Annotated in this window: 103 protein-coding genes and 4 pseudogenes (2 of these 107 running past the window's edge); 63 read left to right on the forward strand and 44 right to left on the reverse strand. The window is 59.3% G+C overall.

Features of this window, described 5'->3' with window-relative positions:
• The 5 genes from BJ928_RS17325 to BJ928_RS17345 all read left to right on the forward strand — a co-directional run.
• Positions 1–358: the final stretch of an ABC transporter permease gene (locus tag BJ928_RS17325; protein ID WP_047631200.1), read on the forward strand. It extends 452 nt beyond the left edge of the window; the window shows 358 of its 810 coding nt (coding positions 453–810); its start codon lies off the left edge, out of view; the stop codon is at positions 356–358.
• A 28-nt stretch (positions 359–386) separates the two neighbouring features.
• Positions 387–1,433 carry an extracellular solute-binding protein gene (locus BJ928_RS17330; protein WP_047631197.1) on the forward strand — a complete coding sequence of 349 codons (1,047 nt, stop codon included), beginning with the start codon at positions 387–389 and terminating at the stop codon, positions 1,431–1,433.
• A gap of 107 nt (positions 1,434–1,540) precedes the next feature.
• Positions 1,541–3,517, forward strand: coding sequence for a primary-amine oxidase (locus BJ928_RS17335; RefSeq protein ID WP_047631196.1), 1,977 nt, complete (start codon positions 1,541–1,543; stop codon positions 3,515–3,517).
• Positions 3,518–3,601: 84 nt separating this feature from the next.
• Positions 3,602–4,357 carry a DUF2182 domain-containing protein gene (locus tag BJ928_RS17340; protein ID WP_047631194.1) on the forward strand — a complete coding sequence of 252 codons (756 nt, stop codon included), beginning with the start codon at positions 3,602–3,604 and terminating at the stop codon, positions 4,355–4,357.
• 133 nt (positions 4,358–4,490) lie between these two features.
• Complete coding sequence (locus BJ928_RS17345; protein ID WP_047631193.1) at positions 4,491–5,852, forward strand: NAD-dependent succinate-semialdehyde dehydrogenase; 1,362 nt, start codon at positions 4,491–4,493, stop codon at positions 5,850–5,852.
• 197 nt (positions 5,853–6,049) lie between these two features.
• Here the strand turns inward: BJ928_RS17345 and BJ928_RS17350 are convergent, their stop codons facing one another.
• From BJ928_RS17350 to BJ928_RS17385, 8 genes are all read right to left on the reverse strand, one after another.
• Positions 6,050–7,366: an ROK family transcriptional regulator gene (locus tag BJ928_RS17350; RefSeq protein ID WP_082011840.1), complete on the reverse strand. Its 1,317-nt coding sequence runs from the start codon at positions 7,364–7,366 to the stop codon at positions 6,050–6,052.
• 11 nt (positions 7,367–7,377) lie between these two features.
• Entirely contained in the window at positions 7,378–8,511 is a 1,134-nt protein-coding gene (gene ugpC / locus BJ928_RS17355) for a sn-glycerol-3-phosphate ABC transporter ATP-binding protein UgpC (RefSeq protein WP_052227644.1), read from the reverse strand.
• 30 nt (positions 8,512–8,541) lie between these two features.
• Positions 8,542–9,363: a carbohydrate ABC transporter permease gene (locus BJ928_RS17360; protein WP_120296589.1), complete on the reverse strand. Its 822-nt coding sequence runs from the start codon at positions 9,361–9,363 to the stop codon at positions 8,542–8,544.
• A gap of 8 nt (positions 9,364–9,371) precedes the next feature.
• Positions 9,372–10,271 (reverse strand): sugar ABC transporter permease, encoded by a 900-nt coding sequence (locus BJ928_RS17365; RefSeq protein WP_047631189.1) that lies wholly within the window; start codon positions 10,269–10,271, stop codon positions 9,372–9,374.
• Entirely contained in the window at positions 10,268–11,254 is a 987-nt protein-coding gene (locus BJ928_RS17370; RefSeq protein ID WP_197070126.1) for an ROK family protein, read from the reverse strand. Before BJ928_RS17370 ends, BJ928_RS17365 begins: the two co-directional genes overlap by 4 nt.
• Entirely contained in the window at positions 11,251–12,045 is a 795-nt protein-coding gene (locus BJ928_RS17375; RefSeq protein ID WP_047631187.1) for a 6-phosphogluconolactonase, read from the reverse strand. Before BJ928_RS17375 ends, BJ928_RS17370 begins: the two co-directional genes overlap by 4 nt.
• A gap of 46 nt (positions 12,046–12,091) precedes the next feature.
• Positions 12,092–12,964: a sugar phosphate isomerase/epimerase gene (locus BJ928_RS17380; RefSeq protein ID WP_047631185.1), complete on the reverse strand. Its 873-nt coding sequence runs from the start codon at positions 12,962–12,964 to the stop codon at positions 12,092–12,094.
• A 77-nt stretch (positions 12,965–13,041) separates the two neighbouring features.
• Positions 13,042–14,319, reverse strand: a complete 1,278-nt coding sequence (locus BJ928_RS17385) for an ABC transporter substrate-binding protein (RefSeq protein WP_052227643.1) — start codon at positions 14,317–14,319, stop codon at positions 13,042–13,044.
• A 201-nt stretch (positions 14,320–14,520) separates the two neighbouring features.
• Between BJ928_RS17385 and BJ928_RS17390 the strand changes: the two genes are divergently transcribed.
• Positions 14,521–15,621, forward strand: coding sequence for a Gfo/Idh/MocA family oxidoreductase (locus BJ928_RS17390; RefSeq protein WP_047631183.1), 1,101 nt, complete (start codon positions 14,521–14,523; stop codon positions 15,619–15,621).
• 195 nt (positions 15,622–15,816) lie between these two features.
• Here BJ928_RS17390 and BJ928_RS17395 read toward each other — a convergent pair whose 3' ends face one another.
• On the reverse strand, positions 15,817–16,857 hold the full coding sequence (locus BJ928_RS17395; RefSeq protein WP_047631181.1) for a LacI family DNA-binding transcriptional regulator: 1,041 nt from the start codon (positions 16,855–16,857) through the stop codon (positions 15,817–15,819).
• 153 nt (positions 16,858–17,010) lie between these two features.
• Between BJ928_RS17395 and BJ928_RS17400 the strand changes: the two genes are divergently transcribed.
• The 7 genes from BJ928_RS17400 (at position 17,011) to BJ928_RS17430 (ending at position 24,108) form a co-directional block, all read left to right on the forward strand.
• Complete coding sequence (locus BJ928_RS17400; protein ID WP_047631179.1) at positions 17,011–17,772, forward strand: sugar phosphate isomerase/epimerase; 762 nt, start codon at positions 17,011–17,013, stop codon at positions 17,770–17,772.
• 59 nt (positions 17,773–17,831) lie between these two features.
• Entirely contained in the window at positions 17,832–19,127 is a 1,296-nt protein-coding gene (locus BJ928_RS17405) for an extracellular solute-binding protein (RefSeq protein ID WP_047631177.1), read from the forward strand.
• Positions 19,128–19,164: 37 nt separating this feature from the next.
• The gene (locus tag BJ928_RS17410; protein ID WP_245432388.1) at positions 19,165–20,061 is read left to right on the forward strand and encodes a sugar ABC transporter permease; all 897 of its coding nucleotides are present in this window, start codon (positions 19,165–19,167) and stop codon (positions 20,059–20,061) included.
• Between the two features lie 9 nt (positions 20,062–20,070).
• Entirely contained in the window at positions 20,071–20,916 is an 846-nt protein-coding gene (locus tag BJ928_RS17415; RefSeq protein ID WP_047631176.1) for a carbohydrate ABC transporter permease, read from the forward strand.
• A gap of 21 nt (positions 20,917–20,937) precedes the next feature.
• Complete coding sequence (locus tag BJ928_RS17420) at positions 20,938–21,378, forward strand: gluconate 2-dehydrogenase subunit 3 family protein (RefSeq protein ID WP_047631174.1); 441 nt, start codon at positions 20,938–20,940, stop codon at positions 21,376–21,378.
• Positions 21,375–23,024, forward strand: coding sequence for a GMC family oxidoreductase (locus tag BJ928_RS17425; protein ID WP_047631171.1), 1,650 nt, complete (start codon positions 21,375–21,377; stop codon positions 23,022–23,024). The genes BJ928_RS17420 and BJ928_RS17425 overlap by 4 nt, the downstream gene beginning before the upstream one ends.
• Positions 23,025–23,196: 172 nt before the next feature.
• Entirely contained in the window at positions 23,197–24,108 is a 912-nt protein-coding gene (locus BJ928_RS17430; protein WP_245432390.1) for a biopolymer transporter Tol, read from the forward strand.
• 19 nt (positions 24,109–24,127) lie between these two features.
• Here BJ928_RS17430 and BJ928_RS17435 read toward each other — a convergent pair whose 3' ends face one another.
• The 3 genes from BJ928_RS17435 to BJ928_RS17445 form a co-directional block, all read right to left on the reverse strand.
• The gene (locus BJ928_RS17435) at positions 24,128–25,153 is read right to left on the reverse strand and encodes a LacI family DNA-binding transcriptional regulator (RefSeq protein WP_047631169.1); all 1,026 of its coding nucleotides are present in this window, start codon (positions 25,151–25,153) and stop codon (positions 24,128–24,130) included.
• A 16-nt stretch (positions 25,154–25,169) separates the two neighbouring features.
• Positions 25,170–25,610 (reverse strand): VOC family protein, encoded by a 441-nt coding sequence (locus tag BJ928_RS17440; protein ID WP_047631167.1) that lies wholly within the window; start codon positions 25,608–25,610, stop codon positions 25,170–25,172.
• Positions 25,611–25,707: 97 nt separating this feature from the next.
• Positions 25,708–26,514, reverse strand: coding sequence for an aldo/keto reductase (locus BJ928_RS17445; protein WP_047631166.1), 807 nt, complete (start codon positions 26,512–26,514; stop codon positions 25,708–25,710).
• Positions 26,515–26,647: 133 nt separating this feature from the next.
• Here BJ928_RS17445 and BJ928_RS17450 point away from each other — a divergent pair, with 133 nt between their 5' ends.
• The 8 genes from BJ928_RS17450 to BJ928_RS17485 all read left to right on the forward strand — a co-directional run bounded on the left by BJ928_RS17450 (position 26,648) and on the right by BJ928_RS17485 (position 35,590).
• Positions 26,648–27,547: a sugar ABC transporter permease gene (locus BJ928_RS17450; RefSeq protein ID WP_047631164.1), complete on the forward strand. Its 900-nt coding sequence runs from the start codon at positions 26,648–26,650 to the stop codon at positions 27,545–27,547.
• The gene (locus BJ928_RS17455; protein ID WP_047631162.1) at positions 27,544–28,473 is read left to right on the forward strand and encodes a carbohydrate ABC transporter permease; all 930 of its coding nucleotides are present in this window, start codon (positions 27,544–27,546) and stop codon (positions 28,471–28,473) included. Before BJ928_RS17450 ends, BJ928_RS17455 begins: the two co-directional genes overlap by 4 nt.
• 8 nt (positions 28,474–28,481) lie before the next feature.
• On the forward strand, positions 28,482–29,582 hold the full coding sequence (locus tag BJ928_RS17460; RefSeq protein WP_047631160.1) for an ABC transporter ATP-binding protein: 1,101 nt from the start codon (positions 28,482–28,484) through the stop codon (positions 29,580–29,582).
• Between the two features lie 12 nt (positions 29,583–29,594).
• Positions 29,595–30,839 (forward strand): ABC transporter substrate-binding protein, encoded by a 1,245-nt coding sequence (locus BJ928_RS17465; RefSeq protein ID WP_047631159.1) that lies wholly within the window; start codon positions 29,595–29,597, stop codon positions 30,837–30,839.
• 80 nt (positions 30,840–30,919) lie between these two features.
• A complete protein-coding gene (locus BJ928_RS17470; protein WP_047631544.1) occupies positions 30,920–31,399 on the forward strand; it encodes a VOC family protein in 480 nt (159 codons plus the stop codon).
• A gap of 66 nt (positions 31,400–31,465) precedes the next feature.
• Positions 31,466–32,221, forward strand: coding sequence for a sugar phosphate isomerase/epimerase (locus tag BJ928_RS17475; protein ID WP_047631156.1), 756 nt, complete (start codon positions 31,466–31,468; stop codon positions 32,219–32,221).
• Between the two features lie 9 nt (positions 32,222–32,230).
• Positions 32,231–33,427, forward strand: a complete 1,197-nt coding sequence (locus BJ928_RS17480) for a mandelate racemase/muconate lactonizing enzyme family protein (protein WP_047631155.1) — start codon at positions 32,231–32,233, stop codon at positions 33,425–33,427.
• A gap of 240 nt (positions 33,428–33,667) precedes the next feature.
• A complete protein-coding gene (locus tag BJ928_RS17485) occupies positions 33,668–35,590 on the forward strand; it encodes a S9 family peptidase (RefSeq protein ID WP_047631153.1) in 1,923 nt (640 codons plus the stop codon).
• 59 nt (positions 35,591–35,649) lie between these two features.
• Here BJ928_RS17485 and BJ928_RS17490 read toward each other — a convergent pair whose 3' ends face one another.
• Complete coding sequence (locus BJ928_RS17490) at positions 35,650–36,048, reverse strand: type II toxin-antitoxin system VapC family toxin (RefSeq protein WP_047631151.1); 399 nt, start codon at positions 36,046–36,048, stop codon at positions 35,650–35,652.
• Entirely contained in the window at positions 36,045–36,296 is a 252-nt protein-coding gene (locus BJ928_RS17495; protein WP_047631149.1) for an AbrB/MazE/SpoVT family DNA-binding domain-containing protein, read from the reverse strand. Before BJ928_RS17495 ends, BJ928_RS17490 begins: the two co-directional genes overlap by 4 nt.
• Before the next feature lie 275 nt (positions 36,297–36,571).
• Between BJ928_RS17495 and BJ928_RS17500 the strand changes: the two are divergent.
• Positions 36,572–36,855 (forward strand): annotated as a pseudogene (locus BJ928_RS17500) (methyl-accepting chemotaxis protein); the annotation flags it as partial.
• Between the two features lie 182 nt (positions 36,856–37,037).
• On the opposite strand, the gene BJ928_RS17505 reads toward BJ928_RS17500, so the two are convergent.
• Entirely contained in the window at positions 37,038–37,457 is a 420-nt protein-coding gene (locus BJ928_RS17505) for a hypothetical protein (protein ID WP_245432392.1), read from the reverse strand.
• A gap of 406 nt (positions 37,458–37,863) precedes the next feature.
• Here BJ928_RS17505 and BJ928_RS17510 point away from each other — a divergent pair.
• The 6 genes and pseudogenes from BJ928_RS17510 to BJ928_RS17540 all read left to right on the forward strand — a co-directional run bounded on the left by BJ928_RS17510 (position 37,864) and on the right by BJ928_RS17540 (position 46,098).
• A pseudogene (locus tag BJ928_RS17510) lies at positions 37,864–38,854 on the forward strand (IS5 family transposase).
• 1,045 nt (positions 38,855–39,899) lie between these two features.
• Positions 39,900–40,454, forward strand: a pseudogene (locus BJ928_RS17515) (IS3 family transposase); the annotation flags it as partial.
• 1,003 nt (positions 40,455–41,457) lie between these two features.
• Entirely contained in the window at positions 41,458–42,471 is a 1,014-nt protein-coding gene (locus tag BJ928_RS17525) for a sugar ABC transporter substrate-binding protein (protein WP_047631143.1), read from the forward strand.
• Positions 42,472–42,534: 63 nt separating this feature from the next.
• A complete protein-coding gene (locus BJ928_RS17530; protein ID WP_047631141.1) occupies positions 42,535–44,085 on the forward strand; it encodes a sugar ABC transporter ATP-binding protein in 1,551 nt (516 codons plus the stop codon).
• Complete coding sequence (locus BJ928_RS17535) at positions 44,075–45,094, forward strand: ABC transporter permease (RefSeq protein WP_047631140.1); 1,020 nt, start codon at positions 44,075–44,077, stop codon at positions 45,092–45,094. Before BJ928_RS17530 ends, BJ928_RS17535 begins: the two co-directional genes overlap by 11 nt.
• Positions 45,095–45,096: 2 nt before the next feature.
• On the forward strand, positions 45,097–46,098 hold the full coding sequence (locus BJ928_RS17540) for an ABC transporter permease (protein ID WP_120296591.1): 1,002 nt from the start codon (positions 45,097–45,099) through the stop codon (positions 46,096–46,098).
• A 3-nt stretch (positions 46,099–46,101) separates the two neighbouring features.
• On the opposite strand, the pseudogene BJ928_RS17545 reads toward BJ928_RS17540, so the two are convergent.
• Positions 46,102–46,353: pseudogene (locus tag BJ928_RS17545) on the reverse strand (ATP-binding protein); the annotation flags it as partial.
• Between BJ928_RS17545 and BJ928_RS17550 the strand changes: the two are divergent.
• Positions 46,294–46,686: a GNAT family N-acetyltransferase gene (locus tag BJ928_RS17550; RefSeq protein WP_147413917.1), complete on the forward strand. Its 393-nt coding sequence runs from the start codon at positions 46,294–46,296 to the stop codon at positions 46,684–46,686. The pseudogene BJ928_RS17545 and the gene BJ928_RS17550 sit on opposite strands and share 60 nt — an antisense overlap.
• 222 nt (positions 46,687–46,908) lie before the next feature.
• Here BJ928_RS17550 and BJ928_RS17555 read toward each other — a convergent pair whose 3' ends face one another.
• Together BJ928_RS17555 and BJ928_RS17560 are read right to left on the reverse strand one after the other, a co-directional pair.
• Positions 46,909–47,292: a type II toxin-antitoxin system VapC family toxin gene (locus BJ928_RS17555; RefSeq protein ID WP_047635268.1), complete on the reverse strand. Its 384-nt coding sequence runs from the start codon at positions 47,290–47,292 to the stop codon at positions 46,909–46,911.
• On the reverse strand, positions 47,289–47,546 hold the full coding sequence (locus BJ928_RS17560) for a type II toxin-antitoxin system prevent-host-death family antitoxin (protein WP_047635270.1): 258 nt from the start codon (positions 47,544–47,546) through the stop codon (positions 47,289–47,291). Before BJ928_RS17560 ends, BJ928_RS17555 begins: the two co-directional genes overlap by 4 nt.
• 496 nt (positions 47,547–48,042) lie before the next feature.
• Here BJ928_RS17560 and BJ928_RS39365 point away from each other — a divergent pair, with 496 nt between their 5' ends.
• The 5 genes from BJ928_RS39365 to BJ928_RS17580 all read left to right on the forward strand — a co-directional run bounded on the left by BJ928_RS39365 (position 48,043) and on the right by BJ928_RS17580 (position 51,537).
• The gene (locus BJ928_RS39365) at positions 48,043–48,324 is read left to right on the forward strand and encodes a phage baseplate assembly protein V (protein WP_245432403.1); all 282 of its coding nucleotides are present in this window, start codon (positions 48,043–48,045) and stop codon (positions 48,322–48,324) included.
• Positions 48,325–48,368: 44 nt separating this feature from the next.
• Complete coding sequence (locus tag BJ928_RS39370) at positions 48,369–48,593, forward strand: hypothetical protein (RefSeq protein WP_245432405.1); 225 nt, start codon at positions 48,369–48,371, stop codon at positions 48,591–48,593.
• Positions 48,594–49,093: 500 nt separating this feature from the next.
• Positions 49,094–49,519, forward strand: coding sequence for a helix-turn-helix transcriptional regulator (locus tag BJ928_RS17570; protein WP_147413918.1), 426 nt, complete (start codon positions 49,094–49,096; stop codon positions 49,517–49,519).
• A gap of 209 nt (positions 49,520–49,728) precedes the next feature.
• Positions 49,729–50,664: a hypothetical protein gene (locus BJ928_RS17575; RefSeq protein ID WP_197070147.1), complete on the forward strand. Its 936-nt coding sequence runs from the start codon at positions 49,729–49,731 to the stop codon at positions 50,662–50,664.
• Positions 50,665–50,829: 165 nt separating this feature from the next.
• On the forward strand, positions 50,830–51,537 hold the full coding sequence (locus BJ928_RS17580; protein ID WP_047635272.1) for a hypothetical protein: 708 nt from the start codon (positions 50,830–50,832) through the stop codon (positions 51,535–51,537).
• Between the two features lie 444 nt (positions 51,538–51,981).
• Here the strand turns inward: BJ928_RS17580 and BJ928_RS17585 are convergent, their stop codons facing one another.
• The gene (locus BJ928_RS17585) at positions 51,982–55,131 is read right to left on the reverse strand and encodes an efflux RND transporter permease subunit (RefSeq protein WP_047635273.1); all 3,150 of its coding nucleotides are present in this window, start codon (positions 55,129–55,131) and stop codon (positions 51,982–51,984) included.
• A 7-nt stretch (positions 55,132–55,138) separates the two neighbouring features.
• Positions 55,139–56,269 (reverse strand): efflux RND transporter periplasmic adaptor subunit, encoded by a 1,131-nt coding sequence (locus tag BJ928_RS17590; RefSeq protein WP_052227902.1) that lies wholly within the window; start codon positions 56,267–56,269, stop codon positions 55,139–55,141.
• A 292-nt stretch (positions 56,270–56,561) separates the two neighbouring features.
• Between BJ928_RS17590 and BJ928_RS17595 the strand changes: the two genes are divergently transcribed.
• Together BJ928_RS17595 and BJ928_RS17600 are read left to right on the forward strand one after the other, a co-directional pair.
• Positions 56,562–57,254: a response regulator gene (locus tag BJ928_RS17595; RefSeq protein ID WP_047635275.1), complete on the forward strand. Its 693-nt coding sequence runs from the start codon at positions 56,562–56,564 to the stop codon at positions 57,252–57,254.
• Positions 57,238–58,296, forward strand: coding sequence for a HAMP domain-containing sensor histidine kinase (locus tag BJ928_RS17600; protein ID WP_047635277.1), 1,059 nt, complete (start codon positions 57,238–57,240; stop codon positions 58,294–58,296). The genes BJ928_RS17595 and BJ928_RS17600 overlap by 17 nt, the downstream gene beginning before the upstream one ends.
• Positions 58,297–58,342: 46 nt before the next feature.
• Here BJ928_RS17600 and BJ928_RS17605 read toward each other — a convergent pair whose 3' ends face one another.
• From BJ928_RS17605 to BJ928_RS17625, 5 genes are all read right to left on the reverse strand, one after another.
• Entirely contained in the window at positions 58,343–59,215 is an 873-nt protein-coding gene (locus tag BJ928_RS17605) for an NAD(P)H-binding protein (RefSeq protein WP_047635278.1), read from the reverse strand.
• A 98-nt stretch (positions 59,216–59,313) separates the two neighbouring features.
• The gene (locus BJ928_RS17610; protein ID WP_047635279.1) at positions 59,314–60,171 is read right to left on the reverse strand and encodes an AraC family transcriptional regulator; all 858 of its coding nucleotides are present in this window, start codon (positions 60,169–60,171) and stop codon (positions 59,314–59,316) included.
• Between the two features lie 151 nt (positions 60,172–60,322).
• Entirely contained in the window at positions 60,323–60,598 is a 276-nt protein-coding gene (locus BJ928_RS17615) for a type II toxin-antitoxin system RelE/ParE family toxin (RefSeq protein ID WP_047635281.1), read from the reverse strand.
• On the reverse strand, positions 60,598–60,879 hold the full coding sequence (locus tag BJ928_RS17620; RefSeq protein WP_047635282.1) for a ribbon-helix-helix protein, CopG family: 282 nt from the start codon (positions 60,877–60,879) through the stop codon (positions 60,598–60,600). The genes BJ928_RS17615 and BJ928_RS17620 overlap by 1 nt, the downstream gene beginning before the upstream one ends.
• Positions 60,880–60,986: 107 nt before the next feature.
• Positions 60,987–61,760 carry a helix-turn-helix transcriptional regulator gene (locus tag BJ928_RS17625; protein WP_047635283.1) on the reverse strand — a complete coding sequence of 258 codons (774 nt, stop codon included), beginning with the start codon at positions 61,758–61,760 and terminating at the stop codon, positions 60,987–60,989.
• Between the two features lie 94 nt (positions 61,761–61,854).
• Here BJ928_RS17625 and BJ928_RS17630 point away from each other — a divergent pair, with 94 nt between their 5' ends.
• Positions 61,855–62,775 (forward strand): DMT family transporter, encoded by a 921-nt coding sequence (locus BJ928_RS17630; RefSeq protein ID WP_047635284.1) that lies wholly within the window; start codon positions 61,855–61,857, stop codon positions 62,773–62,775.
• A 69-nt stretch (positions 62,776–62,844) separates the two neighbouring features.
• On the opposite strand, the gene BJ928_RS17635 is transcribed toward BJ928_RS17630, so the two are convergent.
• On the reverse strand, positions 62,845–63,900 hold the full coding sequence (locus tag BJ928_RS17635; protein ID WP_245432407.1) for a hypothetical protein: 1,056 nt from the start codon (positions 63,898–63,900) through the stop codon (positions 62,845–62,847).
• A gap of 331 nt (positions 63,901–64,231) precedes the next feature.
• Here BJ928_RS17635 and BJ928_RS17640 point away from each other — a divergent pair, with 331 nt between their 5' ends.
• The gene (locus tag BJ928_RS17640) at positions 64,232–64,792 is read left to right on the forward strand and encodes a thioredoxin domain-containing protein (protein WP_047635286.1); all 561 of its coding nucleotides are present in this window, start codon (positions 64,232–64,234) and stop codon (positions 64,790–64,792) included.
• A gap of 59 nt (positions 64,793–64,851) precedes the next feature.
• Here BJ928_RS17640 and BJ928_RS17645 read toward each other — a convergent pair whose 3' ends face one another.
• Complete coding sequence (locus BJ928_RS17645) at positions 64,852–66,036, reverse strand: MFS transporter (RefSeq protein ID WP_047635384.1); 1,185 nt, start codon at positions 66,034–66,036, stop codon at positions 64,852–64,854.
• A gap of 37 nt (positions 66,037–66,073) precedes the next feature.
• On the opposite strand from BJ928_RS17645, the gene BJ928_RS17650 reads away from it, so the two are divergent.
• Positions 66,074–66,952, forward strand: a complete 879-nt coding sequence (locus BJ928_RS17650) for a helix-turn-helix transcriptional regulator (RefSeq protein WP_245432409.1) — start codon at positions 66,074–66,076, stop codon at positions 66,950–66,952.
• Between the two features lie 3 nt (positions 66,953–66,955).
• Here BJ928_RS17650 and BJ928_RS17655 read toward each other — a convergent pair whose 3' ends face one another.
• The 7 genes from BJ928_RS17655 to BJ928_RS17685 all read right to left on the reverse strand — a co-directional run bounded on the left by BJ928_RS17655 (position 66,956) and on the right by BJ928_RS17685 (position 75,198).
• A complete protein-coding gene (locus tag BJ928_RS17655) occupies positions 66,956–68,584 on the reverse strand; it encodes an MFS transporter (protein WP_047635287.1) in 1,629 nt (542 codons plus the stop codon).
• 289 nt (positions 68,585–68,873) lie between these two features.
• Positions 68,874–69,656 (reverse strand): L,D-transpeptidase, encoded by a 783-nt coding sequence (locus tag BJ928_RS17660; protein WP_047635289.1) that lies wholly within the window; start codon positions 69,654–69,656, stop codon positions 68,874–68,876.
• Positions 69,657–69,836: 180 nt separating this feature from the next.
• Complete coding sequence (locus BJ928_RS17665) at positions 69,837–71,045, reverse strand: acyltransferase (protein ID WP_047635290.1); 1,209 nt, start codon at positions 71,043–71,045, stop codon at positions 69,837–69,839.
• 86 nt (positions 71,046–71,131) lie between these two features.
• On the reverse strand, positions 71,132–72,709 hold the full coding sequence (locus BJ928_RS17670) for a serine hydrolase (protein ID WP_047635291.1): 1,578 nt from the start codon (positions 72,707–72,709) through the stop codon (positions 71,132–71,134).
• Positions 72,710–72,790: 81 nt separating this feature from the next.
• On the reverse strand, positions 72,791–73,921 hold the full coding sequence (locus BJ928_RS17675) for a helix-turn-helix domain-containing protein (protein ID WP_047635292.1): 1,131 nt from the start codon (positions 73,919–73,921) through the stop codon (positions 72,791–72,793).
• 77 nt (positions 73,922–73,998) lie between these two features.
• The gene (locus BJ928_RS17680; RefSeq protein WP_047635293.1) at positions 73,999–74,286 is read right to left on the reverse strand and encodes a hypothetical protein; all 288 of its coding nucleotides are present in this window, start codon (positions 74,284–74,286) and stop codon (positions 73,999–74,001) included.
• A gap of 198 nt (positions 74,287–74,484) precedes the next feature.
• A complete protein-coding gene (locus tag BJ928_RS17685; protein WP_047635295.1) occupies positions 74,485–75,198 on the reverse strand; it encodes a GntR family transcriptional regulator in 714 nt (237 codons plus the stop codon).
• Between the two features lie 268 nt (positions 75,199–75,466).
• Here BJ928_RS17685 and BJ928_RS17690 point away from each other — a divergent pair, with 268 nt between their 5' ends.
• The 12 genes from BJ928_RS17690 (at position 75,467) to BJ928_RS17745 (ending at position 87,143) form a co-directional block, all read left to right on the forward strand.
• Positions 75,467–76,555, forward strand: a complete 1,089-nt coding sequence (locus tag BJ928_RS17690; protein WP_047635296.1) for an ABC transporter ATP-binding protein — start codon at positions 75,467–75,469, stop codon at positions 76,553–76,555.
• A gap of 32 nt (positions 76,556–76,587) precedes the next feature.
• Complete coding sequence (locus tag BJ928_RS17695) at positions 76,588–77,886, forward strand: PotD/PotF family extracellular solute-binding protein (RefSeq protein WP_047635297.1); 1,299 nt, start codon at positions 76,588–76,590, stop codon at positions 77,884–77,886.
• 67 nt (positions 77,887–77,953) lie between these two features.
• Entirely contained in the window at positions 77,954–78,865 is a 912-nt protein-coding gene (locus BJ928_RS17700) for an ABC transporter permease (protein ID WP_047635298.1), read from the forward strand.
• A 1-nt stretch (position 78,866) separates the two neighbouring features.
• Positions 78,867–79,688: an ABC transporter permease gene (locus tag BJ928_RS17705; RefSeq protein ID WP_047635299.1), complete on the forward strand. Its 822-nt coding sequence runs from the start codon at positions 78,867–78,869 to the stop codon at positions 79,686–79,688.
• 4 nt (positions 79,689–79,692) lie between these two features.
• Positions 79,693–80,442 carry an aspartate/glutamate racemase family protein gene (locus tag BJ928_RS17710; protein WP_047635300.1) on the forward strand — a complete coding sequence of 250 codons (750 nt, stop codon included), beginning with the start codon at positions 79,693–79,695 and terminating at the stop codon, positions 80,440–80,442.
• A gap of 299 nt (positions 80,443–80,741) precedes the next feature.
• Positions 80,742–81,632, forward strand: a complete 891-nt coding sequence (locus tag BJ928_RS17715) for a LysR family transcriptional regulator (RefSeq protein ID WP_047635301.1) — start codon at positions 80,742–80,744, stop codon at positions 81,630–81,632.
• Positions 81,633–81,742: 110 nt separating this feature from the next.
• Positions 81,743–82,546, forward strand: a complete 804-nt coding sequence (locus BJ928_RS17720) for a carbon-nitrogen hydrolase family protein (RefSeq protein ID WP_120296613.1) — start codon at positions 81,743–81,745, stop codon at positions 82,544–82,546.
• Between the two features lie 11 nt (positions 82,547–82,557).
• Complete coding sequence (locus BJ928_RS17725) at positions 82,558–83,229, forward strand: RraA family protein (RefSeq protein ID WP_047635304.1); 672 nt, start codon at positions 82,558–82,560, stop codon at positions 83,227–83,229.
• Positions 83,230–83,273: 44 nt separating this feature from the next.
• On the forward strand, positions 83,274–84,314 hold the full coding sequence (locus tag BJ928_RS17730; RefSeq protein ID WP_052227893.1) for an ABC transporter substrate-binding protein: 1,041 nt from the start codon (positions 83,274–83,276) through the stop codon (positions 84,312–84,314).
• A gap of 32 nt (positions 84,315–84,346) precedes the next feature.
• Positions 84,347–85,462, forward strand: coding sequence for an ABC transporter ATP-binding protein (locus tag BJ928_RS17735; protein ID WP_052227903.1), 1,116 nt, complete (start codon positions 84,347–84,349; stop codon positions 85,460–85,462).
• Positions 85,459–86,343, forward strand: coding sequence for an ABC transporter permease (locus tag BJ928_RS17740; protein ID WP_047635306.1), 885 nt, complete (start codon positions 85,459–85,461; stop codon positions 86,341–86,343). The genes BJ928_RS17735 and BJ928_RS17740 overlap by 4 nt, the downstream gene beginning before the upstream one ends.
• A gap of 5 nt (positions 86,344–86,348) precedes the next feature.
• Entirely contained in the window at positions 86,349–87,143 is a 795-nt protein-coding gene (locus tag BJ928_RS17745; RefSeq protein WP_047635307.1) for an ABC transporter permease, read from the forward strand.
• 83 nt (positions 87,144–87,226) lie between these two features.
• Here BJ928_RS17745 and BJ928_RS17750 read toward each other — a convergent pair whose 3' ends face one another.
• Entirely contained in the window at positions 87,227–87,943 is a 717-nt protein-coding gene (locus BJ928_RS17750) for a hypothetical protein (protein ID WP_047635308.1), read from the reverse strand.
• 350 nt (positions 87,944–88,293) lie between these two features.
• On the opposite strand from BJ928_RS17750, the gene nadE reads away from it, so the two are divergent.
• Positions 88,294–89,115: an ammonia-dependent NAD(+) synthetase gene (gene nadE / locus BJ928_RS17755; RefSeq protein ID WP_047635310.1), complete on the forward strand. Its 822-nt coding sequence runs from the start codon at positions 88,294–88,296 to the stop codon at positions 89,113–89,115.
• Positions 89,116–89,258: 143 nt separating this feature from the next.
• On the opposite strand, the gene BJ928_RS17760 is transcribed toward nadE, so the two are convergent.
• Positions 89,259–89,957, reverse strand: a complete 699-nt coding sequence (locus BJ928_RS17760; RefSeq protein ID WP_047635311.1) for a GntR family transcriptional regulator — start codon at positions 89,955–89,957, stop codon at positions 89,259–89,261.
• Between the two features lie 333 nt (positions 89,958–90,290).
• Here BJ928_RS17760 and BJ928_RS17770 point away from each other — a divergent pair, with 333 nt between their 5' ends.
• The 5 genes from BJ928_RS17770 (at position 90,291) to BJ928_RS17790 (ending at position 95,015) form a co-directional block, all read left to right on the forward strand.
• A complete protein-coding gene (locus tag BJ928_RS17770; RefSeq protein ID WP_047635312.1) occupies positions 90,291–90,764 on the forward strand; it encodes a nucleoside deaminase in 474 nt (157 codons plus the stop codon).
• Positions 90,765–90,766: 2 nt separating this feature from the next.
• Positions 90,767–91,999: a cyanate transporter gene (locus BJ928_RS17775; protein ID WP_052227894.1), complete on the forward strand. Its 1,233-nt coding sequence runs from the start codon at positions 90,767–90,769 to the stop codon at positions 91,997–91,999.
• Positions 92,000–92,303: 304 nt separating this feature from the next.
• Positions 92,304–92,828: a hypothetical protein gene (locus BJ928_RS17780; RefSeq protein ID WP_047635313.1), complete on the forward strand. Its 525-nt coding sequence runs from the start codon at positions 92,304–92,306 to the stop codon at positions 92,826–92,828.
• 304 nt (positions 92,829–93,132) lie between these two features.
• Entirely contained in the window at positions 93,133–94,188 is a 1,056-nt protein-coding gene (locus BJ928_RS17785; protein ID WP_047635314.1) for a Dyp-type peroxidase, read from the forward strand.
• A 2-nt stretch (positions 94,189–94,190) separates the two neighbouring features.
• Complete coding sequence (locus BJ928_RS17790) at positions 94,191–95,015, forward strand: family 1 encapsulin nanocompartment shell protein (protein ID WP_047635315.1); 825 nt, start codon at positions 94,191–94,193, stop codon at positions 95,013–95,015.
• Positions 95,016–95,120: 105 nt separating this feature from the next.
• On the opposite strand, the gene BJ928_RS17795 is transcribed toward BJ928_RS17790, so the two are convergent.
• Genes BJ928_RS17795 through BJ928_RS17805 form a run of 3 tightly spaced genes read right to left on the reverse strand, consistent with a single transcriptional unit; the run spans position 95,121 to position 99,230 of the window.
• Positions 95,121–97,406, reverse strand: coding sequence for a molybdopterin cofactor-binding domain-containing protein (locus tag BJ928_RS17795; protein ID WP_052227895.1), 2,286 nt, complete (start codon positions 97,404–97,406; stop codon positions 95,121–95,123).
• A complete protein-coding gene (locus BJ928_RS17800) occupies positions 97,399–98,769 on the reverse strand; it encodes a cytochrome c (RefSeq protein WP_047635316.1) in 1,371 nt (456 codons plus the stop codon). Before BJ928_RS17800 ends, BJ928_RS17795 begins: the two co-directional genes overlap by 8 nt.
• Before the next feature lie 2 nt (positions 98,770–98,771).
• A complete protein-coding gene (locus BJ928_RS17805) occupies positions 98,772–99,230 on the reverse strand; it encodes a (2Fe-2S)-binding protein (protein ID WP_047635317.1) in 459 nt (152 codons plus the stop codon).
• Between the two features lie 399 nt (positions 99,231–99,629).
• Between BJ928_RS17805 and BJ928_RS17810 the strand changes: the two genes are divergently transcribed.
• The 6 genes from BJ928_RS17810 (at position 99,630) to BJ928_RS17835 (ending at position 103,920) form a co-directional block, all read left to right on the forward strand.
• Entirely contained in the window at positions 99,630–100,151 is a 522-nt protein-coding gene (locus BJ928_RS17810; RefSeq protein ID WP_120296615.1) for a DUF3455 domain-containing protein, read from the forward strand.
• A gap of 150 nt (positions 100,152–100,301) precedes the next feature.
• Complete coding sequence (locus BJ928_RS17815) at positions 100,302–101,045, forward strand: superoxide dismutase (protein WP_047635318.1); 744 nt, start codon at positions 100,302–100,304, stop codon at positions 101,043–101,045.
• 89 nt (positions 101,046–101,134) lie between these two features.
• The gene (locus BJ928_RS17820; protein ID WP_082011970.1) at positions 101,135–101,680 is read left to right on the forward strand and encodes a sigma-70 family RNA polymerase sigma factor; all 546 of its coding nucleotides are present in this window, start codon (positions 101,135–101,137) and stop codon (positions 101,678–101,680) included.
• A 26-nt stretch (positions 101,681–101,706) separates the two neighbouring features.
• Entirely contained in the window at positions 101,707–102,468 is a 762-nt protein-coding gene (locus tag BJ928_RS17825) for a hypothetical protein (protein WP_047635393.1), read from the forward strand.
• Between the two features lie 233 nt (positions 102,469–102,701).
• Positions 102,702–103,193, forward strand: a complete 492-nt coding sequence (locus BJ928_RS17830) for a hypothetical protein (protein WP_047635320.1) — start codon at positions 102,702–102,704, stop codon at positions 103,191–103,193.
• 76 nt (positions 103,194–103,269) lie between these two features.
• On the forward strand, positions 103,270–103,920 hold the full coding sequence (locus tag BJ928_RS17835; protein ID WP_047635321.1) for a hypothetical protein: 651 nt from the start codon (positions 103,270–103,272) through the stop codon (positions 103,918–103,920).
• A 72-nt stretch (positions 103,921–103,992) separates the two neighbouring features.
• Here BJ928_RS17835 and BJ928_RS17840 read toward each other — a convergent pair whose 3' ends face one another.
• From BJ928_RS17840 to BJ928_RS17860, 5 genes are all read right to left on the reverse strand, one after another.
• A complete protein-coding gene (locus BJ928_RS17840; protein ID WP_047635322.1) occupies positions 103,993–104,793 on the reverse strand; it encodes a DUF4239 domain-containing protein in 801 nt (266 codons plus the stop codon).
• A gap of 204 nt (positions 104,794–104,997) precedes the next feature.
• The gene (locus BJ928_RS17845) at positions 104,998–105,324 is read right to left on the reverse strand and encodes a hypothetical protein (protein WP_047635323.1); all 327 of its coding nucleotides are present in this window, start codon (positions 105,322–105,324) and stop codon (positions 104,998–105,000) included.
• Positions 105,325–105,513: 189 nt separating this feature from the next.
• Positions 105,514–107,799 carry a transglycosylase domain-containing protein gene (locus BJ928_RS17850; RefSeq protein WP_052227897.1) on the reverse strand — a complete coding sequence of 762 codons (2,286 nt, stop codon included), beginning with the start codon at positions 107,797–107,799 and terminating at the stop codon, positions 105,514–105,516.
• A gap of 49 nt (positions 107,800–107,848) precedes the next feature.
• A complete protein-coding gene (locus BJ928_RS17855; protein WP_047635325.1) occupies positions 107,849–113,833 on the reverse strand; it encodes an MG2 domain-containing protein in 5,985 nt (1,994 codons plus the stop codon).
• A gap of 5 nt (positions 113,834–113,838) precedes the next feature.
• A protein-coding gene (locus BJ928_RS17860) for a hypothetical protein (protein WP_052227898.1) crosses the window boundary here: on the reverse strand, positions 113,839–115,343 show its 3' portion. Its footprint extends 3,586 nt past the window's final position; only the last 1,505 of its 5,091 coding nucleotides appear in the window; the start codon falls outside the window, past its right edge — the gene reads right to left on this strand; it ends in the stop codon at positions 113,839–113,841.

Genomic DNA, 115,343 nt, shown 5'->3' on the forward strand with positions numbered 1-115,343 from the left:
TGCATTGCTGCCGGTGCAGGCGCGCTTGCGCGACATGGGAGGAACGCTCGATGAGGCGGCAAGAGACCTCTATGCCAATGAATGGCAGCTCTTCCGGCGCGTGACGCTGCCATTGCTGATGCCGGCGATCTCGGCTGGTGCCCTGATGGCCTTCGTCGTGTCGCTCGATGATTTCCTCATCAGCCTGATGGTCTCCGGAGCCGGCTCCACGACGCTGCCCGTCTATGTCTACGGCATGATGCGGCTTGGTGTGACGCCGGAGGTCAATGCAATCTCGACCATTCTGCTGGTCGTCTCGCTGATCTTCGTCACCGCGTCGCTGCTGCTCGGACGACGCAGCCAGATGGCGGAACAATAATCTCCAGAAAAACAAGGAAGAGGGAACCATGACCGAATTGAAGAAGACAATTTTCGCCGCCGGCCTTTTGGCGGTGACTGCCTGCGCCATGCCGAATGCAGCCTTCGCCGATGCCGGCGTCCTGCATATCTACAATTGGACCGACTACACGTCCGATGAACTGGTCAAGAAGTTCGAGGCCGAAACCGGCATCAAGGTGACGATCGATACCTACGATTCCAACGAGACCGCGCTCGCCAAGATCAGTTCTGGGGCGTCCGGCTACGACGTGATGATCATCAGCAACGATTTCGTGCCGATCTTCGTCAACCAGGGGCTGTTGCAGGACGTGGGCGTCGCCTCCATGCCGAATTTCAAGAACCTTGACCCCAAATGGCAGAAGCGCCCCTGGGATGCCGATTCGAAATATACCGTCCCCTGGGTGTGGGGAACGACGTCCTACTCGGTGGACACGGCCTTCTACAAGGGACCGACCGACAGCCTGAAGGCGCTGTTCGAGCCCTCGGCCGATCTCAAGGGCAAGATCGGCATGTTCGGCTCGCCGAGCGAGGTCATGTCGCTGGCACTCCTCTACATGGGCAAGGAACAATGCAACACCAACCCTGCCGATCTGAAGCAGCTGGACGCGTTGCTCGAGGCGCAGAAACCGTTCGTGAAGGTCTATAATTCGGACGGCACGACCGAGCGACAGGTATCCGGCGAAACGGTTATGCATGAGCAATGGTCCGGTAAGGCGCTGGCCGCACGCCAGCAGAAGTCGACTATCAAATATGTCTTCCCCAAGGAGGGCGCGATCGGCTGGATGGACAATGTCGCTGTCCCGAAAGGCGCCCCGGATCTGGAAAATGCCAAGAAGTTTCTAAACTTCCTGATGGACCCCGAAAACATCGCCCTGCAGCAGAAGTCGACTGGCTACCAGAGCGCGGTCACGGGTTCGAACAAGTTCCTGCCGCCCGACGTCGGCAACTCGCGAGAATTCAATCCGCCGGCCGATCTGAAGATCGTCTTTGCGCCGTCGTGCCCGGAAAAGGCAACGCGCGCCTACGACCGGATTTGGACCAACCTGCGTCAATGAGATCGAACACGCGGCTGGCCATCTCTTGTGGCTCGCCCGTCATGAAGAACCAAACCGGGTGGCCGTTGGCCCGGCCATCCGCCGGATACGAATAAGGGAACAGTATTATGAACCAGATCGTTCACTCCGCCACAACGCAAACCAGTGCGGCGGCACCGCCTCCGCCAGCTTACCTGAAGGCCCTTTCGCCGTTGAGCGCGGATGAAATTCGCGCCGTCACGGCTGTGATCAAGGCAGATCCAGAGCTGGGACCAGATATTCTGTTCGAGAATATCGATCTTCGGGAGCCGACGCCTTCGGAACATCGCGCCCATCTGGAGGGGCAGACGTTGCCGCGCCAGGCTCGCGTCAACGTCAACCACCTCGATCGACCTGGAGTCTGGCAGCTGATCGTCTCGCTGGCCGACAAGTCAATCGTCAGCCGCAAGCATTTCCCGACGGCGCGCGCCGGCTTCATGGTCGAGCAGATGCTGAGCGTCGAGGTGAACGTCAAGAACGATCCGCGCTTTGTCGAGGCTTGCCGCAAGCGTGGCATTGAAGACATGACCGGCGTCATCGTCGATTCCTGGTCCGGTGGCAATTTCGGTCACAAGGACGAGGAAGGACGCCTGATCTCGCATACGTTTTCCTGGCTGCGCGTCCACGAATTCGGGAACTACTATGCCCACCCGATCGAGGGGCTGAATGCCGTCATCGACGTCAAGACCGGCGAGGTGCTGCGCGTCGACGACTATCCCGATCATCCGCCGATCCCGATGACGCGCTATGATTACGATCCGGAATTCCTGCCGGCCCCGTCAGCCCCGCTGAAGACGCTCGATGTCGTCCAGCCGGACGGCGTGAGCTTCACGATCGATGGCCACGCGATAGCCTGGGACAAGTGGACCCTTGCCATCGGCTTCACGCCGCGCGAGGGGCTGGTGCTGCACGATATCCGCTTTGACGGCCGCTCCGTCGTTCGCCGCGCGGCCATTGCCGAATTGGTCGTGCCTTACGGATCGCCGCTCTATGGTCACGCGCGCCAGAACATCTTCGATGTCGGTGAATACGGTTTCGGTAAGCTTACCAATTCCCTGAAGCTCGGCTGCGATTGCCTCGGCACCATTCACTATCTCGATGCCGAGGTGAACGGCATCAATGGAGAGCCCGTCACCATCGAAAAGGCCGTGTGCATTCACGAAGAAGATGCGGGAGTTCTCTGGAAACACTGGGATTTCCGTACCGGTCGCACGGTGTTGAAGCGCGGCCGCAAGCTGGTGATCTCGTCGATCTGCACGGTCGGCAACTACGAATATGCGCAGTACTGGTATCTGGATCTCGCCGGCGAGATCGAGTTCGAAATGAAGGCGACTGGTATCGTCAACACCAATGCCTGCCATCCGGGCCAGCCCGACAAATATTCGACGGAGATCCAGCCGGGCCTCGGCGCGCCGATCCACCAGCATATTTTCTGCGCTCGTCTAGACGTGGCCGTCGATGGCTCCGGCAACAGCGTCGTCGAAACCAATTCGTTCATGGAATCGACGAGCGATACCAACCCTTACGGCAATGCCTTCCACGCCGAAGATACTGTGTTGAAGACCGAGCTTGGCGCTGCCCGCAGAGCGGACCTTTCCACTCATCGCAGCTGGAAGGTGATCAATCCTAGCAAGCTCAACCATGTCGGCAAGCCGGTGGGATACAAGCTGCACGCACCCAATTGCGTAACGCCGATGATCCAGGAAGACGGCCCTTCGGGTATCCGTTCGAATTTCATCCGCAATCACATTTGGGTTACGCCCTATGACGAGAACGAACGCTATCCGGCTGGCGAGTTCGTTGCGAATTCGGACGGCTCCGGCGGTCTCGCCGAGATCATCAAGCAGGATCGTCCCGTGGAGAACACCGACATCGTGCTTTGGCATTCCTTCGGCCTGCACCATGTCGTCCGTCCCGAGGATTTCCCGGTACAGCCCTGCATATCATGCGGTTTCTCGCTGGCTCCGGCGGGTTTCTTCGAGATGAACCCCTCGAACAACCTGCCAAACACGATCAACAATGCGAGCGTCCTTGCGACGGACGGCTCGAAAGGATGCTGCTGCTGATCTCCTCAAATAAGGCAGCAGCTCACATGGCCGCTTCGGGCCACGAAGCGGCCATGTGCCTGACATCAAGCTCCGGGCGATATTGTGACCTATACGACCATGATGTTTCGTGACACGCAGATGCAGGCGATCCTTGTCGGGATCTCGCTTGCAAGCGCGTTCTGCTGGTGGCTTCTCGTCGTGGCAATGCCGATGGACGGTGCGGCTATCTGCGGCGTCGATGGCATCGGATCAACCATACCCGCCTGGAACATGGGTCGCATGTTCAGCCTATGCGCGATGTGGGGCGTTATGACACCGGCGATGATGTTGCCGGCAGCGACCATTTCGATCCTGCTGGTATCCTGGGAACGACGCGGCGACCGAATGGTCTATGCAATCGCCACGTCGTTCGCCGGGGGGTATCTCCTGATCGTCTTGTCCTGCAGCACCGTTGCTGCTTTGGCGCAGTGGATGTTGGAGTCAACCGGCGTCATGATCAGCTCAACGACGATCGCTGACCCGTTGCTGAGCGGTCTTCTACTCCTTGCGGCTGGGTTTTATCAATTGTCTCCGCTCAAACGCCCGGCCGCGCCGCTTTGCGGCACGTCATCCCGTGGTAATGCGAGGGATCACGCGGCGATGAACAAGGGCTTCATGCACGGCTGTTCCCGTTTCGGCTGTTGCACCGGCATGATCTGCCTGCAATTTGCCGGCGGCGCGATGAATATCGGCTGGATGGTATTCCTCGCTGCTTGGATGACAGCGGAGGCAGTCTTGCCGTGGAAGCGGCACGTCGCTGTCCTCGCAGGCACAGCATTGCTTGTGGCCGGCGGACTGTGTTTGGAGGGCAGGTTTTGAGCGCTGGCACATTGGCGCATGAGCGCCCGACGCAAGCCTCTTTGCAAGGTTTCGGACCCGGTGCGCACTTGCCGTCGCCTGGCTCGCCCATGATTTCGGTAGCAAGGATCGACGATCTTCACAGGAGGACAAAATGAGCTTTCAATCCTATAATCCCACAACCGGCGCACTCATCGCAACTTACGAGGAGCATAGTGATCCCGAAGTCGAGCGCTTGCTGCAGCAGTCCCATGAGACCTGGAAACGCTGGTCGCTGACGCCAATCGAGGAACGCTGCGCTTTCCTCGTTCGGCTTGCGGACCTGTTGGAAAGCCGCGCCGAAGAATACGGTGCCCTTATCGTATCGGAGATGGGCAAGCCGCTCGCCGAGGCTGTGGGCGAAGTGAAGAAATCGGCCTTCGGAGCGCGCCATTTTGCAAGCGACGGGCCTGCCTATATCGCAGACGAGGCGATTCCCGGCACGCCTGGCAGGATCACCTATCAGCCCATCGGCCCGATATTCGGCGTCATGCCCTGGAACCTGCCGTTCTGGCAGGTACTGCGTTTCTTCATCCCGGCTGCTCTGGTCGGCAATACCGTCGTCGTCAAACATGCCGAAAGCGTGCAGGGATCGGCGGCAGCGATCGAGAAGCTTATTCTCGATGCCGGGGCTCCCGCAGGTCTTTACACCAATCTTGTTATCGACCGCCGACGGGCACCACAGGTTATCGGCGATGCGCGTATTGCCGCAGTGACGGTGACCGGCAGCACGCATGCTGGACGTTCCGTCGCTCAGCAAGCAGGCGCACTTGGCAAGAAGGTCGTGCTCGAACTTGGCGGCTCGGATCCATTCATCGTTTTCGCCGATGCGGATTTCGATAAGGCCGTGCAGATGGCCGTCGTCTCGCGTTACTCCAACAATGCCCAAAGCTGCATCGCTGCAAAGCGGCTTTTCGTGGAGGAGACGATCGCCGATCGATTCACTGCCGCTTTTGTCGAGGCTGTGAAAAAGATCCCTGTCGGCGATCCGATGAGACCGGAAACGAAGCTCGGACCGCTGGCGCGCAGGGATATTCGCGAGGTCGTCGAGCGTCAGTTGAAGGATGCGGTTGATGCTGGCGCGAAGGTATTGGCAGGTGGCAAGCCAATCGAGGGACCGGGCAATTTCTACGAGGCAACGGTGCTCTCGGATCTTCCTCATGACGCTCCGGTCGCCCGAGAGGAGTTCTTCGGGCCGGTTGCAATGCTGTTTACCTTCAAGGACGAGGAGGACGCGATCCGTCTCGCCAACGACACGGAGTATGGTCTGGGAGCAACCGTTTGGAGTGGCAATCCCGAACGAGCCGAGCGCGTTGCTCGGCGCATCGAGGCCGGCGCCGTGTTCATCAACGATTTTGTTCGCTCGGACCCACGGGCGCCTTTCGGCGGCGTCAAGGGATCTGGCTTCGGCCGCGAACTTGGCGGTCTTGGCGCGCGCGAATTGACGAACGCGAAACTTGTCTGGACAGGCGCGTAGCACCTGTAGTTTTGCCTTGGCGGCTTGACGTGGACGTTACGGTTTCGGCAGCGGCGGGCCGCGAAGGGAAGAACAGGCGCATGCGTCAAGCCGTTGGCCGAGCAAATCGTGGACATGCGGGAGGCGAGGCCTCCCGCATGTCTAATCGCGGAGCATGCCATGCCGGGACAGCGGGTGAGTTTTGCCGCAAGGCGGGGTCAGTCCGTGGCGTTTGACTGTTCGAAGGGGCGCTTGTTGTCACCGAGCTGGCGAATATAGAGATGCCGGAAATTCGGGTTGGTATTGATGAAAATGGGAAGACTGGCGGCCCCGATCACGGGGGCGTCATCCGTTATCTGACCGATCACAAGACGCGGCCAGCGCCTGTCCTTGCGCTCGCTCAAAGAGCGATGCAGCGGATATGCCCGCTCCACCAAGGCAGCGATGATCGATGGCGGTAGTGAGCCGCCGACCGTGATGAATTCGGGATCGATCGTGCTCTCGAGTATGGCGGTCAGGAAGCGCAAACACAGGCCGGCTTCCTCCATCCAGGCGGACAGGCGCGGGTCGCGCTGGCTGTGCAAGTCTGCGAGAATTGAAACATCGGCAACCGCTGCATCGGCCTCCTCGCTGCTCCAGTCGAGCGCATTCGCAATGCCGTTCAGCGAGAGAATGGAATCGACGATGATCGGCTCGTCACCATTGCGGGCGCGACTGGGCAGAAAAGGCAGGAGGCCCAACTCGCCGGCGTTGCCCCAGGCGCCCTTCAGGGGCATGCTGTCGACGATGACGCCGGCGCCGACGCCGTAGCCGATATAGAGATGGGCGAAATTGCGCTTGTCCCTGTCACTGCGGGCAAAGTGCTCGCCGATGGCGGCGGCGGTTGCGTCATTTTCGACGAGCACCGTTAGCCCGCAAAGGTCGTTCAGGCGCTGGGCCACCGGGACGCTTGCCCAGGCATCCCATCCGGCCTGCTTGGTGGCAAAGTCATAGATGTCGTCGTCGAGCGTCGGCAGAACCAGGCCGATGCTCCAGATCTTTTCGCGCGGAATCGCGGCCTCCTCGATCAGCTCATCGGCAAGCCGGGCAATGTGCTGCAAGGTTGAATCAGGATCGCGGGTGTCGCCGGTCCAGATCTTTCGGCCGATGACCTCAAGGAGCAGGTTGCAGGCGACCATGACCACACGATTGCGATCGAGATGGATACCGATGGAGAAGCCGGCGGTCGGGTTGGGACCGAGATAGATTTGCGGCTGGCCGCGCTGGCCCTGCGAACGACCGGTCTCGATGATGAAGTGCTGGTCCAGCAATTCACGGGTGATGCCTGATACGGTCTGCGGTGTCAGTCCGACCCGCTTGGCGATATCGACGCGGCTGAGCGGTCCGGACTGATACAGGGCTTCGAAGATGAGCCGGCGGTTGAATATGCGGGAATGTTCGAGATTGGTACCGGTGACGTCGGGCAGCCTTTGCCGGCCACCCGCAAGCTTGGTGAGCTTGGTCGCTTTCGACTCTGTCTTTGGCGTATCGCTCATTCCGTTTCCATTCAGCGCGCCCGGAATTCGTGGCCGAGAATGCCGTAGGCCGGGCTCGAGCGCCGACCGAGCATGGCCTGTCCGGCATCGTTGAAAAGATGAACAGCCGCCACCGGTGCTTCCGCCACGAAACGGTCGCCCGCCTTGCAGAAAATATCGCCCGGGTAGCGAACGGTCAGCATCTGTCCATCGGCCAGTCGCATGTAGATGATGCTCGTCTCGCCCAAATGTTCAACAAGGTCAACCGTTCCCTCGATCTTCATCGACTGACCCTCGCCGGGAATCCAGTGTTCCGGCCGAATGCCGATGGTAATCGGCGCACCGGCTGCAATAGCAGGCCCGGAATAGGGGATATTGACCTGCTGCTCGCCGACCGAAAGGCGCAGAGCACCATTGCCGAGCGAAATCACGCGCGCCTGGATCAGGTTCATGGCCGGAGATCCGATGAAGCCGGCGACGAACAGGTTTGCAGGTGCATGATAGAGGTCGAGCGGGGTTCCCACCTGCTCGACGCGGCCACCGTTGAGCACGACGATCTTGTCGGCCAGTGTCATTGCCTCGACCTGGTCATGCGTCACATAGATCATCGTTGCACCGAGTTCACGATGCAGCTTGGCGATTTCGATGCGAGTGTTGACGCGCAGTGCGGCATCGAGATTCGACAAGGGTTCGTCGAACAGGAAGATCTTGGGTTGGCGAACAATGGCGCGACCGATCGCGACGCGTTGGCGCTGGCCGCCGGAAAGGGCGCCGGGCTTTCGGTCGAGAACGGCGTCGAGCTTCAGGATCGAGGCTGCCTTGCGCACACGGCGGTCGATCTCGTCCTTGGGGATTTTTGCGAATTTCAGGCCGAAGGCCATGTTTCGGTAGACATCCATATGCGGATAGAGCGCGTAGGACTGGAACACCATGGCGATCTGCCGGTCTGCGGGCGCAACGTGGTTCACGATATCGCCGCCGATGCGAATATCGCCGCCGCTGATTTCCTCAAGCCCGGCGATTGCCCGAAGCAGGGTGGACTTGCCGCAGCCGGACGGGCCGACGAAGACGACCAGTTCGCCATCTTCGATCGTAAGGTCGATCCCGTGCAGCACCGTCAGGGCGCCGAAGGCCTTGCGCACATTGGTCAGGGACAGGTCAGCCATCGGTGTTTCTTTCCTTGAAAGCAATAGGCATCATTTTACCGCTCCCGCTGTCAGGCCGGAGACGATGCGGCGCTGGAAGATCAGCACCAGCAGGATGAGGGGAACGGTGACGATGACGGAGGCCGCCATGATCGTTCCGAACGGAAGCTCGAAGCGGCTCGACCCTGAAATCAGCGCCAGGCCGACGGGAACGGTGCGGACCGTATCGCTGAGCGTAAAGGTGAGGGCGAAGAGGAACTCGTTCCACGAGGCGATGAAGGCAAGCAGGCCCGTACTGGCAAGTGCCGGCGCCAAAAGCGGAAAGTAGATCTGCCAGATCATCGCCCAGGTCGAGCAACCGTCCATCCGCGCAGCATCTTCGAGTTCGGCCGGAATCTGCCGGATGAAGCTTGTCATCACCCAGACGGTGAAGGGCAGGCTGAAGATCATATAGGAGAGAACGAGACTGCCGAGGCTGTTATAGAGCCCGAGCCAGCGGATCGTTCCGAAGAGACCCGAAAGAACGACGATCTGCGGAAACATCGAGGCGCCGAGAATAGCAGCCAGAACGACGCCGCGACCGCGAAATTTCAGCTTTCCAAGGGCGTAAGCCGAAGTGATCGCGAAGATCAGCGAGAGCGTGACGACCGAGACGGCCACGATCGCCGAATTCAGGATGTTGCGCAGGAAGTTGCCGTTGGTCAGAAGGTCACGATAGTTCGTAAGATCGATCGGTGGAAAAAAGTCGACCGAGAAGAGAGCTGATCCGGTCTTGAACGACGATACGATCGCCCAATAGAAGGGGAATACCGTATAGAACACGACGATGATCTTCAGCAGGGTCAGTATGATGGCTTTGGTAAGGCGCTTCATGGACATCCTCACTCGCTGATCAATCGGATCTTGGTGAGCTGGATATAGACGGCCGCCACCAGCGAAATCATTACGAAGACCAGCATAGCCACTGCCGAGCCGTAGCCTACATCCTGGAAGTCGACGAGTTGTTGGCGGGCGTAGATCGATATGGTCGCGGTTTCGCGGCTCTTCGAACTGAGAACGTATGCAAGATCGAACATGCGCACGGCGTCGAGCAGGCGAAAGAGAATGGCAACGGCAAGGGTCGGCCATAGCAAGGGCAGGGTGATGTAGAAGAACTGTGCCCAGCCAGGCGCGCCATCGACCTTGGCGGCCTCATAGAGATCGCGGGGGATAATCTGCAAGCCGGCGAGTATCAGGAGCACCATGAAGGGTGTCGTCTGCCAGACGTCGACTGCAATGATTGCCGCCATGGCCGTTCCGGTTCCGGCCGTCCATGCAATTCCGTGGGCGATGAGACCGAGCTTGATCAGCAGAGCGTTGACGACGCCATACTGGTCGTGAAGCATCCACTGCCACATTTGCGCAGAGACCACGGTCGGGATCGCCCAGGGGATCAGCATGACGGCGCGCAATGCGCCGCGGCCCTTGAGCTGACTGTCGATGAGGAGGGCGATGCCGACGCCAGCGAGAGTTTCAAGTGTTACAGACGTCGCCGAGAAAAAGGCGCTGTTGCGCACCGCATGCCACCAGTCGCCGTCTTTCATCAGCGCCAGATAGTTGCGAAAGCCGATGAACCGCGGCAAGTCGCCTGCATCCAGCGTGGCGTGCATGAAGGAGAGGTAGGCGGTGCGGGCAAGCGGCCAGGCGGTGACGGTTGCAAGCACGATCAGCATCGGAGCAAGCAGTAGCCATGGTTCGATACGTTTGATCCAGCCGGATTGAATAGTTGTCTGCGACGTCATGCCGTGGCCTTGATCGTTTGCCGGCCATTGCCGGGTGGTTTTGCCAGTGCGGCTCCGACGACGCCGGCGCTCTCGCCGAGCGCTGCGACGAGAAGCGGGATGGACCTGCAACTCTCTGCAAAGATGTTTTCGCGCATGTGCTGTTCCAGTTTCTCGCGATAGCGGCCGGTCGAGCAGCCCAGTCCGCCGCCGAGAATGACCACTTCGGGGTCGATCACGTTGACCATCTGCGCTATCAGCCGGCCGGTCACTTCCGCAGCCTCGTCGATCACGCGCATGCCGATGAGGTCTCCGCCAGCGCTTAGCGTTTCCAGCGAGCGCACGCCGTCCTTGGGGAGCGCTCCACTGCGCCGTGCAAAGGAAAGCTGCATGCCTTTGCCGGAGGCAAAGTCTTCGGCATTTGCAACCGTCAAGCCGGTGTCATCGTCCTTGGGGAGCGCCAGAGCGGAGCTGGCGAAATGGATCGCAAAGCCGTTGGCGCCCGACCACGGTTTCCCGTCGATGACAAGCGAATAACTCATGCCCGTGCCGAGGGACATATAGATGAAGCTGCGATGCTGAGTGCCGGCGCCGAACCGGGCCTCCGCATGGGCGGCCGCGCGTACATCGCTGTCAACCATCGCCGGAAGACGGGCCATGTCCTCGATCTGCGTTCTGATGCTCTCGATCGAGAAATTCCAGTTGCTGCAGACGCGACCCTCTAGATCGACAAGTTCCGGGACGACGATGCCGACCGATGCGGGCGCTTTGCCTTCGCTGTTGGCGAGGGCTTGGATCTCGGCGGCGATCTCGGCCACATCGTTGATGATAGCGGCGGGGCCTGCAGCGACGGGAGTGGGTTTGCGTCGAAGATGCGTGACGGCACCCGTCTCGATGTCGACTAGGCCGGCCGCGATCTTGGTGCCGCCAAGATCGATGCCGATACGGTAGCCTCCTTTGCTTGAAGAGGCGATCCCGGGATCTTCTTGGGGTGCGCCCATCATGCCCGGCCTGCTGCTGCCGTATCGAGAAGGATGCGAACCTGTTTGCAGCGATGGATGATGGTCGCCGGCCATTGCGGATCGAAGCGATCGCTTTGCGTCAGGCGCTTCGCAGCCTCTCGCTTGTGGGCGCCATGGATGACCATCGCGACGGCCTTCGACAGATTGGCGATGGTGCCAAGGCCGACCGTCAGGCCGTGATGCGGCACGGCGTCAAGGGATGGGAAGTTGGGGAAAGTGCCCAGATTGTCGCGGCGCGTCTCTTCTGCAAGCTTGACGATGCAGCTTGGCCCGTCAGCCGGGCTTCCGGGTGGGTTGAAGGCGACATGGCCGTCGGTCGCGCCGGATGCGAGGATGAAGAGGTCGACGCCGCCGGCCGCTGTGATGCGATCGTCATAGGCACCGGGATTTGCCGCATCCGGAAACCAGACATGGTCCTCGGGTATCTGATGCGCAGTCTCGACGCCTGCGTTCAGCCTTTGACGTATCTCGTATTCCGCAAAGCGGCGGCAACTATTATGGGCGTCGGGCGGGCAGAGCCCGAGGCCGTCATCGCCGCCGCCGAGATACTCGTCCATCATGACCAACACGAGGTTGGACAGGTTGAGATTACCGGCCTTAGCCTTGTCCGCCATGGCGTCGTAGATCGGCTTTGGCGAGCGGCCGCTCGGGCAGCCCAGAAGAAATTGTCTGCCTCCGGCATGCGCCGCGGCAATCGCCTTCAAGATGTCGTTGGCGAGCACATCGCCGATTTCGGCCGGGTTGCTCAGGATTTCAGCGCAATGTGCGGACAATGTTTCCTCCAAACAGATCAAGCGGGTCGTGGCCCGTGGCTCGGCCTTACAGACCGAGCGTCCTCAGATAGTCGCGATTGTGCTTGGCAATGGGATAGGGCTTTTCCGGCGGGCAGGGATACATGTCCTGCTCGACGACGGCAAAGCCGTCATAGCGGCGCGCCTCGAGGAACTTCACCACTTTTGCGAAGTCGATGACGCCCTTGTCGAGTTCGCACATGACGCCCATCTGGAAGGCATCCATGAAGGGAATGTTCTCGTCCGTGATGCGCTTGCGCAGCGTGCCGTCCATATTCTTGAAGTGATAGTAGGGAATGCGATCGGCGTGTCTTTCCATGAAGGCGAGCGGGTCGGCGCCCGTATAGATGTGATGGCCGAGGTCGAAGCACAATCCGACATGGTCGGGCTTCGTATCAGCGAGAAGCCGTTCGATTTCCGCTTCCGTCTCGATGCAGGTGCCGACATGAGGATGAAAGACGAACTTCATGCCATATTGTTCGACGACACGTTTGGCGGTCGCGCTAACAATCGCGATCATCCGCGCCCACGCCTGGTCATCAAGCAGCCGGTCGCCCGGTGCGGCATAGGACTCGGATTCGTCCATCAGGACGAACCATTCCGCGCCCGCCGCCTTCAGAAGCGCGCAGATCGGCCCGACGCGGGCAGCAAGCGTTTCGGCGGAATCGGCAAGTGAAAGCGGATGCACGACGCCCGTGCCGCAGAGCTTGATGTCGCGACGGCCAAGCTCGGAAAGCAGCGTTTCAGGATCGGTCGGTAGATAGCCCCATGGCCCGAGTTCGGTCCAGCCGTAGCCGGCTTTCTGCACTTCGTCGAGATAGCGTTCCCATCCGACCTGCTTCTCGTCCTTCGGATACCAGACGCCCCAGGAGTCGGGTGCAGTCGCCACTTTGATCGTCATTGTCTTGTCACCTAATATTCGGGATAAAGGGGTCCGCACCGCCTCGTCACGGGTGCGGACCTCCTGGTCTGAAAGCGTTACCAACCGCCGCGCGACTTCAGCGCATCGAGCTTGGATGCCAGGTCATCAATGGCCGTATCGCTCGTCGCCGGGGTTGCTAGGGCGGAGTGAATGTTGTTGGAAATCTCCGTCGAAACGCGGGGATAGTCACTGCCGGTGACACTGGTCGGCCGGGTCACGACGTTTTCGAAGGCCGCCTTGGCGGTCGTCAGGAACGGAATGGCCTTCAGGACGTCGGCGTCGGAAAACAGCGACGAGATGCTGGGAATATAGGAGCCGGCGATGGCCCGGCGCTTTTCTTCCTTCTCTCCGGCAAGGTAAGCGACGAGTGCGGCGGCTTCCTTCGGATGGGTCGAATACTTCGACACACCGAGATAGGCAGCCCCGTCGATACCGACATGCTGGCCCTTTGCGCCCTTCGGCAGGGGAGCCACGCCGACCTTGTCCTTGATGGCGCTGTCGGTGCCATTGGCAAGCGACCAAGCGTAGGCCCAGTTGCGCATGAAGACGGCATCGCCGTTCTGGAAGACGCCGCGCGAGCCCTCTTCGTCATAGTTGAGAACGCCGGCGGGGGAGATCGTTCCGGCCCAACCGGCCGCCGTCTTCAGCATTTCCTTGGCTTCGGGCGTATCGATGGTGATCTTGCCATCGGCATCGATGAAGGTGCCGGCGCCGCTGCTGGCGAACCATTCGGTGGCGTTGCAGACGAGGCCCTCATAGGCGCGGCCCTGCCAGACATAACCCCACATTTTGTCGTTGCCGGCCTTGCGTTCACCGTCCTGGACGAGTTGCGCCGTCGTCGTCAGATCGGCCCAGGTTTCGGGAACCTTGGCGCCATACTTGTCGAGCAGGTCCTTGCGGTAAAAGAGGAGGCCCGTATCCATGTACCATGGTGTCGCGACGAATTTGCCGCCAACAGTGCCTGCGGCGACCGCCGAGGGGAAAAACTTGTCAATCGTGCCTGCCGGCAGTGCGTCCTTGAGATCGAGCAGATGGCTTTTCAGCGGCCCGACCCAGACGCCGTCGAGGATCATGACGTCGACATCGGTCGACTGGGCCGAAAGCAGCTGCTGGTAGAGCGACAACACGTCGTCCCAGTTGGCTGGCATGGTCGTGATCTTGACAGTGTTGCCGCTTTCCTTGGCCCAGGCTTCCGAACCTTCCTTGCAAAGTTGCAGTTCGATGCCGGACGACGAGCAGAAGATGTTGATGGTTTCGGCTTGCGAAATAGCCGGGTAGGCGGCCGTAAAGCCGAGAGCGGCGAAACTGAATGCGAATACCTTGCCTATGGTCATAACGTACTCCCCTTTTATTAAATCCATATTGTGGATCATAATATCGAGGTCACGGCATCTGTAAATGGAATATTTCATCGTTTTACAAAAAAAGATCGAACGTTCATTCTATTTTGGCCTTGAGCAAGTGCTTTTCATTAGATAATTAAATGCGCATATCGAATTTAATTGGCGCCGGCAGCGCGAGCAGAGGAGTGGAACATGCGATTGAGAGTTGGCTTGGTTGGACTGGGGGAAGTGGCGCAACTGATGCACATCCCGACGCTGCACAAATTGCGCGAGCAGTTCGAACTGGCCGCCGTGCACGACGTTTCGCCTTCAGTGCTGCAAGAGGTGGCCGATCACTGGCAAGTTGCCAAGCGTTATGACACGGCGACCGCGCTCCTTGCCGATCCTGCGATCGATGCTGTCTTGATCCTCAGCCCCGATCAGCATCACGGCGAACAGGCAAGAGCGGCGATCGCCGCCGGCAAGCATGTCTTCATCGAAAAGCCCGCCTGCCTCACCGCATCAGACCTTGATGAGCTTGTCGCCGCTGAAGCCGCATCCGACCGCGTGGTTATGATCGGTTACATGCGCCGCTTCGCTCCGGCGTTCATGGCGGCAAAACAGGAGCTTCAAAACTTTGAGGCGATTTCCTATGTCCGCGTCCGCGACGTGATTTGTGAGGGGCCGTGGTTCTTCAACCAGACTGACAAGGTCGTCACGCCGAAAGGCGATATACCGGCTGACCTGATCGATCAGAGCCGGGCGCTTCGCAAAGCCATGATGGACGCCATGTGCGGGCCCGATTCGCCTGCGATCATCAGGCGTGGCTATGAGGTGATGACCGGGTTGTGCTCGCACTCGCTGTCGGCCATGCGGGATCTTCTCGGAGGCTCGCCGACGCGAGTGATCGGAGCACAATTGTCGCAGAATGGCGAACAACTGACTGCGATGTTCGACTATGGCAGTTTCACCGCCATCTATGAATGCCTCATTGACGACATTGCCCGTTTCGACGCCGGCATTGAGGTATTCTCGAAAAACAAGCGTCTGCACTTCCGCTACAATACGCCGTATCTGCGCAATCTGCCCATGACGCTGGAGGTGCAGGAAAGCACCGCAGACAGCAATCTTGTCCGCACTCTTGGCCCATTCCACAAGGATGCGTTCCAGATCGAGCTCGAGGCTTTCCATGCCTGCGTTGCCAGCGGTGCTCCGAACCGCACGCCACCGTCGGACTCGAAAAGAGATATTGAGCTCTTCTCCAAGATTCTGGCGAGCGCGCGGTCAAATTTGGCCGAAACCAGCTCCAGATAGTCTCTGGTCTAACATCAATACGGAAAGCGTAGGCGCCGGAGATCGTTCCGGCGTCTGCCGTTAACCGGCACCGAGAAATACGCGGCGTTGTTCCTATCGGCCTGTTTGACGGCACTGCATGGCAATAGGGTTGTTCTGCCATGGGGTAGCGGTCGAATGCCGTCAAACTCGATGCGACCAAGCAGGCCGCAACTGCTAATGCCGCAAACTGCTTGCCCGGATGACAAGCTCGTGGGCTAAAATTGTATTGTCATTGCCGGCATTGTCCTCAATGAGGGCTCTCAGTTTCCGCACGGACTGTTCGGCCATGTCGCGGCGTGGGAGGCGGATCGTCGTCAGTGGTGGGTCCATGACGGCCGAGAAGCTGAGGTCGTCGAAGCCGGCGACGGCTATGTCCTGGGGGATGCGCAAGCCGTGTTCCTTGAGGGCGGCAATCAGACCATAGGCGGATTCGTCGTTTGAGCAGAAAATGGCGTCCGGTAGCACGGACCGGCTGGTGATCTCGTCGGCCGCCTTTCGTCCGTCATTCATCGTGAACCCGGACTGGATGTAGAAATCGGGGAGGTTGGAGAGCCCGTGATCGGCGAGCGCCTTTTCCCAGCCTCGCCGGCGGGCAATCGCCATAATTTCCTTTGGCGGTCCACCGAGATGCGCGATGCGCTTGAAGCCCTGCTTTGCAAGGTGATCCACGACATCATAGGCCGCCTTCACCTCATCGATCTGCACTGCGGTAATGCCGGTAAGATCGGGCGTGGGGCTCAATGTTCGTACGATCGGCAGGCGCTGGCCGGCGGCAATGCGCTCGAGAAGGCGGGGAGGGCAATAGCTGGCCGTCAGAAGAACGCCGTCGATGCTTCCCGCCAGCAACTCGTCGACATAGCGATCGGAGCGACCCGGATCGATGGCGGTATGGGCGATCATGATGTCATAGCCGCAATCATAGGCCGCGCGATCGATATGCATGAGAAGGTCGGGAAAATTCGGGTTTGCAAGGTTCGGAATAAGCACCAGAATGACCTTGCTGCGTTTCAGCCGCAATGATCGCGCGTGGCGATTGACCGCATATCCCGCCTCCTTGGCCGCCTGGGCAACCCTCTGTCTTGTTTCCTCTGGGATCGGCGGGAGGCCGGCCAATGCGCGGCTGACGGTCGAGGTGGAGACGCCGGCGATACGCGCGATGTCCGCCATCGTCGGGATGCGGTTTTCAGGAGCAGGTGTCGGCTTTCGTTTCGCCATTGGGCCTCTTCAAACAGGAGCGGGTCGTTCACATCCAATAAATATGCGATCTCACTCTTGCACGCAATCGATTGCGCTGCTAGCTTCGCGCAATCGATTGCGTAAGTATCGGCAAAGTGGAGGAGACTTTGCCGGACGGGCTGGGAGGGCCGTATGTCGACGTCGACACTTTCAATACAGCTTTATTCGCTTCGGCATCTGGGCGGACTCGATCAGCAGCTTGATGCGGCCGTGCGGGCCGGCTTTACCAACGTTGAGACCATCGGCAGCCATCTCGATGAACCAAGGGCCCTGAAGGCTGCTCTGACAAGTCGCGGCTTGGTCGCGCCGAGCGGTCATATCGGCCTGCCGGCCCTTCGCGGCGAATTGGAGCGCGTCGCGGATGCCGCCGCCGAGGCCGGTATTGCACAACTCTTCATGCCGGCCCTGCCGCCGGAGGAGCGCAACGGCGATACCGATGCCTGGCGCCGTGTCGGCGCCGAACTCGGCGAAATGGCCGTTCGCCTGAAAGCGCGTGACATATCGCTCGGCTATCACAACCATCATTGGGAACTTGCGCGTTTCAGCGACGGCTCCCGTCCGCTCGACTGTCTCTTTACAGGCGCTGCCGGCAGCCCGCTCGTCTGGCAGGCCGATGTCGCATGGCTTGCCCGGGGCGGCGATGATCCGAAGGCGTGGCTCGAAAAATATGCAGGCCTCCTCGTCTCTGCCCATGTGAAGGATCAAGCCCCGGCGGGGCGGAATGAAGACGAGGACGGCTGGTGCGATGTCGGTTCCGGCATCCTCGATTGGCCTGATCTGTGGGCCTTTGCCAGTGCTCGCGGTGCCCGCCTGATGGTCGTCGAGCATGACAATCCCAAGGACCCGGCGGGCTTTGCCGCCAGAAGCTTCTCCTATCTTCAGACGATCCGATAGTCCGATCGTCCGGCATCAGTGCAGATCGATTTCGTTCAACAAGGGGGGAGGAACCACAGATGAACGGCAAGTCGGGTAGCATGACAATGAATCGCCGATCGTTCCTCGGAGCGTCGGCTGCGGCCCTGGCTGCAAGTGCTGCAGGCAAGGTATTTGCGGCAGATGAAACTCTCACGTTCTGGGACATGGTCTGGGGAACGGGTGCCACTTACACCGCTGCTGCCAAGGAGCTTGCGGGCAAGTATACGCCTGAAGGCGGCGCGCTTGGCGTTCGTTACCAGTCGATACCCTGGGCAAACTGGTATCAGACCTTCACCTCGGCGGCTGCGTCGGGAACGACGCCGGCGGTCAGCTCCGGCGCGGCCTTCCTGCCGTTTTATTTTCTCGAGCAGGGAGTGGCCATTGCGGCCGACAACCTGATCGGCAAGCTCGACAAGGACGGCAAGAACGACTTTCTGCCGGGCCTGCTGCCTGCCATGAAGACGGATGGCGGTTATGCCGGCGTTCCCTGGTCGATGGATCTCCGCGTCATCTGGTATCGCAAATCGCTGCTGGAAAAGGCCGGCGTCGAGCCGCCGACCGATTGGGACGGCTACATCAAGGCTGGTGAAGCCCTGAAGAAAATCGGCCATATCGGCCTCGGCCTTGCAGCCGGCAGCACGACGACCGATGCGCAGCATACCGTTGCAGCCCTGATGATCAACAATGGCGGCGGCTTCTTTGCGCCAGATGGTTCTTTGAATTGCGTCAGCGATCGCAACATCGAGACCCTCGATTTCATCAACGAGCTCGTGCGCAAGGGCATCATCGATCCCTATGCTGCAAGCTACACCTCGGACAATCTCGCAAGCGACTGGAAATCCGGGCGCGTCGCCATGGGTTTCGGGCAGACCGGCCTCGACAAGACGTTGCCGCAAGAGATCAAGTCCGATGCTGTAGTCGCGCATCCGGTAAAGGCTCGCCACGGCGATCTCGGCACCGTCTATTACATCAACTCGCTCTGGATGTTCACGACGACGCCTTCGCAGGAATCGTCGGAGGCCTTCCTGGCCTGGTATCTCGACAATATGCATGTCTACTGGACGAGCGGGGTTGCGATCGACGTGCCGGTCAAAAAGAGCATCGCCGATCTGCCCATCATCCAGAGCAACCCCAACCTGGTTCTTTCTATCAACGAATGGCAGCCGGTCGGCAAGACGATCGGCGCTCAGGCGCCGCATGCCTTTGCCGCGCTGAATGCCGTCGATGGCGGTGCCGCCAGTGCCGCCTTCGTGCAGCAGATCATCCAGGGAAAGACGAAGTCTAAGGACATTCTGGAAACCCTGGAGGCTTCCCTGCGAAAGGTCGTGCAATAACATGGCCGAGGCGCATGCGATATCGGAGGGACGACGGTTGACGAGGACATCGGCGGCTTCACGCGCCGGTGCGCAGACGGGGCGCAAGGCGACCATGATCGGCCTTGCCATGCCGTCGATCCTGCTGATGGCGTTGATCAACGCTTATCCGCTGGGGTTTGCCCTCGTGCAATCCGTTCACAATGGTGGTCTGCTGCGCCTCGGTAAGTTCATCGGCTTCAGGAATTATCTCAACGTCCTGACGGACCCAGCCTTCTGGTCGGCTGCGTCCTTCACGTTGCTGTTCACTATTTGCGGCGTGTTCGGCAGCTGGTTGATCGGTTTCGGCCTGGCAATCCTCCTGAAGCCGCAATTTCCTGGGCGAAACCTGTTCAAGGTGCTTCTGCTGTTGCCGTGGATCGTGCCGATCGTCGTCACCTCCATGAGCTGGAACTGGCTGGTCGCAACCCCCGGCAGCCTTTTGCCGCAACTGGCCGAAACACTGGGCTTCGGGCAGATCCTCTTTCTCGCCGATCCGACTATGGCGATGATCACGGTCTGTCTGTTCAAGATATGGATCAGCTATCCCTTCATGATGATGATGGGAGCGGCGGCGCTCGAGAGCATAGACAACAGTGTTTATGAAGCCGCAACGCTCGACGGTGCAAATTCGCGCCAGCAGATCCGCTACATCGTTTTGCCGATGACTGCCCGATCCACCTATATCAGCTGGATACTGATGACGATGTTTTCGGTCAACGACTTTGCGACGATCTATCTTCTGACTGGCGGCGGCCCGGTAAACGCCACGACCTCGCTGATCGTGCTCGCCTATCGCTCGGTCTTCCAGGATTTCCTGCCCGGTTACGGTGTTGCGATTTCCTTCATGATGACGATCGTTCTGGTCGCTCTCTCGCTCCTGCTGTTTCGGCAGGTGCGCAAAGCCAAGTTCTAGGAGGCTCTCATGGCGGTAAAGGCAGTGACCGCGAGCACGACCGTCGGCATCGGCAAATCGGCCGGCTGGACACGCACGATCGTGCTTGCATTGGTAACGCTCATCGCCTTGAGCCCGATCCTGGTGATCTTCGGCCTTGCCTTGCGGCCACGCCTTTACTCCGACGTCACCGGACCGACGCTCGAGACATTTGTCTATGTCATTCGGAATACTGATATTCTGGTATGGTTGAAGAACAGCCTTATCGTATCCGTCATCGCCTCCTGCCTGGCGCTATTTGTTGCAGCACCTGCCGGTTATGTGCTGTCGCGCGCCCGCGGCGGTGCCGTCTCGCTCTATTCGATGCTGATCTTCATCATCCAGAGCTTTCCGATCGTCGTCTTCATCATCCCGCTCTTCATCATGCTGTCGCGGCTAGGGCTTGTCGATACACTGGCAGGCGTTTCGATCATCTATGTCGCCTCGAGCGTGTCGGTCGCCTGCTGGATGATGGCCGCCTATTTCGACGGCATACCGACGGATCTCGAAGAGGCAGCCTGGATCGACGGCTGCAGCATGTTCGGCGCATTTTTACGTATCGTGCTCCCTAATTCGCTGCCCGGCATTCTGTCGACGGCGATCTACGGCTTTCTCGTCGCCTGGAACGACTATCTGGTCGCACTCGTCTTTTTGCGCACGGACAGTCGCTTCACTTTGCCTGTCGGCCTGCAGACATTCTTCCAGCAAAACCAGACCGATTGGGGGCCTGTCATGGCCTGCGCCGTGATCATGCTTGCGCCCCCAGTCATCATCTTTGCCTTGCTCAATCGCTTTTTCAGTATCGGTGGCATCGGCGGCTCGCTCGCCGGCCGATGATATGATCTCAAGAGGCTTCCCATGTCAGATGCCAAGAACCGCGCGTTCAGGCTCGAAACCTTTCGGGCCGTGCTCGATCGCATCATTCCGGCGGATGATTATCCCGGTGCGCTCGATAACGGCGTAGACTCCTTCATTCTTTCGCTGTGGGATGCCGGTCTCGTTGCCGATTGCGAGGCGATCGATCAAGGCCTCTTGGATCTCGACGCGCAGACGTCGGGCCGCTTTTCGATGTTGTCGTCCGAAAGCCAGGACCTCCTCCTTGCGGAGCACAAGGAGGAAACCTGGTTTAGCATACTCTGCGAACTGGCTGCGGAGGGGTTTTATGCCGACCCTGCAAACGGCGCCAATCCGGACGCGATTTCATGGAGAATGATCGGCTATCGCCCGGGCTTGCCCGAGGGGCCAAGCGGTCCTTGCGAGAATCCACAGGATGCCGTGCGCGGGAGGTTACGGGCATGAAGATCGACTATGATGCGATTATCGTGGGCGCAGGCGCCGCCGGCAATATCGCAGCCGGCGTGCTGGCCGAGGCCGGCAAGCGCATCCTGCTCATCGAGCGCGGCAAAAGTCGGACCTATGCCGAAGACGGTCATCGCGATCATCTTCGAAATCATCGGTTGCAGGCTTACGGCTTCAATACCGGGCCGGAGATCGACGGCAATCCGCGCGTGTTCATCGATCAGCAGGGCAGGCGGCACGTCATCAAGCCGCACCAGGATAATTATCACGTCAATGCGGCTGTTGTCGGCGGCGGGACCTTCGTCTACGGCGGGCTTGCCTGGCGCTTCCACCCAAAGGATTTTCTTATGGCGTCGACCTATGGGCGGCCGGAAGGGTCCTCGCTGGTCGATTGGCCCATTTCCTACGACGATCTGGAACTCTGGTATGGGAAGGCCGAGCATGAGATAGGCGTTTCGGGTGATGGCAGCGGCGACCGCAATTCGGGTCCGCGCGGCCGCGACTATCCGATGCCGCCGGTAGCAGATAACCCAACGAGCGCCCATCTCAGAGCTGGCGCCAGTGCGCTCGGCCTCTCGACGTTTACGCCGCCGCTTCTCGTCAATACCGTGCCGCGCGCCGGACGAGGGGCCTGCATCCACTGCGGCTCATGCGTCGGGTTTCCCTGCCCGAGCAACGGCAAGAACGGCACGCAGAACACCATGCTGCCACGCGCGCTGGCGACGGGGCATTGCGATCTCCTGATCGAGACGGTCGTGGAGAAGGTCGCGACCGACGATCGGGGTAACGTCATAGGCGTCGATATTCTTGAGGCGGATGGGGCAGGGCAGTTCAAGTCCCGCCGCATTTGCTCAAGCATGGTTATCCTCTCGGCCGGGGCGATCGAGACGGCGAGACTGATGCTATTGACACGCACCAACCGCGAGCCGAACGGGCTCGGCAACAATCACGATCAGGTCGGCCGCAATCTGCAAGGGCATTATTATCCGACTGTCTTCGGGCTATTCGAAGAGCCTGTTCAAGACAGCAAGGGCCCAGGCGTCACGATTGCGACTACAGACTATAATCACGGCAATGATGGCGTCATTGGCGGCGCCATGCTGGCCGATGATTTCGTCATGCTGCCGATCATTCTTTGGAAGTCCGGCTTGCCGGACGACCTGCCGCGGTACGGGCTGTCGGCAAAGCACTTCATGCGGGATAACTTCACGCGCATCGCTCAGATCAAGGGGCCCGTTCACGAAATACCGAGTGCCGATTGTCGCGTTCGCCTCGATCCGGAAATCCGCGACAAATATGGGCGCTCCGTCGCTCAATTGTCGGGAACGACGCATGGCGAAACCGTTCGAACCGCGGACTATATCCTTGAGAAAGCCGATGCCTGGATGCGGGCATCGGGTGCGGTGCGGACATGGGGCAAGAGGCAGACGCTCCGCCTTTCGGCGGGTCAGCACCAGGCAGGCACCTGCCGTATGGGGGAGGCGCCGCAGACCTCGGTGACCGACAGCTTCGGCAAGGTCTGGGGCCACGACAATCTCTATGTGTGCGATGCCTCACTGCATCCGACCAATGGTGGCTATAACCCTGTTTTGACGGTCATGGCGTTGGCTTTTCGAAACGCGGAGCGGATCGGCAACCTTCTCTGATGGGGAATAGGTGCGGCAGGCTCGGTCATGAACGGCAACTCGCCGATCGTGGCTTAGCGCGATGTGAGGCTTTCGGCCCATGCATCGAAATCCATGCAATTTCGAGGTTGTTGACAGGAACGGGATCGCATAAGCTGTTTGTATTATCGTTAATCCAAGTGGAGGAGAGACCATGCCGTCCATGCGCCCGGGGCCGGAAACCCGACGCTTATTGCCCCGCCAAATCAGCGAACTTGTCGTCTTCGACATGGCTACATCGACGGCGCGCGTGATTTATGAAACCGGCGAGCTTATCGAAGCACCCAACTGGTCGCCCGATGGCAAGTGGCTGATCTACAATGGTGACGGCCGCCTCTTCCGCATCTCTCCGGATGGTCAGGATGGCCCGCATCGGGTCAATACGGCACCGGTCGAAAACCTGAACAACGACCATGTCGTATCGCCGGACGGGCGTTCCTTCTTCGTCAGCGCCAATGACGGTCATCTCTATCAAGTGCCTTTCGAGGGCGGTGCGCCGCGTCGCGTCTCCAACGAGCATGAAGCCTCGCGCAGCTTCAAATATTACCTGCATGGCATTTCTCCCGATGGCGCGACGCTTGCCTATATCGGGCTGGAGCGCCGCGAGGGCGGCGGCATATTCACGCGCGTTTGCACTATTCCTTCAGCAGGCGGTGATGACGTTTTCCTGACCGATGGCGCATGCCCTGTCGATGGGTCCGAATTCTCGCCGGATGGGAAATGGATCTATTTCAATTCCGAAGCCGCCGCGACGCAGGCCGGTCATGCCCAGGCTTTCCGCATGCGCCTGGATGGCTCCGGGCTCGAGCAACTCACGCATGACCAGCGGGTCAACTGGTTCCCGCATCCGGCACCCAATGGGCGGGATCTCGTCTATCTGAGCTATCCGGTGGGAACGCTGGGCCACCCTGCGGACAAGGATGTCATCCTTCGGCTCATGTCCGCGGCAGGCGGCAAGGCGCGTGATCTCGATGCGTTCAACGGCGGCCAGGGCACGATCAACGTGAATTCCTGGGCGCCGGATTCAAGCGCTTTCGCCTATATCCGCTACCCGGCGGCGGGTTGAAGAGGCTTGCCGGCATAGCCTAGGTGCGAAGGGTCGAATTCGAGCTTTGGCGTATCAGGAGATCCGGCTCGATCAGCGTGACGCGCGGCGGCGGCAGATCCGCTTCCGCGCTGATCAGATCGACGACGCGTTCGACGGCCATGGCTGATACACGCTCGACATTATAGTCGACCGTCGAGATTGGCGTGACCGCATATTCACCGAACTCGATATTGTCGAAGCCCATCAGTGCCACGTCATCGGGGACGCGAATGCGGTTGCGGGCGCAATATCGCAAGACGCCCAATGCCAGTGAATCATTCGTCGCGAAGATTGCTGACGCGCCGAGCCGTTGGCTGAAGATCGTATCTGCAGCCCAGTAGCCATGCGCGACCGAGTGTCCGCTCGGCTTGATGAACAACGCTGTATCGATGTCCGCACCCGCATCTCGGTATGCCTGCATGTAGCCTTCGAGCTTTTCCGAGTTGCCGAGCTTCGTGCCGCCATCGATGATTGCGACGCGGCGGTGGCCGCCGCTCAACAGGTGGCTGACTGCCTTATAAGCTCCCATCCGCTCATCCATGCAGACGGCATCGATACCCGCATCGGGATCGCCGACCAGCAGAACGACTGGATAATTGCGCGCCCGCAGCTTACGGATATGATCCAGGCGGCGATGGCTACAGGGAAAGACCAGCATGCCATCGGCCCGCCGCGCCCGAAAGGTCTCGATCATCTTCTCCTCGACGGCGATGTCATTGTTCGACGTCGCAAAGAGGGTCGTGTAGCCGCGTTTGGAGAGCTCGCCTTCAACAGCCTGCGCCACGGCCGTCAGCACGGGATTGGAAAGGTCGGTCAGGATCAACCCGATTGACCGGGTTTCCCGGCGCACCAGCGACGTGGCGACATAGTTGGGCAAATAGTTCAGCTCGCGCGCCACATCCGCGATCAGGGCGCGGGTTTCGGGCGGAATTCGCGAGCTGCCCCGCAAAGCCAGCGACACGGTGTTCACAGAAAATCCCGTCTTGTCGGCGATGTCCTTCAAGCGCGCCGCAGGCTTTGCCATGCAAATTCGACTCCTGTCACACCGTCTGTTGCTTCAGAGCGGCGATGGCTCTGTATTGCAGGCAATCCGGTGCCATTTCCATCAATTCGATCCTGTTGCCGTCAGGATCTTCAATCCACGCGCCACGATTCCCGTCAAGCCCGGACTTGAGCGGTGAGGTGAGCGCAATTCCCGCCTTTTCCAGCTTTGCCGCCGCAATATCGAGATTGTCAATCGTCAGGCAGAGATGATTGGTGCCGTTGGCATTCGGCCCGGGGGCACGATCGCCCTCGGCGCCGGGAAAGAGTTCAAGAAACTGGAGATCGGTGATGCGCAGATAGACGATCCACGGCGTCCCGTCATCGCGCACTAGCCTGTGCATTTCTCTGAGGCCGAGGCGGTCGCGATAAAAATCAAGCGACGCATCGAGATCCTTGACCTTGATGGCGAGATGACCGAGGCCGGTAATATGATCCATGACATAGCTCCAAGGTGTTGTTTTGACGACAATATTTCAAGGTAGAAAGCAACGCCCCGCTGTCCCCTCTTGGACGGCAGGTCTGGTGGAGAATGGGTTAGTCCCAAAGCGGTGCGCCGGGCGGATCGATGGCCCGGGAACTTTGCGGCAGGGCATCGATCGCCTTGAGGTCGGCGACGGCCAGCTTGAGTGTCCGGGCCTGCCAGTTCGAGTGAATGCGCTCCGGCTTCGATGAGGTCGGAATGGCGGCATAACCCTTGGAAAGTTCGTAGGCGAGGGCGATCTGTTCGACCGTTGCCCCATGCCGCGCGGCAACCGTCCGCATCTGCTCGACATCTCCCATTCGGCCCTGCGCGACCGGTTGGTAGCATGTCACGAGAATGTTGTGCTCCGTGCAATAGTCGGCAATTTTACGATTCTGGAACAAGGGGTTGAGTTCGATCTGGTTGGTGGCGACGACGCCCTTGCCGAGAATGGCCTCGGCCCTCTCCAGGAGAGCGATGGTAAAGTTCGAGACGCCGATCATGCGGGTCAGACCCACTTCCTGCGCTTCGGCGATCTGCTCGAGATAGACTTCCGGCTCGATGCGGTCATAGGGCGGCGGCCAGTGGATCAGGGTCAGGTCGACCTGCTGAACGCCAATGGTTGCCAAGCTTTGCCGCAAGGATGGCAACAGTTTTCCGGGATCGAGATTGTCCACCTTGATCTTCGTCGTGACGAAGATCTCCTCTCGCTTCAGTCCGCTTTGCCGCATCGCCTCGCCGACGCTGGCTTCGGTGCCGTAGGACTGTGCGGTGTCCAAATGGCGATAGCCCGTTTCGAGCGCGTAGAGAATTGCCGCGACGCCATCGGCGCCCGTTCGCCCCCATGTTCCAAAGCCCAGCCGTGGAATCGAATCCGTCATGATGTCTCCTCCAAAAGACTCCCGATCGGCAAATACATGCTTGACGCCTTCCGAGAAGGCGATAGTATTAACGTTAATATCGCGATGTGCAAGGGCTGGAGGAGGCCGCACTCGCTGATCGGGAGGAAAATCGATGGCATTGAGATGGAGCCGGGTCACCCCGCAGCTTGCGCTCGCGCCTGCCGTGTTGATTACGGTCGTGGCGTTCGTCGGATCGATCGTCTGGACCATCGTGCTTTCGTTCACCCGCAGCCGGCGCCTTCCGGACTATGAGATCGATTGGTCCAATCCTTTGCGCCAATACATCAGGCTCTTTGCCGACGCGGGCTGGGAGATATCGCTTCGCAATCTGATCGTGCTGGCGATCGGCAGCGCGCTTGCGATCGTGCTCGGCTTCATTCTTGCTGCCATGATCGAGAGAGAGCGGCGTGGCGAGGATGTGTTTCGCACCGTCTTTCTTTATCCGCTCGCCGTTTCGCTGATCGTCACGGGTGTCGCCTGGCGCTGGATTTTCAATCCGCAGCTCGGGCTTGAGAATTTCCTGCACGGCATCGGCCTTACCGGCGTCAGCTTCAATTGGTTGAATGATGGCCAGACGGCGATGTATGCGATCATTCTCGCCTCCGTCTGGCAGAGCTCCGGCTTTTATATGGCACTCATGCTCGCCGGTCTGAAGGGGATCAATCAGGAGATCTGGAGTGCTGCTCGCATCGATGGTGTCAGCCTCTGGCGTGTCTATCTCGAAGTCATCATCCCGATGATGAAGTTTACCTTTCTCACCTGCGCGATCCTGCTCTCACTTGGGGTCATCAAGGCTTATGACATCATCGTTGCGATGACCAATGGCGGTCCCGGCCAATCTACATGGCTGCCGGCCTACTTCACGATCAAGGCGATGACCGAGAAGGGCAATCTCGGCTACGCGTCGGCCGCCGCCTCGATGATGCTTGTCGTGACCCTGGCGATTTTCCTGCCTCTCGTAGCGTTGACCGCCTGGCAGCAGCACGCAGCCCGCAAGGGAGGTCACGCGTGAGCGATATCGCAACCGTCAGGCCCCCGGTCACCGCGACTGAAGCATCGGTGGAAGTCATGTTCCCGCGAGCCAAGAAGCGCATCAGGGGGCGCTCGATCGCTGTGCTTGTCTTCCTGACCATGGCGGCGCTCTTCTTCTGCGTACCGCTTTATGTACTCGTCGTCACCTCGTTCAAGTCGATGGATCAGATCCGCGAAGGCGCCATCTTCTCGCTGCCGCGGCAATGGACGATCGAGCCGTGGATCTATGCATGGAGCCAGGCCTGTTCCGGCATCACCTGCACCGGCCTTCGCGGCGGCTTCTGGAATTCCGTCGCCATCCTGTTTCCGTCGCTGATCGCCTCGATTTCGCTTTCGGCCGTGACGGGCTATGCCCTGGCGCTATGGAACGTCCGATGGACCGGCGCATTCCTGTTTCTTCTGTTTCTTTGCGCCTTCGTGCCGTTCCAGATCATCATGTATCCATTGATCGTCATCACGGTCGGCATGGGGATCTACGGCACGCTCTGGGCTGTCGCCTTCATCCATACCGTCCTCTCCATGCCGGTTCTGACGCTGATCTTTCGAAACTACTACAAGGATATCCCTGCCGATCTCACCAAGGCGGCAATCATGGACTCCGGCTCGTTCTGGCAGATCTTCGTCGAGATCATCCTGCCAATGTCGGGCAATATCCTGATCGTCGTCCTGATCATGCAGGTCACACATATCTGGAACGACTATCTGATCGGCGTGACGTTCGGCGGCCTGGGTGCTGCGCCGATGACGGTCAATCTCGCGAACATGGTGACGGTATCGACGGGCACGGTTGCCTACAATGCCAACATGGCTGCAGCACTGCTGACCGCCATTCCACCTCTGTTCATCTATTTCCTCCTCGGCAAGTTCTTCGTGCAGGGAATCGCCGCCGGTGCGATCAAGGGTTAGGGCAACGGATGCCAAGTGTTTCCTTCGAGCATATCGTCAAGAAATATGGTGAGGTGAAAGTCCTCTCGGGCCTCAATCTGGCGATCGACCATAGCGACTTCCTCGTGCTGCTCGGGCCGTCGGGATGCGGCAAGACGACATTGCTGAACCTGCTGGCGGGCCTTGTCGACGTGTCCAGCGGTCGCATCATGATCGGCGCGCGCGACGTCACCGAGCTCGATCCCAAAGATCGCGGGCTGGCGATGGTCTTCCAGTCCTATGCGCTTTATCCGACGAAGACAGTGGAGGGGAATTTGCGTTTCGGCCTCTCCGCCCTTAAGCTACCGCGCGAGGAGGCGGATCGGCGGATCAAATGGGCGGCAAGCCTGCTGCAGCTTGAGGCTTTGATGGGTCGCAAGCCGGCCCAGCTTTCCGGCGGCCAGCGCCAGCGCGTTGCCATCGGTCGAGCCCTCGTCAAACATGCCGACGTTCTGCTTTTCGATGAGCCCTTGTCCAATCTCGACGCCAAGCTTCGCACCGAGATGCGGCTCGAGATCAAGAAACTGCACGAGGAGCTGAAACCGACCGTCGTCTATGTGACACATGACCAGATCGAGGCGATGACCATGGCAACCAAGATTGCCGTGATGAACGGCGGCGAGATCCAGCAGTTCGGCACGCCTGACGAGGTTTACGAGCAGCCGGCAAATCTCTTCGTCGCCGGCTTCATCGGCTCGCCGGCCATGAATCTCATCGAAGCCAGTGCCGTATGGGACGGGGAGCGATTGAGCGCGATTGCGGCTGACGGTTTGCACTTCGATCTCTCGGGCTATGACTATTGCACTCGGCATCCGTCCCAGGACCAGCCGATCATCATCGGCATGCGGCCCGAGCATTTCGTCATTGGCGAGCCTTCGTCTTCCGCCGCCTGTTCCCTTCAGTTGCCGGTGCGGATCGTCGAGCGCACGGGGTCCGACGCAATCCTGTCGCTTAGCTTTGGCTCCTTGTTGATCGCTGTGCGCATCGAGCCGGATCGCGCCGCCAGACTGAAGGTCGGTGAGCTCGTGACCGTGACCTATCCCAGGACAAAATTGAATCTTTTCGACGCCCAGAGCGGGCGGAGGCTTTAGTGGGAGGAAGGCATGCTGAGAAACTGGAAAAAGGCATGGCTGGTGGCGTCGATCGTCATCTGCCCGATGGTCGTTCACGCCGAAGACCTGGTCATCTATCAGAAATGGTCGTCGCCGGCGGAGGTCGCAGCTCTCAACGTCCTGAAGAAGGCTGCCGAAGAGAAAGGGATAAAATGGATCGACATCACCATCCCGCATGACACCGGCTCCAACGTCAATCTCATGAACCTGGTAACGGGTGGGCAGCCCCCGAACGTGTTTTCCGAAAACAATCCAGCCGTTTACCGCGATCTGACCAATATGGGGCTTGGCCGTCCGCTGACGGATGTCTTCAAGGCGGATGGGGCGCTGGATAAGTTTCCACCCTCCGTGATCAAGTCGATCACCGTCGACGACCAGATCATGAAGATCCCGCTCGGCATCCACATCGACGGCATGCTCTACTACAATATTGAAGCAGCGAAAAAGGCCGGCGTCGATCCTTCGAAATGGACGTCCTTGGACGAGATGTATGCGGATTTCGACAAGATCAGGAAGGCCGGCATAGTACCGTTGGCACTCGGCGCGCAACAATGGCAGGTCGGCTATCTCACCCATACGTTGGTTGCGAGCGTGGGCGGCGCTGATCTCTTTACCAGGATCTACGGACCGAAGCCGGATGAGGCAGCGCTCGATGCGCCTGAGCTTCGAACCGCGTTTGAATGGCTGCGCAAGTTCCAGAAGGCTTCCGATCCCGGTTCCGTCAATCGCGACTGGAACATGACCACCAACATGGTGATCGAGGGGCAGGCGTTGATGCAGATCCATGGGGACTGGATGAAGGGCGAATGGCGCGCTGCGGGCAAGGAGGCCGGCAAGGATTTCGGCTGCTTGCAGATACCCGGTGCAAAGGCGCTGTCGGTGACGGTCGATGCCTGGGGTATCCTTGGCAAGCAGTCTCCCGAAAAGGACGCAGCGGAAGTCGAGTTCGCCAAGCTTATCGTCGATCCGAAGATAAATGCCGCCTTCGCCGCGGCGAAGGGTTCGACGCCAGTGCGCACTGATGTCGATCCATCGACGCTCGATGCCTGCTCCAAGAATGTCCTCGATATGCTGAAGGACCCCGCACACCAGGTGCAGAACCCGCATTCGATGGTCGATGCCGACTGGCAGTCGGCGATCTGGGAAGTCGCATTCAACTATTGGAGCAATCCGAACATGACGGTGGACCAGGCGGTAGCCGCGCTCAAGGACCAGTATGAAGCCATTCTCAAATAGCGACTGGAAACATGACACTCTGTATGGCGGCAAGCTGTCTTGCCGCCGAGAGCGAAATAAGAATGGAAGGTGTGATAGACATGGACTCGAGACTTCTTGATGAAGACGCGGTTATGCAGATCTGCTTTGTCACCGACGACGTGGTGAAATCTGCGCGGTGGTTTTCGGATCTGACCGGCAAGCCTATGCCCAAGGAAGGAAGGGCTGCCGAGCCGGATGTGGCGCAGGCGATTTATGATGGCAAGCCGGCCGCCGTTGGCTGCCGTATCATGATGTTCAAGTTCGGTAATATCGATGTAGAGTTCCTTCAGCCTGGGCCGGAGAAAAGTGCCTGGCGCGACCTGCTGGAGGCAAAGGGGCCGGGTTGCCACCATATAGCGTTTCGCACCCGCAATCTGACGAAGCGCAACGCCTTTCTCGAGAGCAAAGGCCACCAGCTCCTGCAACGCGGCGAATTCGATGGCGGCCATGGCCGCTATGCCTACTACGACACCGTCAAGGCGCTTGGCGTCATGGTCGAATTGCTGGAATTCGACAACGATAAAGAACCGCAAGGCTGATATCTGCCGGCTCCGTTGAGCAGAGGGCCGGCCATCTCCGACGTTCATCCCCCAGAGAGCAAATCCATGGCTTATCCGATCGCATATCAACTGTACTCATCGAGGAATTTCCCACCGCTTCATGCGCAATTTCCCCTGCTGAAGGCCCTGGGCTATGATGCGATCGAGCCGTGGTTGCCGGCCTATGAAAGCGATCCCACGTTGTTCCGGCGGCAGATCGATGATGCAGGCCTTGCCTGTCTCGGATTTCATATGCCACTGAAGGGGCTGGTCGCCGAGCCGGACCGCTTCATCGAGATCGCGCAGACGCTGGGTGCGACCTACATGATCCCACCCTTCGTACCGAAGGAGGAGCGTATCGATACCGCCGACTACTGGAAGGGCATCGGCGAACAGCTTGCGCGGGGTGCCGAGCGCACGGCGCGACACGGCCTGAAGGTTGCGTGGCACAACCACGATTTCGAGTACATGCCGCTTGCGGATGGTACACGGCCGATCGATCACATTCTGGGGGCCGATGATGAGGTCGTTTTCGAGATCGATTGCGGCTGGATCACGCGGGCTGGTGCCGATCCCGCCGCGGAACTGGAGCGTTATGCCGATCGCATCATCGCCATCCAGACCAAGGATACGGCTCCGTTTGGAACAACGGTCGACGACGGCTGGGTCGCGACAGGTGACGGCGTCATCGATTGGGCGGCCCTTGTGCCCTACTTCCGCAGGACCCGGGCGGACCACATCGTCACGGAGCACGACAATCCCTCTGATTGGTACCGCTTTGCCACGCGATCGATCGACCATATCCGCGCGCTCGGCTTGTAGGGGGGCAAGGTGAAGATCGTCGACGTCAAATGCGCCGTCATCGGCTCAAGCCCTGTTATCCGCATAGTCACCGATGCCGGCATCGACGGCTATGCACAGGCGGAAACCTGGAAGCCGTTTCTGAAGCCCTATATTCTCGCGTTTCGGGAGGCGCTCATCGGCCTCGATCCGACCGACGTCGAGCGCGTGATGCTGCGCATCCGGCAGCGTGGCGGTTTCAAGCCCTGGGGGGCAGTCGTCAGCATCATCGAGATAGCCCTATGGGACATTGCCGGCAAGGCGGCGGGTGTTCCGGTCTACAAACTTCTGGGCGGGAAGGTGCGCGATCGGGTCCGTGTCTATAATGGTGCGGTCCGCAAACCGATGAGCGGCTTTTCGCCGGCGGACTATGCCAAGAGTTGCCGTGAAATGAAGGCGGCGGGCGAGGGTTTCACCATCGTCAAGCAGCCGATCGGCTTTCACAGCCGCATGCGCGTCGAGGTGCCGGATTTCTTCTATGGCGATCCGGAAGCAGGCGGAATGCACGGCGCGCACGATCGCGGGCTGCTGACCGAGCGTGGGCTCAAACACATGGTCGCCTGTGTGGCCGCGATGAAGGAGGAGCTGGGTGACGAAATCGGCCTGGCGCTCGATTGCGGCCCCGGTTGGACCGTGCCGGATGCGATCCGCTTTGCCAGGGCGGTCGAACCGTTCAATCTGGTCTGGCTGGAAGATATGCTGACCGGCGATTATTCACCTTTTGTCAACGCGGATGTCTATCGCGATCTGACCCTGTCGACATCGACGCCGATCCATACGGGGGAGCAGATCTATCTCAGGCAGAACTTCAAGCCGCTGATCGAAAACAAGGCCGTCAACGTCATCGGGCCGGACCCCAGTGACGTTGGCGGTATTGCCGAACTCAAATGGATCGCCGAATATGCCGACCTGCACGGTATCCTGATGGCCCCGCACGGAACGGCCAATGGTCTTTTGGGACTGGCCGCGCTCGTCCAGGTCTGTGCAACGCTTCCGCACAATTATGTGGCATTCGAATACACGATCGGTGATCCGTCCTGGTGGTACGATATTGTCGATGGTCTGCCAGATCCGCTTGTCACCGACGGCCATATCGGCGTCTGGGATGCTCCCGGACTCGGAGTGACGTTGAATACGGACAGAGCGAGGGCCTATCTGACAAAGGAGGACCATGCGTTCTTTGATTGATGCTGCTAGTCGAGCGAATTCTGTCGGCGGTGTGCGCGCCGCAACGATAAATCAGGCTGTGGCGCACGCCCGCATTCTAGCCACCGTCCGGCAGCGCATTTGGCGGAGTCCAATGGCAACGTCCGTCCAGCCTTTGCGTCATCGCATTGTCGGAAACGATATTGTTACTCGCAGCCATTGCGATGCCTGATATGTTCACCGTGGGGTTTATGTCTTTTGAACCAGGCCACGGAGTGTCCCTTGACCGCCCAATCCCTCATTCCACGCAAGCTGCTATTCGCCAACGCCAACGCCTTTGGCGGTAGGCTCTCGCCCGACGGGCAATGGCTGACCTGGATCGCACCATTTGAGGGCGTGCTCAACATCTGGATCGCCCCGGCCGCTGAGCCCCACTCCGGAGGGCCTTTGACACGGACAAAGGGTCGGCCGATTACTTGGCAGGAGTGGACGGCTGACGGACGCTTCGTGATCTTTGTTAACGATGAGACTGGCGATGAGAACAATCACGTTTTCATCGTTGATCCCCGCACGAAAGAGCTGCGCGATCTGACGCCGATTGACGGTGTAAGCGCACAGATAAAAATGTGGTCGAGGCAGGTTCCCGGAAAAATCGTCGTTGGGCTCAACGATCGCGATCCGCGTTGGCACGATCTCTATATCGTTGACGCAGTCACAGGCGAGCGAGACTTGCTTTGGCTCAACACGCAAGATTTCGGGAACATCGACGTCGATTGGCAGCTTCGCCCGAGGTGCGCCCGATCGTCGTCGCTGGATGGCGGATCGAAATTATGGCGGATAGACGGTGATGAGGTTACCCCTTGGATGGACCTCGATCATGTCGACAGTTGGCTCACGGGGCCGATTATATTTCATGGCGACAACAATCGTCTGTTGATGCAAACCTGCGTCGCTCGCGAGACGGCGGTCTTTACCTGGCTCGATTGGCGGAGCGGCGAGGAAACCGTTATCGTCGGGCATCCGCGCTTTGACGTGCGGAACGTTCTCGTTCATCCCACAACGTTCGACCTGGAAGCAGCCAGCATCGTTGGAGCGCGTCAGGACTGGCTTTATGTCGCGCCTCAGGTTCAGGCTGATTTTGAGATTATTCGCAATACCTTGCCTGGGTTTGAATTCAATATCGTTAGCCAGTCCGACGAGAACCGGACCTGGATTGTCGATGCCCATAAGGCCGAACAGGCTTTGACCACCTTCCTTTACGATCGCGACAAGGGAACCATGACCGAACTGTTTCGAGCGCGGCCCGCGCTCGATTCCTATAAGCTCGCGCCGATGCGTCCTGTCGAAGCGAAATCACGCGACGGCCTTGATCTGCTTTCCTACCTCACCCTGCCCGCCGGCATCACAACCGAGCGGCCGGATACTCCCTTGCCGATGGTGCTCGATGTGCATGGCGGGCCGTGGTCCCGCGATCTCTACGGCTATCGCGGTGACCACCAATGGCTCGCCGATCGCGGTTATGCCGTGTTGTCGGTCAACTATCGTGGGTCGATGGGCTTCGGAAAAGCGTTTGTTGCGGCCAGCGAAAAACAACATGCCGCAAAGATGCACGACGATCTCATCGACATGGTCGATTGGGCGATCCGCGAAGGCATAGCGGACAAGTCGAGGATCGCAATATTTGGCGCATCCTATGGCGGCTATGCATCGTTTGTCGGCGCTACATTCACCCCCGATGTCTTTTGCTGCAGCGTGCCTGGGGTCGGCATCACCAATCTGCAGACATTGCTGGAATCGATGCCGCCTTATTGGTCCGGCTTTGCTGACTTTATGTATCGCAGCTACGGTGATCCCAAGACGGACAATGGACAGGCCCTCTTGGCCGAACGTTCGCCCATCCATAAGGTCGACCGCATCAAGAGGCCGATGCTGATTTTCCATGGCGCGAACGATGTGCGTTGCAAGATTGCTGAAAGCGATACGATCGTTGCGGCCATGCAGGCCAACGGAATACCTGTGACTTATGTTGTCTTTCCAGACGAGGGACACGGCTTTGCGAAGCCAGGCAATAGGATCGCCTATTTGGCCTTGGCCGAAGCATTCTTTGCGATGCATCTCGGCGGCAAGTGCGAACCCTTTGGTAGTGATCTCGACGACTCAAGCCATCAAATTCGGTCGGGAGCGGAAATTTTCGACATGTTCTAAGATTGCAAGGTGCTCCAAAGCCCTCGCTGACCTTCGGATGTCACGACGTCGTTTTGCTGTTAGAGCAGAAGCCGTGCGGTCTCACCTTGCTGTGTCAGGAGTTCTACTGCTTGCTTATCGAACGACACAAAGGTTTCTCCGCCCAGCCAATTGCCTTCATAGGCCATTATGCCGTCTGCGAAGTCACCCCCGGCTTCGAGGATTGCAAGACCTGCCTCAACCGCAGGCCGGTTCATTACGACGTTTCCGGCGTCCAGCAGATCACGGATTGTTAGGGCAACATCTTCCTTTGACAGCTTGGCGCCACGGCGAAGTATCCAGACCAGTTCGCACAGGCAGGGCAGGGAAACCGCGATCAACGACGCTTCTTTCAGCAGTGTGCTAGCCGCGCTGCCTTGCGCCGGATCGTCTTGCAGAACAGCGCGAGCTAGGACATTTGTGTCGACTGAGATCTTCACTCTTCACCCGCCCAACCCGAAGCGGCGATCTCGTTCATTTCCTCGATCGTTATAGGCTTTTTGACCTTCCCAGCGTGCCGGCCGATGAAATTATCAATGGTGCCTGTTGGCCGGGCCGCCTTCACCCGGAGTTCGCCACCCGGTAGCTTGTCGAAGTCAATCCGTTCGCCAGGCTTGATGCCCAGATGTTGCAGCAAATCCCGCTTTAGGGTGACCTGTCCTTTCATTGTGACCGCTAGCGACGTCATCGGTGATCCTTTCTGTAAGATGACGTATATGGTAATTGAAAATCTCATTACCAGCAATCGATATCGGATGCCGGGATTGAAGTTCGCGCACCCCACGGCTTACCGGGAGACCAATCAGACCGAGCTTAAGTCCCCTGGTTTTTAGGTGCCTTCAGGCAGCCAGTCGCGAGCAGTATCAAGCTTCCCTCTCTCCGCTGGTGCCTAGACGCAGGTGCAGGTCCGATTTAACAAACACAAAGTGCCCACGTCCCATCCATTTCCGATGAGGTGCCGGTACCCGCGAACAGGCGACCGGCCTGCAGGAGATCAACACGGCCGTCAACAGCATCGACCAGGGGACGCAACAGAACGCCGCCATGGTCGAGGAATCCACCGCCGCAAGCTATAGCCTCGCCAAGGAGGTTACCGCGCTGAACGACCTTCTGGGAGAATTCAACCTGCAGAACGGCCGAAACCATGCACGACCCGTCGTCGCAACGAAACGCTCCAGCCCGGCCGCATCGTCGGCGCGTTCGCCGGCTCTGGCGCGGCGGCAGCGGCTTCCTGGGAAGAGTTTTAATCTATAGGTCTTGCGATAGTGCGATCGAGGATAGTTCGGCGTAGCCTGCGTCTAGAGATCGCACAATCGTTCTCGCCCAAGAAGAGTAAGAAGCGCCGTGTTGGCCTTCATTAGAGATCGGATACGCCGGAGAACGGCCGGTGTTCCTGCAAAAGCCGCCACATTCCTTTGCCCGAGAAATCCTATTTGGGATCCTCATAGGTATACAGCGCGCACATTTCGGAACTGCTTCTGGGCGCTTGCTTACCAGTGAAGACGGCAATGGCCGTTGTCTCCGATCCATCGGCCCATGATGCCACAAAGGTAACGTCGCCCGAGCCGCAGAGTTGGTTGCCATTTTGCAGTTCCGGATCGGCCGGTTCTTTGACACGATAAACTGAAGCCGGCACCAAGCGGCCATTCGCGTTGAAGTGATCTGCGACGAGATCGGAGAATTCGAGCGTCTCGCCATTTTCGAACTTGATACTGAAATCGTCGAGCCAGACGTCACCGGTGATGCTCATGGCTGTGTTGCTCATCGCCGTATAGTGATCTGCTTGCTGGGCGAATGCTGCAGAGGCGGTGAAGATGGTGATGAGGCCGGAAAGCAGAACGCGGTGCATTTTAATCCTTGAGAAAGTCGTTTGAAAGGGCTTGCCTTGCCACGAGCATCGCATCTTTTGTATCAAAAGCAGAGGATCATTTTGGGGAGCATGACAAGAAGATTTCAAAATCCCGCGCTAGGATCGAACGTCATTTAGCCTGCAGTTGATGTCGTGCCCGAAAATCATGTTCGGAGCGTTTGCGGAAGGGAGCGAAATCTTACGCCTCATGCCGCACAGTACAAAAACTAAATTACAACATATGAGCGGTCGGGCCACTTCGTCGAGAAGCGCTGTTTTCGTAGCTCGGCGCCTGGTGCACGGAACGATGTCTCGATTGTTCCATCGCTTCGGGGCATTGGTGCACGGATCATTTAGTGATCGCGGTTTAGGCGGGCTGCAATCTCAATAGCCGGTTGCCGCAGCCATGCCTTTCAAACACAATTCTTCCCGCCGCCATCGTATAGGCAAGATGAAATTCAAGGTGACGAACTGGCCTGAATATGAGGCGGGGCTACGCGAACGCGGCAGCCTGACCCCTATGGCTGACGCCGGAAGCGCTTGTTGGTTGGGCTGCGCCACGACGCAAGACCCGCGGCGGTCAGCCGCGCTATTCCGATCGCGCGATTGAGACCGCCTTGACGCTGGGCCTGGTGTTCGGTCTACGCCTGCGTCAGACCGAAGGCTTGCTGGGGTCGCTGCTGCAATTGATGGGGCTGGCGCTCGCCGTCCCTGATCATACCACGCTCAGCCGACGGGCGCAGACGTGACGATCGCCCAACAGCCGGTCGGATCGGCAGAGACCACCGAGCGTACCGGTGCATGTTCTTGTCGACAGCAGCGGTCTTGAGATCTATGGCGCGGGTCAGTGGCTGGAGGAGAAGCATGGCGCCAAAACCCGCCGCGGTTGGCGCAAGTTGCATCTGGCACTGGATGCCGATAGTGGCGAGATCATCGCCCACACGATGAGCGACCAGGATACGGGGGATGCCTCACAGGTGGGCCTACTTCTCGATCAGATCGACGGTCCAATCGGACGGTTCACCGCCGATGGCGCCTATGATGGAAAGCCCACCTACGACACGATCATCGGCCACAGCGCCGATGCTGCCATCGTCATTCCGCCACGCGTCAACGCAGTCGAACCGAACGAAGATCAACCGTCCGGCCAAAGGGACCAGCATATCGCGGCAATCAGCCGAGACGGCCGGATGAAATGGCAAGCCTCCACCGATTACGGCCGGAGCGCGTTGGTCGAGACCGCCATCGGCCGATACAAGTCCATTATCGGGCGGCGTCTGCGGGCTCGATCGCCTCACGCTCAGCAGACGGAAGCCGCCATCGGCTGCGCCATCCTCAACCGCATGCTTGGCTGTGCACGTCCAAAATCCGTTCGCCGCTCGTCAAAGGTAGCGTAGCCCACGTCATCTAAGATCGAGATCCGCGATGCTTCGGATCCATGCATCAACGCTGAGACAAGGGCATCATCGCCTACGGAACCGAGGAAGATCGACAGAAGTTGGCGATCCTCGCGGACACTTACGGAGTTTCCGGAAGCGAGCTACTGATCAAGATGTTAAGAGACCGCTTCGAGCAACTTTTCGAACGGGGCCTTCTACCACAAGCTGACAGCATGTCTTAAGCTACCGCGAAACCAGTCGGTCCAATGTGGAGGCTTTACTTGCGCTACCATCACAAGCTTGGGGAAGTCTATTTCCTATCGTTCGCTTTTCTAGCGATCGGGGCAGGCTCAAGCCTAGCTCAAAATACTGTAGCCCAGCAGGTCTTGCCGATAGTGAAAATTCAACAGTCAAATTGCACATTCCCAAGCCCTTTACCCATTTCCACATGCACTTCTAATGCTTACGTGGTGGGGTCTGATGGGGGCGTCTCGAAGTGTGCAGCGAGCATGCAGGCTGCTTTCGACAAAGCCAAAGGGAAATGGATAATCACCAAGCCGGCTTCCGGCACTTGCAATTATTTGTTCAAGGCGAACGGCGCTGCAACCGGGCCGTTCTCGGTCGATCTGGATATCGACGCGCCATTCCAATCAACCCCAACAAGCCCTCGTTACAATCGATCAATATGGACTGCGTCGCCAACATCGGACCCAACTGCCAACAATGTAACGGCTTGTCTCATGTATTTTGTTGGCGGCACAGGGGCCATGCCTGACGGAACTGATCCGCTTTCGAGTTGCGCTTCATTCGTGACACCGCCGGATCCTTGCTGCGGGCCGCCGAAGCCTCACAACTGAGCAACTATCGGGCGAAATAGTTCCACAATAGAACTTATATGTTATTAGCCGGCTAATTATATCTCAATTGGATAATTGCCGATTGGCCCAGTGGTGGCGTCAGGGTCCAATCGACCTTCCCGGACAACCCGAGATTACCGAATGGGTTCTCACGATGATGCTGGCAGAGGAACACTAGCCGCCGGCATGTATGCGAGCGAAGGTCCGCATCTTCAATTGCTTTGAATACGCAGCTTCCTTCCCGCGACTTCCATGCAAAAACACCGAACGAGAAATGGCTCACGGACATCACCGAATTCCAGATCCCAGCCGGTAAAGTGTATCTCTCGCCTATCATAGATTGCTTCGATGGCATGGTGATCAGTTGGTCGATTGGAACGCAACCTGATGCTGGGCTAGTCAACACGATGCTGGACGCCGCTATTAACACAGTTACCGATGCCGAAGGCGGAACAATCGTCCATTCGGATCGTGGAGCGCATTATCGCTGGCCCGGCTGGCTCACTCGGATCAGCGATGCGAAGCTGGTTCGTTCAATGTCCCGCAAGGGCTGTTCACAGGATAATGCAGCGTGCGAAGGCTTCTTCGGCCGATTGAAAACGGAACTCTTCTACCCGCGAGACTGGAAGAGCATCACAATCGAGCAGTTTGTCCGCGAGGTTGATGCCTACATCCGATGGTACAATGAAAAGCGCATCAAATTATCACTGGGCTCACGCAGTCCAGTCGAATATCGAGAAAGCCTTGGCCTAACTGTATAAATTAGTCCAACTTTTTATCCGCATCCCCGTCGGGTCAGCTCTCAGTGGAAATCAACAACGAGCCTTGGATACAGTGGCATAGCTTCACTCCCTTGATGACCGTTTGAAACTACGGTGATGACTGATTGAAAGTCAAGGAGTGACTAATTGAAATCTACATGGCGGCTGATTGACACCTGAGCCCAATGGAAGCATTGGGTTCCGTGAGTCGATTATCACGCAAATCCGCAAAACCAATCCCACGGTCCGGGAGTATCTCAAACAGACTCGTTATACTGGATCCGGTCATGCTGGTTTTGTCGGGACACCAGAGCAGCTCGCCGATCACATCGAGGACTGGTTTCATGCTGGAGCGATCGATGGCTTCAACCTGCAGCCAGATCGATTGATCGACGGCTTGGCCGTCATGACTATGAGACTGAGACGTTGCGGGAACACTTCCAAGCCGCATCACCGACAGCGGCTTTTTGAAGAGTTAGGGCCGCTTCTTACAAATCTGCGAAGGAACCTTGCTCGGTCAGACATCGAACTTTGGGGATTGGAAGGGCTCTCATGCGCCCGGCAGTGGTTTTTGTGAACGGCTGCGACATCACCTCCTGAGCAAGTACTTTCTCGCCGGAATCCTCGGAGCCGCTGGCAAAAGAGAAAGCATGACCGAGTGCGAGGTGGATGATAGCGCCGCCGAGCGGCTGTCTCTTGTCCGAGAAAATGGGCGATATCGTCGTGGTCCGGGAAAGCTAGGTATCCGGACTTTACGAAGCGACCCTTGTGATCCCTTGTGCTCATACAGAGCGCGGATCGGGTTCCAATCAAAGTTGGCACTCGACGTGATTGACGGTGAAGAGGGAGTCCGTCAGTTGTTCGCCTTTGGAAACGGCAGCCAGGGATGAGCTGTTGCTCCATCCACTCTTTCCCATTGAGATAGTCCTTTTGGAAATTCATTTCTCCTCTTTCTCATTAGTCCACTTAATTTATAGATTAAATTCAATTCTGGGAGAGTGAAATGAGCATCCAAAAGTCTGAAAGCGGTCTGGGAAGACGGGATCTGCTAAAATTATCCGCCGCGGCCGGAGTCGTGGTCGCCGGCGCTTCGCTAATCGGACAGAAGCCTGCCTTTGCAGCCGACGAAGAACTGTCGCTGAAAGGTAAGCGCATCGCCATCAGCGCGACCGGAACCGACCACTTTTTCGACCTGCAGGCCTACAACGCCCAGATCGACGAGGTGAAGCGGCTGGGCGGCACACCAATCGCCGTCGATGCCGGCCGAAACGACGGCAAGCTGGTCTCGCAATTACAGACACTTATTGCCCAGAAGCCGGATGCGATCGTCCAGATCCTCGGCACGCTGAGCGTTATCGACCCCTGGCTGAAGAAGGCGCGCGATGCCGGCATTCCCGTCCTGACCGTCGACGTCGGCTCGACCAATTCGATCAACAACACCACCTCCGACAACTGGGGTATCGGCAAGGACCTGGCGCTGCAGCTCGTTTCCGATATCGGCGGCGAAGGCAATATCATCGTCTTCAACGGCTTCTATGGCGTAACGCCCTGCGCGATCCGCTACGACCAGTTGGTCAATGTCGTTAAATATTTCCCGAAGGTGAAGATCCTCCAGCCGGAATTGCGCGATGTCATCCCGAATACCGTTCAGGACGCCTTCACCCAGATCACCGCAATCTTGAATAAATATCCGGAAAAGGGGTCGATCAAGGCGATCTGGTCGGCGTGGGATATTCCGCAGCTCGGCGCGACGCAGGCTCTCGCTGCCGCCGGCCGTACCGAAATCCGCACCTACGGCGTCGATGGCAGCCCCGAAGTGCTGCAGCTCATCGCCGACCCGAAATCCCCGGCCGGCGCCGATGTTGCCCAACAGCCGGCAGAAATCGGCCGCACCGCCATCCGCAATGTCGCCAAGCTCCTTGCCGGCCAGACGCTGCCGCGCGAGACCTACGTTCCAGCACTTCTCGCCAACAAGGCGAATGTCGGCGAAGTCACCAAGAAACTCGGCATCGGCTGATAATCCGCTCCGGGCGATCCCGCCATGACTGGATCGCCCGCACTCTGTTCGCCGGAGACCGACATGACGGCCATATCCTTCAAACAGCCGGTGACGGCGAAAGACGACATCATTCGATTCGAAGGCATCGTCAAGCGCTTCGGCGGCGCGCAGGCGCTGGGCGGCGCTTCGCTGATCGTCAAGCGCGGCACGATCCATGGCCTCGTCGGCCAGAACGGCGCCGGCAAATCGACACTGATCAAGCTGCTTGCCGGTCTTCACCAACCGGATGACGGGCGGATCGAGATCGAAGGGCAAACATTCGGCAGGCTGACACCGCATCTGGCGGAAGAGCTTGGCATCCATTTCATTCATCAGGACCGGCTGCTGGTGCCAACCTTCACCGTCGGCGAAACGCTGTTCCTCGGCCGGGAACCGCGCATTCCGGGCACGCCATTTCTCGATCGCCGGCTGATGCAGCGCCGCGCATCCGATATCCTCAACGATTATTTCGGTATCCGGTTGCCGAACACCGCCCTGATCGGCGAGTTGTCAACTGCCGAAAAGCAGATCGTCCAGATCACCCGTGCGCTCCTCAATCAGCCGAAGGTACTTGTCTTCGACGAGCCGACGGCCGCATTGGTGCGTCGCGAAGCCGATATCCTCTTCCGGCTGATCCGCCGCCTGCGCGACGAAGGGGTGACGATCATTTACATCTCGCATTACCTGAACGAAATCGAGGAGCTCTGCGATCACGTCACCGTGCTGCGCAACGGGCTGGACGTCGCTTCCGTGCCGATTGCGGATACTTCGGCCGCAGCGATCGCGCGACTGATGGTCGAGCGCGACATCAGGGAAATGTTTCCGAAGCCGGAAATCCTGCCCGGTGAGGAAATCCTCAAGGTCGAGCAGCTTACGGCGCCCGGAAAATACAGGGATGTCAGCTTCATGCTTCGCCGCGGCGAGGTACTAGGTCTCACCGGATTGCTCGGTTCCGGCGCAAAGGAACTTGTCCGCACTCTCTTCGGTCTGGACACACCGGCCTCTGGTCGTGTCGAGATCGGTGGCAAGGCTGCCCGTCTCGCCAATCCCACGCAGGCGGCAGGCCACAAGATCGCCTTGGTCCCCGAAGACAGGCGCCGCCACGGCGTCGCGCTCGACCTCAGCGTCGCGGAAAATACGAGCCTTTCCAGCCTCGGTCGCTTCACGCGTTTCGGGTTTCTCGATCGCAAGGGCGAACGGCGCGAAATCGATGCCCTGATTGCGCGGCTGCAGGTGAAGACCAGCGGGCGCGATGCCTTGCTGCGCACGCTTTCGGGCGGCAATCAGCAGAAGGTGGCGATTGCCAAATGGCTCAGTCGCCATTCCGAGGTCTACCTCCTCGACGAGCCGACGGTCGGCGTCGATATCGGCTCAAAGGTCGAGATCTATACGCTCATCGGCGAACTCGCGGCGCGGGGCGCCGGCGTCATAGTCTTGTCTTCGGACCTGCCCGAACTCTTGGGCATCACGGATCGCATCCTTGTGCTCTTCCGTGGCCGTATCGTGCGGGAATTCATATCGTCGGACACCACGGCGGATGCCGTGCTGGCCGAAGCGACCGGTTCATCGGAAGGACAGCGCCATGTCGGCTGAAGCAGAATTTGCACCTTCCGCATTTTCAGCCGTGGAACGGCCGCATCGGCCGACCGGCAATATCGCGGCCGCGGCATTGCGCTTCGGGTCGCTGATCGCCTTTGCGGCCATATTGATTGTCTTCTCGCTCACCGCACCGTATTTCCTCAGCATCGGCAATATCGGCAATGTGCTTGGTCAATCCACCATCTCCGGCGTGCTCGCGATCGGGCTGACGGTCGTCCTGATTGCCGGCGGCTCCAATGTCGTCACTGGCGGCATCGACCTGTCGCTTGCCGCCAATATGGGGCTCAGCGCCGCCGTCTATGCCAGCCTGACGCAACTCGGCTATGGCGACCCCACGGCGGTTGCGGCGTCGATTCTGACCGGGACGTTGATCGGCGCGGTCAATGCCATTGCCGTCGTCTATGCCGGCATCGTGCCGCTGCTGGCGACGCTTGCCGTCATGAACGTTGTTGCCGGCCTGGAGCTGGTGCTGACGGGGAATACCGTCCTCCCGGCTTCCACGCCGTTCCTCTCGGCGCTTTCGGCCTCGGATTCCTTTGGCATGCCGGTCCTTGCCTATGTGCTGATCGGCTTCACGGCCATCGCAACGGCGATCGTGCAATATACGCCGCTTGGCCTGCGCCTTTATGCCGTTGGCGAGTTTCCGGATGCCGCGCGCGCCGCGGGCCTGCCGCTTCGCCGCCTGCTTGCCGGCGCATTCGTCGCGAGCGGCCTATCCGGCGGCATCGCCGGCATCCTCTCGGTTTCCTACCTGAGCGGCAGCACGACGGGTTCCGGAGAGATGCTGTTGCCCGTTGTGGTCACCGCTTTACTCGGCTCGGTCTTTTCACGCCGGCTGGTTCCGACGGTCACCGGAACGCTGCTCTCGGCCCTGCTGGTCGGCTTCCTCACCAACGGTTTCCAGCTGCTCAACATTTCGAGCACGCTGGTCAGCGGCGTTCAGGGGCTGCTCATACTCATCGTGGTCTCCGCAACCACCCTGTTGCGCCGGCGGGAGGCCTGAGCATGTCGCTTCATACGCCGACACCTGCGGCAATGGGCTTGCCGCGCCTGATCGCCGGCAGCCTGGTGCGCTACGGCCTGATCTTTGCCCTGGTTGCGGTATTTGCCGTCTTTTCCTTGATCACGCCGACATTCCTGACGCTCGCCAACCTGCAGAGTATCCTGGTCAACAATTTCACGCTGCTTGCCATCGTCTCCATTGCCATGACCTTCGCCGTCGCTTCGGGCGGTATCGATCTTTCGGTGGGAACCGCGATGGATTTCGCAAGCTTTGCCTTCGTCTCGCTCGTGCTTGCCGGGCAGCCGGTTGCGATTGCGGCATTGGCCGGATTGGCGGCCGGGGCGTTCGTTGGCGCGTTCAATGCACTGCTGATATCAGTGATCGGCGTCTCCCCGTTCCTGGCGACGCTCGGCACGCTTTTTATCGGCCGCAGTGTCCAGCAATTGCTGACCAATGGCGGCAATCCCGTCTATCTGCCACCGAACGGCGTACCGGAAGCTTTCCGTTTTCTTGGTCACGGTACGATCGCAAGTCTGCCCGTGCCGCTTGCAGCTGCCATCGTCATCATCGCGGCTGCCGCGGTCGTCTTTGCCCGCACGCGGTTCGGCCGCGTTGTCCTGTCGATCGGCATCCAGCCGGGCGTCGTGCGCTACTCCGGCATCGCGGCTTCCGCCTATATAGCGGCCACCTTCGTGCTCGTCGGTTTGATTGCAGCCGTCGCCGGCCTGATCCTGACTTCGACCGTCACCGTCTACATCCCGTCTTCGGGCAATGCATTTCTGCTGAATGCCATCGGTGCAACCTTCATTGGCACGACGCTCAGCCCACTCCGGCGGCCGAACGTCGGCGGCACCGTCTTCGGCGTGCTGTTGCTCAGCATCGTGGCCAATGGGCTACTGCTGACCGATCTGAATTTCTATTGGCAACAGGTCGGTACGGGAACGCTGATCTTTGCCGTTCTCGCCCTGAGCTTCATCAACAGAAAAGCCGCTGGCAGCGCGTGAGGCACCGGCCTGTGCGAACGGCAGATAACCGAGTTCATCGAGGATAATGAAGTCGAGGCGTGTGAGGTAATCGGCCATGCGGCCTTGCTTGCCGTTGCGTGTTTCCGTTTCCAATCGATTGACGAGATCGACGACATTAAAGAAGCGTCCGCGCGTGCCGTTGCGGATGAGAGCACGGGCAATCGCGATGGCCAGATGGCTCTTGCCTGTTCCCGTGCCGCCGGCGAGGACGACGTTGCGCTGGTCGGCGGCGAACCGGTGGGCTTCGCCATTATTCCTCCCGACGATGATAGCATGGGCACCGCGCAGCTGCACCGGATCGCGGTCTCACCGCCCGGGGCAATGTCATGGCGCGGAATCCTGCAGAAAACCTGCAAATGGGTTTTCGACGAGCATGACATCGATCGGCTGTGGTTGTATTTGCTCGTGTCCAACACCCGCGCCGCCCGTCTTTATCAAACCCTAGGCTTTGCCGAAGAGGGCATCATGCGTGCGTCGTTGCGTACGGCTGACGGACGTCATGATCTTGTCTTGATGTTGTTGCTTCGAGAAGGCTGGCAGATCCGGAAGGCAAAGCTACGGCCTTAGGACATTGCTACGAGCAACGGCCAACTCAGCGAGCGCAGTCGACGTGAGTGGAAATAGAACATCTGAGGCGAGTGCGGTAGATTCGCAATCCCGTATCACGCTGTGCTGATGTTCAGCGCCAGTGAGATGGCTAAAATGTCAATTACATAGTGATTTCACGGAGGCCGGCGCTTCGATCCTCTTCAACTGCCAGTCAGTTCGCCGTTTCGTTTGAAAGGGGTACTAACGAGCCCGCCGAACGTCAGTCTGCGTGAAATCTTCGCCCACATAAAGCAGAGGACAATCGTGCTCTTTGGCGACTTCATACGAAAAGCAATCGCCATAGTTCAGTCCAGCTGGATGAACACCCTTGCCCCATCGGCCGTAGGCATGAGCCACTCGACGGGCGGCGGCAGCTGTGACGGACACGATCTCGAAGCCGAGGCCTGAAATGAGTAAGTTGACTTCTTCGCCGACATTGCGTCGTGAGGCGACGATGAGGGCCTCAGCGACGGTGCCGACGGAAATCAACAGTCGATCGGCCTCTTCGATTGCCGCCATGCAAGCTTCGCCCTGCGGCTCGTCGAGCACAATTGCCATGAGAGCGGATGTATCAACTGCAATCATGCCGGCATCCCGTCATCGTCATAGAGAAAGTCCTGGCTGCGCGCGGCCGCTGGACCTTGATGCGCCTTGGCTGCGGCCGATGCCCTGACTTTCTCCATCAACGCGCGCCGCCCCTTCGGGCCGGGTGAGACTGCGACGGCGACCAGGCGCACGATCTCATGGCCGCGACGGGTCAGGATGACCTCATCTCCTGCTTCGGCTCGCTTCACCAATTCCGTGAGTTGCCCTTTGGCCTCGCTAACAGACACGCGCATAGCTTAGACTCCTTTAAGCTTTCCCATGCTTTCTCCCAAGAAATGGTCTATGACTTGGTCTAAGTCAAGGCTGCGGGCGGACCCGCGGCGAGGACGGTCTGGAAGCGCTCCGAAATCTGGCATCCTGTTCCGCGCCCTCGTCCCGGCCGTTCAGTCATCCAGAGCGGCAAGAAGGTACCCGAACAAGTGTTCTGAGCTTCTCTCAAAACCCGTCCCTTCGGTCGCTCCTCGATATGTAAAGCGGGCGCTCGACTATATTGCCAGCCATGTGAGTACCTTTCTGAATGGCTGATAAATGAGACGACTTCACCCATCCCGGATGACATCGAGTCTATCCTCGGCGCCGATCTTGTCGACGCGACGACGGCGGAACGTTATGGATGGATCATGCGCACACAAATTTAGGGTGACGTCGACGAACTGCAATGCGTCGGTATGGCATGGTGTACAGCGAAGCTGATGCCATATTGATGACACCAGCCTTTGAGGTGACTCGATGAAAAGCTTAGTTGGGCAGCTTTCGGACACGCTGCACCGCATTGCCGAACTTGAGCGCCGCAACCGCAACCGCCGCCGCAAGGGCACGGTTGCCGAAGTCAGCGACGACAAGAGCAAGTACCGGGTGAAGCTGTCCGATCAGAATGGCAAAGCCTACCTCACGCCATGGATTGGAGCGCGGACGCTTGCGGCGGGTGGTGTCAAGGTGGACGTGCTTTATCAGCAGGGCGAGCAAGTCGATGTCGTGTCCGAAAACGGCGACATGACGGACGCTCAATAGACTTCTCCACGTATAGTGCTGCCAATGCCCGTGAGAACGAGAACATGCCGTTGGATATCAAGATCGGCGAAACGGTTATCGAAGCCTCTCCCGATCTGGTGAAGGTGACGGGTGCGAAGGTGATCGTTCAATCGCACAATGTCCAGCTTGGCGGCGATGGCGGCCAGCGCGTGGCGCGGATCGGCGACAGGGTGAACGTTGCAAGGGGATCGTCAGCGGGCTTTTGGCCGATTGTCGAGGGTTCGGCCAGCGTGTTCGCGACGGACTGACCGAAAGGCTTTCCCAAACGCTGAAAGGGAAGAATGATCTCAGGTCAGATGGAGAAAGCAGGCAATGTTTTGAGGTGGGGTGGACTTCATCTATCGGTTGTGTAATTTACCTTCTGCTTATGGAGATGACTGATGTCAAGCAGAAGCCGGGTGTGCATTTTGTTTGTGACCGATAGTGAAGATTGTTCTCTTGAGTTTGTCAGCATAATCGGCTCGCTCAGAGCCTATGAGTGCTCTGCTATAAGCTGGGCTGAGGCTTCTATTGTTTTGGCTAAAAAAGAATTGATGTTTTAGTCGCAGACAACACATGTCATGTTCCTGTATCGCCGCCCTCTTTAAAATTGCTCAATGAGTGCAAGCGCCAGAAAACGCCCGTTCTGGCAGTGCTTCCCGAAGGGTCCGCGCAAAGAGCCGCAGTCTTTGATGCCGCATTTTGCGATTACATCAGTCATCCCTTTATCGCTGCCGAAATTGCCGTTCGCCTGGCCGGAGCTTCTGCCATGCGGTCAACCTATGGTGGGCAGTTTGTCTCCGGAATAATTGATCCGGCTGCGGAGCACGGGCTCCGTCACTCGATCGAACCGACGGCGCAGCAAGTCGCGCTCGTGCAAGCAACATGCGCATTCATGCAAAAAGACATTGCCATTCATCGCGATCTCGATGGCTTGGCCCGTCTGATGGGTTCAAACCGCAACTCTCTTGCCCGCGCTTTCAAGCATGTTCTCGGCAAGGGTGTCTATGCTTGGCTGCAGGAGCAAAGGATGATCGCCGCCGCCAGATTGCTGCGGACCACCGCTCTTTCGATTCAGGATATCGGTTTCGACCTGGGTTACGAAGATGCCGCCAACTTTGCGACGGCGTTCAAACTGCATCATGGAATGCCCCCGCGCTCATACCGCCAGATAGTGAGGAAATCAAAGATATGAGTGATGCAATCACAGGCGCGAGTTCCCGAAATATGCGCAACATATTAGTGCAACCAAATAGACAACATCGCTAAAATACGTGTTGTCGAGGTCCGCGCGCTCGCTGTGAGGAGGCAGGCAGGTTGCTTGGGGCTCTCCTGTCATCACCCAACCAGTGATGCAAAGTCCGGAGCCTTCTTTTTGGCAATGTAACGAAAAGGAGCACTACGATGGAAACTTATGCTTTCTCAAACCCTAACGGCCTTGATGAGACCCAGGTTAGGACTATCATCACGAACGCGGGATACGAGCCCGACGATTACACTTATGTAGAGGGAGACGATAACACGGTCATGGTGTTTGCCGTGATCCCCATGGACCTCGACGATCTGCTAGCGCACGCCGGCCCGGGTACTACCGTGGTACTTATAGACCTCCTCGCGTTCAACGCCTTCGGCTCCGCGACGGCAAGTATTGGCAATCTGCTCGGTGCCACCAGCTATGGGGTGTCGATCGCGATGAGTGCAGAGACCGTTAAGGCCCTGTCGGCTGGTGGTTATTCTCTCTATGGCTTTAAGGGTGTCAAGACGAAAGCCCGTGGTGGCAGGCCGCTGGTCTGGTTCAAGTCCGTCGATTTCGGGCTGGACACCGAAGTTTCCTGGGAAGTCCAATACAAGGCTTACACCTCCCGATCGGAGATTATTCCCAATGGTCAGATCAAAGGCTTGAGCTCTTATGCAGCCGATCTCGGCCAGAAGCTCGAGGTTCGAACGCCCCAGGGTACGGGTACCGTGGTTGCCGGTACAAAGGGTGTGATTTCAATCGAGAACCTGACCGAGACTTTGGTGACCTGCGGAATTTCCGAAGTCGTCGATGGGAAGGCACAGCCCCTATGCGCCTTCCCGCTCTACGGCAACGGGCTTGACGCGATTGTGCCAATCCAGAAAGTCATGCTCACCTTCGCTACCGATGAGGTGCATACCGGGACAGTGATCGAGAAGGCCTACAGCCAGAGTATCCTGATCGACCTCACCTCAGATGCCCACCAAAAGGTCTCCTACGATATAAACAAAGGCTGGTCGTGGGGCGGTTTTAGCTGGGCACAGACCGTTCGGCCCTCGGCCGATGTCGTGCCGCTACTGATCGAGACCAGCGCTTCCTTCTAGGGGGGCGACAGATTGATCTGCTGAGGAAGGAAGTTCTCTTTCCAGACGAGCATTCGATCCGGCGTGCGGCGACCTCTAGGCTGCCGTGCGCTCTCGACGCTGCCTTTCCTGAGCCGAGAACCACTGGCTTGTCCATTATGAGGGAAGAGCTGAAGGAGAGTCTGGATGCTTATGTCTACAACATATAAAGTCGATCTTTCTCTGGCTCCTGCGACTGTCGAAGCGCTCGTTCACGGCGGCTATTTCCTTTACGCGATGTTCGCGGTCCAGATGACCAACGCGGCGGCCCGGCCGACCATCGGTTTTGCCACGCAAAGCATCACGGCGAGTATGACGATCGAGTGGGCGGCTGACGTATCGGCCTATACGTCTTCCAGCCCCATCGTGGGCGGCGGGATCATCCGGGCCGGTTATGAAACCTTCATCGACTCCGGCCAGACGTTCATTGTCACGAATGGGGGTGTCGGCGAAGTGAAAACCGAGGGATCGCTATCGAAAATTAGCATAGCGAATACGACGGCGGGCTCGTTTACCTCCGGTTTCGCCCGGGCCGTTTCTGGGGCGGGGAGGCCGGTCCCGATCTATGCGGTTCCTCTGTACGGAAACCAGACCAATGTTGCTGCCCCTTTGCCCAAAGTTCTGCTGCAATTCACCACCGTGGATCTTCGACCCGGTGCATTGGTGGAAAGGTTAGCCCTAGATTTCCAGGCAGCGGCGTCATTCAGCCCTTCGCTTCTGATAAGCGTCGCCGAGAAAGAGGTCCGAAGGTTGAGCTACGATATCAATTTGGGCTGGGAATGGGGCGCCTATTCCTGGGCACAAATCATTCCCGCCAACGCCGATTTCGCAAAAGTGCTGATAGAACCCGAATAGTGGTACAGTATCCGATCACCCGCGACTTTAGGGGGCGGCTCGGAAATGCTGTTTTTGGCGCGCCACAACGCTTGCGGTTTTGTCAAAAGCTAATTTACATTCCGAATAGCCTTACCGAAGAACCCGCGGCGATGTCTTGCGCATCAATAGTGCGTCACGGTGATAGGGATCGGATCAAGCGGACAACATCAGGACCGGCGGTCATAATGTGCCGCTCAAACAGGCCGGGGACATGACCGCACCCGACCCGCAAAGCTCAAACATCATTCAAAATCACATTGCCAAACGGGCGCCATCCAGACATGACATCGCCCCATCCGTTCTTTGATTGATGCTGCTAGAGCTCAAACTCATAAAACCACTTTGCATGCGTCATATACCTGTTTGATTTAGCTTGGGAAAATTTGGATTCGTAACACTATCATTGCTAGCGAACCGATCGGGTCAGGGATGAGAGGCAGGTGCGGGCGGGACGTCGGCGCCCGCACCTTTCTCCTCGACCGGTCTCTTGGTCCGCAGGAGGGACAGAACAAAGACAAAGAAGACCGGGACGAAGAAGACAGCAAGGACTGTCGCCGAGATCATGCCGCCGAGGACGCCGGTGCCGATCGCATTCTGGCTGGCGGCACTTGGCCCCGTTGCGATCGCCAGCGGCACGACGCCGAGCGTGAAGGCAAGCGAGGTCATCACGATCGGACGGAAGCGTACGCGGGCCGCCTCGACCGCCGATTCGAGCAAAGGCTTGCCTTGAGCATAGTAATCCTTGGCGAACTCGACGATCAGGATAGCGTTCTTTGCCGACAGGCCGATGATCGCGATGAGCCCGACCTTGAAATAGAGGTCGTTCGGCATGTCGCGCAGGATCGCCGCCAGCACGCATCCGATGATGCCGAGCGGCACGACGAGCATGACCGACAGCGGGATTGACCAACTCTCATAAAGGCCAGCGAGCAGCAGGAAGACGAAGAGGATGCTGAAGGCAAACAGGATCGGCGCCTGGTTGCCGGAGGCGATCTCTTCGCGGGACTGGCCTGACCACTCATAGCCGAAACCCTGAGGAAGTTCGGATGCGAGACGCTCCATCTCGGCAATCGCGGCGCCTGAGGACTTGCCCGCAGCCGGTTCGCCGGTGATGCGGATCGTCGGATAGCCGTTGTAGCCGACGATCTGCGGATCACCCTTGCGCCAATCGGCGGTCGCAAACGACGAGAGCGGCACCATTCCGCCGCTGGCGTTGCGGACGTTCAGCTTCATCATGTCTTCCACCTGCATGCGGCTGCGGCCGTCCGCCTGCACGATGACCTGCTGCATGCGGCCTGCGTTCGGATAGTCGTTGATATAGGACGAGCCAAGGTTCGCGGTGATCGCATCGTTGATATCGGTAAAGCTGACGCCGAAGGTGTTTGCCTTCTCTCGGTCGATCGCAAGCATGATCTGTGCAGCTTCCTGCATGCCCTCGACGCGGACATTCGTCACCAGGCTGCTCTTGGCCGCCTTTGCCATCAGCTCGTCTCCGGCCTGCTTCAGCGCCTTCTGGCCGCGTCCGGCGCGATCCTGGAGCCTGAAGGAGAAGCCGCTCGTCGCGCCGAAGCCGTCGATCGGCGGCGGCGAGAGCGCATAGGACGTCGCATCCTTCAATCCGGCGAACTGTGCGTTGACGCGCGCGGCTATCTCCGGCACCGAGCTGGCGGCCGGCCGCACGCTCCAGTCCTTGAGCGTGACGAAGGCGATGGCCGAGTTCGGGCCGTTTCCGGAGAAGCTGAAGCCCTGGACGGCAAAGACGTTCTCGACAGCCGGTTCGGCCTTGAAGATGGCTTCGATCTGCTTCAGCGAGGCGAGCGTACGATTGGCGCTCGCCTCCGGCGGCCCCTGTATGTCGACGATCAGGATGCCCTGATCTTCTTCCGGCACGAAGGCGCCTGGCAAGTTGACGAAAAGGTAGCCGAGACCGATGGCAAGGGCGAGGTAGACGGCCATCATGCGTCCCGACCGGCGTGCAAGAGCGGCGGCGGTCTTCGCGTAGCCGGCCGTCATCCCGTCGAACTTGCGATTGAACCAGCTGCCGAGACCTTTCTTCGCATGGTGGTTTCCATCGATCGGCTTCAGGAAGGTGGCGCAGAGCGCCGGTGTCAGCGACAGCGCCAGGAAGGCCGAGAACATGATCGAGACGACCATGGTCAGCGAGAATTGGCGGTAGATGATGCCGGAAGCCCCAGGGAAAAACGCCATCGGAATGAAGACGCAGGACAATACCAGCGTAATCCCGAGGATGGCGCCGGTAATCTGCTTCATCGCTTTCTGCGTCGCGGCCTTCGGCGGCAGGCCCTCGTCTGCCATGATGCGCTCGACATTCTCGACCACGACGATCGCATCGTCGACGAGGATGCCGATCGCAAGCACCATGGCAAACATGGTTAGCACGTTGATGGAGAATCCCGTCGCATACATGATCGCGCAGGTCCCGAGCAGAGCGACAGGCACGACAAGCGTCGGGATGAGCGTGTAGCGGAAGTTCTGCAGGAAGACGAACATCACGATGAAGACGAGCACGATCGCCTCGATGAGGGTATGCACGACCTTCTCGATCGAAGCGTTGACGAAGGGACTGGTGTCGTAGGGTATCGAATACTCGACGCCCTTCGGGAAGAACTTCGACAGCTCGTCCATCTTTGCCTTTACCGCCGACGAGACGGCGACGGCGTTACCGGTCGAGGACAGCTGGATGGCGAGGCCCGCGCTCGGATTACCGTTGAGCCGGCTTGCCGTCGAGTAGGTTTCGGCACCGTCTTCGACGCGGGCGACGTCGCGCAGGCGCACGGTCGAGCCATCGGGATTGGCGCGAAGGATGATGTCGCCGAATTGCCTCGCGCTATTGAGTTGGCCCTCGACAATGACGGTCGCGGTCAGATCCTGGCTGACGGGGTTGGGCATGGCACCGATCTGGCCGGCTGCGACCTGTGCGTTCTGCGCGGCGATCGCCGCGCTGATGTCGGCCGCCGTCAGGTGAAGGCCGACCATCTTGTCGGGATCGATCCATACGCGAAGCGCCCTTTGCGAGGCGAAGACCTGAGCGCGCCCGACGCCGGGTAAACGGCGCAGTTCTCCGAGGACGTTGCGGTTGATGTAGTCGCCGAGCGCGATCTCGTCCATCTTGCCGTCGGTCGAGGTAAGAGCCGCGATCAGCAGGAAGCCGGCGCTGGCTTCCTCGACCTGAATGCCTTGCGTACGGACCGCCTGCGGCAGCCGCGCCTCGACGCGCCGGACGGCGTTCTGCACATCGACCGTCGCCTTGCCGATATCGGTTCCGGAGACGAAGGTGGCGTTGATGCTCACCGAGCCGGAATTGTCCGAGGTCGACTCGAAATAAGCGATGCCATGGACGCCGTTCAGCTCCTCCTCGATCAGCCGGGTGACCCCCTGATAGATTTCCTGTGGAGAGGCGCCGGGGTAGGAGGCGGAAATGGAGAGCTGCGGCGGCGCGACGGCGGGATATTGCGCGACCGGCAATATCGGGATCGTAATGATCCCGGCGATCATGATGAAGAAAGCAAAGACCCATGCGAGGACGGGTCGCCGGATAAAGAACTGTGCCATGATTTGATTACTTTGCGGCCTGATCTGAGGTATTCGGCTCGGCGCTTTGCGGCGTCCATGGTTCGGAGACGACCTTGCCGCCGGGCGTGACCTTCTGGACCCCGTCGACGATGATGGTTTCGCCGCTCTTCAGCCCGGAAAGCACGATCCATTCGGCTCCGAGGGACGCGCCGAGGACGAGGTTGCGCACCTGCGCAGTTTGATCTGCGGCGAGCACGAAGACCTGAGGATTGCCTTCGGCGTTCCTTGTCACCGCCCTTTGCGGAATGGTGATGCCGCTCTTTTGAACGGCCTGCTCGATCCGCACGCGGACATACATGCCCGGCAGCAGATCGCCATCGGGATTGGGGAATTCGGCGCGCAGCGTGACCTGCCCCGTGCCGGGGTCGACATTCGCGTTGGAAAACAAGAGCTTGCCCGGCTTTGCATAGCTTGTTCCGCCATCGAAAACGAGTTCGACGGATGCCTGTCCGGGCGCCGGGCTCTGCAGCTTGCCTTCGCTGACGGCGCGTTTCAGAGCCAGGAGATCCTGTGCGGATTGCGTGAAATCAGCATAGACCGGATCGATCTGCTGGATGAGCGCGAGATTGGATGCGCCTTCAGCTGTCACAAGCGTTCCCTCGGTCACGAGCGCGCCGCCGATGATGCCGGTGATGGGGGCGCGCACTTCAGTATAATCGAGATTGATCTGCGCTTCGTCGAGAGCAGCCTCCTGCGCTGCGACGTCGGCATCGGCCTGGGCGAGATTGACGGCGGCGGTGTCGTAGTCGACAGCCGTCGAGACATTGCGCTCACGCAGCGAGCGCTGGCGCTCGAGCTGCTGCTTGGCATTGGCCTGAATGGCTTTTGCTTTCTGCAAAGCCGCCTTTGCGCTTGCTACTCGCACCTGGAACAGTTTCGGGTCGATCCGGTAGAGGACATCGCCCTGATGTACGAGGCTGCCCTGTTCGAAGACGCGTTCCTGGAGGATGCCCGAGACCCGCGCTCGTACCTCGGAAATCCTGGTAGCGGCGATGCGGCCCGGAAGCTCGCTCATGACCGGCACGGGATGTGCCTTGATTTCCAGGACACTGACGGCGGGTGGCGGCATTTCTCCGCTCTCCTGGGCGCGCAGATGGCCGGAAGCCAGCACAAGCATCGCCGTTGCCGCCAATATTGCCTTCCAGCAAGGCAGTTCAAATGCAGATCGCATAGATGTATTCCCAATTGACCGTGTCGCGGTAAGATCGTCGTTCCGCGTCTTGACGGCATGAACCTATTCGAAAGGGTCGCTTCAACGCCCGGCGCGAGTGGCACTTTCGTCCGAGCCTAAGCAAATATTGGGAATGTTGGTCTTTGGTCGACGTTTTGTGGAGGTTTCATGGACGTGGACAGAGGAATGTTGACGAGGAGGCCCTGTCTGACGTTTCCTTCTGGTGAAGGAGCCCCGGATGGAAAATGCACTGATATTGATTGTCGAGGACGAGCCGGAGATCTCGGATATTCTCGAGCGCTACTTTGAGCGCGAGGGATTCCGCGTGCTGACCGCCTCGGATGGGGAGATCGGCCTTTCGCATCACCAGCGGCTGAGACCCGATCTCGTCGTCCTCGATGTCAAGCTGCCGAAACTCGATGGTCACACTGTGCTTGCCACCATCCGCCAAAGGGGTAATACGCCTGTCATCATGGTCACGGCGCTCGCCGATGACCTCGATAAGCTGCACGGGCTGCGTTCGGGCGCCGACGACTACGTGGTCAAGCCGTTCAATCCTGTCGAGGTGGTGGCGCGGGCGCGGGCCATTTTGAGACGGGCGACCGGCAGTGCGACGAACAAGGTCCTGAGGGTCGGCAAGCTTGCCATAGATCCGATCGCGCATATGGCCGTCGTCGAGGACGGCGAGAGCCGTCTGCTGCTGAACTTGACGCGAACCGAATTCCGCATCCTCGAATATATGGCGGGCTTCCCGAACAGGGCCTTCGAGAGAGGCGAGATCGTCGATGCCTGCCTTCCCGAGGGCGATGCGCTCGACCGTACCGTGGACAGCCACATGAGCAAGCTTCGCCGAAAGCTGGATGCCGCCGGTGTCGGCGAACTCCTCAACGGCGTCAGGGGAGTGGGTTACCGCCTTGGCGACTTCGGTTAGCAACAGCCTGAACAGGCAAATCATCTGGTCGACGACGATCGTCGCCTTCGTCGCTCTTTCCGTCATGTTCTTCGGGTTTCTGATCTATGGCTATGTCTACGATTGGCTGTTCAAGAATTCTGGAAATTCTGACGACTGGGCTGCCAGCGATTTTGTCGTCCTCGCTATCAACGTGGCGATCGGCCAGGCGGTTGGCGCCTATGTCGGATGGCGGCTTGCCCGGCGTCTTGTCAAACCCCTGACGGCGGTGACAGAGGCTGCACGCCTTATTGCTGACGGAGACTTTGCCGGCCGGGCGACCGGCGAGGGCAACTTTGGCGAAGCGGATCGCCTGATCAACGACTTCAACCGTATGGCGGAGGAATTGCAAAGGGCCGAGAAAGAGCTGCAATATTCGAATTCGGCGATTGCCCACGAATTGCGCACGCCTCTGACGATCCTGCGCGGCCGCATGCAGGGGCTGGCGGATGGCGTGTTCGAACCGAGCCAGGAAGTGTTCCGGGGGTTGATCGGACACATCGATGCGCTGACCCGCATCGTCGATGACCTGCGGACGCTCTCGCTGATGAATGCCGGACGCATGGAGCTGCAGCAATCGCGCTTCGACGTCGGAGAAGAAATCGGAGATATCGTCGATTCGGTGAAGCCGACGCTTTCGAACCTCAGCATAAAAATCGAAACCGATTTGCAGAAGATGCTTGTCATCGCCGACCGGGCGCGCGTCCGCCAAGCGATGCTTGCGCTCATCGATAATGTCGCGCGCTATGCTCCCGGCTCGACGCTGCGGGTGGCTTCGCATGCCGTTGACAACCTGTGCGTCATCATGGTTTCGGATGACGGTCCGGGCATGACGACGGCGGAAAGCGAAAGAGCATTCGAACGGTTCTGGAGAGCCGACGATGCCAGAACGCGACGGGGCGGAGGATCAGGTCTTGGTCTTGCCGTCGTCAAGGCGATAGCCGAGGCGCATGGCGGCCATGCCACCATCGACAGCCGCAAGGGTGGCGGCACGACTGTCGTCCTGGCCATCCCCCGCAGTTGAAACCTCGCGGAGAGATGAGCGCATGGATGAGATTTGTCGCTTCTCCCTATGCGCTGAGAATCCGCTGCAGGACTTCGGTCAACTCGGTCGTGCCGCGGCGGATCTCGCCGACATCCTTCTCCGCGTCTATTCGGCCGGCATTATGGGCAAGATAGAGCTCGACCAACAATCGCGCATAGTCTTCCGATAGGCCCGCTCGCATCAGCGCAGCCTGCCATTCGGTCCCGGGAAGCAACTCGGCGACAACGTTGCGACCGGTCAGCATGCCGATGCCGGCTGCAACGTCATTCGGCGTATAGCGCCGAGGACCTTCCGCATGGACCACTCTTAAAGCGGCCTCCTGCTTCTCCAGGAGCAGTTCAGCGGCGATTGATCCGACATCAAAGGCGGAGATGGTCGGAAGCAGCTTGGTCAGCGGATCGTAGAAGCTCGGCAATCGCCCGCTTTCCGCCGCTCCCTTTGCCATACGTGCCCAGTTTTCCATATGTTCGGCCGATCGCAGCAGGATCAGCTTGGTATCCAACTGGCGCAAACGCGCCTCGAGCGCGTGGAAGATCAAGGTGACCCCGGTTCCGGAGCTATGCTGCGCGCCATAGTCGGAAATGGCGAGGACGGTTTGCGGCTTGGCGGCCGTCAGGGCTTCGCCAAGCGAGCCGATCAATCGTTGCATGCCGGAATGAGCCTGAGGGGCGCGAATATCGACTGGGCAGATGATCTGGACCGCGCTTGCGCCTTCAAGCGCTAAGGCGAGGGCCTGATGATCATACAGATCGGCGATCGTGATTTCGCAACCGAGATCCACAAGCCCCTGTGCTTTCGAGGCATCGCGCAGAACTGCGCGAACCGGGGCACCGGCCTTGCGCAGAGCGGCGATGGTCGTGCGGCCAACCTTGCCGTTGGCGCCAAGAATTGCATGCATTGCGTCTTCTCCTGTCAATCTTCCAGCAGCATAGCCATGTATGCCGCTGGGTCGCACAGGTTCGGATGACCGATTGCAGGTTTGGACGACAATCGAACTTATGAATGCATTCGGCTCAGTGTGCCGGGAGTGAGGCCGAGGATGCGCCGCATCCAGTGTGTCATGTGGCTCTGATGGGCAAAGCCTGCAGCCGATGCGATCTCGGCGAGTGGCATCTCGGTCGAGATGATGAGCAATCGCGCGCGCTCGACGCGGCGCGTCAGGATGTATCGGTGTATCGGCATACCGAAAGTGGCGCGAAAGAGTGGCTTTAAATGCGATACGCTCAAACCCACACTTGCGGCGAGATCGGCAAGGGAGAGCGACTGATCGATATGAGCTTCGATGAAATCCGCCAGGTGTCGTTGATGGCGGTTCGTCAGGGTGATGCCGGTTGGCATGGTGCCGGACGAACTGTGTCCATTGCCTTCCACCAGGCGGATCGCCAGCGCCAATCCAAGTGTTTCTGCATAGGTTCTGTCCGATGGAGCAGGGGATTCGATTTCGGCCTTGAGCGCCCAGGCGATCGATTCCAAGCGAGAATCTCGGAGCTGGAATTTGGGTGCGAGAGAAACGGTGTCCGGATTTCTCCCGAGCGCTTCAGCGGCGGCGTGAACGAGTTCCTGCTGGACAGCCACACGGAGAATGGTGCAATCGCGGTCATCTTCCCACCAGCCATCCAGCCCGGCAGGAACGATATCGATATCGCCATGCGATTGCCGGCGCCGATGCTGCCGGCCATCGCACTGACAAAAGGCATTTACGGCCCGTCCGAAATGAATGCCGAGCCGATGTGTTGGCGATCCCGGTACATGGATACGGCCCGCCTGAATACGAACGAAGCTTGCTTCCAGACCTTGCCAGCCGCGTCCCTTGCTGGAGAGGAGGGGAGTGGCCGCGGGATTGAGCTGGTCCATGATTGCGCGCCTCCGCCAAATCCACCGTTCCGAACCGGGAGCGATCTTGATCCCTGAATTATAGATAGGATGGAGCGCCCGGTCGAGCCGATCTTTGGATCAGTGTCCATGCAGGCGATTCGGCGTTTGCTCAAGGTGACAGGAAGGCCAACTATCTATCTTCCCTGGTGTGCCATAGCCTCAAGACGTAGATCGTCGACTGCTGAATTTCGTAGCGGACCTCGTAGTGGCCGACGAGGAGCCGCCTGACTTCGCGTGGTTTGAATTCGAACAACCGTTCCCCAATTCGCGGATTGGCCAGCAGAACGGTCGGCGCCTTGGTCAGAGACTGCATTGTGCGAACGGCTGCCGGCTTGTTGACTGCTGCCGGAAATTCATACCGGCGAGTGAGACCGGATAGCGCCTTGCCGGTCCATTTAGTCTCCATCAGCGTGGAGCCGGCAGTGGCTCGCCTATGCTCAGGCTGTCGGCCCATGCCTGCACGGCCTCATGGTCGATCACATCGTCATCGTCGACGTCGCGAAGGGCTTCGCGGGTCAGCCGCTCGCGCTCTTCTTCCTGATCAAGCCAGGCAGCCAGAGCCTGTTTCATGATCCAGCCCCGGGAGCGCGCAAGCCTTTCGGTCATCAGATCGAGTTTTTCGGCCAGCGAAAGCGGTACGTGCGCAGTCAAGATCTTGGTTGCCGGGCTTGCCACGCGATCATCCATTCTGAAATGTTTGATTTACTTCTAATCATAGTGATTGATTTTGCATCGATCAATAATGCGATCAGCGGGGACCTTGCCTATCTCGTTGATTGCCCGGCTAATAATATCTAGTGATAGAATTCCGATGGCGGTTTGCCGAAATGGCGTCGGAACATTGCGGTAAAGGCGCTCTGGCTGGCGTAGCCGCAATCGAAGGCGACGTCGATGACGCGTTCGCCGTTCGCCAGTTTGCGCAAGGCAAACAGGAGCCGCGCCTGTTCGCGCCATTGCGCAAAGCTCATGCCCGTTTCCTTGGTGAAGAGGCGATGCACCGTCTTGGCCGTGACATCCAGACGGTCGGCCCATTGGCCTGCGGTCGACGTATCGGCGGGGTGCTCGGTGATTGCTTCGCAGATCAGCTTGATGCGCTGATCTTCCGGCATGGGAAGATGCAAGGGCAGCACATCGGAGACGCGCACCTCGTCCAAGAGCAGCTGCATCAGACGGTCGTCCCGGCTGCCTTCCGCGTAATCGAGGGGAACGTCAACGGCGGCAACGATGAGCTCGCGCAAAAGCGCCGGAACCTCGATGACGCAGCTTTTTTCCGGCATGTTGCGGATCGCCGTTGCATCGATGAAGACGGTGCGGATCTTGACCTCGCCGGACATTTTCACATCATGCTCCAGGCCCGCCGCCAGCCACAGAGCCCGGCTGGGCGGCACGACCCACGACCCCTCGGCCGACCGCACGATCATCACGCCTTCGATCGCATAGAGCAACTGGCCGCGCGGATGCGAGTGCCAGCCCGTCGAGGCGCCATCCGAATAGTTGACGTCCATCGCCGCCATGGCGCGATGCGTATCATGAAAATCGAGATGTTTGCGGGTCGGATCGCTCTGCATGTCCCAATCTCTACAGTTATGGTCATCATAGAGTGATACGAACCAACATCAAGACGATAAGCCAGAGCCTTCACATTCTCCATGGTTATCGCACATGAAAAACAAGCTAGCATTTCTCTATCCCCTCATTGCCATCATCCTCTGGTCCGGAAACGTCATCGTTTCCAGGCTGTCGGCGCATACGATCGGTCCGGAGGCAATCACCTTCTACCGCCTGCTTCTCGCCGTCTTGCTGATGAGCACCTTCGTCGCCGTCCCCGCCTGGCGGAACCGCTTCGTCATCTGGCCGCATCTCGGGCAATTCGCCATTCTCGGCTTTCTTGCCATGTGCTTCTTCCAGAGCCTCTCCTACCTGGCGGCGGAGACAACGACGGCCACGAACATGGCCGTGTTCACGGCTTTGACGCCGCTGCTTACCGTGGCCTTGAGCGCCTTCGTGCTGAAGGAAACGCCGACTGTCGGCATGGTCGGCGGGGGCATCCTGTCGCTGGTCGGGCTGATTTATCTGGTGAGCGCCGGCGACCCGGCTGCGCTTGCGCGCAACGGCGTCCATCTCGGCGATCCGCTGATGTTCATAGCGGCGCTGAGCTATGCGGTCTATGGCGTCCTGCTCAAGCGCTGGAACCTGCCTGTCGCCGGTTGGCAATCGACCTATATGCAGGCGATTTGCGCCCTGGTGATCATGTTTCCGGCATTTCTTGCAACGCCCGCGTCCTTGCGTTCGCTGAATGCCGAAACCCTGCCGCTCATCGGCTATGCCGGCGGTCTCGCCTCGGTCGTCCTTCCGTTCCTATGGGTGCGCGGTGTTCATATTCTCGGACCCAATCGCTGCGCAGCCTTCATGAACCTCTTGCCGGTCTTTACCGCGATTGGCGCCATCGTCATGCTCGGCGAGCCGGTGCGCGCCTATCACGTCATCGGCGGAGGCGCCGCACTCGTGGGGGTCGCCTGCGTGGAGCTCTTCCGTCGGCCGTTGCGCAGCGCACCGCCCGCCATGCCCGAGGTCGTCGAGTGAAGATCTAAGGCGTCACGGATGGACGCGGGCTTCTCTGCAGAGGCCGCGTCCATCGATGCAGATCGAGCGTCACTTCCAGCTTGTATAGTCCGAGGCGGTGCATCCGAAGGGGGCTCTCTGGTCACCGAAACGCTTCTTCAACTGATCGCAACCCCAGCGGTTGAGTGGAGTCGGCATCATGTTATTGATGTCCATGCCGGGCGAGGTGAATTGCGAGCCGGCGCTGGTCACATACCAGATCCAGTAGCCGAAAATGCCGGCGATGATGAGGAGGATCACCAGGACGAGCCTGCCAAGCCGCGCCAAGATGGACGGCCCTTTCTTACCTCGCACAACGAGCTCAGGCGGATGACTGCCAAGTTCCGCCGTCAGTGGCGCGAGAATGCTTGCGCGTTCCTGAGCCGTCATGTCGATCCGCTGCAATTGGCTATCCATAAGTACTGGCAGAGCGGTATTGCCATGCCACACGGCAAGAGCCACTGCCTTGCCGTCCTTTTCGCCGACGACCAGAGGTTCCTGTCCCGGCTCGAAGCGCGTTTGAGCCGATCGTCCGGTCTTTTTGGCGGCGATCTTGTCAGCATAGACGACCGTCAATTGCTTGCCACGGCGCTGGACCGCCGTGATTTCGACCGGAACCGGCTCGAGCTGAGCAGCCTGCTGCAATTGACCGCGGACGCACCAGCCGCGCAGGATCTGGAAGATCATGGCAATGCCGGCGCCGCCGAGAAGGGCAACGAAGACGGCGAGCGTTATGATCCGGTTCCAGAGCATATCGAGGCCGAGGCTGAGGGTCGCCAGTTCCGGATGGTCACGGGAGATGACGACATTCGTGTCATAGTCGCCGGCATGGATGTCGACGAACATGATCTCGACGCTCTTGTCATAGGTCTGACCGTTATAGGCGTAGTTGAGATGCGCTTCGCAGCTGGTGAAGAAGCCTCTCTGGGTCGAGCATTTTCCGTCACGAATATCGCCATTGACGGGCTCGACGGGATTTTGACTGATCGCCCAATCCCTCAATATGCCTGGCGCTTCGTAAGCTGTCATGAAAACGGTGAGCCCGATCAGGATCAGCAAGGCGAAATAGCTGACTTTCGGCGTCGTGATCACGCCCTGAGCAAGCATGAGGGCTCTCTGGGGAAGCTTAATCGTCGGGAATGTCATTGTCTGCCTGGATCTCCGAATGGTTGCATAGGCATCCGCAAGGCAGGGAGCGAAGCTATGCTTCGCAAAATCCTGGGGGTTTGACTTGGCGCCTACATTTTGCAACGCGTGAAATAGGCGCCTTGCCTCGTTGCTCAATACCCGGTTGCAGAACATCCTCGACCTCATGACGATCTGGTCAGCAAACGCTTGCGCGGTGTGACCTTTTTGTCTCGCCACATTGACCGGCTGAGGCTGGCCCATCTAGTTTCCGTGCGAATGCGGGATTTTGAGATCGAGGAAGGAGATCGACATGACCAATGTTGCCTGGCATGCGGAGCCGTTAAGCTGGGGCCACGGGCCGCGCAGTTTCGAAGTTTTTCTGGAACCGACCTGCCCCTTTTCGGTCAGAGCCTTCAACAAGCTGGATGCCTTTCTGGCCCAGGCCGGCGAGGATAGAGTGACCGTCAAGATCCGTCTGCAATCGCAGCCCTGGCATCTGTATTCAGGCGTTCTGGTGCGTTGCATTCTTGCCGCTTCGACGCTTCCCGGAGGCAAGGAGATGGCGCGCAAGGCAATGGCCGCGATCGCTGCCCATCGCGAGGAGTTTGAATTTACCGATCATGCCGGCGGCCCGAATATGGATGTAACGCCGAGCGAGCTGATCGAGCGTCTGGAGCGCTACAGCGGACTTGCGTTAAAGGAGGCTTTTGCCATTCCGGATCTCGACCGCGAGATCAAGTGGCATTGCAAATATGCCCGACAGAACGGCATCCACGTTTCCCCCACCTTCATGGTCGACGGGCTGGTGCAGGCCGACATGAGCAGTGGCGACGAGGTGGAAGCCTGGGTGAAGAAAGTCTCGGCCTCGTAGGAGGCGAAAGGCAAGGCGTCGATGTCTTCATCTCGACGCCTTGCCCGTTTCGATTGTCCTCAGTCTTCCACGTTCGGCAGCAGGATTGTCAAAAGTCCGATCAGCGGCAGGAAGGCGCAGAGCTCGAAGACGAATTCGATGCTGGTATGGTCGGCAAGCACGCCGAGCGCCGCGGCCCCGATGCCGGCCATGCCGAAGGCAAAGCCGAAGAACAGGCCGGAGACCATGCCGACGCGACCGGGCAGCAATTCCTGTGCGTAGACGACGATTGCGGAAAAGGCCGACGCAATGACCGTGCCGATGATGGCGCTGAGGACGATCGTCGTTTCAAGATTGGCATGAGGCAGGACGACGGTGAAGGGCAGGATGCCGAGGATCGAGCCCCAGATGACCTTCTTTCGACCGATGCGGTCGCCCACGGGGCCGCCAACCATCGTTCCAATGGCAACGGCGGCAAAGAACACGAACTGGCAGAGCTGCGCCGACCGTTCGGTGACGCCGAAGCGAGCCATGAGGTAGAAATTATAGTAGCTGGTAAAGCTCGCGAGATAGAAATATTTCGAGAAAATCAGGGCGATCAAGACGGCAATAGCAAGACCGACGCGGGCACGCGACAGGCTCAGCGCCTTGTGGACCTTGCCTGATTTTGCCGGCGCGCGCAGGTGACTGCCATTGACTTGATACCAGCGGCCCAAGCCTGCGAGAATGAGAATGCCGACGAATGCCAGGCTCGCAAGCATTGCCATTCCATGCTGACCATGCGGAAGAATGAAGAAGGCGGCCAGCAGTGGCCCAAGCGAGCTGCCGAAATTGCCGCCGACCTGGAACACCGATTGCGCGAAGCCGTGTTTCCCACCCGATGCCAGGCGCGCGATCCGCGATGCTTCCGGGTGGAAGATCGAGGAGCCGAGGCCGAGCAGCATCGCGCCCATCAGCAACATCGGATAGTTCGAGGCCATTCCGAGCGTGATCATGCCGACGCAACTGCAGGCCATGCCGAACGGCAATGAATAGGGTTGCGGTCGTCCATCCGTATACCAACCGACGAAGGGCTGCAGGATAGAGGCGGTGATCTGATAGACGAAGGTCAGGACGCCGAGCTGGGTGAAGCTGAGGTCAAAGCCTGTCTTCAGCACCGGATAGCTTGCCGGCAGCAGAGCCTGGGTGACATCGTTGATGAAATGGCCAAGACTGGCTACCATCAGGACCGGATATATCGTAGTGGCCGCGCGGGGCGGGTTCATGACCTGGCTCATGGCTCTCACTTTTCAATGATCTGCGGTGCTGATATTGGAAAACATCATCGCCCGCTACCGCGACAAGGCGCAATTCTTACGAGACTGGGCCAGAATGGTCAGGAACAGCCGCATAGATCCATTCATCGATGTCGACCGCCCGCTCATTGCCCTCGGCAATGACTATGGAGACGGCCACCGTGTCGATCCGCACCAGCATCGCCGCGCGCAACTATTATATGGCTTTTCCGGGGTGGTGGTCGTGACCACCCCGGACGGCACGCTCGTCATGCCGCCGGAGCGCGGCATGTGGATACCGCCGGGCGTGATCCACAGCGTGCGCATGCTCGGCAAAGTCAGCATGCGCAGTCTCTACATCGAGCCCGAAGCGATCGAGACGATGCCGGATCATTGCCAGGTGGTCGAGATATCGCCGCTCCTGCGCACTCTTATTGCCGAGGCAGTCGATATTCCTGTCGACTATGATGTTAATGATCGGGCCGGTGCCTTGATGGCATTGCTTCTGCACGAGCTGGCGAGGTTGCGACCATTGCCGCTGTCGTTACCGATCCCGCGTAACAGGATGCTCGCCGAAAAGTGTCAGGATTTTCTGCGGCAGCCGACGACGCATGATACGATCGATCTGTGGTCTAGCCACATGCGCATGAGCCGCCGCGCATTCACCCGAATGTTTCGCCTGGAGACCGGGCTCAGCTTCGTCAAATGGCGCGAGCAGGCCTGCTTGCATGCTGCATTGCCACGGCTTGTCGCAGGCGTTCCGGTGACGACGATCGCGATCGACCTCGGTTACAGGAATCCTGCTGCTTTCACGACCATGTTCAAGCGCGCCTTCGGTTATTCGCCACGCGAAATGGCTCGCCAGCATGCGGGAAATGAAACCGGCGGAGCAAATCTCCAGCCGTGAATGTCATGTCGCGTCGAGATAGGGCTTCAGGGGCATGTCGTCGTGCCTTGGCACCGTCTGTCGTTCGATCATATGGTGGATGACCGGCGGCCCGTCGCCGCGATGCAGTCTGTCCAGGTGTTCGGCAACCTCGACATCCGCATGTGTCTGGCGTTGGCTGTGACGGACATAGTCGATCCAGGTCGGTAGATGGTAGCTCTCCGTCCAGGTGTTCGGCTTTTCCAGATCGCGCAACAGCGACCATTGTTTTGCGCCGTCGCGGATTCTCATCCGGCGGCGTTGCGCCATGACGGCCAGAAACTCATGCACGTCGTCCTGCTCGATATTGTAATCCACCATGACCAGGATGGGTCCGCTCCTGGAGCGCAGGTCGAGCTGCAGCTGCGGTTCGCTGAAGGTGTTCGTCGGGTCGAGATTGAGGGATTCGAAGTCGGGCTGCCGCAGCACGAGGCCAAGCAGGCCGCCTATACCAAGAGCCGCGCTTGCGATGAATAGGGCGCCGGTGACGCCGTGCGCGTCGGCCAATTCGCCCCAGAGCCAGCTGCCCACCGCCATGCCGCCGAAAGTGGCGGTCTGGTAGAGCGACAAGGCACGGCCGACGACCCAGCGCGGCGTCGACAGCTGAACCGTGACGTTGAACAGCGAGAAGGCCTGCACCCAGGCGACGCCGGCCGGCATGAGGAGAAGACAGCTCAGCCATACCTGATTGCTGAGCGCCAGGAAAAAGCAACTGACCGCCAGCGTAAAGAAGGCGGCGCGGATCACCCATTCATTGCTCAGTATATCGCGAATACGGCCGATCAGCATTGCGCCGCAGATCGCGCCGAAGCCGAAGAAGCCGAGCATGGTGCCATAGGTGATCGCGGTGCCATGCACATGGTCGCGCGCAACAAGCGGCAGCAGCGCCAGAATGACGATTGCGGTCAGGCCGAAGACGAAGCCGCGGCACATCACCGTGAGCAGGTTGGGCGACATCAGCACGTAGCGAAATCCGGCCGACATCGCGCTGCCGAAGGGTTCGCGCGGCAGGCTGTTGGTCACGGGCGCTTTCTTCCAGCGCCATAGGGTTATGATCAGGGCAAAATAACAGAAGACGTTGAAGAGAAAGGCGAAAGCCGCGCCTGCGGCTGCAACGATGACGCCGCCGATCGCCGGTCCGATACTGCGCATGAGGTTGTAACTCATGCTGTTGAGCGCCACGGCGCCAGGCAGATGCTCACGTGGGACGACATCGCCCATCGAGGCCTGCCATGACGGATTGTGGAGAGCGCCGCCGCAGCCGATCAGGAAGGTGAAGCAAAGCAGCAGCCACGGCGTCAGGGCATTGCTGTAGGACAGAACGGCGAGCGTTGCCGATACGCTCAGCATCAAGGTCTGCGCGATCAGCATGATCCGTCTTCGGTCGTAATTGTCGGCAAGCGCCCCGGCGGCGAGGGAGAAGATCATGACGGGCAGCGTCGTGGAGGCCTGGACCAGCGCCACCATGCCGTGGGATGTGGCAAGGCTGGTCATGAGCCAGGCAGCGCCCACGCCTTCGACCAGTCCGCCGAGATTGGATATGAGCGTTGCCGACCAGAGCGAGCGGAATGTCTTGGACTGAAACGCGACGAGCGGTGAGGTTCTATTGGGCATGTCGGCTTTTCTTCGCAGGATTGTCTTGCTCGACGGGCGCAGCGAACTCGCTCGAAGCGCATGCCCAGCCGAGTCGAAATTGAGCCTATAGTGATTTGCTAATTTCTGAAACGATTTTGGAATAATATTCTCGCCAATACGGTCGAAAATATCTGCAGAGGCAGTAGAGCTCCTTCCAGATGTCACCCGACGTTGGCGTGAGCTGAGGCGGATGCCCGTCGGCTTCGCCGGCAAGGCGTGATCCGCAAATCCTTCTTCTGAATCGCAAGTCGGCAACGCCGGTGCGCGATCAGAGCACGACGACCTTTGTTCCTACGCCGACCCGATTGTAGAGATCCATCACATCCGGATTTGCCATGCGGATGCAGCCCGAAGATACGGCCTTGCCAATCGAATTCGGCTCGTTGGTGCCATGAATGCGATAAAGGGTGGACCCGAGATAGAGCGCTCGCGCTCCGAGGGGATTGTTGAGACCGCCATCCATGTGGTCGGGCAATTCCGGGCGGCGAGCGATCATTTCCTTGGGCGGAGTCCAACCCGGCCACTCCGCCTTGCGGCTGATCGTCTCCGTGCCCTTCCACGAAAAGCCCTGCTTGCCGACACCGATGCCGTATTTGATGGCCGTACCGTCGTTGAGCACGAGGTAGAGACGCTTTTCCTTGGTGGAGATCACGATCGTGCCAGGATCGTAGCCGGAGAAGGAGACAACCGTACGCGCGATCGGGGAGCGCAGCTGGGCGGCTCGCCTGTCATCCTTGAGGCCGGGACTGAATTGCGGCGAGGTCGCGCCTGGATCGAGCGAGGCCTCTCGCTGAGGGCGTCGGCGGGGAGGCAAGTCGCCTTCCTCGTCGTCGTAATAGCTATTGGGGTCGTCCCGATAGCCATAGCCGTCATCGAGTCGCGGGTCGTCGCGATAGCGTGGCGGCGCCTCGCGCCAATAACGAGGGGCAACATAGCCGCCATCCGGGCCATCGTCATAGTAGGGTGATGGTCCCCATTCCTGGGCATGCGCGGCGACACCTGTCATCAGCACAGCCAGAGCAGGCAAGAGAACCAATCTTACAGTCTTCATGGCACACCATACTTCCCGAAGAACGCACCGGACCGCGCGACCGGGTCGACGGGGCACGCGTGACACCGACAATTCTCGATACGGCAGGCGTAATTGTGGCGGCGGTGGGCGAAGGTCGCAATTTTCCGGGCCACTTTGGCCGGCCTGGGCGTTGGTGGCGTCCGGGTAGGAGCCTAAGCATCAAAGGATGTACCGCAAGGAGCGCTGTTGACGCAGAAGCGCGACGGCTATCCAGCTCCCGAAGAGGGTCGCGACAAATGCCACGACCGCCTTGATCGCGGCGGGCTCGTTGATTCCGACGAGTGCGGCCTGAATCCAGGTAAGGGCGACATAGTGCACGAGATAGATCCCGAAGGCACAGGAGGAAAGCAAACTTGCCCAGCGGGAACTTTGATCGACATGCCGGATAAATCCACCGATCAGCGCAATGCTGATTGCGGAACAAGTGACGACGAACAGAAGAGCGGCGATCACGGGAGATGCTGGACCGGAATAGGCGGACGATTGACGAAGGGTTTCGATCTGGATGAGGACTATCCCGCCGAAGGCAGCGCACCCCACGATAGCGAAAGCAAGCCACCACCGCGCAAACGGGCCAGTCTTTCCGAAAAGCTCATGCCCTGCTCCTTCGGAACCGGCCACGGCACCCGCGACAAAGAACGCCATGTAGAGAAGGAGCCGGCTGGCTTGAACCGCGAATGGCCCCCATGAGAACCAATGCGTCGGCCCGAAGGCATCGAGCGCCGGCAAATAAGCACCCAGCGCTATTGCAAGGAAGAGTGCCAGGGCGGTGAAGGGCCGGGCCGTGAGCCAATTCGGCATCATCGCCGATTTCCGGATGAGTGCCGGCGCGAGCAAAGCCGTCAGCACGACGACGCTGTCGAAGGTCAGCAGAACCCAGATGAACCAGGCGGGGCCGGCAGGCCATCCATAAGAGCCGAAGTAACCCGCCCAATAGCTAGGAAATGAAAGATCCGCACCGGTCTGGAGATATGATGGATAATAGGCGGCCGGCATGAGGATGGTCACGGCTATCATGAACGGGATACCCAATCGCACGATCCGGCTGGACAGGTAATTCCAGGGCCCTCTACGCCTAAGGCTCGGGATGACGAAAATTCCGGAGATGAAGAACATGAGGGACATGAAATATATGTCGTTGAAATCGACCAACAGGTCGAAGCCGAGCCATCGGGCGCCATCCACGATCGGAGCGGTCGACGAGAGATAGTGATGCCGATCGAAGTGGGCATAATGCACATATGCGAGCAGCGAGTGGTGAAGCACGACGAGAAGGGTCACGCATGTCCTTAGATTGCCGATGGCTGCGTTCTTGATTTGAGCTTTGACCGTCTCGGGTCGCGTTGCGTCGAGTAGCTGCTTTTCCATGAGAATGGGTCTTTTTGCTGCTTGGGAAGCTGGCGTGGCGGCGCGGACCAATTTGCCGGCGCTCGAGGATCGGTCGGGTATCAGGATCAAGGATCCCTTTCGCCATTGGCCGATAGTTCCCAGCCCTCTTCATCGATGCGGCGAATATTGAGCTTCCTGCCGTCAAATGACAGGCGGTATTTGATCTGTGTGCCGGATCCTATGTCCCTGGTGTCTATTACAAATGTTTGCACGTTCGACCATGTGCCCCTGACAGCCGGAATATGGCCCGGGTAGGGGCCGGAGAGTGCGGGCAAACCCTTGCGATAAAAGCCGTCAAGACCGATAGGCATGTCGCTCGTGAACGAAGAACCGGTCGGGTAATCCAGATACAGCTCGTATTCGACATGCGGGCGGGCATCTGCCAGAAACAGGGTCAGCGATTTTAGGCCAAGCTGGTTCTCTGAAAACCTGTAGGTTTTTCCTGATATCGTGGTTGCAATCTCAGATACCGGGCCAACCGGTGCCGACTTCTCGACCGTGGCGTCGCTGATCGCATTCGCAAGCTGTGCGGCGGCGTTCGGATTTGGCGGGAGCGGGGCCTGAGATTTGACCGCGCTAGAAACGCCATCGATGAGGGCGCGATACTTGACGTATTTCGTCGCCGTGGTGACCGCGACGATATCGAGATCGGGAAACACAGCGATCAGCTGGCCGTCCTTGCCGGTCGCCATATAGGCGTGCTTGTCTGGAAATACCCAGAAGAAATTCGAATAGCTCTGGTTGGGATCGTATGAGGCGTGCATGTTGACGAGCGGGTGGTTCAGAATATCCGCCCAGCCGGTCGGAAGAAGCTGCTTTCCCTCCCATTCGCCGTGATGCAGATACAGATAGCCGATCTTTGCCATGTCGCGGGGCAGCAGGAACAGCATGCCGTATCCGATAGTCAGCCCCTGGGGATCGCGGTTCCAATACCAATCGGCAATGCCCAACGGGGCAAAGAGCCTTTGGCGCGCGTAATCCTCGGCGGGTTTGCCCGTGAGCCGGGTGATGATCGCGGAGACAAGATCGGCGTCGCCGTTACTGTAGTTATAGACCTCTCCCGGCGGGTGCGCCATGGGACGGTCGAGAACGAATTGAACCCAATTGGAGGATCGGTCCATATCCCGCATCGTCTGCTGCGGACCGCCCTCATATCCCTGATCCCAATCGAATCCGGACGTCATGTTGAGAAGGTCTTTAACTGTCAACGCCTTCTTCCGATCATCCATATTTGCAACACGACGATCGGGGAAGAAGTCGAGTACGGGGTGATCGAGACGATCGAGGACGCCGTCCTTATAGACCATTCCGAGAAGAGTGCCTGTGACGGCCTTTGTGGAGGAAAATATCTCGTGCGGGATATCCGCCGTGTAGGGCGCGTAATAGGCTTCGGTGACAATGCGTCCGTGCCGCACGACAAGGAGACTGTCAAAATTGTGATCCGCCCCATAGGCGACAAGCTTGGCGAGCGCTGATGAATCCATACCTTGCTCCTCCGGCGTGGAGGTCAGCCATTCCTTGGTCGGCCATGGGGAATTATCGGTGGCCTGCGCGTATGCAGGCCCGATGCCGACCAAGATCATGAGCGTGCATAAGCTCGATGCCAAATTCAGGATAAGGGGACGTTGGATGTGCTTGCTCATGACGATCTCCGATTTTGGGAGACTATGGCAAAGGCGGATGGCGTCTTCTCGCCGAAGTTTGAAAAACGGCTAGCCGATTTGTCAATGCGACTTGCCGATTGTAAGATTCCTGGCCTCGCTCCGCGGTCCGGTAGGATTTTGAAGGAGCGCCTGCCTGCGAAATTCGGTCGGCGTCACTCCGGTCTCAGCCTTGAACGCCCGGTTGAACGGGCCCAGCGATTGAAAGCCGGCATCCATGGCGATGGTGAGAACTGGCACGTCCTTCTGATCGGGGTCGGCGAGAGCCGCTTTGACCTCTTCGATCCTGTAGCGGTTGAGGAAGGCGTTGAAGTTGCGGTAGCCAAGACCCTCGTTGATCACTTGGCGCAATCTGTACTCCGGCAGGCTCGCGAGCGCGGCGAGGGCGCCTATCGTCAGCCCTTCTCGACGGTAGGCGCGCTCGACCGTCATCAGACGTTCCAACCGGTTGAGCAGCTGCGGCTCGACTTCAGGCTGATTGCTGTTTCTGATCGGAGCCGAAGATGCTTGGCCGGCGGATGCGACGGCCGCTTCCAGCGCGGACGCTTGATGCAGCGCGGCAGTGCGGAACAGGTGCCAGCCCGCGAGAACTCCGAGCACGCAAAGACCGATAGCATTGGCGAGGTTTCTGGTCGGGGCGGACCATGCCAGGACGGCAACAAAGGAGAGATTGGCGATCGCATTGATCGCGATATAGCCGAGCGTTCCCATCAGCACGGCGACGCGCAGCTGTCGCCGGCCGGCGACCAGATCCATTCGCCAGGTGGCCATCGTCTGGATCATCGCAAGCATCCCGAAGCCCAGATTGACGAACATCAGCATCTGGTTCATTGCCCGGGCACTCGAGGTTTCCGCGCAGTAGGAATTGGCTAGCCCCAGGCCGATCGCGGCGATAGCGGTAGCGCCATGCCAGGGGCGAAAGACAAAATCGTCGTCGAAGACCACCCGCGCCCACAGCCAGAAAGCAACCGGTCCGGCCGACGACAACATGATCAGCGGCAGGCTTGCCCAGTACCATTGCGACGGGAAGCCCGGCGCCTCGATGATCGCCGAGGCCGCGCCGGCTCCGGCCAGAGCCGCACGGATAAATTCAGGGGGACGATGTCGCAGGAAAACGGCAGCCATCATAAGCAGCAATCCGGCGGCAGCGCCGCGGCAGCCGTTATCGAGAGCGATGAAACCAGCGCTGTTCATTTCCAAGGGAGCCTTCTGCTACACAAGTCGGCAGCGATCGATGATGGTGGTAGTCTGGTGCCGGGCCGAGCGAGGGATCAATCCTCTGACCTCCGATTAGCGCCAGGAGGCTGAAGCTCCCTCCCGCTCACAAACAGAATGTGTACATTTCCCTCTTCGTAATGGATCAAACCCGCGTCAGTCGTGTCGACCATGATTCCCGAAGACAGTGTGCCGCCGCCTATCATCTCCACGTCCGGCATATCCCACCCGTCATAGCCGGTCAGGAAAGCGCGGTTGTCGAAATCGCAAACGACTATTCCCGTCATTCCATCCACCGTAACGTGATCGCCTACCATTATCAGCCGGCCGGTCGAATACAGCATAGGCTCATCCCAAAACCGTCACCAATGTACTGCAGGTTCTGCTTACGCTCGCCGCTGCCGGAGAAGTCCCACCGCCTGCCGCTCGGATCAGATAATCCGGTCGCAGCCTGCGCTTCGAAAATCATTCCGAATTCACGGCGGCCCGTCTGCTCCGGCTTTCGAGGATAGGATCGGCAGGCTACGGCGTCAACGCCTGCCTCACCGCTGGAATGCTTCCTTCAGATCGAAGCTCTTGCGCTCGCGCAAGTCGAGATCGGCCTCTATATGCTCGATGTGATGAAGCATCAGCGCGCAGGCAGTGTCGACGTCCTGGCGCTCCAAGGCAGAAATGATGTCTGCATGCTCGGAATGGCCGCAACTGGAGGTGCTCGATTGCCCATAGAGCGCGATCACCAGCGAGGAGCGGGCGACAAGTTCTTCCATGAACCGCTGCATGATGAGGTTGCCGGAGATCGAAGCAAGCATCAGATGGAAATCGCCCGAAGCCTTGATCTCCGCCCGGCGCGCGGATTGGCCGCGCTCGCTCATCAAGCGGGCTTCTTCGGCAAGAAGTTGTCTGAGCTGTCTGAGCTGAGCCGGAGCGATCCGCTCGGCTGCCGATTTGAGTATTCCGGGTTCGATCAGGCGCCGCGCGGCAAATATCTGCCGCGCCTCGTCGGGCGATGGATAGGCGACGAAGGCACCCCTGTTCCTTTCGACGTTCACGAGGCCTTCATAGGCAAGGGCCTGCAGAGCGGCACGCGCCAAAGTTCGGCTGACATTGAACAGATCGCCGACATCGCTTTCGGACAGCTTCGTGCCCGGCGCTAATCTTCGCTCGATGATGGCATCGCGCAGGGCGTCGCGGATCTGTTGCGTGCCGGTATCCGCCGGCTCGCTGGAGGACAGGCGCATATCTGCTGAGGAGTTCATGGTTGCTTATCCGGATGGCTGGCCAGAATCATAGCCCGATTTGCGCCAAAGTTAAATGGAATTCGAGGCAAAGTTCGCGCCAGATTGTATACAATAATATGCACCCATCGAGCACGATCGCCTAATTTCTGAGCAGAAAAGCAATTGCCTAATAGAGGGCATTAACCTGCAATCTCCGAAAAAAATGTAGAGACCGCAAGCAGTTAATGCGGCGCAGCAAAACTGGCACGATTGATGCACTGTCTTTCCCAAACCAAAGGGGAAGAAAATGTCGAAAGCGGCAGAGATCGATATAGTGTCCGTTTCGAAGGTCTACGGTACGACCACGGCTGTCCATGCGATCAGCCTGAAGATACCGGCGGGTTCCTATTGCTGTTTCCTTGGACCCTCCGGCTGCGGCAAAACCTCGACGCTGCGCATGATCGCCGGCCACGAGGGCATTTCCTCCGGCGACATCAGGCTCGGAAACACCGTCGTCACCGACTTTCCGCCCGCCAGGCGCGGTACGGCGATGATGTTCCAGTCCTACGCATTGTTTCCGCATCTCGACCTGATCGACAACGTTGCCTTCAGCCTGAAGATGAAGGGCGTCGACAAGGAGGAGCGCCGCGCCAAGGCACTCGACATGCTGAAGCTGATGCAGATGGAGGCCTATGCCACCCGCCGCCCGGCGCAGCTTTCAGGCGGCCAGCAGCAGCGCGTCGCGCTTGCTCGCGCCTTGATCACCGATCCGGAAGCGCTCTTGTTGGACGAGCCGCTATCGGCGCTCGATCCCTTCCTGAAGATCCGTATGCGCGCCGAGTTGAAGAAGCTGCAAAAGTCGCTCGGTATCACGTTCGTCCATGTTACGCACAGCCAGGAAGAGGCTATGGCCCTTGCCGATATCATGGTCATCATGAATGACGGCCGGATCGAGCAGGCAGGCTCCCCAAGGGAGGTCTTTGAGCGTCCCGCGACGGCCTTTGTCGCCCGTTTCATGGGCGATCACAACGTCCTTTCCGGGCGTGTGGCGTCAAGCGAGGACGGCGTAATCACCATGACCGTGCCGGAAGGGCAGGGCTTCGCGGCTAGGGGATCGGGCCGCCAGGCCGGCGAGGCAGTCGACATCGCCATCCGCACCGACCGTGTCCGGCTTTCGCAGCCGACGGACAAAGGGCTCGGCTTCAATGGTGTCGTCTCCAACGTCGAATATCGCGGCGCGACGCTGAAGATCACCGTCATCGGTGCGGGCAGCGATGATTTCACCGTGATCGCAAGCAACGACGACGATGCCACCAGATCGATCGCCGTTGGCGATGCCATCGCTCTGAGTTGGGCTCGGGAGGACGCGATCCTTCTTGGCCGTATGTCCGCATGAAAATCCGAAGCAATCAAAAAAGGGGAACTGACATGACGACTGAAACGAAGACTACCAAGACGACAAAAGGCATTTCCCGCCGCTCGCTGCTGAAGACTGGCGCTGCCGCTCTCGGCGCAATGGCAGGCTCCGGGGTCATCACTGGCTTCCCGACCATCTGGGCTAAATCCAACATCACATTGCGCCAGTTCGGCACCGGCGTTTCGAACATCAATGCGATCGCGGAGAAGTGCAAGGCCGACCTCGGCATCACGCTCGAGATGACGGCGATGGACTCCGACGCCGCCGCCCAGCGTGCGGTCACGCAGCCGAACAGCTACGACATCGCCGACATCGAATACTGGATCGCCAAGAAGGTCTTTCCCGCCGGCGTCATGCAGCCGATGGACGTCAAGAAGCTGAAATACTACGACAAGATCGTGCCGCTCTTCATCAACGGTAAGCTGAAGCCCGACAGCGTCATTGCACAGGGCACCGCGCCGCACACGGTGGGCTTCGTCGAGGGGCAAGACTCCCGCAAGTTCGCCAAGGAGCCGACGCAGTGGATGACGATGGTTCCGACCATCTATAACGCCGACACGCTCGGCATTCGTCCTGATCTCACCGGCCGTCCGATCAACAGCTGGGCCGATATTCTCGATCCGGCCTTCAAGGGCAAGACCGCGATCCTTAACATCCCGTCGATCGGCATCATGGATGCCGCGATGATCATGGAAGCCGCGGGCAAGATCAAGTATGCCGATAAGGGCAACATGACGAAGGCGGAGATCGACAAAACGATCGAGTTCCTGATCAAGACCAAGGGCGAGGGCCAGTTCCGCGCCTTCTGGAAGTCGTTCGATGAAAGCGTCAACCTGATGGCGTCGGGCGAGGTGGTCATCCAGTCCATGTGGTCGCCGGCGGTTGCCGCCGTCCGCTCCAAGGGGATTGCCTGCACCTTCCAGCCGCTCAAGGAAGGTTACCGCGCCTGGGGCGGCGGCCTCGGCCTTGCCTCGCATCTGAAGGGCGCCGAGCTAGACGCTGCCTACGAATATATCAACTGGTACACGTCTGGCTGGGTCGGCGGCTACCTCAACCGCCAAGGTTATTATTCCGCCTGCATGGACACCGCCAAGAACTTCATGTCGGCCGACGAATGGGGTTACTGGATCGAGGGCAAGCCGGCGCAGGGCGACATCCTCTCTCCGGAAGGCAAGGTCATGGAGAAGGCCGGTGCTGTTCGCGATGGCGGTTCCTTCGAGGCTCGCATGGGCGCCGTCGCCTGCTGGAATTCTGTCATGGATGAGGACCGCTACATGGTCCGCCGCTGGAACGAATTCATCGCCGCCTGATCCGATATCCCTTCACTACCTCTCCCGGCCATTGCGGGGAGAGGCATTATAAACGGAGAGCCGAACCATGGCGACCATCGCTTCCTCGGACACGATAGAGGCAACACCTAAAGCCGTACGCAGACTGGACGTGCCCGGCTGGGCGGTGGCCTATCTGCAGGCAACACCGCTGTTCCTGATCCTCGGCTTCTTCTTCCTGCTGCCGATTGCGATGATCGGTATCGTCAGCTTCTGGGACTATGATTTCGCCAACATCTATCCAGCCTTCCTTACGACTAATTACACCGACACGCTCGGTTCCTGGGTGACGTGGAAGACTTATCTCAACACGTTGAAATTCACCGCCATCGTCTGGATGCTGACGCTGTTCATTGGTTTCTGGGTCGCCTATTTCCTAGCCTTTCACATCCGCCGCACGTCGACGCAGATGATCCTTTTCCTTGTCTGCACCGTACCATTCATGACCTCGAACATCATCCGCATGATCTCATGGATTCCAGTGCTTGGCCGCAACGGGCTGGTCAATTCCGCGCTGATCGACATGGGGCTGATCCCGCAGCCGATCGAATGGCTGCTTTATTCCGACTTTGCCGTCGTGCTCGCTATGGTGCATCTCTACACGCTCTTCATGGTGACGCCGATCTTCAACACGCTGATGCGCATCGATCGTTCGCTGTTTGAAGCGGCGCGCGATGCCGGTGCCAGCGGCTGGCAGGTGCTGTGGAATGTGGTGATCCCGCTTGCGAAACCCGGCATGGCGATCGGCAGCATCTTCGTCGTTACCCTCGTCATGGCGGATTTTTCCACCGTTCAGGTCATGTCCGGCGGCCAGAGCGCATCGATCGCGCTGATGATGAAGAACCAAATGTCGTTGCTGCAATATCCGGCCGCGGCAGCCAATGCCGTGGTGCTGCTGGTGGTGGTGCTGTTGATGGTCGCCGCCATCCTGCGCATCGTCGACATCCGCAAGGAGCTCTAGGATGAACCGCGAAAAACGCAGTCTGGAATTCTATGTTCTGGCGATCTTCTTCACCATTTTCGTTCTCTTCCTCTACGGGCCGCTCTCGGCAGTCATCATCCTGTCCTTCCAGGGGCCGGACGGCGGCTTGACCTTCCCATTGAATGGCGTTTCGCTGCACTGGTTCGCCAATCTGTTCGAGAAGCAGGCCGTCGGCGATTTCGGCGCCTCGTTCCAACGCTCCCTGATCCTTGGCCTGATGGTCATGATCGTGACCGTCGTGGTGTCGTTGTTGGCGGGGCTCGCTTTCCGCCACCGCTTTCGCGGCTCGACATTCCTGTTCTACGCGACAGTTGCGAGCCTCGTTGTCCCATCCATCATCATTTCGCTCGGGATCGGCGTCGTCTTCCAGCAGGGCGGCATCGCGCCGGCGTGGTATTCCTCTGCCTTCGGCGCGCATCTAACCTGGACCTTGCCCTTCGGGGTGCTGATCATGTTTGCGGTCTTCAACCGGTTTTCGCCGGCCTATGAAGAAGCCGCCCGTGATCTTGGCGCCAGCTCCTGGCAAACCTTCCGCCATGTCTTGCTGCCGATGATCGCGCCGAGCCTGATCGGCGTCGGCCTCTTCGGCTTCACGCTGTCTTATGACGAGTTCGCCCGTACCCTGATGACATCGGGCACCTACAATACCCTGCCGCTCGAAATCTACGGCATGACGACGAATGTCACGACGCCCGTGCTCTATGCGCTTGGAACCGTCACGACGCTCTTCTCCTTCACCATCATCCTTCTGGCGCTTGCAGTCATGACCATGCTCGGCCGCCGTCAAGCCAAGAAAAGTTGATTTCATGCGCCTGTTGCTCATCAATCCGAATACGACCGCTTCCATGACGGAGAAGGCGGCGATAGCCGCGCGAGCGGTTGCCGGCGTGGGCACGCAGATCATAGCCGCCACCTCTCAGATGGGGCCTGCTTCGATCGAGGGCTATTACGACGGCGCTATTGCCGTGCCCGGCATGCTGCAGGAACTGAAGGAAAGGCAGGTCGCCGGTTATGATGCTGCGATCATATGCTGTTTCGACGATACCGGGCTGGACGCGGCGCGCATGTTCTGCGACGTTCCGGTTGTCGGCCTCTGCGAAGCAGCCGTCACGACGGCTGGATTTCTTGCGCAACGCTTCAGCGTGGTAACGACGCTTGAGCGCTCGCGCATTCTCATAGACAACCTCGTCCAGCGCTATGGCATGGGCAGCCGGGCCAAGGTTCGTGCGTCCGATATTCCCGTCCTCGAGCTTGAGGGGGCGTCTGCAGGCGCGATCGGGAAACTGCGGGCTGAAATCGAGCGGGCGCTTGCCGAAGATGGCGCGGAGGCGATCGTACTCGGCTGCGCAGGCATGGCGGATCTCGCAAGAGAACTGCAGGCGATCTATGGCGTGCCGGTCGTGGATGGTGTCGCCGCAGCGGTCAAACAGGCCGAAGCCCTGGTGTCCCTGGGATTGTCGACCAGCAAGCGCAGCGCTTATGCCTCACCATTGCCCAAGCCATTTTCGGGCGCACTGCAACACCTAGCGCCAGTTGCTCGCTCCCCGTCAAAGTGACTTTTCATGAAGCATGCTTCGTAAGCCTGGGCATGACGCTGAAATTTTGCTGAGCGGTTTCCAAAAGCCATAACAATACTTAGGCCATGGCGGAGTGCATTGGCGCGGGAAAATCCGCCTGCGCAATTCTATATTCGAGTGCCGATTTAACCGAGCCGAGCGCACTTCGGCAGTGAAATGCCAAGCGGCATTCTCATCCCCCTTCGATCGACCGTAACTTCGATATTTGACCGGCGCTGGCCGCTCTCGATAGGCATCATTATCCTTTTTGGCGGAGAATGAGTGAAAAGAGGCACCACATGAACCTGCGTTTTGTCGAAACATTTCTCTGGATCGTCCGGTTGGGCAGTTTCAGCGCCGCGGCTGAAAAATTGAATACGACACAAGCCGCAATCTCAAACCGCATCGCAACTCTGGAGCGCGAGCTGGGCGTGCAATTGTTCGACCGTGACATGCGCACCGTGAAGCTGACGCCTGTCGGCCAGCAGGCGGTTTCCAAGGCCGAGCTCATCGTAAAAGCCGTCAGCGAGTTTCGCGAAGCGATCGTCGATCCCACGACCCTCAAAGGCTCGGTCAGCATCGGTACCATCGATTCAATCGTGCATTCTTTCCTGCCTCGATTTGTCGAGCGCGTGCAGGAGCGCTATCCGGAGATCGCCATCGATCTCAATGTCGATACCAGTCTGAACATAGCGCGGGAAATCATCGAGCGGAAAATCGATCTGGCGTTGATCATGGGGCCGGCGCTCGATCATGGCTTGGTCAATATAGAGATTGGAACCTATAGCTGTGTCTGGGTGGCAAGCCCGAAATACGGCCTGGCCGGCAAGGCGCTAACTCTTGGCGACCTCACACGCTATCCTCTCTTCGCCTTTTCCAAGGGCAGCGTTCCCAATCATGGGCTGTTGCAGCAATTTCGTGAAGTCGGTCTCGAGCCGCCGCCGATTTCGAATTCAAACTCTCTGGCAACGATCATGCGTCTTGCCAAGGACGGGCTTGGTATCGCGCCTTTGCCCCGCGTCATCCTTGGGGAATATCTCGAAACCGGCGTCCTAGAGATCCTCGATGTCACGCCCGCCTTCCACCCTTTGACCTTCCACGCCGTCTATGCCGATCATCCCGATAGCCCGCTTCCATCGATCATTGCGCAAATGGCGGCCGAGGTATCGCTTTCCATGGCGGATGCGTAAGGTTGACGCTCGGCCTATAAGAAAATCCTATAGGAACGCCCAAGTATTTCGAGTTTGTCTGCAGTCGAGATTTTCCGCACCATCCGCCCATCAATGATGGAGGAATGAGCGTGAAAGTAAGCCTGATCCAAATGAACTCGCAGGATGACAAGGCCGCCAACCTTGAAACGGCCGCCCGCCTGATCAACGAAGTCGTCGCCAGCGAGGCGCCCGATCTTATCGTTCTGCCGGAATATTACGCCTTCCTCGGCGAAGGGCGGGACAATATCTATGCGAGCGGCGAAACCTTCCCCGACGGCAATGGCTACCGCTTGATGGCGCGCCTTGCCGCGCAGCATAAGGTGACCATCCACGCCGGCAGCATCGTCGAACAAGACGGCAACAAATATTACAATACCACCATCGTTTTCGGCCCGGATGGCAGGGAGCTGGCGAAATACCGCAAGATCCATCTGTTCGATGTCGACACCCCCGGCGGCGCAACTTATCGGGAATCCGATACGATCAGCCGTGGCGAAGACATCGTCACCTATCAGGTCGGCGATACCAAGGTTGGCTGCGCCATCTGCTACGACATCCGCTTCCCGGAACTGTTTCGCAAGTTGCGCGACAAGGGCGCAGAAGTCATCGTCTTGCCGGCCGCCTTCACGCTGATGACCGGCAAGGATCACTGGGAAGTGCTCGCGCGTGCCCGGGCGATCGAAACGCAGACCTACTTCCTGGCGGTCGGCCAGACGCTTTCGACGTCAGGCGGCCGCAAATGGTGCTGGGGTCATTCGATGGTCATCGACCCCTGGGGGCATATCGTGGCGCAATGCTCCGACGGTGTGGGAACCACGAGTTCCAAGCTCGATCTGAGCTATGTCGCCAAAGTGCGCGGTGACGTTCCCGTCGCCAATCATCATGTTATCTGAGGGGTGGGGCCATGTTTGAAGTCAATGAAATGCCGCATCAGATCGATGCGGATCTGATCAAGCTGATGGAGCAGGTCGAAACCGCAACGATCGGTCACTTCCTGCATTCAGGCTTTGTCGATCGCGAGATCCGCGCGGTGCTGCCCGAAAAACGCGTCGCCGGCACCGCCGTTACGATCCGTCTTCCACATGCAGATTCGACGATCCTGCATTATCTGACCAAGATCGTGCGTCCGGGCGATTTCATCGCCGTCGAGCGCTGCGGCGACGATCGCCATGCCTGCTGGGGCGGGGTCGTGACCCATGCCATGAAACTGGCCGGCATCGTTGGAGCGGTGATCGATGGACCGGCGACGGATTTTTCCGAAATCCGCAAGGTCGAAATGCCGATGTGGTGCCGCGGCCCATCTCCGATAACGACAAAAATTTTGGGATTGGAGGGCGCGATTAACGTCCCGATCACTGTCGGCGGTCAGGTTATCAAGCCGGGCGATGCGATCATTGCCGATGAGAGCGGTGTTGTCGTTCTCTCGCCTTCACAGGCGCGGGCGGCGGCGGAAAAGGCGCTCGGCATGCAGGAAAACGAAATCGTGCTGCTCGAGCGCCTGCGCAATGGTGAATTTCTTCCCGACATTTCGGGGGCAACAAAGATCGTGGAGGGCCAGAAGCGCCAGGTCGCCTGACCAACGACAATCAACTCAAACCAACTCAAAAAAAGGGGAACGAGATGATGTTAGCAAAACTTTCAATGGCGGTGTCCGTGTTCACTGTCGCCGCGATGTCGAGCGCCTCCGCAGAGACAGTGACACTGGCGGCCTATAGCGGGATCTTTCAGCAACATTACACCAAGGCTGTCATCGAGCCTTTCATGAAGAAGTATCCTGACATTACCGTGCAGTTCTACGGCATGTCGAATTCGGCTCAGATCCTTGGCACATTGCGGGCGCAGAAAAGCAGTCCGCAGATCGATGTGGCCATTCTCGATGTGAGCGTCGCCAAGGCCGGCACGGACGAAGGCATTTTTGACAAGATTGATGACAGAGTCTCAGCCAATGTCAGGGATCTTTATCCCAACGCGCGTGTGGAAGGCGTTGCCGGGGTTGGCGTCACCTTCGACAATCTTGTGCTGATCTACAACACGGATCAGGTCAAGCAGGCACCGAAGTCCTGGAATGCGCTTTGGGACAAGCAATACCAGGGCAAGCTGATTATCCCTTCGGCCCCCGACATTCAGGGAACGACGTTCACCATCATCTCCAACAAGCTCGCCGGCGGCACGGACTACAAGGCTAGCCTTGACGCCGGTATCGTCAAGATCGGCGAACTGGCTGCCGGCGTGCAGACCTGGGATCCCAAGCCGGATGTCTATGCTCCGATTGCCAACGGACAGGCAGCCTTGGGCATCGGCTGGAATGCCCGTACGCAGATCTATGCCGAAAAATCCGGCGGGAAGCTGGGTGTCGCCTTGCCCGAGGAAGGTAGCGGCTTTCAAATCAACACGATCAACCTGGTGAAGAATGCGCCGGCTGGAGACGCGGCGAAGAAGTTCATCGACTACACGCTGAGCCCGGAGGCACAGGCAGCCTTTACCAGCGAAATGTTTTACGCGCCGACGAACTCGAAGACTGTTGTCGCCAAGGAGGCGTTGGAGCGCACGGCGGCTGGCGATATGGACAAGATGATCGATATCGACTGGCTCGCCGTGGCGAAGGTCCGGGATCGTATTACCGAGCAATGGCGCCGCCGCATCATTCCGCTCAGCCGCTAAGTCCTGTCAGCACGAAAAATCTGGAGGCCAATATGATGCATCAAACCATCAGGGGCGGCGGTATTGAAGCGATCGACGACCCCTATCTTTCCCTCAGAGACATCAACAAGCGCTACGGCATGGTCGAGGTCATTCCCAACCTCAATCTCGAAGTGAGGAAAGGCGAGCTCATTGCCCTGCTCGGCCCGTCCGGCTGTGGCAAGACCACGACGCTGCGGATGATCGCCGGCCTCATCTCTCCGACCTCGGGCACGATCGCAGTCGGCGGCCGCGATGTGACCCATATCGCCCCGCATGGCCGCGACATGGGGCTCGTGTTTCAAAGCTACGCGCTTTTCCCGCACATGACAGTCGCCGGAAACGTAGCTTTCGGCCTGGAAATGCGCGGCCTGCCTCGCGCCGAGATCGCCGCGAAAGTCGGCAAGGCGCTCGACATGGTGCAGCTTGGACATCTTTCCGGCAGGAAGCCGCGGGAACTTTCCGGCGGTCAGCAGCAGCGTGTTGCGCTGGCGCGCGCGCTTGTCATCGAACCATCCATCCTTCTGCTCGACGAACCGCTTTCAAATCTCGATGCGAAGCTGCGCGACGAGATGCGGGCGCAGATCCGGGATATCCAGCAGGCGCTTGGCATCACCACCGTCTTCGTGACGCACGACCAGGTGGAGGCCTTGAGCATGTGCGACCGTATCGTCGTCATGAAGGGCGGGTTTATTGAACAGGTCGGAACGCCCCACGACATCTACGAGCATCCCGTCACGCCGTTCGTGGCATCCTTTGTCGGGCGCACCAATCGCATCAAGGGCATCGGCGGCCAGGACGGCAGCATCCGTATCGGCTCATCGACGATCCGCGCGGCTGCTCCCGCGCAAAAGGGTGACGTCACGGTGATGGTCCGCCCACACCGCGTTCATATCGATTGGGATCTAGCAGCGGCGGAACGACAAACGCACGCCGCGAACCGCATCCCCGCCGCGCTGTTTCGGATCACCTTCGTTGGCGATGTCATCCAGTACCACTTCAGCATCGACGGTTCCGAGTTCATCGTCGAGGAGGCGACCGTAAGATCCCAGGCGGGACGCCGTCCGGGCCAGACGGCCATGTTGTCCTGGAGCATCGAGGATACGTCCGTTTTCGGAGCCGGCTCATGACGGTGGCGGCGCTCGATCTGCCTATCGCGGCACCAAAATCATCCAGCCGGGCCGGCATCGCCACGGTTCTGCTCCTGCCGATCGCGCTGGTGAATGCGATCGGCTTCCTGCTTCCCGTGCTCAACCTGGCAAAGATGTCCTTCAACGAGGCCCTGGCCGGCGGCGGTATCGGCGAAGCGTTTACGACCGCCAACTGGACCGGATTGCTTCAGGATCAGTTCTATCTCGAGCTGCTCGTCAACTCGGTCACGGTCAGCCTCGGCATTACGATTGCCACACTTCTGGCCAGCTATCCGATCGCGCTTTATCTCCATCGCGCATCCGGCATGTGGCGGACGTTTCTGACTGTTCTTGTCATCTCGCCGCTGATGACGTCGGCGGTCGTGAGGACGTATGGATGGATTGCGCTTCTGGCCGAACAGGGCCCCGTTGCCAATGTCATTGCCGCGATGGGGTTCCAGCCGCCACGGATGATGTTCAATACGACTGGCGTCGTCATCGGCCTTACCGAGATCCTCATGCCCTATATGATCCTGTCGCTCATGGCGGGATTCGGTCGTCTGGACCCGAAAATCGAGGAGGCGGCGCAGACCTTGGGCGCAACGCCGTTCAAGACCTTTTGGCGAATTGTCCTGCCCTTGACGCTTCCCGGTATCGCGCTCGGCTGTCTTCTTTGTTTCGTGCTTGCTATTTCGTCCTTTATCACGCCGAAGCTCATGGGCGGCGGCCGGGTGTTCCTGCTGGCGACGGAGATTTACGATCAGGCCATCGTCACCTTGAACTGGCCGCTGGCCGCAACGCTGTCGATGCTGGTGCTGATCATTTTCGGCCTGGCATTGGCCGTTTATTCGCGCGTCCTGCAGATGATCGATCAAGGATAATGACCATGGCAGATAATCCGACTTCCTGGTCCATGCGCGTGATCGTGGGCCTCTTGTTTCTCTTTCTGTTGGCGCCGGTGCTGCTCGTCTTCCCGATTTCCTTCAGCGGCGACGATGTCCTTGCCTTTCCACCGAACTCCTGGTCGCTCCGCTGGTATGAGGAGCTTGTCGGCAATAGCGTTTTGATGTCTGCCTTTCTGACCAGCATCGGGCTCGCGGTTGTCGTGACCGCGCTATCGCTGATCATCGCCGTCCCGGCATCTTACGCCATCGTTCGATTGAAGGTCACGGGATCGGAGTTCCTGTTCAATCTGTTCACCGCGCCCCTGCTTCTACCGACGATCGTCCTAGGATTGGCCATTCTCATCATTTTCGCGTCGATGGGCCTGCTGGCGACATTTACCGGGCTGGTCATCGGGCATCTGGTGATCACGCTTCCCTATGCGCTGCGGGTCTTGTCCGTGTCGCTGGGCAACCTTAATCTTGCCTGCGAAGAGGCCGCCTCTACGCTTGGCGCCAGGCCTTTGGTCGTGTTTCTAAGGATTACACTGCCGATGATGGCGTCGGGCATCGTTGCCGCCACGGCACTTTGCTTTCTCGTTTCGTTCGATGAAGTCGTCATTACCCTGTTTCTGACAGGCCCAAGGATCACGACGCTTCCCGTGGAATTATTTCATCATGTCGAAAGCCAGGCCGATCCCCTGGTTGCAAGTGCTTCGGTTCTTCTGATCTTGATGACGCTTGCCGTTGTCGTGACCGTCGACAGAACCATGGGATTGACGAAGGCGTTCATAAAATAGCCAATGATTTCGTCCTGGGCCGACAGAAAAGAATGCCCGCGCACCAGGTCCTGAGTGGAACTGGCCGGTAGGAGATGGTGTCGTCATTTAAGGCAGCCCGCAGTGATATGATTGGGCTCGGCTTCGCCCCAGTCGTTGGTCGGCAGGCTGTCAAATGGCGGCGCAAAGACCTGGCGTTCCATTCGAAATTTCACCGGAACGGGATTGCCGGGAGCGTAGTCGATGATCCAGAAATAGTCGTAGGTTGCATCAGGCCATGTATCCGGCACACCGGCAATCTGGTCGAGATGAAGAAGCTGGCGAAGCGTGACTTTCTCTCCCGGAAACTCCCGTTCGAGCTTGGCTTTGGCAATATGATCGTGCTCCCAGACCATCAGAACGGTCTTGCTGTCGTAGAGTGGTTCGGAGAGGACGTCGCGCGCCGCTTGCTGCGTGCGCAGGTTTTCGATCACGGTTGCCGCCCGGCCCTTCTCGCCCTTGACCGGGAGCGCAGTGTACGCGATGACCGGCATGCCCCAACTCTGCGCTGCCGGCGTGCTCGTCTCGATGGGATGCAGGCCGATCGCCAAGATGGCATCCGGTCCTTTGGTTCCGAATAGGGATTGCGATGCGCCGCGGCCGAGATATTGCTGAGCAAGGGCTTGCGAGCGCTGCACACCCATGTCGCAAAGGGCATAAGGATCCAGCTTCTCCGCATGACGGGCGATAATGATCTGCGCGGGCTGTGCAATGGCCAACTCGCTGAACATCAGCGACGTCAGGCAGGCTGTGAGGAGTTTTGAAACAAGGCGAATGCGCATGGCTAACCGACCTCGACCGGACACGTGTTAGGGATTGGTAGCGGGATCTTTGAGTGAATCCAAGATAATCAAAGTTGTAGGATCATGGCCTCCGAGAGTTCCAGGTAGAACGCATAATTCGGGAATAGCAAACCAATGTCGCGATGTATGGTTTTGGCGATCCTCGATCGCCGCGTCGATAACGGCTTCAAGTTGTCTTCAAAGACGTGCTAGAAGCTCCCGAAGTTCCGGGAGATGTCTTACGAATGATAGCTTGGCGTGAGTCGCGTTTACTTCGCGAGAGCTTGTGAGCTTAACCGAGGCATTTCCGGAGTTGCCAAGCGTCAACCGTTTCATAGAGGAGAGCCTGGATGCAGGACGAACAAGCCGCGATCATCAGAGAACTGGGTGTGCCCGTGCAATTCGACGCTGGGATGGAGGCCGAACGACGCAGGGGCTTTCTGGCGAATTATCTGCGCGCCAGCGGCGCCCGAACCTATGTTCTCGGCATCAGCGGCGGCATTGACAGTCTCACAGCAGCACTCCTGGCGCAGGCGGCTGTGCGAAAATTGCGTGACGACGGATATGCGTGCGAATTTGTCGCTGTGCGGTTGCCTTATGGCGTGCAGGCCGACGAGGCCGATGCTCAAGCGGCTTTGGCGGTCATCCGTCCGGACCGCATGATGACGGTCAATATCAAACCCGCCACCGATGCCATGATTTCGGAAGTCAAGCGCGATATGCCCGAGCTTTTCGGGAGAGAACGCGCTGACTTCCATCATGGAAACGTGAAAGCGCGCGAGCGGATGATCGCCCAGTATGCAATCGCGGGGGCGATGCATGGCTTGGTAATCGGTACCGACCATGCGGCAGAGGCACTCATGGGGTTCTTTACGAAGTTCGGCGACGGAGCCGCGGACATTCTTCCGCTCGCCGGGCTGAACAAACGCCGTATCAGAGCCGTTGCCAGAGTGCTCGGTGCGCCGGACAATCTGATCTTCAAAGTGCCGACGGCAGATCTCGAAACGAACGTACCGCTGAGACCGGATGAGGATGCCTATGGGGTGACCTACGACCAGATAGACGATTTCCTCGAAGGCAAGTCGATTGACGACGCGGCGCGGGAGCGCATCCTAAACGCATATCGTGCAACACGGCACAAGCGCGCGCTTCCCGTGGCACCAACGGACTAAGAGCCAAACGAGAGCCGAAGTCTTGCGAAATCGAACACCTAAAGTATCCGTCGCAATCATTCGGATTGGCCTCGGCACTTTAGGTCTTTGATTGGGCGCATGTCGCTGTTGCAAAGCCGCTAAGTGCTTTTGCGTGACATGGCTTAAGTCAGACCTTCCGCGGCGGCGTAGGTAGAAAGCACATCCTTGATGTCCTCCTGCTTTAGAAGGACGGCGCGCGTGGTGACGGAATCCAGATGGTGGGTCATAAGGGCCACAGCTTCGGCAGTGTGTCCGGCGATCAGCTTGTCCAGCAGATCCCTGTGCTCGGACACCGCGCACTCGGAGGAATGCGGCCTCCCGTAAAGGGCAAGGATGAGGGAACTGCGCGCGACCAGTTCGTTCACGTAGCGAATGAGGCTCGCATTATTCGTTATCTGCGCAAGAAGTGCATGGAATTCGCCAGCCAGGCGGATCGATGTGGCGTGTTGCGGTTCGGCAATCTCCTCAGCCGCGATGTGAGCCGACAGCATATTGATTTGATCCTGGGTCAAATTGCCTGAAAGGGTCTCCACGACCAGGCGTTCCAGCGCGATGCGTGTGAGGAAGAGATCCCGGCCCTCTTCCAGGCTGGGTCGAGCAACAACGGCTCCCTTGTTCGGTCGGAGTTCGACCAGTCCCTCCTGGCTCAGGCGAAGCAGTGCTTCGCGTACGAGCGTCCGGCTGACGCCCATTCGCTCCCCGATCGAATCTTCTGGCAATTTTGATCCCGGCGGCAGCGCCTGATCGATGATGGCACGCTTCAAGGCGCGATGGACGGCTTGGGAGCGGCTGCCAGTCGCCTCGCTTATCTTCTTCGCCATCCCAGACTCCCAATGCCCGATCGATCTGACTCATCGAATTGCATACAAAGATCGTATGTGTCCAGCGTCTTCTCGCCTGCTGAATGAGTTGATGTCGGCGACGCGCGCTGCCGCCATTAGGGTCATATCCGCAGAAGCTGCTTCACGAAAATATGTATGTATGCATTAGTGTGAAAATTTGTATACAATAAAAGAATACATAAATTATGAACATCACGCCAGGTGCTTCGATTCAATCGCGTTGGCTCGAGACATCTGCTCCACGATCCGCGACAGATTTGAGATGTTACGCCCAAAGCTGGCGTGATGGAGACTGAAAGAAGAGAGAATATCATGGACAACGAATCGCATTTCCTCTGCGAGGCCATCGCGCTCGCGCACAAGAATTCCCAAAATGGCGGCCGTCCTTTCGGCGCCCTTATCGTCAAGAACGGGGAGATTGTCTCAACCGGCGTGAACGAGATCATCGCCACCAACGATCCGACTGCACACGCGGAGATGACGGCGATCCGTCTCGCCAGCCGGAAACTGAAATCGCCGAACCTTCAGGGCTGCACGGTTTATGCCAGCGGACACCCGTGCCCCATGTGCATGGCCGCGATGCGGCTTGCCGGAGTGAGCGCGGTCTCCTACGCTTACTCAAATGATGATGGTGCGCCGTTCGGATTGTCGACCGCGGCAATATACGAGGATCTGGCAAAGCCCTTTGCCGAGCAGTCGATGACGATCCGCTATGTCCGCATCCGCCTCGAAGGTCAGCCGGATCTCTATGCCGACTGGAAGCGGAGCCAGGACGAGCGGCTCTAACCATGAAAAATGCTGCGTCCCTTTCCATGCGTCCGCTTTTGCTTGTCGTTGCCATCGTCGGTCTCAACTTGAGGCCGTTCATCACAGCGGTCGGACCGCTTGCCGAGGATATCCGAACGGGAACCGGGCTTGGCCTCCAGGGCATGTCGCTTCTAACCATGGTGCCGATGATTTTGATGGGGGTCGTCGCTTTCCTCGGGCCGGCGCTTCAAAGCGCACTCGGCGCGCGCCGGTTGATCCTGGCGGCTCTGGCGGTGCTGGGCATGGGATCGCTCTTGCGCTTCTATTCGGCAAGTGGCTGGCAGCTCGTCGGAACGGCCGCGGTCATCGGCCTTGGGGTGGCGATCATCCAGGCGGTGTTTCCCGGCGTCATCAAGCGGATATTCCCGACGCGCGTCGCTGCCGTGATGGGGCTATATTCCTCGATGCTGATGGGCGGCGGCGCGCTCGGCGCAAAGGCTGCGCCTATCGTAGCCGGCGCGATCGGAAGCTGGCATGCGGGCCTTGCCTGGCTTGTCCTTCCGGCCGCGATCGCCCTCTTGCTCGCTTCCATCTATTTGCCAGCTGACGGCGGTCGGGCGTCAGGCCGCAATGTGACGGCTCATTTCTTGAGGCGCCCGCGCGTCTGGTTGCTGATGGCATGCTTCGGGCTCGTCAACGGCGGTTATTCCTCCGCTGTTGCCTGGTTGTCACCCTATTATCAGGCGCAGGGATGGACCAGTGCGGCGACGGGAAATCTGCTCGCCGTCATGGCTGTCAGCCAGGCGATATCGGCCCTTGTCCTGCCCTCGTGCATTGGCCGCGAAGGCGACCGCAGGATCTGGTTATGGTTGACGATGATCTCTCAGGCGGCGGGCTTTGCCGGTCTCGCCTTCTGGCCGCAACTGGCTCCCTTTGGGTGGGCCGCGATGGTCGGTGCTGGACTGGGTGGATGCTTTGCGCTGTCGCTGGTAGTGGCGCTCGACCATCTGTCCGATGCCGGACATGCCGGTGCGCTGTCGGCTCTGATGCAAGGTGGCGGCTTCTTGATAGCAGCCGTGCCGCCGTGGATCGTCGCCGTGCTGCACGATTTGACGGGCGGCTTCCGGGCCGGTTGGCTGCTCCATCTGGCGAGCGTTATCATCGTCATTGCACTGACATACCGTCTTGCCCCGCATACATATGAGAGAGCGTTTCCAGCCACGGAGGAGGCTTCCCCTGATGCATCTTCCGATCCGCGCCAGTATGGACGCTGACGTTCGAGGAAGAGAGAGCGGAGCGCCTGGCGCGTGGTTCCGCGTGAATCGAATTCAACCCGTCAAGTTCATTGACCCTCCTCGCGGCACAGCCCATTATGGGTGCCGTTAGAGGAGGAAATGCACGAATGTGATGATCTTGCGATGTCGGCACAACCACGCAAGGACGCCACCGCATGAAGAGCATGGGCAAATCTGTTTGAACTTCAAAGCAGATGTCGCTCGGCTCATTGGTACCTGACGTTTTCCAAGCTCCTGAATTGAGCTTCACGCCTTTATGCCGTCTGGAAAGAGGAGACACGACATGGCCATCACCCGTAAGAAAGAAGAACGCGCACTTAGCGCCGAAGAGCGCGAAGTCGTTGCGCAGACCCGCCATCCTGAGGTGCAGGGACTATCAGATGACGCGTTAAGCAAGCTGTTGCGCCGGCTTCGTGACATGCGCGACCGTGCCAAATCGCAAGCGAACCAACAGCGGCGTGAAATGCGGGGAAAAGCGGCCCCAAGGGGGGCTGCCCCCAAGACATCCGATGCCGGTTCGAGGCTCAAGGCTTCCGTTCTGGCCATGAGCCTCAAACGGCTGAACGCGGAGATCCAGCGGCGGGCCGCGATGTCGAGGAATCACTCTCTGGTCGAAAACGCGCATCGCGCTTTGGAGCTTAAGCTGCAGGCTCAGAAGAACAATATCCCGTACAATACCCGCCACGCTAACGACGGCATGCGCAACATACCGGATAAAAAGGCCATTTCGCTGGTGAGGCCGGCAGAGCGAGGCCGGCTGAGAAAGGCGTCTGCAGTGGCTCAGGCCAGACGAGACGCCACCGATTGAATGTGGCCCGGCCTGCAACGCCGCCCGATCTGGACACCCGTTTGGAAGGTCATGCCGCCGTAATCGTCCTCTGCATATTCTACCCTCAGCATCAGTCGGAGCACATGGTTGATCCCGTCAAAGAAGGTCCGGCACGCCTTGCCAGTTGTCCTGCGGGCCGGGCTTTCCCAATGCTTGCAGGCAGTCGTTATTTCAGTTTGACTTGGAGAGCCAGGGCGAAGAACTTGAAGTGCTTGCGCCGGTTCTCGTTCTGCGGCCCGCGCATTAGGCGTGGCACGATATTTAAGGGATAAAACGGATAGTTATGGCAGCGGACGAAACAAAACCAACTCCACAGCCGGTCGTCGCGCGGCTCACGCGCGCTGCGATTTTTCTGGTTCTGACGATCAATCCCGGCCGTGAAAGCGAGACGGCCGTCCGGTCGATGTGCGCGGATCTCGCCGGGCTGCTTCGTGCGGTGGGGTTTCGCGACCTGGAGGGCAGGCTGTCCTGCGTCATGGCCTTCGGGTCCGATATGTGGGACCGTCTTTTTGAGGGGCAAAGGCCGAAAGACCTGCACCCTTTCAAGGAAATCCGTGGAGTGCATCATGCGGTTTCCACGCCGGGGGATGTCCTGTTTCACATCCGTGCGACCCGCATGGATCTCTGTTTCGAGCTGGCGATGGAGATCATGGCGCGGCTCGGCGATGCGGTGGCGACCGCAGATCAGGTCCAAGGGTTCAATTATTTCGACGATCGCGATCTGATCGGCTTTGTCGACGGAACCGAAAATCCCGTCGATCAGGATGCGATCAATGCGGCGATCATCGATGATGAAGACCCGGTTTTTGCCGGCGGCAGCTATGTGATCGTCCAAAAATATCTGCATGACCTGAAAAGGTGGAATGCAATACCCGTCGAGGTGCAGGAAGGCATCGTCGGCCGCAAGAAGTTTTCCAATATCGAACTCGATGACAGCGTCAAGCCGAGTTATGCGCATAATGCCCTGACCACGATCGTCGAAAACGGCGAGGAACTCGACATCGTCAGGGACAACATGCCCTTCGGCGACGTCGGCAAGGGCGAGTTCGGAACCTATTTCATCGGTTATGCCCGATCTCCTGCACGGATAGAGCAGATGCTGGTCAACATGTTTATCGGCCGCCCGCCGGGGAATTACGATCGACTGTTGGATGTCAGCCAGGCGATCACCGGCAGCCTCTTCTTTGTTCCATCGGCAAGTTTTCTGGACGGCGTAGAGCCGGACGCAGCGCCCGCTATGTCCGCCCCGGCAGACCAGCCTGACGGCACGATCTCCCCATCCCGCAATGAAAAAATGGACGGTTCTCTCGGGATCGGTTCTTTAAAGAAAGAGGTTTGACAATGGACAATCTTCACAGGGAACTCGCGCCTATCTCGCACAAGGCCTGGGAACAGATCGAGGAAGAGGCGAAGAGAACGCTGAAGCGCCATCTGGCCGCGCGTCATGTGGTCGATGTCGACGGGCCGAAGGGCTCCGAATTCTCCGCCACCGGCACGGGTCACTTGAAGACGGTTGCGAGCCCGGGCGAGGGCGTCCAGGCCTCTTTACGTGAGGTGAGGGCGGTCGTTGAGCTTCGCGTTCCCTTCGAACTCTCGCGGTCGGCGATCGACGATGTCGAGCGTGGATCGGAGGATTCTGACTGGTCGCCAGTCAAGGAAGCTGCGCGCAAGCTTGCCTTCAGCGAGGATCGGGCCGTCTTCGAGGGGTTCGCTGCGGCGGGCATCCAGGGAATTCGCGAGGCCAGCAGCAACCCGGCGCTGACCCTTCCTTCGAGCCTGAAAAATTACCCCGACCTTGTGGCGAAGGCTGTCAGTCAGTTGCGTCTTGCAGGAGTCCAGGGTCCTTATGCTCTGGTCCTTGGCGGAGAAGCATATACCGCGGCAAGCGGTGGGAGTGACGAAGGCTATCCCGTATTCCATCATATCGAGAAGATCGTCGATGGCGGAATCATTTGGGCGCCTGCGATCAAAGGCGGATTCGTGCTGACGACCAGAGGCGGGGACTTCGAGCTCGAGCTCGGCCAAGACATTTCGATCGGCTATCTCAGCCATTCGGCGAAAACAGTCGAACTCTATTTCCAGGAAAGCTTCACCTTTCGTGTGCTGACTGCGGAAGCGGCGGTCGCCTTGTTGCCTGTACCGGCCGAGGTTGGCAAGGGCGCATAAGCGACCGGCAGATGCGGGGTTGTCGGTGTCTGAACGCTTACGACGCACGCGTCTTTTCCAGATCCGATATCGGGCTATGTGGTGCAGGTAAGAGAGGGCGATGTGTCAGGTCGTCAGCGAATAGCCCAGATCACGCAACGGCAGCCGGCGTACCCGCTCCCCTGTTGCCGCGAATATGGCGTTGCCGAGAGCCGGGGCGAGCGCGGGGAATGCGGGCTCGCCCATGCCAGTCGGCGGATTGTCCGACTGGATGAAATACGCATCGATCGTCATGGGCGCGAAGGGCAGGCGCAATATGGGATAGGCATTGTAGTTCTGCTCCTGGATTTGGCCGTTTTCGATCGTGATCTTGAGACCCATGGCAGTGGAAAGAGCGTCGGTCGATGCTCCCTGTGCCTGCGCTTCGGAGCCGGCCATATCGATGATCGGCCCGACATCCAGCACCACGACGATGCGGTCGATCCTGATCTGCTTTTGGGCGTCGACACTAAGCTCGACGGCCTGCGCGACGTGGCCGGCATGGGAATAGCACCAGGCCAGACCAAGACCGCTGCCGCTCGGCAGCGCCTTGCCCCAGCCCGCCTTGTCGGCGCACATTCTGATCACGTCGGTCGCCCGCTTGGGACTGAAGTTGACGCTCTTATCCTTCGGCGCAAGCTCCGGCACGTCGCGGTTGACTGCGGCGATCAGGAAGTCGACGTGGTCGTGCCCCGAGGCTAGTGACAGTTCGTGCATGAAGCTCTGAGCGGCGAAGACCTGCGCATTGTCCCCGGGCGCACGCCAGGCGCCGGTTGGGATCTTCAGCGGGAGCATGGTTTTGGCACGACGCAGATTGGGCGCCTTGATGGAGTATTTGAGATTGTCGGTGAGGTTGGCGCCGGCGGCTTCCTTCTTGCCGTCGGCCGTGAAGGTGATGAAATGCTCCTGCCAGGCATCGAGCCTGCCATCTCGGTCAATAGCACCCTTGAACTGATGATAGCCAGCGGGGCGATAGAAATCATGGCCGAAGTCGTCTTCCCGGGTCCATTGCAGCTTGACCGGTGCGTTGACCCTGCGGGCGATGGCTGCAGCCTCGCAGGCATAGTCATTCACCAATCGCCGGCCGAATCCGCCACCGACGCGGGTCTGGTGCATCACGATCCTTTCCTCCGGGATACCGGCGACCTTGGCAATCACCGGCAGGCCGCGATCGGGCTGCTGGGTCGGCACCCACATTTCCATCGTTCCGTCATGCCAGTGTGCCGTGGTGTTCATCGGCTCCAGTGGCACATGCGCCGCGAAGGGGTACTCGTAATAGGCTTCAATGGTCTTGGCGGCATTGGCAAAGGATCTGTCCACATCGCCGACATCGTCGTCGAGCCTTTTCGGGAAACTGGCAGCCCGCTTCCTGGCCTCGACCGAAAAGCTTGATGAGGAATCCGTCGACGCCTCGCTCAGATCCCAATCCACCTTCAGATTGTTCTTTGCTTGGAAAGCGCTCCAGGTATCGGTGGCGATGATGGCGACGCCCGGCATGACTTCGACCGATATGCCGGTCCCTTCTATGGCAAAGGCGTCGAGCACCCCGCGCAGAGCCTTGATCTCATCCACATTGAACGACCTGACTTTGCCGCCAGCCGCCGGACATTTGGTATAGTTGGCATAGACCATACCGGGCCGTCGCACATCGATGCCGAACAGAGGCTCACCCGTGACGACCTTGGGATCGTCGACACCGCGATAGCGCTTGCCGATCAGGCGATATTCGGAGCGTGCCTTCAGCGTCAGGCTCTGGGGATCGGGAACCGGCACTCCTGCTGCGGCTACAGCCATCGCGCCATAGCTTGCGGACCTGCCGCTGGCTGCGTGGGTCAAGGCCGAGTCCCGGGCAGTAATCTGCGAGGCATCCACTCCCCATTGTTTGGCGGCGGCGGCGACCAGCATTGCCTTGGCGCTGGCACCAGCTTGGCGCAGCTGGGTCCAGGCGTGTGGAATGGAAGTCGAACCTCCCGCCCCCTGGCTGCCATAGACCTTGGGATTGATGTCGGCCTGCTCCATCACGACATGGTTCCAGTCTGCGTCGAGCTCTTCGGCAATGATCACGCCAAAGGAGGTCTTGATGCCCTGGCCGATCTCCGGACACTTGGAGTAGATGGTGATCGTGTTGTCCGGCGCGATGCGGATGAACGCGTTCATCGGCTGATCCCTGCCGTCCGTCGCCTCCGCCGCAAAGGCTTCGCCGCCAAGGTAGAAGCCGAGTATCAATCCCGCGGCACTCCCCCCTGCCAGTTTGAAAAAGCCGCGCCGGCCCATAGCCATTGCGGTATTGGTTGCATGTGCCGAATGGAGCTCTTGTATCAGCGTCGAGAGATAAGCATCGGATTCGGCAAAATTTGACCTGGTATCAGCCATTGTGTGCCTCCGCGGAAGTGGATTGCTGGGGCGCCTGCTTTCGCAGGTTGGCCACATCCTTGCCTGTCAAATGCGCGCCTTTGGCTCCAAATCGAGCCGTCACATAATTGGCAACGGCGGCTATGTCATCGTCGGAATAGCCTTGGCCGAAGGCCGGCATGAAGATCCTGCCCTCGGCGGTCGTGCGGTTGACGCCGTTGATGACCGTTTGCGCCACATTGGTGGCGCTTGGATCATTGACTGCGCGCACGCCGGTCAAGGTCGCGTAGCCGGTAACCGGGCTCACACCGGTCCAGTCGTGACAGCTGGCACAGGCGCCGGCGAAGATCTTCTCGCCGCGCGGGTCGAGTTCCGCCGTCACGCCCTCCCTGTACGATGCCGGCGCAGCGGTGGTGACGGTGCGCGGCAGGTCGCTCTGATGTGCGGGTATGCTGCGCAGATAGGTCACCAGGGCATGCACGTCGTCCGGCACCAGATAGCTGAGGCTGTCGTCGGCTGCTTCGCCCATCGGGCCGGCCGCACCGCCATGGCCGTTGGCATGTCCGGTCGAGAGATAGAGATAGATATCCTCGTCGCTCCAATCGCCGATGCCGGAATCGCTATCGCTGGTGATATTGTAGGCGCGCCAGCCAGCGGTGATCGCGCCCGCAAATTTGCGGTGATTGTCCAGCGCAAAGGCAGGGTTGCGTGGTGTGTGACACTCGCCGCAATGGCCCAGCGCCTCGGCAAGATAGGCGCCGCGGTTCCATTGCTGGCTCTGGCTTGTGTTCGGGCGGAAGCGCTCATCCGCGTTGAACGCGACATTCCAGAGCGACAGCAGGCCGCGCTGATTGTAAGGCCATGAAAGCCCGTCAAGCTTTGCCGGAGCGTGAGCGGGCGCCAAAGTAAAGAGGTAAGCCTTGATCGCCAGCACGTCGGCGTCGGTCATATAGGTGTAGGAGGTATACGGCATGGCGGGATAAAGTTTCTCACCATCGGCGCGAATACCCTTGTGCACGGCCGCCAGGAACTGGGCGTCCGTATAATTGCCGATACCCGTTTCCCGATCCGGCGTGATGTTGGTGGAATAGATGGTTCCGAACGGCAGATTGAAAGCAAAGCCGCCCGCAAAGGGCGCACCGCCCGGCGCGGTGTGACAGGCCTGACAGTCTGCGGCATGAACGAGATATTCGCCGCGCTTCACCACATCCGCATCGGCAAGCTGCGCCGGAACGCCGGTAATTTGAGCGTCTTGGTAATTTTCCAGCGACACGGTTGGGCCACCGGCAAAGGACGTCGGATTGCGGCCGAGAATCAGCCATTCCGCAAAACCAAGTGCGATGAGGACGATGATCGCAATGACGATGCCGACGATTTTCCTCATGGTCAGGCCGGCTTGGCGGCGGCGTTCTTGATCGCGCGGCGGATGCGGATATAGGTCCCGCAACGACAGAGATTGCCTGCCATGGCCGCGTCGATATCGGAATCGTCGGGTTGGGGGGTGTTATCCAGCAGTGCTGTCGCCGACATGATCTGCCCGGCCTGGCAATAGCCGCATTGCGGCACCGAGGCTTCCATCCAGGCCTGCTGAACCTTGCGGCCGTTAGGCGTCTTGCCAATTCCTTCGATGGTGACGACGGCGCGCGTGCCGACATCGCCGACGGCCAGCTGGCAGGAGCGCACCGGCTTGCCGCCGACATGCACGGTGCAGGCGCCGCACTGGGCGACGCCGCAGCCATATTTGGTGCCGACCAGATCGAGGTGGTCGCGCAGCACCCATAGAAGCGGCATGTCCTCCGGGACATCGACTTCCCGTAATTGCTCATTGATGTTGAGTGTGAGCATGTCTCCATCCCTACCTGACGGTGAAATCGACATATCGACGGAACTGCTTGGGGGATGCTACGCCGGTATCGGCGATGGGTAAACTTCAACAATCCGTTATCGACGCTGTTGCATTGGGGAATGCAGGCGCTTGGCCGGAGTGGATGACGATGAAGTCGCGACAGGCGCCATAGTCACGAAGATCGCGGGGCCTACCGGCCACGCGCGCATCCTGGTTTCGAGAGACGAAGACGATTTTTTCCATCCGGGTGAATAAAAACCCGATTGCACCGTTCACAGCCTGAAACGAAGCGAAACCGTTCGCTGAGCAGAAGGGAAGATGTGACGATGGTGCGATATCGACGACAGGATGTTTCCGCGATCACTGCCGCGCAGGCGAGGCTCATTCGGCGTGCAGCCATGAAAAACCGGCTCATGCCCTTGGCGCTCTATCTCGTCATCGGCTCCATCGCGCTTTTGACGCTGGCGGCAGCGGTCAAGGCGGCGGAAGCGCCAGTTCCCGACGCAATCGCAGCCAAGGGCGCGAAGATCGTCCGGCAGGTTCATGCGGAAGGCTTGCAGATCTATGAATGCAAGGCGGACACGGCGGGCAAGATCACATGGCAGTTCCGCGAACCGCTGGCGACGCTGATGTCTGAGGGCAAGACCGTCGGCCGACACTTTGCAGGACCAAGCTGGGAATTCACCGACCGATCCGAGATCATGGGCAAGGTCGCCGCGCAGGCTCCGGGCGCATCCGCCAAGGATATTCCCCTCCTGCGACTCGATGTCGTCAAGCACGAGGGCAAGGGTGATCTCTCCAAGGTGGATACCATCCAGCGGCTGAATACGAGAGGCGGCGCCTTCAGCGGAGTATGCGACAAGGCGGGCGATCTGCACCTGGAGCCCTATAGTGCCGACTATGTTTTCCTGGCGCACTAAACCTAAGGTCTTGAAAGTGGAAACGGGGTGGCCGAAGCCAGATAGCCTTCTCGTTTCCTGCACTCGAAGCTTCATGAAGGCCCGACCGCAGCCTCAACTGCGGAACGGGAATCCTTGAGCCAAAAGCAGCCCCCAGGAAAGGAAACGACGATGTTCAATCTCACACGTAGACATATGATCGCAGCAGCTGCCGGCGTAGTTGCAACCATCGCGACAACCCGCATCTCGACCGCGCAGCAACAGACTGCCGTTGCGGCCGGTAGCGACGGGCCGTTCAAATTGCCGCCACTGCCCTACGGTTATGATGCGCTTCAGGCCGCGATCGACACCGAAACGATGCATCTGCATCATGACAAGCATCATGCCGCCTATGTCGCAAATCTGAATGCGGCGGCGAAAGAGGCGCCGCAAATTGCCGATCATCCTATGGAGCGCCTGCTGGCCAATCTCGATCAGGTCCCCGACAATCTTCGCACGACCGTGCGCAACAATCTCGGCGGCCACGTCAATCACAGCATGTTCTGGGAGATCATGGGCGGAACGGGTGCCGCACCGGGCGATGAAGTTGCTGCCGCCATTCAGCGCGATTTCGGCGGGCTTGACCAGTTGAAGACCGCCTTCAATGCTGCGGGAGGCAAGGTATTCGGTTCGGGCTGGGTCTTCGTGACCGTCACGCCGGAGGGCAAGCTCGCTCTTGAGACCCGGCCCAATCAGGATACGCCGCTGATGGAAGGCAAGCGTGTTCTGTTCGGCAATGACGTCTGGGAACATTCCTATTATCTTCGCTACCAAAATCGCCGTCCGGACTATCTTTCGACATGGTGGACGGTCATCAACTGGCCGAAGATCGGCGAGCGTTACGTCGTAGCGCGTGAAGGCAAATTGACGATATGATCGAATCCATGAGGACGGCAGGCGATCCCGAGCGGTCGCCTGCCGTCCTCGACCGCCGACAGCGTTCAACAGCATGAGGATGGCGCGTCTTGATAGCTGATCGCAAACTTCACGCAGCTCAGCAGGAGGTGCAGAGCGGTCTCGTCGACCATCTGAAGAGGCTATGGCGCTACGGATATGTGCTGTCACGGCAACGGGATGTGGCGGAGGATCTGGTACAGGCCACCTGTCTGCGGGCGATTGAACGGGCGGCGCAATATACGCCCGGCACGCGGCTGGATCGGTGGTTGTTTTCGATATTGCATTCGATCTGGATCGACGAGGTGCGGTCCAGGCGCATTCGTTTAGGGGGCGGTATCGTCGATGCCGATTGCGCGCTCATCGTCGATGGTGAATATGAAAGCGAAACGCGCCTGATGGCCAATCAAGTCCTCAAACTCGTCGACGGACTTCCCGAAGCACAGCGGAACGCGGTGTTTCTGGCCTATGTCGAAGGTCTTTCCTACAAGGAAATCGCCGAAGTTCTCGATATTCCGATCGGGACGGTCATGAGCCGGCTCGCAAATGCACGTGCGAGGCTCGCCGATATCATCGCCGCGGTGAAAGAGTCGCCGCTTCGGGAAAGGAGAGATTGATGTCCACACATCTCGATGCGACCTCGATGTCCGCCGACGAATTGATCATCGCCTATCTCGATAACGAACTGGATGCTGCAGCAAAGCTGGCCGTGGAGGATCGTCTGAACCGGGATGCCGCGTTTAGTAAGCGATTTGAATTTTTGGCAGCCAATGCCGTTTCGATGGATGCCGCATTCTCGGTTCTGCTGGATGATGCGCCCGTCGAGCGGATGAAGGCGAAGCTTCCCGCTTTAGACCAGGTCGGCCAGAGTGCTGCTTCACCGAACCGGCGCGGCTTCATGGCTGCCGCTTGCTTGATTGCCGGCGCGATAGTGGGCGGAGGCCTGGTGCGGCTCCTTTCTCCGGATGAGGCTGCTTCGTCCAGGAATTGGAGAGCTGTTGTTGCCGATTATATGCAGCTTTACTCTACCGACACGCTGAACAATTTGAGCGATGATCCCGCAGTAAGAGCCGATCAGATTGCCAGAGTGGCCAGCGTCATGCAGTTGCCGTTGACGACACAGGGCCTGATGATCCCGGGCATTCCCTTCAAACGTGCTCAGTTGCTGACCTTCGACGGCAAACCGCTGGCGCAGATCGCTTATCTCGACCCGAAATATGGTCCCCTGGCACTTTGCGTCACTCATAGCAGCACCGGAAAATCTGATTTTCGGAATGAACGGCGGCTCGGGATGAATGTCGTCTTTTGGGCAAGCACCGATCATTCCTTCATGGTGATCGGCCGAAATCCGCCAGAGGAGCTTCAGACCATAGCCGGTCAGCTGCGGCCGGTGCTTGATGGCTAGGTCAATTCGCCGATAGGAGCCGGCGCTTGTGGTCCGTCATTGCAATATCCGCGGTTTGGCCATGAACTTTTCGTCGATCGGGATCGACATAAGTGCATATCCGATTATATCCATAGCGCGCGAGACATCTTGCGATTGCGCTGGCCACATCGGCCTTTCAAGCTGGACCCCTTGAATATGAGGAACGGATTTTGGTCTCCATAACAACGTCATCCGGAACACTGACCTCGGACATGCCGGTCTACCTGAATGAAGATATGCTGCGCCAGCTGGAGCGGCCCTATGAAATCTTCGCGTCCGTTCCGAAAATTGTTGCCCGGTTGATTGTCTATATTGCAGCCGGCAGCGGGCTGTGCGCCTTGCTGATTTTCACGCACAAGACCAGTTGGGGAATTGGTTTTGCAATTCTTTTTCTGGCCGCCGCGGCAATTCTGCTTTTGCAGCTTCGATACGTCAGACAGCCGATCATCGTGTTATCAAAGGCCGGATTGCATCTGCGTACGCGGAGATTCGACAAACTGATGGCATGGCCGACCGTGGTCGAAAATGAGTGGATCGATACATATCGCGTGATCAAGACAAACAGCATCATCTCCCTGCGGGGCGGTGATCCCGCGAAGGGTCACACGGTTGTCGCCACGCATTTTCGCATCAAACGCGACGAATATCTGCGGCTGTGCAGCCTCTACGCGGCGGCAGCGCAGCAATCGCAGCGCCATGGATGAAGGGCAATATTTGCCGTTCCAGGTGGAGCGGCGATTACCTCTTCGCTCTCTGCTTATATGCCTGACAGGCGCTATCATGGCCGTTGCGATCGGTATCTATGGCGGTCGGGTTGGCTTTACCACGCTCCCGCCCAGTCTCCTGATTTTCGGCGGTCTGATGCCGCTCATGATGATCGGCCAGTTGCCAACCCTTGCCTATTATGCACTCAGCCCAAGAAAACTGAGCCTTGATGAGCAGGCCATGATCCACGGCGGAAAGATCTATCCCTACGCCGAGATGATCAGTATCGGCTCATATGTCAGCAAGGCGGCAACGCAAATTCGAATGGTGAACGGCAAGCAGCTCCTGCTACGCTGGGATGTCTGGCTAGGTTGCGAAATCTGGGAGCGGATATTGGAGGCGAAAACCCTGCCGCATCTCCATCGCAAGGCGTGCGACGCATTGGAAAGGGGTGAAAAGGTCGGGTTTGGCCCGGGCGCATCCTTGGGCCAGAAAACTTTGAGCCTGCGCGAAGGCGATGTTGCGATCACGGCAATCAGTTCAATCCGCTTCGTCAACGAATCCAATATGGGGGCGCAACGCCGCATCTTGCATGTCGCCGACGAACGCCGGGAGCTGACAGTGGATGAAGACCAGCTGTGTAACCAACATGTAATGCTCACCCTGCTGGCAGAAAAACTCGCCGCGAGGGACGCCGACGAAACTGTCTCTGCGGAAAAATCCTAAACGTTCGAAGGGATGTTTGCGAGTCTGGACCGATCGAGGGCTGATCCATCGTGATCCTCAACGAGCCGGTGATTATTGAGCCAGCATATCTGCGAGCGCATGCCGCATGGATTCGCTGGAAATACTGAAGAGACCGCCATAGGGAAGATCGAGGTCCAGGATGACGAACAGGACGCTTGCCACCGAGACGATGGCGACTACGACAATGGAGCCTGTGAGCGCATTTCTGGGAGCTTGAAGACCGAAGCTTAGAAATACCAGCATGAGCCAGAAGATCAGAACGCCGAGAAATGGTGCTGAAAGTGAGCCATGCGCATCTTCTATGACGGTCCATCGTGCGGTCAGGAGATTGCCGAACAGCTGGTTGCAGCGCGCAACAAGCAGCTGATGCGCGGGATCACTCGGTTGTTCATGGGCAATCCCAAGCCCCATGGCGTTGAGAATGCTTCCGAGAGACGCCGCTTCGCCGGTCAGAGGTAGTTTTGAGACGTCCGGATGGGTCACACCGGGGGGAAGCGGTTCCCCAGGCCATGTGCTGGCAATGACGGCGGTTGTGTAGCTGCGCAAAAGTTGCCTCTCGTCATCCAATGCGGCGCCATAGTTCCTCAGACAACGGTCCATTTCGGCCAGACCGGCGGCATAGCGATTGCGGTCGTGAGATGCCGTCGTGAATGCATTCAGCTCGGATGCCAAAATCAGGCTCATGACGAGTGCGGCAAAGGTCACGAGCAGTGCCGTTACAACCCGAAGAAAGTCCATTGTCTCACCGCTGCGATGCGGGGCAGGCAATTTGGCGCGCAGTACCGAACCGGCGGCTGCGCTGAATACAAGAAGAACAAAGAGAGCCAGCGTCCATACCATTTCGCGTTGCATTTGGAATGCTCCACCTGCGCCTGGCTGTTGATTATGTCATTTATCGCAACGGAACGGGAGAGTAAAATCTTCGCGCCTCTCCACCAGAAGCTGTTCGTTGCCTGCGACATCAATATCGATGACGGAAGACCCTCGGTGAGCTATGGGGTGCTAGATCCAGGGGCCAGCCGCAACGAGGCATTTTGTTGCGTCGGCCAGAATGCCTCAGGCAAGTACGGCGACGCAAACGGACAGCCAGATCAGGGCTATTCCGAGCGCCAGCGCTCGTCTGGCATCGACCACCTTCTCTGCATCCTCGTCGGCAACGGGTGTTGTGACAATCCAGGGTACAGAACCAAGTGCTGCGAATCCGATGATGGCCAAAGTCACCACGAAATAATCGGATATCTGCCAGCGCCCTTGTTCATACACTCCCCAGTAGCCCATAAAGGCCATCCCGACTGCGAACATGGTGGCGGATGCCGAGCAAAGTCCGGTGACTGAGCCGGCAGGCGCACGCAACTTGTTTCTTTGCTGTGTTTGTCCGTTCATGACGATATATCCAGGATGGCAGGTAGCCTCTGCCTATATATGTCAGGATTTGTGCACGGGGTGAAGCAATTGCGATCACTAGCCGTATATCTGATTAGATAGCCGCCTGGGTATGGTTGTCGAATGTGCTGGCGCCTTGGCGCGGCGTCCCGCGACGACGGCCCTTCCTTCCAAAGCAGTTGGGCATCTTCACTGTACGTAGACGGGAACGACCGCAGAGGTTTCATCCCGGTAGGGCAAGCGGATTTGAAAGCGATGCACACCGCTCTCTATCGGCCAAAAGACGGGCTTGTCGGGGTCGGTGACCGCGAAGGGCTGACCGTCAACGTACCAGACGATCTGTGGGACATGCGGCCTCACGTCGGCTTTCAAGGCAAGGCGATTGTATGCGGCCGGCTGCTCCGGGTTGCGCCAGATCTGACTGTTGCGAGCCGGCGTCGAAATGACGAGATGAATTTGCGGGCTGGAGCCGTCGCGGTCAGGAAGCGTTGTGCTCGCTGCTACCAATGTGCCAACCCCGGCGGTTGCCGTCCCGATACTGCCATCCCAATGCGGGAGTGCTGCTGGCATTTGCGGCATTTCGCTGGGTTTCAACCATTCCACCAGTGTCTGGCTGCATGTCTTGTCGTTGGCCTGGCCATTGACGAGACAAACGTCCACGGGCTTGCGGTCCGGAGGCGTTGGGAAGCGGGCATCGGAGAGGTCTCCGGGTTTGTTACCGTGAACACGGTCGATGATCGCATGAACGAGATGAGCGGCACTGCCGGCGCCCGTCATCCGGTTCATGGTGCCGTTGTCGCCACGCCCGACCCAGACGCCAACGATCACCTTTTGCGAATAGGCAATCGCCCATGCATCGCGGTAGCCCTGCGAGGTGCCGGTCTTGACAGCGACCGGAAACGGATATTCCAGCGAACCGTAGCGATGGAAGCTCGGGAGCCGGGCCTGCGGGTCCGACAGGAACGAGGTAATCAGCCGGGCCGTGTCCAGCGAGATCGCCCGCACGGGCAGGTGTTGCGGTTGTTCGAGCGCCCAGCGAAGATCCTGCAATTGCCCGTCATTGGCAAGAGCGCCATAGGCGCGCATCAGGCTGTCGAGGCGGGTCGGCAGTGAGCCGATCGCCATGGACAGTCCGAAATGATCGGCCGGTATTTCCAGATCATGAAGGCCGAGATCGCGCAGAAAGCGGAAGGTCGTCTCAAGGCCGATGCTGCGCAGCAGATTGGTGGCGGGTACATTGCGAGAGTTGGCCAGCGCCTGGCGCGGCAGCATGGGACCCAGAAATTCGCGGTCGGCATCGCCGATGCCCGAGGCACCTTCCGGCACGTCCAGCAGCATGTCGGTCGGCTTCAGCACGCCGTGTTCGAAGCCGAGCGCGTAGACAAAGGGCTTCAGGGTCGAACCGGGAGATCGCTGTACACGCGTGTAGTCGAAGGCACCGGCATGGCTGCTGTAATAATTGCTCGATCCGACCTGGGCCAGCACCTCGCCCGTCTGGCGCGATACCACCATGGCGGCGACCTGCTGCGCGCCGGCGGAGCGCCAGGCGCCAAGATATTGCCGTGACAGCGCCGTGACGTCGGCTTGCAGGGCGAGATCGATGGTCGTGTGGATCAGCGGCGTCTTCGGGGAAGCTGCGGCTATCTGGCCGTTCTCGATGAGATCGTGATAGCGCAGGATCACATGCAGCGCATCCGGGCGGCGCGGCAGGTCGGGCATCTGCACGTCATCCAGCTGACGATGCGCGATCTCGGCTTCGTCAGCCCCGATGACGTTCTGTCTCTGCAGCACGTCCAGCATCTGATGGCCGCGCTGGATTGCCCGGCGCAACCCGTCGGGCCGAAGCGGGTTCATTCGGGTCGGCGATTGCGGGATGGCCGATAGCAGCGCGATCTCCGCCCAGGAGAGGTCCGCGACCGGTTTGTCGAAATAAAACCGTGCCGCGTGGGCGATACCATGGCTGCCATTTCCATAGGGAGCCAAACGCAGATATTGTGCCAGCACGGCGCTGCGGCCATACCGGAGCGTCAGGGCGACACCCGTGCCGGCCTCCAGTACCTTGTGGAGGAAACTGCGCGATTCCGGCCGCTGCATGCGTGCAACCTGCATGGCAATGGTGGAAGCGCCGGACCGGCGCCGGACCGAGCTCAGATTTTGCCAGGCCGCTCTGCCGATCGCATAGGGATCGACGCCGGCATGCTCGAAGAATCGCCTGTCTTCAAGAGCGAGCGTTGCCTTGACGACGCGATCTGGCAACTCCTCCACCGGCCAATAGCCGTAGTCGATACGCCCGTCGTCGCTGTGGCCGATCTGTGCCAGGAACGCGCCGTTGCGATCATAGAGAATGGGCGTTGGCGCGGGTGCGATGAGCTCTGCTCGCTGGGCGATGGAATAGGCGTAAACAGCCGCACCGGCCGCGGCAACCAGCAGGCTAAGGACAACGAATTTCGATCGACGGGTCTTCAAGAGTGTCATTACCCGGCCAGCGGTTCCTTCAGCCAGTATCCTTTGTCATTCGGTATCGCTATTTCGCCACCACGATCTGTGTTGCGGCACTCGTTCCCTCGACGCCCTTCTGGTACATGGTCTCCGCCAGCGCTTGCGGTTGCGTGTACGTGCCGGGGATCAGGGCGCGCATGCGATAGGCGAAAGTGTAATTTCCCTTCGGCAGAGTGTCATAGGCACAGAAGACCTGGTCGTCGCCATAGGACGTCCAGTCCGGCGTCAAGGTGGGAGCTATTGCAGGCGTTGCCTCCGCGGGCGCGGTGGCGATGTTCGGGTTGAGAGGATCGAGCCCCGCTGCAAGCGGCAGCGTCAGCGCAGCATGCGTGCGGTCTTCGGGCACGACCAGATCAACTCTTTCCTCCAGCACGTCCCCGACCTTCAAGGCGATGGTGCCGTTGGCATCGGGGGTGAGTTTTTCCAAAGGCGCGTTGCCGGCGGGAACGCGGTAGAGCGTGCGGGTAAGGGCGAAATCTTCGCTTCTTGCCTGTGCCTTGTAACCGGGCTCGGCGGATAGATAGCTGGTTTCGACCAAGGCAAGCACGGGTGCTGCGCCGTTGTTGTGGAGCGTAACGGCGCCTGGGTCTGAAATGACCTGCCGCAACACGGGCGCGTTCGCGTCGAGTGTAAGGGTTTGTGCGTTGCCGTTCTGCGTCACCGTCAGCGGCAAAGGCGTGGTTGGCCGCTGCCATGCCGTTGCCAGTGCGCGGATCGCCGCCGCGGTGGCGTTCGTCGAGCCCCAGCCGTCGCCTTCGCCTAATTGCAGCAAGGCATTCCTCAGGGCGGGGTAGCGCGGATCTCCCTCGGAGGTCAAAGCTGCCGCGCGCACCATTTCGGCAAGGCTACGGGTTTCCGAGGGCAGGATGATGGGGTTGCCCTCATCCTGCGATTGACCGTTATAGACCAGTTGGCCATTGCGCGAGAGGATGCGGACGCGCGACCACATCGCCTCGGCAAGGTTGCCGACCAGCCGCTGGTCCGCGTTTGGTACGGCCGCCACCGCCGCCGTCATGCGCGCGACGCTGACATTCGGCATCTGTGCTGCCGAGCGGGAGAATTCGGCCGCATAGGCCGGATCGAGCTTGCCGCCATCGGCCAGAGCTGTCAGGGCTTCCACCCGTTCACGGATTTCATTGCCTGTCAGCAGATGCGGATAGTCCGACCGTAAAGAGAGCTTGAGCACATTGGCAAGGCGTTCCGTCAAGGCCTTGTCAGTCGGCTCTCCTGCCTTGTCTGCGGCGATCAGGAAGGAATAGGCCCATGCCGTCAGCGAGACATTGCCCTTGCTGTGAGGCCAGAAGCCGACAAGCCCATCCGGATCAACCGCCTGGCTGATTGCCAGCACGGTGTTATGCACGTCGCCGTCAATGCGCTTGTCGAGCTTGGCGGCAGCAAGGAGCGGAGAAAAGCTCTTGAAGGCAAGGCCGGAGGAGGCGAGCGACATTCGTTGCTCCGTCGAGCCATATGGCGACTCGACCAAGCTGTTCAGCCCGGCTACCAGTTTTATCAAGGCCGGATCGGAGGCAAGCGTCATGGCACGCTGGAACGATCCTGGACGTGTGGCTTCCTGTGGCGCCGCCAGCACTTTTTCGCCGCCGGCGGGTATTTCGACAATCTCGTAATGTCTGATCGGGATGCTGTCAGCCTTCACCGGCAGCGTTATTTCCACGGCGTCTCGGGAATGATCGGCGAGGCGTTCGACGCCAAACCGCAGGCGCACATCGTCCTTGCCGGGCTTCTGCTCCGGTACCGTAGCGAGCACGCCAATGTGAGCCGGCTTGTTCTGTTCCCAGGTGAAGGAAACATCCTTGTTATCAGCAAGGGACAAGCCATCGGAAGCAATGGTCGCAGCGCCCTGGCCGCCACCGCCTTCGACGACGCGGGCGATCATGCCCGCCTCAAACCGGTCGCCTGCGCGCAGGAAGCGGGGCAGGGCGGCTTGCGCCACGATTTCCTGGCGGATCAGCATCTCCCCGGTGCCGTAGCCGAAGCGATCCGGACCGCTGACTGCCTTTGCGCGCAGCTTGAACACGGTCAGCGAGTCCGGAAGCTTCACCTTGATCTTGGCGGTGCCGTCCGGCCCGATCTTCACGTCGGGAAGATAGATCGGTACTGGCGTGAAGTTCTTGCGGACGGAAATATTATTGTCGGTGCCCCAATCCTCCCGCTCGTCGCCGCCGGGCACCTCATCGAGGGGAATAATGCCGAAGGCCATGTTGCGGGTGTCGCGCAGCGCCATCGTCGATCTGCGCTTGACGATGAAATTCGGCAAGGGGTCCAACGGTTGCTCGGTGGCAAGCGAAAGCACGGCCTGATCGATCATCCAGAAGGTGGCGTCGCCGGCGATCGGCCGACCGAGATCATCCGCCAGATGCAGGGTGACTTCCACCTCGTCGCCCGGACGGGCCTTTTTGGGATAGTCCATGGTGACGGTGACCGTGTTCTTTACCGGCTTGACCGTCACGGTCTTGGTCGCAGCGATCGTGACCGGCTTGCCCTGGTCGAAGGGCGCGCTCGGCGCTGGTGTGCTGCTATCAAGTCGTCCCCGCATGATGAGGAAATGAACCGGGACCTCCGGCATCTGCTCCTTGCGAACCGGCAGCGCATAATGGCCATAGCCGTCTGTGATATCGATCCAGTCGTAGTGGAACTTGCCTTCGGGTTCTTCGACAATGGCGAGAGCGCGCGCTGACTGGAAGGGAGACTGGATCAGGAGGTTGGCGGTCTCGCCGGGGATATAGCTGTCCTTGTCCGTCGTTACGACCGCGGTGCGGGCGGGCGGCTGAGCCCATGTCACGGGCGTCGAGCCGCCGACGAAGAAATCGACGCTCACCTGCTGTCGGCGGCCGACGCGGTCGCTCGCTTCGACCTGGACGATGTAGACGCCTGCCTCTTTCGCCTCGAGGGCAAGCGTCTGTATATCCTTAGTGCTGGTGATCTTGCGCTCCAGCACCGTCTCGTCCATCTGCTGCGTGACATATTTCGCCGAGCCCTGGCTGAAGTCGCTTGCCTGCAGGGTCGAGGTCCAGTTGCGATGGATCAGGCGCGCGGTCATCTCAAGTCCCTCGACCGGAGCGCCATTGCCGTCGACGGCCAGTATCTGCGGCTCGATTGTGCCGGGTGCCGGCACATAGCGTGGCACCTTCAGGCCAAGCACGAAAGGCGGGACCGCATAGACATTGGTGATGCTGCGGACCTGCAGATCGTCGTCGCCGGTCACCGTTGCCTCGATCATATAGCGGCGAGGCTGTGCCGTGGGCTCGATCGTCGTGTCGAAGCTGATGCGCGAGGCGCCGCCGGCATCGGTGGCGCCGTCCTGTTCGAGCGCCGGCGACGATTTGAATTCATCGCTGCCGGAGTAACGGGAATCCGTCGAAAACAGAAAGCCGTCATGACCCGGAGGCGTCCAATTATAGGGATATTGTACGGCGCGCCAGCGGATCGGTCGGTCCGCCAGCAATCCGCCGGCAAAGTAGCGAGCGATCAGGTCGACATTAAAGGAGGCATCGAGCGGCACGGTTTGGGGATTGTTGAGCACGACTTCGAATGTCGGCAGACGATAGGCTTCCTTCTTGAAGGACACGCTGCCGCATTGGAGTGTCTTGTCGCTTGCGTCGGCGCTGTCCGCTGCTGCGTTGCTATTGTCGGTCGTGGCGGCCTGGGCGTCATCTGCCTGGTTCTCTTGCGCCCCGGCGTCATCGCTATTGTTGCCGTTCGCCGAGTTGTCGCCGTTTCCGTCGCCGTCGTCGGATTTCTGCACCGGTTGATCGTCGTTCTCAGATTTCGTCGGATCATTCGGCTCGAAATGGACCTCATAGTCGCCCGTTGCCGGCGTCGTGGCATCGAATTTGTGATAGAAGGCGCCAAATTCATCGAGCTTTACCGGGATGCGCCATTCCTGCTTGTCCGGGCCGGTGATCACGAGCTGACCCGCAGCCTTGGCAAGGCTCAAATGGCCGCCGAGATAGCTGCGGACATAGCCTTTGATATGCACAGGCTCTTCCGGGCGATAAATCGGCCGCTCGGTGAAGACATGGCACAGAGTGCGGGCCTGCTCGTCGCGATCCTCGTCCGGATTGGTGGTCCAGTCGAGCCATGACGTCGAGGGTTTGGTCCAGTTATTCTGGGCATATTGGGCTGGGGCGTGATCGGGATCGATCACCAGCGTATCCAGTCCCTTTGTCACGATGACGCGGCGTATCCTGGCCTCGGTGCGGTTGTTGAGATCCCAGGAAAAGAAACCTTGAGCATCGGTCACGCCGGTTGCAAGCGTGACGAATTTACCGTCCCGCAACCCGTCGAGCCTGATCTGGGCGGCGTCGACAGGCTTGCCGCCGGCAAGCGAGGTGACGGCAAAGCGGACGCGGTCCGGTTCCTCCACCACGCTCAAGGTAAGGTCGGTGACCTGGATGCGGAGCCAGTGGCGAGCCTGATCGTCCACGGCGCGCAGACCGACGAGATAGGTGCCGGGCTGGTCGATGCCCAAAATCTTGGCAAGGAGCGGCTTCAGGTCGAGGCCGAATTTGGTGTCCACGCCGCCTTTATGGATCGGCAGATCGACAAGTTGGGATATGGCGGGCGACCCCAGGGCCTTTACGCGTGCCGCGACCGCGTCGGCCGAAATGTCGTCCACATTAGCCCATTTCTGCGGCTCCTTACCGGGAAGCGGCGGCGCGTCGTCATCCTTGGTATCGAGCCCGGCTTGCGGGAAGGGCCAGAAATCCCGCGATAGCGGATCGATTGCATGGATTCTGATGTCGGCCCGGTCGTAGCCGCGCCCGCGCAAGGGGACGAGCTGCGGACCGAAGCGTTCGACGATGCCCTGCGAGGCGTCCCAGGCGAGAGATGCGGGCTCCGGCGAGAAGGCGAATTTCCGGCTGAATGCGGCGGCGAGCGGACGGCCACGGTCGTCTTTCAAGGCACCGGGAGCAACGTTCAGCGCATACACCTTATCGGTAAGGAAGCGACCATGGACGTAAAGACGCCCATTGCTGGCCTGCGCGGTCAGATCGTCAACCGGTGGAGTGATGCGCAAGGCGTCGCGGGCCGAGAATTGCGCGTCCGTGGCAGGGTTGCTTGAAAACCGGAAGATCAGACCGCGGGCCTGGCTCGGCCGGGAGGTATTGACGCCGCTTGCGTCGTCGGACGGATTGCCATTGTCATCGACCGCCGCGCCACCTGCAGCGCCCGACGTGCAGCGCATGATGCCGTCGATCGTGTTTGTGTCGAAGCCTCTCCCACAGTCGGAACTCGTGAGGGTGAAGGGAACGGCGGTACGTACGCGCAGTTCAAAAATCTGGTCGGCGAAGTCGGGCGTATCGGCAAGCTTCAATCGCACAAGCGCAACACGGCCATCGGGCACGGCTGTACGCAGCTTCACCACATAGGATTGCTGGTCGCTGCGGGCGCTGCGCTCAAGCGGCTGGATATCGAAGTCTTGCGCGCCCAGGGTCAGTCCGCCTTCATCGCCGATTCCGGGTGAAGGCCGCAATTCGATCGACAGCAGGCGCTTCAGCGCGGCAACGTCGACCGGCTCGGTAAATGTCAGCGTGATCTGATCGAGGTCGTTGACCGGATCTGCATCGGCGGCAGGCACGGTGGATACCGGCAGGGGCAACAGGGGTATCAATTCGGCTTGGCTGCCGGCCGTATCGCCTGCTCCTGCCATCTTCACCTTGACCCGATCGAGCGGCTTCCACTTGTCGGCGGGCCGGAATTGCAAGGCGCGTGGGCCGAGCCATTGCCAAGCGCCGGCGACCTGCGGCTCCATCGTAACGAAGCGCTCCGGCGCATCTTCCGGGCCGCCCGCCACTGGGCCCGTATCAGTCGGAAAGAAAATCGTCACGGGATCATAGGCCCGCAGGAATCTCTCCGGCACGATTTTCACGCCGTCGGCCCGTTGCAGAACATCGAGGCTCAACGATGCGGCGGGTTGCTGGGCGTGAGCTGTTGCGATCAGAGCGGAAGACGCCACGGACAGAGCAATGAGAAATGCGATCTTTTTCATGAGCTTCACTTCGATCCCGAGGGCTTCAAACCGGCGTCCCGTAGATAGTCGTTGACGACCTCGGGTGGCGGACCGGCCGGCGGCGGTGACAATCCGACGACTGCCGGCCTGACGATGAGTGCGGGCGCGTCGGCTGGCGCGCGTGCCTCCAGCAGGTAGTTCCCGGGCTCGAGCTGCTTCAGTTGATTGACGCTCTCGCCGAGAACCTGTCCCTTTGCATCGAGCAGCCGACCGATGGCAAGATCCGGATCGGAACGCAAGCCAACGCCGATATTCCCCTTGTTCTTGACCTCGAAGCCGAAAAGGGCCGTTGCTCCCGGCGCAAGCACCGTCGGAGAGCCGATGCCATCGGTCAGAGGAATGACTGGTGTCGCCGTCATATCCAGCGTGCCGGACAAAGGCCCTTCGTGGGTCGAGTAGAGCGTCAGAATAGCCTCGGAAGGCGCGATATAGCGATGGAAGGCGGCTCCCATCGGGAACAGCTGCAGATCGTGGCGGCCGTTCTGTTCGAGATCGGCAATGACCGGGGCGTCGGTGCTGACGTCGAGGACGATCGGCTGGGACGGATCGAGCCGGAACGCCATAGCCTGACCCTGAAGCGCCATGTTCTGAGGCAAGGTGATCGACTTCGGTTCGGGCCGGGGCCAGGGCGACTTGCCACCCCGCTCCAGCCACAGGGCCACCAGTCCGGCTCCATGGTCGAGGATCAGCTGGCCGGCGCCCGATATCGCAAGCTTTTGGCCGCGCAATACCCTGCCATCGCTTCCAACAAAAGTTGCCGCGCCGCCGGAGACATTCAAGACGTCTCCTTTCGTTGCGTCCACGGCGATTGCTTCCGATCCGGCAGTGCCGAAGAACCGACGCAGGATCTGATCGGCTCCAAGCGTCATGAACTGCCCCGGCGACAAGCCAATGCGAGCGGCTGTCGCTTCGGTCTTTGTGTTGACGAGCCAGACTTCCTTGGCTGATGTCGCGATATTGCGCGAAAGCGGCGCAGAGCCGGACCAGACATTGAATTGCTCGGTATCCGAAGGGGCGGAGACGACGGCGATGCCGGGCGCCAGATCAAGCGACAGTCGCTTCACGCCCGCCGGCAATGTCAGCGGCTGTGCGCTGAGCGCGGGTATGGTGGCGGCATAGGTGCTGTCGAGCGCAACAGCGCCAAGCTCGGTGGCGTCGATCGGCTGCAGCCGCATTTGCAGGCTTTCGTCGCTTCCGGCATTCCAGACATGCAAGTCCTGACCGTTCGCCAGGGCAACGGCGCTGTTGAGGCTGACGCCCATGCCACGCCCGGCGGCCAGACCCGGTTGCCCGAAGGTGGAATCCGCCAGCCACAGACGGATCTTGTCTGGCAAAGACGCGGAGGCGGGGACAATGGCCTGTTCGCCCGCTGGAAGTGTCAGCGCGGTCTCGCCATCGAGCTTGGCAGCGGTCGCCCGCACGGACCCGTCCTTGCCGGCAATCAGCCACAGACGATCCGATTGCGGGGCAAACAGTCCGGATGCTGCGG

It is taken from the genome of Rhizobium sp. WW_1 (genome assembly GCF_003610155.1).
Taxonomy (GTDB): Bacteria; Pseudomonadota; Alphaproteobacteria; order Rhizobiales; family Rhizobiaceae; genus Rhizobium; species Rhizobium tropici_A.

What these genes read in the sequence shown, in the direction of transcription:
- BJ928_RS17470 (WP_047631544.1), top strand. Translation starts at nt 30,920, where the DNA reads ATGGACTCGAGACTTCTTGATGAAGACGCGGTTATGCAGATCTGCTTT.
- BJ928_RS17775 (WP_052227894.1), top strand. Translation starts at nt 90,767, where the DNA reads ATGAAAAATGCTGCGTCCCTTTCCATGCGTCCGCTTTTGCTTGTCGTT.
- BJ928_RS17390 (WP_047631183.1), top strand. Translation starts at nt 14,521, where the DNA reads ATGCGATTGAGAGTTGGCTTGGTTGGACTGGGGGAAGTGGCGCAACTG.
- BJ928_RS17400 (WP_047631179.1), top strand. Translation starts at nt 17,011, where the DNA reads ATGTCGACGTCGACACTTTCAATACAGCTTTATTCGCTTCGGCATCTG.
- BJ928_RS17625 (WP_047635283.1), bottom strand. Translation starts at nt 61,760, where the DNA reads ATGCAGAGCGATCCGACCCGCAAACATCTCGATTTTCATGATACGCAT.
- BJ928_RS17785 (WP_047635314.1), top strand. Translation starts at nt 93,133, where the DNA reads ATGGCAGCGGACGAAACAAAACCAACTCCACAGCCGGTCGTCGCGCGG.
- BJ928_RS17700 (WP_047635298.1), top strand. Translation starts at nt 77,954, where the DNA reads ATGGCGACCATCGCTTCCTCGGACACGATAGAGGCAACACCTAAAGCC.
- BJ928_RS17845 (WP_047635323.1), bottom strand. Translation starts at nt 105,324, where the DNA reads ATGAACGGACAAACACAGCAAAGAAACAAGTTGCGTGCGCCTGCCGGC.
- BJ928_RS17425 (WP_047631171.1), top strand. Translation starts at nt 21,375, where the DNA reads ATGAAGATCGACTATGATGCGATTATCGTGGGCGCAGGCGCCGCCGGC.
- BJ928_RS17595 (WP_047635275.1), top strand. Translation starts at nt 56,562, where the DNA reads ATGGAAAATGCACTGATATTGATTGTCGAGGACGAGCCGGAGATCTCG.
- BJ928_RS17610 (WP_047635279.1), bottom strand. Translation starts at nt 60,171, where the DNA reads ATGGACCAGCTCAATCCCGCGGCCACTCCCCTCCTCTCCAGCAAGGGA.
- BJ928_RS17380 (WP_047631185.1), bottom strand. Translation starts at nt 12,964, where the DNA reads ATGACGATCAAAGTGGCGACTGCACCCGACTCCTGGGGCGTCTGGTAT.
- BJ928_RS17350 (WP_082011840.1), bottom strand. Translation starts at nt 7,366, where the DNA reads ATGAGCGATACGCCAAAGACAGAGTCGAAAGCGACCAAGCTCACCAAG.
- BJ928_RS17460 (WP_047631160.1), top strand. Translation starts at nt 28,482, where the DNA reads ATGCCAAGTGTTTCCTTCGAGCATATCGTCAAGAAATATGGTGAGGTG.
- BJ928_RS17535 (WP_047631140.1), top strand. Translation starts at nt 44,075, where the DNA reads ATGTCGGCTGAAGCAGAATTTGCACCTTCCGCATTTTCAGCCGTGGAA.
- BJ928_RS17530 (WP_047631141.1), top strand. Translation starts at nt 42,535, where the DNA reads ATGACGGCCATATCCTTCAAACAGCCGGTGACGGCGAAAGACGACATC.
- BJ928_RS17370 (WP_197070126.1), bottom strand. Translation starts at nt 11,254, where the DNA reads ATGATGGGCGCACCCCAAGAAGATCCCGGGATCGCCTCTTCAAGCAAA.
- BJ928_RS17800 (WP_047635316.1), bottom strand. Translation starts at nt 98,769, where the DNA reads ATGAGGAAAATCGTCGGCATCGTCATTGCGATCATCGTCCTCATCGCA.
- BJ928_RS17505 (WP_245432392.1), bottom strand. Translation starts at nt 37,457, where the DNA reads ATGCACCGCGTTCTGCTTTCCGGCCTCATCACCATCTTCACCGCCTCT.
- BJ928_RS17815 (WP_047635318.1), top strand. Translation starts at nt 100,302, where the DNA reads ATGTTCAATCTCACACGTAGACATATGATCGCAGCAGCTGCCGGCGTA.
- BJ928_RS17835 (WP_047635321.1), top strand. Translation starts at nt 103,270, where the DNA reads ATGGCCGTTGCGATCGGTATCTATGGCGGTCGGGTTGGCTTTACCACG.
- BJ928_RS17415 (WP_047631176.1), top strand. Translation starts at nt 20,071, where the DNA reads ATGGCGGTAAAGGCAGTGACCGCGAGCACGACCGTCGGCATCGGCAAA.
- BJ928_RS17570 (WP_147413918.1), top strand. Translation starts at nt 49,094, where the DNA reads ATGCGGTCAACCTATGGTGGGCAGTTTGTCTCCGGAATAATTGATCCG.
- BJ928_RS17675 (WP_047635292.1), bottom strand. Translation starts at nt 73,921, where the DNA reads ATGAACAGCGCTGGTTTCATCGCTCTCGATAACGGCTGCCGCGGCGCT.
- BJ928_RS17770 (WP_047635312.1), top strand. Translation starts at nt 90,291, where the DNA reads ATGGACAACGAATCGCATTTCCTCTGCGAGGCCATCGCGCTCGCGCAC.
- BJ928_RS17475 (WP_047631156.1), top strand. Translation starts at nt 31,466, where the DNA reads ATGGCTTATCCGATCGCATATCAACTGTACTCATCGAGGAATTTCCCA.
- BJ928_RS17420 (WP_047631174.1), top strand. Translation starts at nt 20,938, where the DNA reads ATGTCAGATGCCAAGAACCGCGCGTTCAGGCTCGAAACCTTTCGGGCC.
- BJ928_RS17825 (WP_047635393.1), top strand. Translation starts at nt 101,707, where the DNA reads ATGTCCGCCGACGAATTGATCATCGCCTATCTCGATAACGAACTGGAT.
- BJ928_RS17345 (WP_047631193.1), top strand. Translation starts at nt 4,491, where the DNA reads ATGAGCTTTCAATCCTATAATCCCACAACCGGCGCACTCATCGCAACT.
- BJ928_RS17690 (WP_047635296.1), top strand. Translation starts at nt 75,467, where the DNA reads ATGTCGAAAGCGGCAGAGATCGATATAGTGTCCGTTTCGAAGGTCTAC.
- BJ928_RS17795 (WP_052227895.1), bottom strand. Translation starts at nt 97,406, where the DNA reads ATGGCTGATACCAGGTCAAATTTTGCCGAATCCGATGCTTATCTCTCG.
- BJ928_RS17330 (WP_047631197.1), top strand. Translation starts at nt 387, where the DNA reads ATGACCGAATTGAAGAAGACAATTTTCGCCGCCGGCCTTTTGGCGGTG.
- BJ928_RS17605 (WP_047635278.1), bottom strand. Translation starts at nt 59,215, where the DNA reads ATGCATGCAATTCTTGGCGCCAACGGCAAGGTTGGCCGCACGACCATC.
- BJ928_RS17575 (WP_197070147.1), top strand. Translation starts at nt 49,729, where the DNA reads ATGGAAACTTATGCTTTCTCAAACCCTAACGGCCTTGATGAGACCCAG.
- BJ928_RS17585 (WP_047635273.1), bottom strand. Translation starts at nt 55,131, where the DNA reads ATGGCACAGTTCTTTATCCGGCGACCCGTCCTCGCATGGGTCTTTGCT.
- BJ928_RS17660 (WP_047635289.1), bottom strand. Translation starts at nt 69,656, where the DNA reads ATGAAGACTGTAAGATTGGTTCTCTTGCCTGCTCTGGCTGTGCTGATG.
- BJ928_RS17580 (WP_047635272.1), top strand. Translation starts at nt 50,830, where the DNA reads ATGCTTATGTCTACAACATATAAAGTCGATCTTTCTCTGGCTCCTGCG.
- BJ928_RS17850 (WP_052227897.1), bottom strand. Translation starts at nt 107,799, where the DNA reads ATGACACTCTTGAAGACCCGTCGATCGAAATTCGTTGTCCTTAGCCTG.
- BJ928_RS17360 (WP_120296589.1), bottom strand. Translation starts at nt 9,363, where the DNA reads ATGAAGCGCCTTACCAAAGCCATCATACTGACCCTGCTGAAGATCATC.
- BJ928_RS17525 (WP_047631143.1), top strand. Translation starts at nt 41,458, where the DNA reads ATGAGCATCCAAAAGTCTGAAAGCGGTCTGGGAAGACGGGATCTGCTA.
- BJ928_RS17855 (WP_047635325.1), bottom strand. Translation starts at nt 113,833, where the DNA reads ATGAAAAAGATCGCATTTCTCATTGCTCTGTCCGTGGCGTCTTCCGCT.
- BJ928_RS17730 (WP_052227893.1), top strand. Translation starts at nt 83,274, where the DNA reads ATGATGTTAGCAAAACTTTCAATGGCGGTGTCCGTGTTCACTGTCGCC.
- BJ928_RS17555 (WP_047635268.1), bottom strand. Translation starts at nt 47,292, where the DNA reads ATGATTGCAGTTGATACATCCGCTCTCATGGCAATTGTGCTCGACGAG.
- BJ928_RS17405 (WP_047631177.1), top strand. Translation starts at nt 17,832, where the DNA reads ATGAACGGCAAGTCGGGTAGCATGACAATGAATCGCCGATCGTTCCTC.
- BJ928_RS17590 (WP_052227902.1), bottom strand. Translation starts at nt 56,269, where the DNA reads ATGCTTGTGCTGGCTTCCGGCCATCTGCGCGCCCAGGAGAGCGGAGAA.
- BJ928_RS17620 (WP_047635282.1), bottom strand. Translation starts at nt 60,879, where the DNA reads ATGGATGATCGCGTGGCAAGCCCGGCAACCAAGATCTTGACTGCGCAC.
- BJ928_RS17725 (WP_047635304.1), top strand. Translation starts at nt 82,558, where the DNA reads ATGTTTGAAGTCAATGAAATGCCGCATCAGATCGATGCGGATCTGATC.
- BJ928_RS17830 (WP_047635320.1), top strand. Translation starts at nt 102,702, where the DNA reads ATGCCGGTCTACCTGAATGAAGATATGCTGCGCCAGCTGGAGCGGCCC.
- BJ928_RS17540 (WP_120296591.1), top strand. Translation starts at nt 45,097, where the DNA reads ATGTCGCTTCATACGCCGACACCTGCGGCAATGGGCTTGCCGCGCCTG.
- BJ928_RS17790 (WP_047635315.1), top strand. Translation starts at nt 94,191, where the DNA reads ATGGACAATCTTCACAGGGAACTCGCGCCTATCTCGCACAAGGCCTGG.
- BJ928_RS17735 (WP_052227903.1), top strand. Translation starts at nt 84,347, where the DNA reads ATGATGCATCAAACCATCAGGGGCGGCGGTATTGAAGCGATCGACGAC.
- BJ928_RS17805 (WP_047635317.1), bottom strand. Translation starts at nt 99,230, where the DNA reads ATGCTCACACTCAACATCAATGAGCAATTACGGGAAGTCGATGTCCCG.
- BJ928_RS17680 (WP_047635293.1), bottom strand. Translation starts at nt 74,286, where the DNA reads ATGCTGTATTCGACCGGCCGGCTGATAATGGTAGGCGATCACGTTACG.
- BJ928_RS17665 (WP_047635290.1), bottom strand. Translation starts at nt 71,045, where the DNA reads ATGGAAAAGCAGCTACTCGACGCAACGCGACCCGAGACGGTCAAAGCT.
- BJ928_RS17705 (WP_047635299.1), top strand. Translation starts at nt 78,867, where the DNA reads ATGAACCGCGAAAAACGCAGTCTGGAATTCTATGTTCTGGCGATCTTC.
- BJ928_RS17465 (WP_047631159.1), top strand. Translation starts at nt 29,595, where the DNA reads ATGCTGAGAAACTGGAAAAAGGCATGGCTGGTGGCGTCGATCGTCATC.
- BJ928_RS17635 (WP_245432407.1), bottom strand. Translation starts at nt 63,900, where the DNA reads ATGCTTGCTCAGGGCGTGATCACGACGCCGAAAGTCAGCTATTTCGCC.
- BJ928_RS17840 (WP_047635322.1), bottom strand. Translation starts at nt 104,793, where the DNA reads ATGCAACGCGAAATGGTATGGACGCTGGCTCTCTTTGTTCTTCTTGTA.
- nadE (WP_047635310.1), top strand. Translation starts at nt 88,294, where the DNA reads ATGCAGGACGAACAAGCCGCGATCATCAGAGAACTGGGTGTGCCCGTG.
- ugpC (WP_052227644.1), bottom strand. Translation starts at nt 8,511, where the DNA reads ATGGCTGACCTGTCCCTGACCAATGTGCGCAAGGCCTTCGGCGCCCTG.
- BJ928_RS17430 (WP_245432390.1), top strand. Translation starts at nt 23,197, where the DNA reads ATGCCGTCCATGCGCCCGGGGCCGGAAACCCGACGCTTATTGCCCCGC.
- BJ928_RS17760 (WP_047635311.1), bottom strand. Translation starts at nt 89,957, where the DNA reads ATGGCGAAGAAGATAAGCGAGGCGACTGGCAGCCGCTCCCAAGCCGTC.
- BJ928_RS17495 (WP_047631149.1), bottom strand. Translation starts at nt 36,296, where the DNA reads ATGACGTCGCTAGCGGTCACAATGAAAGGACAGGTCACCCTAAAGCGG.
- BJ928_RS17655 (WP_047635287.1), bottom strand. Translation starts at nt 68,584, where the DNA reads ATGCCCAATAGAACCTCACCGCTCGTCGCGTTTCAGTCCAAGACATTC.
- BJ928_RS17715 (WP_047635301.1), top strand. Translation starts at nt 80,742, where the DNA reads ATGAACCTGCGTTTTGTCGAAACATTTCTCTGGATCGTCCGGTTGGGC.
- BJ928_RS39365 (WP_245432403.1), top strand. Translation starts at nt 48,043, where the DNA reads ATGAAAAGCTTAGTTGGGCAGCTTTCGGACACGCTGCACCGCATTGCC.
- BJ928_RS17450 (WP_047631164.1), top strand. Translation starts at nt 26,648, where the DNA reads ATGGCATTGAGATGGAGCCGGGTCACCCCGCAGCTTGCGCTCGCGCCT.
- BJ928_RS17560 (WP_047635270.1), bottom strand. Translation starts at nt 47,546, where the DNA reads ATGCGCGTGTCTGTTAGCGAGGCCAAAGGGCAACTCACGGAATTGGTG.
- BJ928_RS17695 (WP_047635297.1), top strand. Translation starts at nt 76,588, where the DNA reads ATGACGACTGAAACGAAGACTACCAAGACGACAAAAGGCATTTCCCGC.
- BJ928_RS17445 (WP_047631166.1), bottom strand. Translation starts at nt 26,514, where the DNA reads ATGACGGATTCGATTCCACGGCTGGGCTTTGGAACATGGGGGCGAACG.
- BJ928_RS17550 (WP_147413917.1), top strand. Translation starts at nt 46,294, where the DNA reads ATGGCTCTTGCCTGTTCCCGTGCCGCCGGCGAGGACGACGTTGCGCTG.
- BJ928_RS17385 (WP_052227643.1), bottom strand. Translation starts at nt 14,319, where the DNA reads ATGACCATAGGCAAGGTATTCGCATTCAGTTTCGCCGCTCTCGGCTTT.
- BJ928_RS17645 (WP_047635384.1), bottom strand. Translation starts at nt 66,036, where the DNA reads ATGAACCCGCCCCGCGCGGCCACTACGATATATCCGGTCCTGATGGTA.
- BJ928_RS17670 (WP_047635291.1), bottom strand. Translation starts at nt 72,709, where the DNA reads ATGAGCAAGCACATCCAACGTCCCCTTATCCTGAATTTGGCATCGAGC.
- BJ928_RS17440 (WP_047631167.1), bottom strand. Translation starts at nt 25,610, where the DNA reads ATGGATCATATTACCGGCCTCGGTCATCTCGCCATCAAGGTCAAGGAT.
- BJ928_RS17630 (WP_047635284.1), top strand. Translation starts at nt 61,855, where the DNA reads ATGAAAAACAAGCTAGCATTTCTCTATCCCCTCATTGCCATCATCCTC.
- BJ928_RS17685 (WP_047635295.1), bottom strand. Translation starts at nt 75,198, where the DNA reads ATGAACTCCTCAGCAGATATGCGCCTGTCCTCCAGCGAGCCGGCGGAT.
- BJ928_RS17780 (WP_047635313.1), top strand. Translation starts at nt 92,304, where the DNA reads ATGGCCATCACCCGTAAGAAAGAAGAACGCGCACTTAGCGCCGAAGAG.
- BJ928_RS17335 (WP_047631196.1), top strand. Translation starts at nt 1,541, where the DNA reads ATGAACCAGATCGTTCACTCCGCCACAACGCAAACCAGTGCGGCGGCA.
- BJ928_RS17745 (WP_047635307.1), top strand. Translation starts at nt 86,349, where the DNA reads ATGGCAGATAATCCGACTTCCTGGTCCATGCGCGTGATCGTGGGCCTC.
- BJ928_RS17740 (WP_047635306.1), top strand. Translation starts at nt 85,459, where the DNA reads ATGACGGTGGCGGCGCTCGATCTGCCTATCGCGGCACCAAAATCATCC.
- BJ928_RS17750 (WP_047635308.1), bottom strand. Translation starts at nt 87,943, where the DNA reads ATGCGCATTCGCCTTGTTTCAAAACTCCTCACAGCCTGCCTGACGTCG.
- BJ928_RS17615 (WP_047635281.1), bottom strand. Translation starts at nt 60,598, where the DNA reads ATGGAGACTAAATGGACCGGCAAGGCGCTATCCGGTCTCACTCGCCGG.
- BJ928_RS17365 (WP_047631189.1), bottom strand. Translation starts at nt 10,271, where the DNA reads ATGACGTCGCAGACAACTATTCAATCCGGCTGGATCAAACGTATCGAA.
- BJ928_RS17810 (WP_120296615.1), top strand. Translation starts at nt 99,630, where the DNA reads ATGAAAAACCGGCTCATGCCCTTGGCGCTCTATCTCGTCATCGGCTCC.
- BJ928_RS17640 (WP_047635286.1), top strand. Translation starts at nt 64,232, where the DNA reads ATGACCAATGTTGCCTGGCATGCGGAGCCGTTAAGCTGGGGCCACGGG.
- BJ928_RS17435 (WP_047631169.1), bottom strand. Translation starts at nt 25,153, where the DNA reads ATGGCAAAGCCTGCGGCGCGCTTGAAGGACATCGCCGACAAGACGGGA.
- BJ928_RS17395 (WP_047631181.1), bottom strand. Translation starts at nt 16,857, where the DNA reads ATGGCGAAACGAAAGCCGACACCTGCTCCTGAAAACCGCATCCCGACG.
- BJ928_RS39370 (WP_245432405.1), top strand. Translation starts at nt 48,369, where the DNA reads ATGCCGTTGGATATCAAGATCGGCGAAACGGTTATCGAAGCCTCTCCC.
- BJ928_RS17710 (WP_047635300.1), top strand. Translation starts at nt 79,693, where the DNA reads ATGCGCCTGTTGCTCATCAATCCGAATACGACCGCTTCCATGACGGAG.